The organism is Cupriavidus sp. D384 (genome assembly GCF_001652915.1).
In the GTDB taxonomy this organism is placed as follows: Bacteria; Pseudomonadota; Gammaproteobacteria; order Burkholderiales; family Burkholderiaceae; genus Cupriavidus.
In genome coordinates, this window is the sequence record NZ_BBQI01000131.1 from 1 (window position 1) to 96,100 (window position 96,100).

Here is a 96,100-nt window from a genome sequence, read left to right on the forward strand (position 1 = left end):
CGCATTGACGCGTGCCGAAGCCCGGCCGGCCAGGCGCGACAGGAATGCCGGCGCGGTGGGCGTAGGGGCGTGTTGCAGGCGCAGCGCGGTCAGGCCCAGCTGCACGGCGACCATGCCGGCGCATAGCGATGCATCGGCATCGCCTTCCTGCGCGAAGTGCTCCACGGCGTGGCGCAGCGTGCGGAACTGTTCCTCGGCGGCGACCGTCCAGTGCAGCCAGCGCGCCACTTGCGACGCATCGTCGGCCAGTGCCGGATCGCACAGCGCGTATTCCACGGACAGCGTGTCGCCGGTTTCGTGATCGACCATGCGCGACACCACCAGGCAGGCCTCGATGCCAGCCTCGGCGGCATTGCCGCGGCCACGCGCTGCAGTGCGCACCTGGCCCTCGGGAATGCGGACCAGGCAGTGCGCCAGCCATTGCGCGGCAGCGCGGTCGCGGCAGGTCACGTCGCCCACCGCGTGGAATGTCAGCGAATCGGCAACGGTATCGAGCTTGTTGGCCAGGCCATCGGCAATCACGCGCGTGGTCTTGCGCGTGCCGGCGACCCAGCGCTCGCCCAGTTGCTGCCAGCGTGCCAGCGTGGCGGTGCCGGGCAGCGACGTATTCAGGTTGACCACGGTACGGGCGGCGGCCAGCGTGGCACGCACGGTGGCGGCTTCGGCATCGGCCTCGGCTTCGGTCAGCGACTGGCGCGCACGGCCCACCGGCACCACGGTGCTGGCAAGCGGCATGCCGTCGCGGTCGGCCAGCCACAGCGTGTGCTGCATCATCTGCGGCGCGCGGCGGCCCTGCACGGTCTGGGCCACGCTCTGCGTGACGGCCAGCACGTAGCGGTCGCACGCACGGCTGGCATCGCGGCACATCGCCAGGCGAACCTGCTGGACCATCGGGCGCAGCGCCGACACACCGGCCGTGCGATGCTGCCAGAGCTGGCGGGCCACGTCGAAGCCGTACTGGGCCGCGTTGAGTTCGTCGACGCAAACCCCGACGGCATTGGCGCTGTCGGTCAGCGAGCGCAGCATGTCGTCCGCGCCGCTACGTTCGGTCTTGTTCGGCGCGGTCGTCTCGACGGCGCCTGCCTGGCGGCGCGCCACGTCGGCGTCATTGAACAGCGAGCCACGGCGCGGCGTCAGGAACGCGCGCTCGACCAGGGCGCTCCCCTGTGCCAGTTCCAGGTGTTCCGGCACGCGCTGGCCGGTGGATGCATAGAACACGGGCAGGCGGTGGCGGATCACCACGTCCAGCACCGAGCCCAGGTGCGTGGCTTCGTCGAGCTTGCTGATGATGCAGCCGTCGATGCCACCGGCGGCGCCGGCAGCGTCGTTGCGATAGGCATGCACCACCTCGTTGAGCGTATCGCCGTGCGCCGCGCCATTGAGCAGCAACACGCGCTGCATTGGCGCCTGCACCCCGGCCAGCATGCCGATCTGGTCGGACAGGCTGCGGTCGCGCTGGCTCATGCCCACCGTATCGATGATGACCAGGTGCTTGTCCTTCATGGCCGACAGCGCGAAGCGCAGGTCGGCGGCGTCCTTCACGGCGTGCACAGGCACGCCAAGGATGTCACCGTAGATGCGCAGCTGCTCGTGGGCGCCGATCCGGAAGCGGTCGGTCGTCAGCAGCGCCAGGCTCTGCGGGCCGTGGCGCAGCACGAAGCGCGCGGCCAGCTTGGCGGTGGTGGTGGTCTTGCCCACGCCGGTCGGGCCGATCAGCGCCAGCACGCCACCCTGTGCAAACAGGGAATCCTCGTCAGCCAGCACCGGCACCTTGCTGGCCAGCTCCTGGCGGATCCAGGCCATGGCGGCCGGACGGTCGGTGCCCACCGGCAGGCGCGACAGCAGCGTGCGCGACAGCTGGCCCGAGAAGCCCGCGTTGACCATCCATTCGAACAGCGATTCGCGCAGTGGATCGCCGGCGGCCACGCCGGCCGCCCCTTGCGAAAGGCCCGCGAACTGGCGTTCCAGCATCGACCGCATCGATGCCAGCTCACCCCGCAGGTCGCCCAGCATCGCGTCTTCCTGCCCAACGGCGCCGGAGAATGCGGCCGGTGCAGACATGGCACCCAGCGCCATGAACGGCTCGGGGCTGGCCGGATGCAGGTCGTGCAGCGACTGCAGCATAGGCAGCGGGGACGGCGACGAGATTGGCGACGAGAGGGAAGTCGACAGCGAAGGCGGCAGCGCCAGGGCGGACGGCTGGTACAGCTGCGCGCCGGCGCTCACGGCACCCAGATCCGTATCGCGCATCGCCACGATTTCCACGCCGCCCTCGATGGAACGGTTGGAGAGCACCACGGCGTCGGGGCCCATGGCCTCGCGCACCTTGCGCATCGCTTCGCGGCCGTTGGCCGCCACAAACTTTGCCACGCTCATTGTTCAGTCCTCACGCTGCGCCGCCGATCATGGCGGTGATGCGAATATTGCGGTTGTCCGGTACTTCGGCGTGCGACAGCACTTTCAGCTGCGGCAGCGTGCGGCGCAGGAAGCGCGCCATCAGCGGGCGCATCGGCGGCGGCACCAGCAGCACCGGATCCAGACCCAGTTGTTCCTGACGCACCACGGCGCCCTGTGCCTGCTGCAGCAGCGCATCGGCCAGGCCCGGCTCGATACCGCCGCCGTTGGCCAGCGCCTGCGTCAGCACGCGCTCCAGGCCGGCGTCGAGCCCGATCACCTGCATGTCGGCGTTGTTCGGGAACAGCTGCTGCGTGATCGCACGGCCCAGCGACACACGCACCAGCGTGGTCAGCTCGGCCGGATCGTTGATCTTCGGGGCGTTGTCGGCCACCACGTCCAGGATGGTGCGCATGTCGCGGATCGCCACGCCTTCGTCCAGCAGGTTCTGCAGCACCTTCTGCAGGCCGGTCAGCGAGATGGTCTTCGGCACCAGGTCTTCGGTCAGCTTCGGGGCTTCCTTGGTGATGCGGTCCAGCAGCGCCTGCACTTCCTGGCGGCCCAGCAGTTCGGACGCGTGCATCTGGATCACGTGATTCAGGTGCGTGGCGACCACGGTACTGGCGTCCACCACCGTGTAGCCATAGGCTTGCGCCTGTTCCTTGAGCGCGGCGTCGATCCATACGGCCGGCAGGCCAAAGGCGGGGTCGCGCGTGGTGGCGCCGGGCAGCGTGCCGCTGACCTGCCCCGGGTTGATGGCCATCCACTGGCCCGGGTTGGCCTCGCCGCTGCCAATTTCCACGCCCTTGAGCGTGATGCGGTACGCGTTCGGCTTCAGTTCGAGGTTGTCGCGGATATGCACCACCGGCACCAGGAAGCCGATGTCCTGCGCCATCTTCTTGCGGATGCTCTTGATACGGCCCAGCAGTTCGCCGTTCTGCGCACGATCCACCAGCGTGATCAGGCGGTAGCCCACTTCCATGCCCAGCGGGTCGACCATCGTGACGTCTTCCCACGTGGCTTCGGCCACCTCGGCCTGCACGGCGGGGCTGCGCTCTTCCTTGGCCTTGGTCTCGGTGGCCGTGACCTCGCGGCGCATCTGATAGCGGCCGAACCAGATCAGTCCGCCAGCCAGCAGCAGGAAGGCAAAGTGCGGCATGCCCGGGATCAGGCCCATGGTGCCGATGATGGCGGCGGTGATGAACATCACGCGCGGATTCGAGAACAGCTGGCCGGTCAGCTGCTGACCAACGTCCTGCTCGTTCGACACGCGCGACACGATCACACCGGCTGCGGTGGAGATCACCAGCGCCGGGATCTGCGCCACCAGGCCGTCACCGATCGTCAGCAGCGTGTAGTTGTGGACGGCGGTGCCAAAGTCCAGATCATGCTGCACCATGCCCACCACCATGCCGGCGGCCACGTTGATGAACATGATCAGCAGGCCGGCGATGGCGTCACCGCGCACGAACTTCGACGCACCGTCCATGGCACCGTAGAAGTCCGATTCCTGGGCCACTTCGGAGCGGCGCTTGCGGGCGCCTTCCTCGTTGATCAGGCCGGCGTTCAGGTCGGCGTCGATCGCCATCTGCTTGCCGGGCATCGCATCGAGCATGAAGCGCGCGCCAACTTCGGCGATACGGCCCGCACCCTTGGTAATCACCATGAAGTTGATCACGACCAGGATGGCGAACACCACGATACCGACGGCGAAGTTGCCGCCCACCAGGAAGTGGCCGAACGCCTCGATCACCTTGCCGGCGGCGTCGGGGCCGGTATGGCCTTCGAGCAGCACCACGCGCGTGGAGGCCACGTTCAGCGACAGGCGCAGCAGCGTGGAGAACAGCAGCACGGCCGGGAAGGCGGCAAAGTCCAGCGGGCGCTGGGTGTACATGCCCACCAGCAGCACCATGATCGACAGCGCGATGTTGAAGGTGAACAGCAGGTCCAGGATGAACGCCGGCAGCGGCAGGATCATCATGCCGAGGATCATGACGATCAGCAGCGGGCCAGCCAGCGCCTTCATCTGGGCGCCACCCCGCAGTGCGGGCATGTTGAAAAGGTTGGTCAGTGCGTTCATGCGCGGCTTTCCGGTACGGCAAGTTCATCCGGCACCAGCAGTTCGGTCGGCGAATCGGGCTGCGGACCGTAGCTGTAGTGCCAGTTCTTCAATTGATAGACCCAGGCCAGGACCTCGGCCACGGCGGTATACAGGCCCGCGGGGATTTCGTGGCCCAGTTCCACGTGCCGGTGCAGCGCCCGCGCCAGCGGCGGAGCGGACAGTACCGGCACGCGATTCTCCCTGGCCAGCTCGCGAATGCGGGCAGCCACTTCATCTGCGCCCTTTGCCACGACGCGCGGCGCGTTCCAGCGTGCGCCTTCGTCGTATTTCAGTGCCACGGCAAAGTGGGTGGGGTTGGTCACCACCACATCGGCCTTGGGCACTTCGGACATCATCCGGCGCCGCGCAATGGCCCGCTGCTGCTGGCGGATACGGGCCTTGATGTGCGGATCGCCATCGGTTTCCTTCATCTCCTGCTTGACCTCTTCCTTGGTCATGCGGAGCTTCTTGTAGAACGTCCAGAGCTGCCACGGCGCGTCGATGACCGCGACCAGCAGCAGCGACCCCGCCACCACACCGCACACGTAGAGCACCATCTCCATCATGTGCAGCAGCGCTTCGTGGACCGGCGCATTCATCAGCGCGATGGCCTCGGGCAGCTTGTGCCAGACCATCCAGGCGCCCACGCAGCCCACCAGCAGCGACTTGGCGATGGCCTTGATCAGTTCCACGACCGTGTGCGCCGAGAACATCCGGCCAAGGCCCTGCAGCGGCGACAGGCGCGAGAAATCGGGCGAGAACGACTTGGTCGAGAAACTCCAGCCGCCCAGCGCCAGCGGTGCCACCAGGGCCGCCACGCCAAACATCAGCAGCAGCGGAAAAAACGCCAGCAGGCTGTCCCAGATCGCCATGCCGAACTGCGACAGCATGCGGTTGGTGTCGAAAGCCGTGGCCGGCTCGAAGGCCAGCGTTGCCTGCATGACCGAATTCAGCTTGCGGCCCAGCGTACCGCCCATGACGTACAGACCCAGCACGCCCGTCATCAGCATCACGAACGTGCCAAGCTCGCGCGAACGCACCACCTGCCCCTCCTCGCGCGCCTTTTCAAGGCGCCGGGGTGAGGCGGGTTCGGTTTTCTCGAGATCGCTTTCCTCGGACATGAATGCTCCAGTGCGAAGCACGCGGGCGGCACTTCGTCACCGAGGATTATCAAATCCCGAGGGGCAAGGCATTGGGGGGAAAAGGCGGGGAAACAGGTGCCTGTTTCAGGAATGAGGGGGGCAGCGGAAATAACGGCCCGGGAGCAGGCGATCTTTAGGGCCAGAACGCCAGATTGTGCCGATCTCGCCCGGTTCGGACGGGATCGGCGCCGATGATGTCACAGATTGCGCGTGACCTCCAGAGCCGGCGACGCCATCGCCGGTCCTGTCTCTGTATACATACAGTGGCTAGAGGTCTTGCCGGCCGGCGGCCGCTTTATCGAACCACATCCTCGTGGTCGGTCGACATCGACAGCTCGCGCCATGCCGCCAGCTCGGCTTCTACCGCCTGGTGCTTGGCTTCGATGCGCGCCACGGCATCGGAACCCAGCGGCAGACGCAGCGGCGGACGCTCGCTGTCGGCCAGGCGCAGGATGGCTGCGGTCAGCTTGTTGGGGTCGCCCGGCTGCGCATGGTTGGCACCCTTGGCAAACACACGCATCTGGCCCACCGTCCCGGCATAGTCATCGATGATGGCCTTGGTCGACATCAGCGAGTTGTCGTTGAGGAAGTCCGTGCGGAAGAAGCCCGGCTCGACAACCGTCACGTGGATGCCCAGCGGCGCCAGTTCCTGCGACATCGCCTCCGTCAGCCCTTCGACCGCGAACTTCGACGCACCGTAGACGCCCCACCCGTGGTAGGCCGAGTACCCGCCCAGCGACGAGATATTGATCACATGGCCGCCACGCTGCTTGCGCATCTGCGGCAGCACGGCCCTCGACACGGCCAGCAGGCCGAATACATTGGTGTCGAAGTTAGCCTTCGCTTCGGCTACCGACGTTTCCTCGACGGCACCGAGCAGGCCGAACCCGGCATTGTTGACCAGCACATCGATACGGCCGAAACGTTCGACACCCTGACGCACCGCCTCGACGGCATCTTCCTCGCGGGTGACATCGACCTTTACCGCCAGCAGGTTCGGCTGGTCGCCGAAGGCTTCGACCACCTGCAGGGGGTTGCGTGCCGCAGCAATCACACGATCACCGCGCTGCAACGCGGCACGCACGATCAACGTGCCGAAACCACGCGACGCGCCGGTGACAAACCAAACCTTGCTGCCATTGTTCTGGGACTGGATCGATTGGGACATGACTGACTCCTGGAATATTCGGATCGGGTTAGCGTTCCGGAGCCGTCTTGCCTTGTCTGATGCGGCAGCGGCGCCGTTGAGACCCATGGTAGGCAGGCAGTCGTTCCCAAACAATGGTGATGTGGATTGCGCCAATAGCAACTAATAGTTGTCAATAATCATGGCTTGTCCCCTGACGGCGCACGGACGGTTTCCGGCAAGTACTCGGAGTAGCGCTGGCGCAGCCACTCCATGCCTTCGTCATGCGAGACCGTGTACTGCAACTTGGAGCGGAAGGCTTCGAGTCGGACCCGGGCCGCGTTGAGAATGCCACCCCAGGTAGCAAGTCCGATCCGCAGCGTGGGTTCTTCGTGCGAACAGGCAAATGCACCAACCGGATAGCCCAGCATCCGCGAAGCCTGCGGCGTTATCTCGTTGGAGACGGCAAGAAACGTCCAGCGCGTGTGGCTGGTGTCGAATCGCTCGTCGTAGGCCACGGCCATTGCGTAGCTTTCGATCTGCGCCTTCGCGGCCAGATCGATCTTCCTGGATGGACGCTTGAGTTCCACCACCAGAAATTCGCGGCGGATATTCGCGTAGGCAGGCACCTCGCGCCCCAGTACGAGGTCGACGATTCCTTCCCGGCCGTCGTCCTTCAGGACGGCCCGCTGATCGCAGCCTTCGGGGTCTTCGAGCATTCCAAGATGTTTGCGCAGGACCGTATTGAGGTTCTTGTCGCTACTGGAAAGCTGAAACTCCTCGCCGAATATCCACGTTTCGTTGGCAAGCATGCGATGCAGTTGACCGCGTTCCTTCAATGCCTGCTTGCTGCTGATTTCGAATAGCAGTTCCTCCAGACCTGCGAGAAAGCACAGGCGCTCCCGCACCAGCTTGCTGCATTCGATCATCGACGTCAGCGACGTCAGTTCAAGCAGCCCCTGCAGTTCCTCCGCCTTGTCCGCCGGCAGCCTCAGCACTTCGGCCAGCAGATACCGCAGGGTCGAGGGGCTGTCTTCCAGCGTGGCCTTGAGCATGCCCAGGGTGAAGCGTCGGTCTTGCTGACGGCCCGAGCGAAAGACTTCCAGATGTTCGTGTATGCCCAGCGCGCAAATGTCGAACCGCTCGCGGCGCGCCACCTCGATGGCGTCCTCGGCAATGCCTTCGAACGGATAGACGCCTTCGGTCTTCCAGCGCTGGATCAGTGCGCTGGCATCCTCGGCACGCTGGCGGCGGTGCCGGGCCTGCAGCGATTCCCGCGCCGACCTGACCACGCCTTGAAGTGCCGGGTCGATCCGCTCATCCAGCGGCCGTTCCGGCCTGCCGGGTTGCGCGGGACCGGTACCAGCGATCGGCATCCGGACTGTCGTGGAACCGAGATTCCGCATTTCCATCGTGACCTCCTTCGCTTGAACACGCGAAGGAGGCTAACACCGCATCACACACCGTGGCCCCGTTGGACACATGTTGTGACAGCCTTTCAGATTCGTCTCAATCGAGACGGCCTGGCTCGATCTCGATGCCGAGTTGCCCGGCCATTTCCACCACCAGGGCTTGCAGCCGTGTCACCTTGTCTTCCAGTGCGCGATGGCTGATGCGCAGCGCTTCGAATTCCGATGGCGATGCCGCCAATTCCGCGCCGCCGCGTGGCGTTGCCGCAGCGGGCTCCGGCATGGCGACTTCACCGCAGAGCAGGTGCATCCAGCGGTTCTCGCGCTCGCCGGGTGCGCGGGGCAGCTTGACCACCAGCGCCGGCGCGCGCTCGGCCAGTTCGTCCAGAAATGCCTCCACCGAAGAGATATCCGCGAAGGCATGCAGCCGCGCCGAATTCAGCCGCAGTTCGGCCGCCGTCTGCGAACCGCGCAACATCAGCGTGGACAGCAACGCGGCCGACTGGCTCGGCACGCCCAGCACCTTGCCCAGGTTCTGTTCGAAGCGCGGGACGCGACTGCTGCTGCCCTCGAACACCAGGCTCAACGACTTCAGGCCGTCGATGGCGGTCAGGATTTCGTCCTCGGTCACGCTCATCACCGGCGAGCGCGCCGTTTTCTGGTTGCAGCCGGACGCCAGCGCGTTCAGCGACAGCGGGTAGGTGTCGGGCACGGTGTACTGCTTTTCCAGCAATACGGCCACCACGCGCGCCTCCAGCGGCGTGAGCGTGCGCAAGGCGGGGCGCGAAGGGGTGTCGGGGGTCTGGTCCATGGATGACATCGGCAGGTTGGCGGGCCCGGAAGGCCAAGGCGCCCATTGAAGCGCAAGGGCGGCGGCGATGCAACCGCCCTGCGCGTCGCGGCGGGCTTTGTGTCGCAATGTATCAGCCGGGCGCGCCGAGACAGACGCATACCCGGCGCCGATCCGATGACACACAGCCGATACGCCGGCCGCTCACGCTACAGCCATTGCCCAGTTTCGCAAACCGGTACCCCTGGAGGATCATCATGAAGCTGTATGCCAACGAGGTTTCATCGGCCACATCGCGCGTACGCATTGCGCTGGCCATCAAAGGACTGGCGGTGGACATCCAGCCCGTCACCATCTTCGGCGATGCCGCCGAGTCGCGCCAGGCGGCGTACCGTGCGATCAACCCGCAAGGGCTCGTACCGGCACTGGAGACTGACACTGGCGAGCTGATCACACAATCTCTGGCGATCATCGAATACCTGGATGAACGGTTCCGCGCGCCGCCGCTGCTGCCCGCCGATCCGGAAGACCGCGCGTTCGCCCGTGCCATTGCGCTGGCGATTGCCAGCGAGATCCATGCCCTGCTGCCGCCTCGGGTGGCCGCCCGGCTGTCGCAGATTCCGGGCATGGATGCCGACGGCGTCGCCGCATGGGTGCGCCATTGGGTCGATGTCGGCCTGAGCGCCGTCGAAGACCGCCTGGCCGCACGCCGCACAGGGCCCTATGTGGTGGGCAATTTGCCGACGATTGCCGACATCTACCTGTTCCCGCAGGTCATCAGCGCGGCGCGCATGGGCTTCGATGTGCCGCAGCGCTGGCCGAACATCGCGGAAATCGTCGCGCGCCTGCACGACATCCCCGCCTTCGCGCAGAACGCACCGGCGCCGCGCACGTAATCGCGGAGGCGGATCGGGGCCGGGGAGCCGTCGACAGCATAAGCAACCGCGAAATCGTTCGTTGGCCTGTGCCCGGGGCAAGCGTACGGTCTGGCTTTCCGCCATTCGATCCGTACGCACGCATGTCCAGCTCCCGCCGACAGTTCCTGCACGCCGCCAGCGCCGGCGCCTTGACGACCCTGTTGCCAGCGGTCACACACGCCCAACCCCGCCAGGTATTGAAGGCCGGCGACCAGAAAGGCGGCCTGCGCGCGCTGCTCGAATCGGCCGACGCGCTCAAGGGGCTGGCCTATGACATCCAGTGGACCGAATTCCCGGCTGCGGCACCGCTGGCCGAGGCGCTCAATGCCGGCGCCGTCGACAGCGGGCCCATCGGCGATGCGCCGGCCATCTTTGCGCTGGCCGCCGGTACGCGCATCCGGCTGATCGGCGCCAACCGCTCGGATCCCTACGGCACGGCAGTGCTGGTGCGCCCCGACTCGCCGCTGAAGGGTGCGGCCGACCTCAAGGGCAAGCGCATCGGCACGAATCGTGGATCGATCGGCCATTTCGTCGCGCTCAAGGCGTTGGCATCGGCCGGCCTCAAACCGGAGGATGCCGATTTCCGCTTCCTGCCGCCTGCAGATGCCAAGCTGGCCCTGACCAACGGCTCGGTCGACGCGTGGTCGACGTGGGAACCGTACACGGCCATGGCCGAGACCAGCGGCCATGCACGCGTGCTGGCAAGCGGACGGGGGTTGTGGTCAGGATTGAGCTATCTGGCGGCAACCGACGCCGCGCTGGCAAGCAAACGTGCGGTGCTGGCCGATTTCCTGCAGCGCGTGGTGCGTGCGCAAGAGTGGTCCTACCAGCACGTGCCCGAGTTCTCGGCCACGCTGGCGCGGATCATCGGCATTCCGCCCGAGGCAGCGCGGCTGCAGTTCGAACGCCGCCGCACCCGGTGGCAGCCCATCGATGCGGAACTGGTGACCATCCAGCAGCAGACCGCAGACTTCTACCTGAAGGCCGGGCTGCTCAGGCAGCGGCTGGATGTGGCCACCACGTTCGATCGCGGCTTCGCGCTTAGCGCGTAGCCGCCGGCCTGGCGGGCCGCTTTGCCAGCAGCGGGTCGCCGACGCCGTCCACGCCCACCAGGCCCAGCACGGTGGTCAGACCCCACTGCGCGCCTTCGTAGGCGTTGGCCGGGTCGAACCACTCGTCGCGTGAATGCGACCCGCCCGACTTGCCGCCGCTGCCGATGATGATGGCCGGAATGCCCAGCGCCATCGGCACATTGGCGTCGGTGCTGCCACCGCGCAGCGAAGGCGCTTCCTTGCTGTGAGCCTTGATGACACGCACGGCCGACTGCACGATCACCGAATCGGTGGGCGTGATGCCGGCGGGCCGGTCGCCGATCATGCGCGCCTGGTACGTGATTTCCTGCCCCTTGGCCGGCTTCCAGCGCGCATTTTCATCGGCCACGCCGGCGGCGATGGCATCCATGATGTGCTTCTCGGTTTCCAGCAGCGACGGCGTGCCATTGGAGCGGATGTCGATCGCCATGCGGGCATCGCCTGCGATGGCATTCACCGAGGTGCCGCCCCCGACCGTGCCCACCGTGAATGTGGTCTTGGGATCGGTGGGCGTCTTCACGTCGCCGATCTTGCCAATCGCACGGCCCATCGCGTGAATGGCGCTGGGCAGGCCGAAGGCCCCGAAGCTGTGGCCGCCGGGGCCCTTGAACGTGACTTCGTAGCGATGGCTGCCGGTGCCCTGCGTCAGCACGCGCTCGCCGGTGCCGGGCTCGATGCCGACCATGCCGTCGATATCGGGATGGTCGCGGAACACCGCCTTCATGCCGCGCAGGTTGCCCAGTTCCTCCTCGCCCACATTGCCGACGAACACCAGGTCGCCAACGGTGCGCACCTTGTTCTCGTTGAGCACCTTGAGCCACGACAGCAGCACGGCCAGCCCGCGCGTATCGTCGCCAATGCCGGGCGCGTAGAGCTTGCCGTCGCGCGACTTCACCGTGACATCGGTGCCTTCCGGAAAGACCGTATCGAGGTGGGCGGAGATCAGCAGCCGGGGGCCGTTGCCGGTGCCCTTGCGGATACCGATGGCATTGCCTTCGGCATCGATATGGGCGTCGGTCAGGCCCAGCGCCTTGAGCCGCGACACGAAATACTCGGCGCGCGCCTTTTCCTTGAACGGCGGCGCCGGAATCTCGGTCATGGTCTTGAGTTCCGTCAGCGCCCGCGCGTCGTCTGCCCGCACGTCGGCCATCAGCTTCTGGTAAAGCGGCGCGGCTTCGAGCCGGGCATAGGCACTGTCAACGTTGGGGGAAACCTGCGGGACGGTCAGCGTCTGACCCTGGGCGATGCCGGCGAATGCGGAAACTGCGGCGGCAACGGAGACTGCAACAACGGTACGGCGAGCATGCATGGGGGCGATCCTCTGGCAGTAGGAAACCGTGGTTGCCCACGATTGTGCCAGCGAATGCGCCGCCATGTGACGGAAAACACCCGTACGGCGCTTCCCCGCAACAGGCCCGGGACGCACCGGCAGCCTTGCCGGCGCGTCCCGTTTGCCGGGCTCAGAAGCCCAGGCTGGCCAGCAGGTCGTCCACCTGCGACTGGTCCGACACCACGTCGGTCTTGCCTTCGGGGTTGATCTGCGGACCGTTCATGAGCGTGGGGGGCGCTTCCACGCGCCGTTCGGCCGGCACGTTGTCGATCAGCACCTGCAGCAGTTCCTGCTCCAGGGTGCGGATCATGTCCATCATCTTCTTGATCACCTGGCCGGTCAGGTCCTGGAAGTCCTGGGCCATCATGATCTCGAGCAGGTGGCTGCCGGTAGCCTTGGCCTTCTGCGGGACTTCGGTCAGGAACTCGCGGGTGTCCAGCACCAGTGCGCGGGCATCGCCCAGCTCCACCGGTTGCGCGAACCACTCGTCCCAACGCTTGTCCAGCGCGGTGGCCTTGCTTTCCAGATCTTCCTGCAGCGGCTGTGCCAGCTCGACGGCGGTGAGCGTGCGCTCGGCCGCCTGCTCGGTCATGGCGGCGATGTAGCTCAGGCGGTCGCGCGCATCGGGAATGGCCAGGGCGGCCTTCTCGATTTCCTTGTCGAGCCCCAGCTCCCGCATGTTGTCGCGCAGCATTCGCGTCAGGTTGCCGATGCGATGGATGATCTGCTCGGCCGATTCTTGGCTGAAAGTCGGAGTCGTCGACATGTCGCGTACCTCTTCTTATTGACCCAGCTTCTCGAAGATCTTGGTGATCTTTTCGTCCAGCGTCGCTGCCGTGAAGGGCTTGACCACATAGCCGTTGGCGCCAGCCTGCGCAGCAGCGATGATGTTCTCCTTCTTGGCCTCGGCCGTCACCATCAGCACCGGCGTCTTGGCGATTTCGGGAATCGCGCGGATCGACTGCAGCATGGTCAGGCCGTCCATGTTCGGCATGTTCCAGTCCGACACCACGAACTGGAAGCTGCCGTCCTTGACTTTTTCCAGGCCGGCGGCGCCGTCTTCGGCTTCCTCGACGTTGGTGAACCCCAGCTCCTTGAGCAGGTTGCGAATGATCCGACGCATGGTCGGGAAGTCATCGACCACGAGGATCTTGATGTTCTTGTCCACTATACGGCTCCAAAACGGTTGCGGATGACGGGGCCATCCGGTTGATGTTGCTGATCTGACCTCTCGCGCGCGAGATCCAGGACTACACGCGCTGCGCCCGTGCGCCAAACGTGGCCAGGTGCGCCATGACGCGCTGGCTCATCTGGTTCAGGGGCACCACTTCATGCACGCCGCCGGTGGCGATAGCTTCCTTCGGCATGCCAAACACGATGCAGGACTGTTCGTCCTGCGCCAGGTTGTACGATCCGGCCTCGCGCATGCGCAGCATGCCGCGGGCTCCATCCTTGCCCATGCCGGTCAGGATCACGCCGGTCACGTTCTTGCCGCCATGGATCGCGGCGGAATCGAACAGCACGTCCACCGACGGGCGATGCCGGTTCACCGGCGCTTCCTGCGACAGGTGCGCCACGTAGTTGGCACCGCTGCGCGCCAGCAGCAGATGGGAGTCGCCCGGCGCGATATACGCGTAGCCGGGCAGCACGCGCTCGCCGTGCTCCGCTTCCTTGACCGTGATACGGCACAGGCCGTTCAGGCGCTGCGCGAACGACTTCGTGAAGCCGGCCGGCATGTGCTGCACGATCATGACCGCCGGTGAGTCCGGCGGCAGCGGCATCAGGAATTCCTTGATGGCCTCGGTGCCGCCCGTGGATGCGCCGACGATGATCAGCTTTTCGGTCGACAGCAGCGGCGCGCGCAGCATCGGCGCGGCCGGAGCGCTGCCCGCGGCAGCCTCGGTCCGGGCGCGCACGCGCGCCCGCGATGCAGCACGCAGCTTGTCGGCGATGGTGTCGGTGTATTCGATCAGCCCTTCGCGAATGCCCAGCTTGGGCTTGGTCACGAAGTCGACGGCGCCCAGTTCCAGCGCGCGCATCGTGATTTCGGAGCCGCGCTCGGTCAGCGACGACACCATCAGCACCGGCATCGGCCGCAGGCGCATCAGGCGTTCCAGAAAGTCGAGCCCGTCCATCCGTGGCATTTCCACGTCCAGCGTCAGCACGTCCGGGTTCAGGCGCTTGATCATGTCGCGCGCCACCAGCGGGTCGGGGGCGGTACCCACCACCTCCATGTCCGGCTGGCTGTTGATGATCTCCGTCATCAGGCTGCGGATCAGCGCGGAATCATCCACGCACAGCACCTTGATCTTCGCGGCGGTCATATTGGTCTCTACGTCTTCAGTTTTCAGGTCGGCGACTTGGCCGATGCCTGCCGCGTAAACAAAGCCACGGCACCACGGGCGGGCGCCTTTGTGGATGTGGACAGCGCGCGTGCCAAGGCACGCTCGTCGCGCTCCACGCCAACCGTGTCGTCCTGGCGGGTCAGCCGGCGCACCAGCGCCAGCCCCGTGCCCGGAAAATAGCTGACGCGTCGCGCGTGCGGCCCGCGCAGGTCCTGCGCGGCCACCCGTATCTCTTCGGTGCGCAGGTACTTCAGTACGAAATCGGCATTCCGGTCCCCAATATTGAGGGTCGTCATGTTCGCCAGTACCGCGCCGCCGCCAAACACCTTGGCTTCCAGGCGCTCGCGCCGGGCGCCCATCTTCAGCAGCTCATTGATCAGCACTTCCAGCGCGTAGCAGCCGTATCGCATCGACGCCGACAGCATGCGGTCGGGGCCGGCGTTCTCGTCGTCGGGCAGCATGAAATGGTTCATGCCACCCACGCCGGCCACTTCGTCGCGGATGCATGCGGCCACGCACGATCCCAGCACCGTGGTCAGCACCACGTCGTCACCGGTCACGTAATACTCGTTGGGCAGCAGCTTGATGGCCTGCTTGCCGAATTCGCGATCGAAGTACTTTCGCGTGGCAATGGCCTCGGGCATCTGGGGGGTGCCGCGCATCATGCACCTCCGCCCTTGCCCGCCAGTTCATACACGGTCTGCCCGCGCAGCTGGAACGCACGCGTGACATACGAGAAGTTCTCCGAATGTCCGGCAAACAACAGGCCATTCGGCTTGAGCAGCGGTGCAAACCGTTCCAGGATGCGGCCCTGGGTCGGCTTGTCGAAGTAGATCATCACGTTGCGGCAGAAGATCGCGTCGAACTTCTCGCGAATGCCCCAGTCGGGCGCCAGCAGGTTCAGCGGCTCGAACGTGATGGTCGATGCCAGGTCCGGCTTGACCTTGACCGACCCGGCGCGTGCCCCGGTGCCCTTCAGGAAGAAGCGCTTGAGCTGTTCCTGCTGCAGCCGGGCCACCTGCTCGGTCGTATAGACCCCGGCGCGGGCCTTCGCCAGCACCTGGGTATCGATATCGGTGGCAAGCACGGTGCCGCCGCGGTCGCCCAGCGCCTCGGCCAGCGTGATGGCGATCGAATACGGCTCTTCGCCGGTAGACGCCGCCGCGCACCAGACGCTGTAGGGGCGGCCAACCTTTTTGGCATGTTCGGCCAGCAGCGGGAAGTGATGCGCCTCACGGAAGAACGACGTGAGGTTGGTGGTCAGCGCGTTGGTGAAGTATTCCCACTCGTCGGACCGGTCGTCCGCTTCGAGCAGTTCCAGGTACGAGCCGAAGTCGCTGAGCTGCAGCGAGCGCAGCCGCCGCGCCAGACGGCTGTACACCATCTCGCGCTTGTGGCTGCCCAGCGAGATGCCGGCGCGCTTGTGAATCAGCGCGCGCACCTTCTCGAAGTCGCGCTCGGTCAGCAGGAAGTCACGCATGTCGTCGCGCAGGGGCGCCAGCACCGGCGCAGCCGTGCTGGCGGCCGCGCCTGGCTTCCCGGTGGCACTGGAGGAAGAACGGAGCGGCGTCATGAGCGTATTTCGTCAGGGTTGCCGATAGTCGGCGGTACAGGCAGTTGGGGGCGATCCGGCGCGTTCAGGCGAGCTCGGCTTCGATCAGTTCCATCTCGGCACTGGTCATCATGCGTTCGATGTCGATCAGGATCAGCATCCGGCCTTCCACCGAACCGAGGCCGGTCAGGTGTTCGTTGGATACCGACACGCCAAACTCCGGCGCGGCCTTGATGTCGTCGCCCGTCAGCGTGAGCACGTCAGAAACGCCGTCGACCACGATGCCGACCACGCGCCCCGCCACGTTCAGGATGATCACCACGGTCTGGTGGTCATAGCGCACGTTGGCGAGGTTGAACTTCAGGCGCAGGTCCACGATCGGCACGATCACGCCCCGCAGGTTCGTCACGCCCTTGATGAAATCGGGCGCGTTGGCGATGCGGGTCACCGTCTCGTAGCTGCGGATCTCCTGCACCTTGAGGATGTCGATGCCATATTCCTCGGTGCCCAGCGTGAAGACCAGGTATTCCTGGCCAGAGGCTTCGCTGCCCTGGGTATCGATGTGTCCGATGCCGGCCATGTCTGTTCTCCTTGCTGTCGATTACAGTGCCACCGCCATGTCCTGGCGGCGCACGCCGGTGCGCTGCAGCGCGGCCACGTCCACGATCAGCGCGACGCTGCCGTCGCCCAGGATCGTCGCGGCCGAAATGCACGGCACCTTGCGGTAGTTGGTTTCCAGGTTCTTCAGTACCACCTGGTGCTGTCCGATCAGCTGGTCCACCAGCAGCGCGAAGCGCTTGCCTTCGGCAGCCAGGATCACGGCGATGCCCTGCGTGGGCTCCTGCACCGCGTTGGCGACGTTGAACACCTTGTGCAGCTCCAGCAGCGGCAGGTATTCGCCACGCACGTTCATCACGCGCTCGCCGTTGGCGGCGGTGTGGACGTCGTCGGCCTTCGGCTGGAGCGATTCCATCACGCAGTTCAGCGGCAGGATGAACGTCTCTTCGCCGGTACGCACCGACATGCCATCCAGGATCGCCAGCGTCAGCGGCAGCACGATGCGGGTGGTGGTGCCCAGGCCCTGGCGCGAGCTGATCTCGACATGCCCGCCCATTTCCTGGATGTTCCGCTTGACCACGTCCATGCCGACACCGCGGCCCGACACGTCGGTCACGACTTCGGCGGTGGAGAAGCCCGGCGCGAAGATCAGCTGCCAGACTTCGTCATCGGGCATGCTCTCGGACACGCCCGGCAGGTTGTTCTGCAGCGCCTTGGACAGGATGCGGTCGCGGTTCAGGCCACCGCCGTCGTCGCTCACTTCGATGACGATGTTGCCGCCAGCGTGTTGTGCGGACAGGATCAGCTGGCCGGTCGCTTCCTTGCCGGCGGCCACGCGCTTCTCGGGCGTTTCGATGCCGTGGTCGAGGCTGTTGCGCACCAGGTGTGTCAGCGGATCGATGATGCGCTCGATCAGGCTCTTGTCGAGTTCGGTCGCCTTGCCGAACGTGACCAGGTCGATCTGCTTGCCGAGCTTGCTTGCCAGGTCGCGCACCAGGCGCGGGAAGCGCGAGAACACGTAGTCCATCGGCATCATGCGGATCGACATCACCGCTTCCTGCAGGTCACGCGCGTTGCGCTCGAGCTGGCCCATGCCGGAGAACAGGCGGTCGAACAGCACGGGGTCGAGCGACGATGCGGTCTGTGCCAGCATCGATTGCGTGATGACCAGTTCGCCCACCAGGTTGATGATCTGGTCGACCTTTTCGGTCGGTACGCGGATCGAACCCGAATCGGGGCCGTGTGCGGCGGCGGCCGCTGCAGGCTTGGCCTTCTCCTTGTCCTTCGCTGCCGGGGCGGCGGCCGGCGCGGCGGCGACCGGAGCCGGTGCGGCAACGGGCGCAGGCGCCGGTGCGGGCGCGGCGGCGGCCGGCGCCTCGCCGGCGGCCACCGCTTCCACGACGATCTGCTTCTCGTCGATCACGAAGCAGCAGACGGCGATGATGTCGTCGGTGCCGCACTGGCTGTTCAGCCAGATGGTCAGGTCGCCGTCGGCTTCTTCCTGGCCGGTGATCTCGCCCAGGTTCGCCAGTTCCTCGCGCAGCAGCGCCTGGTCACCCGCCGATACCTTGATCAGGCGAACCTTGAGGTTGCCGCCAGCCGGCGCGGCGGCCGCCGCGGGAGCGGGAGCCGCTACCGGTGCGGGTGCAGGGGCCGGAGCGTGGGCCGCTTCGCCGCCGGCTTCCTGGGCCAGCTGCTGCAGGACGGCGCAAATGCGCTTGAACGTTTCCGGATCGGGTTCGGTGCCGTTGCGATAGGCATTGAGCTGGTCTTGCAACACGTCCTTGGTTTCCAGAAAGGTGTCGATGATGACCCGCGTGAGGGCCAGTTCCCGCCGACGCGTGCGGTCGAGCAGGTTCTCAAAGATGTGCGTGGTTTCGGTCAGCGCCGTGAAGCCGAACGTGGCGGCTCCGCCCTTGATCGAATGCGCGGCGCGAAAGATCGCGTTGAGTGCTTCGGCATCGGGGGACTCGATGTCCACCTCGAGCAGCAGCTGCTCCATTTCTACGAGCAGTTCCTCTGCCTCTTCGAAGAAGGTCTGGTAAAACTGCGTGATATCGATATCGACAGACATGATCGTCCTGGCTCGCTAGATTTCTGGGAAGCCGCGCCGCCCACCGCGGTGGCGCGTCCTCGTTCCTACTTGCCCGTGGGCGCGTTGGCCGGCTTTGCCGCGGGCGCCGATGCGGCTTCCGCCTGCGGCGGCACCTGCGACTGAAGCTCTTCGGCCATGCGTCCCTTCTGCGCCTGCACCGAGACATCGGCCGCGCTGGCGTTCTCCGACTCGAACTGGGCTTGCGCACGCTTGTTCAGCACCACGATGCTGATGCGGCGATTGGTCGGCGCCAGCGGATCGTTCTTCTCAAGCGGCATGGTGTCCGCCAGGCCCAGCACGCGCAGCACCTTGCCGTCCTGCATGCCACCGGCGATCAGTTCCTGACGCGACGCGTTGGCGCGGTCTGCCGACAGTTCCCAGTTGCTGTATGCGCGCTCGCCCATCATGTACGTGGCCGAGTCGGTATGGCCCGACAGGCTGACCTTGTTCGGCATCTCGTTGAGCACCGGGCCGATCTCGCGCAGGATCGCCCGCATGTACGGTTCCACGGCCGCGCTGCCGGTACGGAACATCGGGCGGTTCTTGGTATCCAGGATCTGGATGCGCAGGCCCTCGCTGGTGATGTCCAGCAACAGCTGCGGGCGGAACTGGCGCAGCGTCGGGTTGTTGTCGATGATCTGTTCGAGACGGCCCTTGAGCGCACGCAGGCGCTCGCTGTCCATCTGGTCGCGGCGGCGCTGGGCGTCGGCCGGATCGTTGGTCAGGGCCTTCATGACCTCGCCGTCCTTGGCCATCGGGTCCTTGCCGCCGCCGGGGATGACGCTCTTCGACATGCTGCTCTTGTCGCCACCGGCCACCGCCACCTTCAGCGGCGTCTTGAAATACTCGGCCACGCCGACAAGGGTCTTTGGCGACGACGTGCTCAGCAGCCACAGCACCAGGAACAGCGCCATCATGGCCGTCATGAAGTCGGCGTAGGCGATCTTCCAGCTGTGGTTGCCGTGCGGCTTGGCGTGCGACTTCGCCTTCTTGATGACGATCGGACGCAGGTCCTGGGCGCTGCTCATGGCTGCTCTCCCGTCAGGTCAGGCTCTTGACTTCACGGACGTGGTCGTCGAGCTCAAGGAACGACGGACGTACCGTGGAGTACAGCACCTTGCGGCCGAATTCCACCGCCACCAGCGGTGCATAACCATTGAGCGATGCCAGCAGCGTGACCTTGATGCACTCGTACATCTTGATGCTCTCGGACACCTGGTGCTCGACCCGCGACGCCAGTGGCGACACGAAGCCGTAGGCCAGCAGAATGCCCAGGAACGTACCCACCATGGCGTGGGCGATCAGGGCGCCCAGTTCGGCCGGCGGCAGGTCGGCCGAGGCCAGTGCATGCACCACGCCCATCACCGCGGCCACGATGCCGAATGCCGGCAGGCCGTCACCGACGCGCGACAGCGCATGGGCGGGAATCTCGGCCTCGTGGCGGAACGTTTCGATTTCGTGGTCCATGAGCGCCTCGATCTCGAAGGCGTTCATGTTGCCGTTGACCATCATGCGCAGGTAGTCGGTCAGGAACTCCATCATCTTGGCGTCGGCCAGGATGCGCGGGTACTGACTGAAGACACTGCTCGATGCGGGATCGGCAATTTCCTTTTCGAGGAACAGGATGCCCTCGCGGCGTGCCTTGGACAGCAGCACGTACAGCAGCGCCATCACGTCCAGGTACAGTTCCTTCTTGTACTTGGAGCCCTGCAGCAGCGAAGGCATGGCCTTCATCGTGGCCTTGATGGCCTTGCCGCTGTTGGAGCTGATGAATGCGCCGACGGCGGCACCGCCGATGATGATGAGCTCCGCCGGTTGATAAAGCGCGCCCATATGTCCGCCGGTGAGGGCGTAACCGCCCAACACCGCCACGACTACGACGACATAGCCAATAACTACTAGCACGATCGGATCCCCGTCTGAAAAACACGCGTCAGGCACGCACTGGGCATCCGGCGCGGACGAGCGGGGTCACCGCCCGCCAGTACCGGGGCCCACCTGCCACGCGGACGTCAGGCCCGGTGAATCAGGCTTGCGTCTGCGCGGATGCGGCGTCCTTCGAGAGCTTCTTCACCTTTCCGGCGCGCGACGGCGGACGGCACAGGCTGCAGACGAAGTTCGCGTGCGGCTCATAGGCATGCGTCACGAACTGACCGCCGCAACAGGTGCACTTGGAAAGCTGCAGCATGTTGCTCTCGAAAAACCGTACTAACGTCCAGGCACGGGTGAAACTTAAGACGATTTCGCCACCGAGCAGCGAAACGTGCTCGAGGTACAGACGGTAAGCGGCCACTACGGCACGAATGCCCGACGTCTCGCCTTCCTGCACCATGAACTGGTGAGCAGAGAAGAACAGCGACGAATGGATATTCGGCAGCCAGGTGGTGAACCAGTCCGTGGAGAACGGGAGCATGCCCTTGGGCGGCGATGCGCCTCGCAGCTCCTTGTAGAGGCGGATCAACCGGTCGCGCGAGAGCGTGGTCTCGGCTTCAAGCACCTGCAGACGCGCACCCAGGCCGATCAGCTCGATGGCGAGCTGGGTCTGGTTGGCATCCTGCAGGACACTCTTGCGGTTGGGAACGGGAGTCGCCGTGAAACTGCGGGCCGGCTGGGCCTGGAGGAGCGCGGTCAATTGAGCGACTCCACAGGTTGCCGGGCCAGCAGGATAGCAGCGTGGATCTGCTGCATATCATGGCTCTTGGCCGTGTGTGTAAGGGTGGACAGCAACGCGTGATCGTCGAAGCGGAAACGGCACAGCACCATGTTCGATGCGGCCAGCTTGACGAGTTGCGCCGAGGTCAGCTTGGCAAGGATCTCAGCAATTTCCTTGCTGACACCAAGCCTGAACATGGCTTCCACCTGGTTTTCGCGCACCAGTCGTTGCGCAAGCAGAAGATAGGCGAGATTGACCTCCCTGATCTCCTGGAGAACTTCACTGCTTTCCAATTTTTCCCCGCTACCAAATAACCCCTCGACCGCTTGTCCGGCGCTTACCAGGCAGGGAAACCCTGCCGGCGACCAGATCGTTTGGTTGCGTGTTCGAGTGGGTACGACGTACTACGAAAGGAACTTCGCCCGGTTACACCTCAACCCCGAAACGTTACAGATGTTACAGAGTGTAAGTGAAACTGTTACGTTTATATCGGCATTCCGCCCCCAATGCCAATCCCTACTTACGTTGGGGATTAGCGAATGTCGTAAGGAAAAGACATGGGCCCGGAAGTTTGTAACAGCCAATGTGACTGTCTTCTGATTTTCATCAAAGGTGTAACGATTTGTGTACTGAACGGAAACGGGTTTCCGACGGTGGACAGGCCCCTCACGAAGAGGGGGTTGCCGATTTCCACTATTGACGAATGAGTGCACCTTGGCTAAACACGCGACGCAACCACGCGGCCAGCCGCGCGAACACGTCGTCGGGTGCTTCGCGGAACAGATGCGGACGCGCACGCTCCACCTGCTCCAGCACGCGAGCCGCTTCCTCTGCGCTCACTGACCGGTACTCCAGGGCCAGCCCAAGCAGCGCGCGCAACTCCCCCACCTTGCTGCGGCCCAGCGCCTCGCTCTCTTCGGTCTGCAACGCGTACATGACGTCGTAGGCGCGCTGGCGCAGGCTGTCGGCGATGCGCCACGCCGGCGTGCGCATGCGCTCCTCGATGGTGCGCACGTCCACGGCAGATGCCGATATTTGCGCCGCCAGCGCTTCGGTGAACGCGGCGTCGGCGCCGGCTTCGGACAGGATGTTCGCGGCCCACTCGCGCGCGTGTTCCACGCGCTGCTGGGGCGTCCAGTCCGGCTGCACGGCCAGGGCAAACCCGAAGCGCTGCGCATCGCGCATCAGCGCGGCCAGCGCGTTCGGCAGCTGCTTGTCGAAGACCTTCCTGGCCCAGCCGTACTCGCCGCTGGCCAGCAGGCGCATGACGGCGCGCTCGGTCAGCGGACCATCCTGCTGCATCAGGCGAGCGCGCAGGAAGTCGTCGAACGCAGGCGGAATGAACTGCGGGTCGAGACCGGTGGAAACTTTTACAAACGCATCGAAGTCCGCGCGCAGCCGCGCTGCGGCTTCGGCCGACAGGGACAGACTGATGTCGGTATTCATGATGTTCTGCAGACGAGTGAACGCCCCGGCGCAACATTTACAACGCTGTGCCGGGGCGCCGCCATCTTTTCAGACGACGATGATGTGTCCGTCGGATGTATTGCCGATGACGGTCAGAAGGCGCTCCAGTCGCCGTTGTCGGATGCCGGGCTTGCCGGCGCGGCAGCCGTCAGCGCCGGGCGCTTCTTCTGGGTAACGGCATCCTCTTCGGCAACTTCAGCCACGGCCGGCGCGGCAGCCACCAGCGCGGTGCCGGCCTTGGCCGGCTTGCCGCGCTTGCCACCCTTGGCTACACGGTTCACCGGGGCCTTGGCGGCCGGCTTGACCACCGAACGCACGGCAGGCGCCGCCGGGGCGGCCAGCATCGGCGTCGAAGCCGACGGCGCATGGTCGTCCGACAGGCGGAAGCCCGACACCGAATCCATCAGGCGCGATGCCTGGTCCTGCAGCGAACCGGCTGCCGCCGCTGCCTGCTCAACCAGTGCCGCGTTCTGCTGCGTCACTTCGTCCATCTGCGCCACGGCCTGGTTGACCTGTTCGATGCCCGAGCTCTGCTCGGCCGACGCCGCGCTGATCTCGCCCATGATGTCGGTCACGCGCTTCACGGCCTGCACGATCTCGTCCATCGTCGTGCCGGCCTGGCTGACCAGTGCCGCGCCGGTATCCACCTGCGCCACCGAGTTGTCGATCAGCGTCTTGATTTCCTTGGCCGCGTTGGCGCTGCGCTGCGCCAGGCTGCGCACCTCGCCGGCCACCACGGCGAAGCCGCGGCCCTGTTCGCCGGCACGCGCCGCTTCCACGGCCGCGTTCAGTGCCAGGATGTTGGTCTGGAAGGCAATGCCTTCGATCACGCCGATGATGTCGACGATCTTGCGCGAGGCATCGTTGATCTCGCCCATGGTGTCCACCACGCGGCCCACCACCTCGCCGCCGCGCACGGCGGTATCCGACGCATTGGCAGCCAGGCCGCTGGCCTGACGGGCGTTGTCGGCGTTCTGGCGCACGGTGCTGGTCAGCTCTTCCATGCTCGAAGCCGTTTCCTCCAGCGAAGCGGCCTGCTGCTCGGTACGCTGCGACAGATCGTTGTTGCCGGCCGCGATCTCGCGCGAAGCCGTGCCGATCGATTCGGCCGATTCCTTGAAGTCGCGGACCATCGACGACAGCTGCTGCTGCATCTGGCTGATCGCGTGCAGCAGGCTGTGATCGTCGCCACGGCGCAGATCCACCTTGGCCGAGAAATCGCCATCGGCGATGCTTGCGGCGATCGACGCCGCATAGCCGGGTTCGCCACCCAGCTGGCGCGAAAGCTGGCGTGCCAGGAACCAGCCCAGCAGCACCGAAACCACGACGCCACCCACCACCAGCAGCAACATCAGCACGCGCGAGCTGTTGTAGACGCTGGTCGACTCTTCCATGTTGGACTTCGCGCGGTCATCGCGGCGCTTGACCATCTTGAACAGCACGTCTTCCAGCGCGCGGCTTTCCTTGAGCAGGTCGGCGCTTTCCGTGAACACCGTGCTTTCGAACTGCGACGTGTCCAGCGGCTGCTTGCCCACCAGTTCCACGTACTTGGTCATGCGGTCGCGGAACGGCGGCACCAGCGTTTCATACTGCTTGAACAGCGCCTGGCCTTCCGGTTGGCTGAACGAGTCCTTTGCAGTTTTTACACGCGCCTCCATCGTCGTCAGCGATTTCTGGATCTCTTCCTTCTCGGTGGCGCGCTCGCCCATGGTCGATGCCGACAGCAGCGCAATCTGCGCGCGGCTGGCGTAGACCAGGTTGATGTTGCCGTCCTGCACGGCCTTCAGTGCCTGCAGGTCGGTGTTGTAGATCTTGCCGGTCCAGTCCGCCATGCGCCCCATGTTGACCACGCCCAGCAGGCCGATGACTGCGCCGATCACCGATACCACCAGGAAGCCCGCGATCAGCCTGGTCGTAACGCGTAGTTGATTGAACCACTGCATAGAACTACCCCCTTCTTCTGTCAGAAATGACCGGGATGGACAATGCCACCCGGGTTGTTGTCGCGGCCGCCTGCGTGGGCGGCTGCTGTACCCCGTTCCTGATGCCGTGCCTGTTGGCGCGGCGCTTTATTAAACGCCCTTGCCCCAACCGGGCGCGGGCCTGCTCCCCACTTCAGCCAACAGCCTCCGCCAGCGTCTCCATCTGGCGCGGGCGCGCGGGCCGTACCTCGGCCTGCGTGCTCACGCGGAATGTGGAGATCGACTCGCGCAGGCGGTCGGCCTGTTCTTCCAGTGCGCCAGCCGCGGCAGCGGCCTGCTCCACCAATGCTGCGTTCTGTTGTGTGCCTTCATCCATCTGCGCCACGGCCTCGTTGACCTGCTCGATGCCGGCGCTCTGCTCGGCCGATGCCGAACTGATGTCGCCCATGATGTCGGTCACGCGCTTTACGGCCTGGACGATCTCGTCCATCGTGGCACCGGCCTCGCCCACCTGCGCCGCGCCGTTTTCCACGCGCGACACGGTGTTGCCGATCAGGCCCTTGATTTCCTTGGCCGCGTTGGCGCTGCGCTGCGCCAGGCTGCGCACCTCGCCGGCCACCACGGCAAAGCCGCGGCCCTGTTCGCCGGCACGGGCGGCTTCCACGGCCGCGTTCAGCGCCAGGATGTTGGTCTGGAAGGCAATGCCCTCGATCACGCCGATGATGTCGACGATCTTGTGCGATGCCTCGTTGATTTCCTGCATGGTCTGCACCACGCGCCCCACGGCCTCGCCGCCGCGCACGGCAGTCTCCGACGCATTGGCGGCCAGCCCGCTGGCCTGGCGCGCGTTGTCGGCGTTCTGGCGCACCGTGCCGGTCAACTGCTCCATGCTCGATGCGGTTTCCTCCAGCGACGCCGCCTGCTGCTCGGTGCGCTGCGACAGGTCGTTGTTGCCGGCGGCCACCTGATGGGTGGCTGTCGAGATGCTGGCCATGCCTTCCTGGATGTCGTGCACCACCGACAGCAGGCTGCGCTGCATCGTGCGCATGGCGCGCGCCAGTGCTCCTACCTCGTCGCCAGCCTTGTGCTCGAACGTGGTGGTCAGGTCGCCGGCGCCCATGCGCAGCGCGAAATCGAGCATCTCGCCGACGGGCTTTTCCACGCGCGATACCAGCATCGCACCCGAAGCCATCGACGAGATCACGGCCAGCGCGAAGGCGCCCCACAGCCACGGCCACAGCTGGGCGGCAGCATCTGCCGACATCCAGTGAACGCCAGCGAGTGCCACCAGGAACCATACGAGCCCGGCCATCTGGGCCCAGAGAATACGGCGCCGGAGACTGAGGCGGGTCAGGCGGCCGAGAAAGCCGGCCACGCCGGTCCGGACCACGGCCCCGTCGCGGATCGCCAGTCCGGTGGCGCGGTTTTCGCGGAAGCGCTTGTAGGCGGCCTCGGCCGCATCGATCTGTTCGCGCGACGCCATCGACCGCACCGACGTATAGCCGATGATGCGGCCGGCCACGCGCGTCGGCGTGACCGTGGCCTGCACCCAGTAGTGGTCGCCGTCCTTGCGGCGGTTCTTGACGATGCCCACCCACGACTTGCCGGCCTGGATCGACGTCCACAGGTCCGCAAACGCTTCGGGCGGCATGTCCGGATGGCGCACGAGGTTGTGTGGCGCGCCCATCAGCTCTGCCGACGAGAAGCCGCTGGTCTCCACGAACGCCCGGTTTGCGAACGTGATGCGCCCCTTGAGGTCGGTTCGGGAGATCAGGTAATCGTCCGGCGAGAGCGGATGCTCGCGCTGCGTGACAGGCTGGTTGTTGCGCATGGGTGCTCGAACTGCGTTGAAGGCTCCGGCGCCGGGGCCCCGCATTCGCGCGGGCGCCACGGGCCGCTTGTTACGGTGTAGATCAGGCGGTGGCGGCCGCGGCGTCAAGCGCCGCAAGATCGTCGACATCCATCAGCTTCTCGATGTCGGTCAGGATCAGCATGCGGCCCTCGAGCGAGCCGAGCCCGCGGATATAGTCGGTAGCCATGCCACCGGACAGCGCCGGTGCCGGCTTGATCTGCGAAGGGGTCAGCGTGAGCACGTCGGATACGCCGTCAACCACGATGCCCGTGGTGCGTTCATGGATATCGACGATGATCACCACGGTGTACTGGTCGTAGCTGATCTCGGCCTGGTTGAACTTGATGCGCAGGTCGATGATCGGCACGATGGTGCCGCGCAGGTTGACCACGCCCTTCAGGTAGTCAGGCGCGTTGGCAATCTGCGTGACCTGTTCGTAGCCACGGATTTCCTGGACCTTGAGGATGTCGATGCCGTATTCCTCGCGGCCAAGCCGGAAGGCCAGGAATTCTTCTCCCGCGCCGTCCGCGCGGTTGTTGCTGGTATTCATGTTGCCCCCGCTGGCAAGTTTGGTCGTGGCCGGGGTAGCGTGCCCCTGGCTGCTGGCGACCCGAGGCGGTCAGCCGGCTCGCGGCCCAATGGGCACGGCCGGACCACCTGCTATGGCCCTCCAGTATTTACGGCACGTTGCGGGGTGAATTAAGGACGACTTGGCGCCCGGCTTACCCCTCCGTGGGAGGGTCCAGAAGCGCGTGGACGGAGGCCAGCAGGTCCTCGGGGTCGAATGGCTTTGCCAGGAAACCCGAGGCACCGGCCTCGCGGGCCTGGTCCAGGATGCGGTCGTCGTGCTCGGTGGAGAGCATCAGGATCGGAATCGACGCATAGGCCGGCGTGGCGCGCAGCGCACGGATCAGCGACAGGCCGTCCATCACGGGCATGACCTGGTCGGTGACCAGCATGCCGAACTGACCCTCCATGGCCACCTCGTGCGCCTCCTTGCCATCGGCCGCCTCGGTCACCGCGAATCCGCCCGCGCGCAGGCAGGCGCCCGTCATGCGGCGCAAGGATGGTGAATCGTCGACGACGAGAATGTGCGGAAGGGACATCGGGGACTCCGTATGGGTTGGTCCGCCAGTGGCAAGGCAGCGCGGCCGGCGACGGACAGGCCAGCTGGCTCGGGCGTGCGGAATCCGGCATGCGCCGCTGCCCTGTCACTTCATAACGACACGCGAGGCGCGCGCTTTAGCGTTATTGACGATTATTCACGTTTTGCCCGGCTACTCAGGCGCGCAGCGGCTGGTCGCCATGGAGCTGTTCGGCAAAGGCCGGGGCATCGAGCGGCATGGCCATCAGGTAGCCCTGCACCTCGTCGCAGCCCATGCCGTGCAGGATATCGAGCTGCGATGCCGATTCCACGCCCTCGGCCACCACCTTCATGCGCAGTTCGTGCGCCAGCGCCACCATCGACCCGACGATCGCCCGGCCCTGCGGGTCGGCATCAAGCCCGCCGATCAGCGTGCGGTCGATCTTGAGCGTGCCCACGCGCAGCCGCTTCAGGTAGCCCAGGCTGGAATAGCCGCTGCCGAAGTCGTCCAGCGCCACGTGGATACCCAGCGACTGCAGTTCGGCCAGCGTCTCCATCGACTTGCCGATGTCCTTCATGGCCGCCGTCTCGGTAATTTCCAGCGTGATGGCCGATGGCGGGATGTCGTGCTGGTGGATCTGTTCGAGCAGGTATTGCGGGAAGTTGCGGCTGGCAAAGCGCAGCCCCGACACGTTGATGGCTACCGGCACCGTCGGCAGCCCCGCGTCCTGCCATGCGCGCACCTGGGCGCAGACCGTGGAGATGACCCAGTCGTCGAGCTTGTCGATCTGGCCCGACTGCTCGGCCACCATGATGAATTCGGCCGGATTGACCGGGCCCAGCGTCGGATGCCGCCAGCGGCACAGTGCCTCGGCCCCCACCACGCCGCGCGACTTCACGTCGTACTTCGGCTGGTACATCAGCGATAGCGCATCGTCCTGGATGGCCGGCCAGAGATCGCGGCGGATCACGCGCATGCGGCGCGCCCGTTCGCCGGCCGCGGAATTGAATACACGCATCTGGTTCGAGCCGCTTTCGCGCGCCTCCGACAGGCTGACACGCGCCGCCTGCATCAGCGATTCCGACGTGGCCGCATCGCGCGGATAGATGGCGATGCCGATGTTCACGCCGATCTGCATCTGCAGCCCGCGCGCCGCCACGAACTCGGACAGCGATCCGAGCACGCGTGCCCCGACATCGTGGGCGCGGCTGTGCTGGACCAGTTCCGGCACGCCCACCGCGAATTCATCGCGCGCCAGCCGGGCCAGGAAGTGATGCGGTTCCAGCGCGGCCTGGGCCAGCGCACCGGCATCCTGTGCCAGGATGTCGTCGGCGCGGACTTCAAAGACTTCGTCGACCTCGCGGAAATCGGCGATATGGATCAGCAGCACGGCGCAGGCGGTTTCCGACAACCTGGCGTGCGCGATGGTCTGGTCGAGCCAGCGTGCAAAGGCGGTGCGATCGGGCAGGTCTTCGTTGCTGACGCTGTATTCGCCAACGGGCGGCTGGTCGCGGCCCGACGACCGCACGGTCAGGCCAGCCATGCGGCCGCTGCCACGACGGATGATGCGCGGCTCGCCGGCACGCGCGGCGGCCGGGAATTCGTCAGACGCGTCGTCGGCCAGCGCGGCCTCGGCAAACGCCCCCGCCCACTTGCGCGACTGGATGCGGTGCATCGCATAGAGCGCGGAGCACAGCAGCGCCAGTCCACCCGCCAGCCACACCGACCCGTGCAGGCCCGCCACGTCCAGGCAATCGCGCGGCGACATCGACAGGCCACCGCAGGCCCGCCCAAGCCGCGCGCCGGCCACTGCAACCAGGCCAGCGCCGGCCAGCATGGCCGTGACGATGGCAACCTGCCAGCCATGCCCGCCCTGGCGAACCCAGTGCCAGGCGGGGGCCAATAGGTGCGACGCCGCAATGCTGGCCGCCAGCGTCGCGGCAAAGGTTGCCGCCAGGTCGGCGCCGTGATTGGCCGCCGTCAGCGTGCCCGAGGCCACGGTGACCCAGAGCGGCATGCCCGTGGTGACCTGCGACAGCAGCGCCGCCGACCACGTCAGGGACCGGACAGTCTTGCGCCCCGGCTCGCCTTCCGGCTTGGCCGCACGCAGGCCGCGCGCGGCAACGACGCCGAGCACGGCTGCAAGCAGCAACAGGAGGGTATTCGTGGCAATCATTGGGGCTGCGCGAAGGGAAACGGCAAAGGCGCGGGGAACACCGGGATGCGGGGCAGACAAAACCCCGCATCATGGCATCTTGCGCGCTCCGTGTGAACCTTGTGGCACTCAGTCCGGTTTATGTCGACCTCGAAATAATCAGAAGGCGGCCCAGTTGTCGTCCGGGTTCGACGCACCGGCCGGCTGGTTCAGCGCTGGGCGCAGCAACTTGGGCTCGCGCGTCTTGCGGACCACGGGCGGACGCTTGGCGGCGGGGCGCACCGGCGCACGTTCCGGGGTACGGGCGACGGCAGCGGACTTGGCCGGGGCAGCCGGCGCAGCGGCGGGCTGGACCGGTGCCAGCGCATGCACGGGCCGGGCCGGCGCCGCCAGCTGGCGCGGCGTACTGCCGTCGGACGCCAGCGAGAACACCGACACCACGCTCTTGAGCTTCTGCGCCTGTTCCTCCAGCGCGCCAGCGGCGGCGGCGGCTTCTTCCACCAGTGCCGCGTTCTGCTGCGTCACCTGGTCCATCTGGGCCACGGCCTGGTTGACCTGCTCGATGCCGGTGGTCTGTTCCTGCGACGCGGCGCTGATCTCGTTCATGATGTCCGTCACCCGACGCACGGCCTGCACGATCTCGCCCATGGTGTTGCCGGCTTCGGCCACCAGCTTCGTGCCGCTTTCCACACGCTGGCCGGATTCACTGATCAGCGATTCGATTTCCTTGGCGGCGTTGGCGCTGCGCTGCGCCAGGCTGCGCACCTCGCCGGCCACCACGGCAAAGCCGCGGCCCTGTTCGCCGGCACGGGCGGCTTCCACCGCCGCGTTCAGTGCCAGGATGTTGGTCTGGAAGGCAATGCCCTCGATCACGCCGATGATCTCGACCACCTTGCGCGACGCGCCATTGATCTCGTTCATGGTGTCCACCACGCGGCCCACCACATCGCCGCCCTTCATGGCGATCTGCGATGCCTCGTCGGCCAGCACGCCGGCCTGGCGGGCATTGTCGGCATTCTGGCGTACCACGGTGGTCAGTTCTTCCATGCTGGCGGCGGTCTGCTCCAGCGAGGCGGCCTGCTCTTCGGTACGTTGCGACAGGTCGGTATTGCCGGCCGAGATCTGCTGGGTGGCCGAGGCAATCGAATCGGTGCCGGTACGCACTTCGGACACAATGCCCGACAGGCTGTCCTGCATCTTCGCCAGTGCCTGCATCATGCGGCCAACCTCGTTCTTCGACATGCTGTTGATGCGCGACGTCAGGTCGCCGGCAGCCATGCGTTCGAACACGGACAGCGCTTCTTCCACCGGACGCACGATGGCGCGGTGGAGCATCAGCGCCGCCACCACGGCAATGACCAGGCCGAAGGCGATCAGCAGGATCGACATCGTGCGGATCATTTCAAAGCGCGACTGGGCGGCCTCGAAGTTCGCCTTGCCCGCTTCCATCTGGAATTTCTCCAGCTTCTCGTGCGCGGAGGCCAGGCTGCGCTGCAGTTCCGGCATCACGTCGCGCGCCATGCGCAGGGATTCCTCGCGGTTACCCGACGTCAGCGCCTGCTGCCACTTGGCCACGCCCGCGTCGAAGAACTCCTGGCGCTTGGCGGCCAGGGCGCTCGCCAGCGCCTTTTCCTCGTCGTTCTGCGGCAGCGCCAGATAGCGCTTCCAGCCTTTCTCCGACGACTCGACGAAAGTCTTCGAGCGCTCGACGTGCTTGTTCATGTCGTCACCCTCGCTGCCGGGCATGACGGTACGGTCCAGCGCCAGGCGCAGGCGCGTGGTGCCGATCATCGCCTCGGCCAGGGCCTGCGAGGAAGCCAGCTGGTTGGCGTACGTCTCCTTCAGCGCATCATTGGACTGGGAAATGCCGTGCAACCCCGCTCCGCCCACAACCAGCAGGATGCCCGCCAGTGCGGCCATTGCGCCCCGCAGGAGGGTCTTGATCTGAATATTCTGATGAAAGGACATGATGTGCTGATCATTAGGAGATAACCCGAAGCCACTCCCCGCCTCGGTCCGGCAGGCCGACACCCCGTGCGGTCTGCTCAGGACTCGATAACGGCCAGCGCCGAACCTTCCTTGAGTTGCACGCCAAATGGTTTTCGGGTATGGCGACTGATGCACTTTCAATCATCGGAAAAATGGCGCCGCAGGCGCTGCGGGTGGCGAGATAGCGCATGCGCGCAAATAAATAAGCCCGCCGGGCCTGAATTCAGCGTTCGCTGAAACCCTCTTGCGTCTGACCGGGTATCCGATTTGATCCGATTAAGTTTCGATTCATGTTTCCGGATTGGACGCGGTAGTGCACCGCCCACCGACAGCCGCCGTCCACACGCGCATTCAGGCAATGCCGGACAACCGAACCGCCGACTGTGGCCTGTGCCATAAGTTCAGTAATTCTTCTTAATTGAGATTTTTCGTATTTTTTGGTTTGTCGCTGCAAAGGATTTGCAGCATGGCCCGCAGTGGTTATAATGCTTTTCGTCAATTCACGGACCCACCAGTAAATCGAGGGATACAAATGGCGACATATCAGGAAATCGTTCAGAAAATCAGCGAACTGCAGCGGGAGGCCGAAGAGATCAAGGCGCGCGAGCAAGCGACCGTAATCGCCGAGATTCGCGAGAAAATCGAACAATTTGGCCTGACCGCCGAAGACCTCGGATTTGGTGGCAAGAGCGTGGCCGGCAAGAAGGCCACTACCGCCCGCAAGGTTCCGGTTCGTTATCGCGATAGCGCCGGAAATACCTGGACCGGCCGGGGCAAGCGCCCGGGCTGGCTGACCCAGGCACTGGCGAATGGCAAGTCGATGGAAGACTTCCTGATTCGCTAAGCGGCGACGCCACGCACGCAAGCAAGCAAAGAAAAACCGGGCCAAGGCCCGGTTTTTTTATTGGCGAATGCCGATCATGCGGCAAATCCCTTTGGATTCATCGACTGCCAGCGCCAGGAATCCTCGCACATGCGATCCAGGTCGTGGCGGGCACGCCAGCCCAGCAGTTGCTGGGCCAGGCCCGGATCGGCATAGCACGACGCAATGTCGCCCGGACGCCGCTCGACGATCTGATAGGGCACGGCGCGCCCGCTGGCTCGTTCGTAGGCCTTCACTACCTCCAGGACGCTGTAGCCACGGCCCGTGCCGAGGTTCACCGTCATCCCGCGCGGATGGTTGCGCAGGTAATTCAGCGCCGCCACATGGCCGTCGGCCAGATCGCTGACGTGGATGTAGTCGCGCACCCCGGTACCGTCGACGGTCGGGTAATCGCCACCGTAGACGCTCAGCTTTTCGCGCCGTCCGCCGGCCACCTGGGCCACATACGGCATCAGGTTGTTCGGAATGCCACCCGGATCTTCGCCAATCAGGCCGCTGTCATGCGCGCCAACCGGATTGAAATATCGTAGAAAAGCGATACGCCATTCAGGATCGGATTTTTCCAGATCACGCAGGATCTGTTCACCCATCAATTTGGTCTGGCCGTACGGATTGGTGGCCGACAGCGGGAAATCCTCGAGAATCGGCACGGTATGCGGATTGCCATAGACCGTGGCCGACGAACTGAACACCAGTTGCCTGACGCCGGCAGACTGCATCGCGCTGCATAGCGTGATCATGCCTTCGAGGTTGTTTCCGTAATATTCGAGCGGCTTGCTGACCGATTCGCCCACTGCCTTGAGCGCCGCAAAATGAATCGCCCCGGCAATCTTGTGCTGGGCGAACAGGCGGTCCAGCAGCGCGCGATCGCGCACATCGCCTTCCACGAAATGCGGCGTGGTGCCAGTAATGCGGGCCAGACGGCTCACCACCTCACGGCTGCTGTTGCACAGATTATCGAGTCCGATCACTTGATAGCCCGCCTCATGCAACGCCACCCAGGTGTGCGAAGCGATATATCCGGTTGCGCCGGTCAGCAGTAAGGTTTCAGCCATGGAAATAGTCAGGTCGGTAAGTGTTTCACGACGCTGGCCGAATCTCCGGTCGGGATTCGCAGGTCGAGCCGACATCTTAACCGGCCGGTATTACGGCCGCTTCCCGCATTCAAACGAATGTCAGGATTCCCGACCCAGCCGTGCTGGCTGCGGTGTCATCAACGGCAATCCGGCACGCGCCTGCCACGCCTCATAAGCTGCATGCAGACGCCAGCCCGACTCCAGGTCGCGCATGCCCAGCAGCTGCGCGACCGCGGCCGGCGTGGTGCCGGCATCGAAATGCATCGCGCCGCAGGTATTTCGCAGCGTCTGCGGCGACGCCCGTTCACTGCGGCCCGCCAGGACACCGGCCTCTTCCAGCAGGATCTCGATGCGGCGGTAAATCGAGGCCGCGTGCATCGGCCGGCCATTGGCCATCGCCGGGAAGACCAGATCGCCCAGCGATTCCGCCGCCTGACGCACGGCCAGCCATCGGCGCAGCGGCGCATGGGCAAAGCCGAACAGCGGCACCATATAAGTACGCCCGTTATCGGGCCGCACCATCCTGATCGCCATCGCGCCGCCGTCCATGCCGTCGATGCCATCCAGCGCATCCAGGCGCAACGCCCGCACCTCTGCCACTTTCAGGCCGCCGCCCAGCAGCACGGCCAGCAGCGCCACATCGCGGGCGCGCTTCCAGGCCGTGGGCGACATATCGGTCTTCGCGTCCTTGCCTGCCGGCATTTCCGGCTCGGGCGCCAGGATGCGCGCCACCAGCAGATCGCGCTCGCCGGGCAGCAGGAAGGCGGTGGGATCGTTCTCGCCGTCGGCAAGATGCGCCTTCACGGCCTGGCTGGCCGGATTGTGCAGATTCTGTTGCAGGGTCGCCAGATGGTGAAATATCCGCTCTATCAACCGCGCATATCGATAGCGGTGGCGCTTGTGGAGATTCTGCGCGTCGAGAAAGGCGCCGATCTGGGCGGCCGACCACTTCAGCGGCGGCAGGCCCTGTTCGCCCGACCAGCGCAGGAGCTTGCCCCACATGGCGCGGTACACGATGGCCGTGCCGGGGCGAAATCCATGGCGCGCCAGCCAGCCGTCGAAGGCGCGTTCCGGTTGCCGATACCAGGCGGCCAGGTCGGCGTCGAACAGTTCGTCGGACACCGGCTGCGCCCCATCGGCCGTGGCGGCGTCGATCGCGGGGTGAGTCACCACTTCATCTCCTGCATGGGGGCAATGCGCCCATTGTAGACAATGCGCCACTGGACGCTGCGGCAGTGCCGCAAATAGTCTCTGCAACCGGTTGCAGCGTGCCCGGCGAACGTGGTACCTTGCCATTCATCATGCAACTGGTTGCATAGATCGCCGCGTTCGCATGTACCCCACCGATTTGCCGCCTCCATCCGAAGGAACCGTCATGGCTATTCCCGCCCTGCTCCAAAACCTGTCGCTGCCGGCCGTCTGCTCGCCGCTGTTCATCATTTCCAACCCCGATCTGGTCATCGCGCAGTGCAAGGCCGGCGTGGTGGGATCTTTCCCGGCGCTGAACGCGCGCCCGGCAGAGAAGCTGGAGGAATGGCTGGACCGCATCACGACCGAGCTGGCGGAGCACGATGCCAGGCACCCCGACCGCCCCGCCGCGCCGTTCGCGGTCAACCAGATCGTGCACAAGTCCAATGACCGGCTCGAACACGACCTGGAAATGTGCGTGCGCTACAAGGTGCCCATCGTCATCACGTCGTTGGGCGCCCGCGTGGAGGTCAACGAGGCCGTGCATTCGTACGGCGGCATCGTGCTGCATGACGTGATCAACAACACCTTCGCCCGCAAGGCGATCGACAAGGGCGCCGACGGCCTGATCGCCGTGGCGGCCGGTGCGGGCGGCCACGCCGGCACGCTGTCGCCGTTCGCGCTGCTGCACGAGATCCGCGAATGGTTCGACGGCCCGCTGCTGCTGTCCGGCGCCATTGCCAGCGGCGACGCGGTACTGGCCGCCCAGGCGGCAGGCGCCGACCTGGCCTATATCGGCTCGGCCTTCATTGCCACGCTGGAAGCCAATGCCCAGGACGCCTACAAGCAGATGATCGTCGACAGCAGCGCCGACGATATCGTCTATTCCAACCTGTTCACGGGCGTACACGGCAACTATCTGCGCGAAAGCATCGTGCGCTCGGGTCTGGACCCGGAAGCACTGCCGACGTCGGATGCCACCGCCATGAACTTTGGTTCGACCCGGGTCAAGCCGTGGAAGGATATCTGGGGCGCCGGCCAGGGCGTGGGCGCCATCAAGCGCGTGGTACCTGCTGCCGAACTGGTGCGCCGTTTTGTGGAAGAGTACGCGCTGGCACGCCGCCGACTGGGCCTGGCGCCCGCCGAAGCCGCCGCGCACGCGGCCAGCGTCGCCTGATTGGCGTTTTTCTGATGTCTTCCTGATAGCCTGATGGCCCTTCCTTCCCGCCGGTTCATGCACTGGCGGGAAAGGGCCTCGGCACCAGATGGCGTGTCGTTATTCCTCGCCGGGCTTTTCCAGCAGCGGCATCAGGTCACGCCCCCATTTCACCCAGTCCTCCTGGAACCGGATGCCGCGCCGCAGCAGCGCGTACTGGATTTGCTGGCGCCGGTCGAGCGTGCCGCCAAAGTCCTTGCGTTCGATATCGCGGTAGAGCGCCAGACGATCCTCGTGCAAGGCGATCAGGCGTTGCATCTCCTGGTCCAGTCCGAGCGGGCCGATTGCAGCATCTGCACGTAGCTTGACCAGAATTTCCTCACGCTGATCCAGCCCCGCGCCGGGCGACAGCACCCACCGCACCAGTTCCTCGCGGCCGGCGGGCAGCACGTAGTAGACCTTCTTGCGGTTCTTCCTTTCCACCGCTGCGCCATCGGGCCCGCTCGCCGGGCTCCCCAGGCTTGGCTGCTCCCTGCCGCCTTCCTCGGCCGCAATCCAGCCCATTTCGGCCATCCGCCCCAGTTCGCGGTAGATCTGCTGGTGCGTGGCGTGCCAGAAATAGCCGATGGACTTGTCGAAACGGCGCGCCAGGTCGTAGCCCGACGATGGCTTTTCGATCAGGGAAATCAGGAGCGCGTGCTGGGTTGACATTCGCCGTGGAAGTGGTGGCCCGGGTTGGCACGAACGTTGCTGCCTTGAGCCGGGAATGTTCAGGGTGGCGCTATGGTAGCGCGCAAGTCAGGGCGCGTCATGCCGTTAACCCTTGCAACGCCTGTTGGGCAGGTCGCTACGCGGGGACACCCTCCGGATATCGACCGGGCCGACGGAATCCTAAATATGACAATTCAGGCAATTCTCCTGAAACTGATGTAAAAAAATCGAAATGGCTTTTCGCGACCGCCTGCAATACATTCCAGACATTGCCACCCGCATGCGCGCGCCTTTTCTTTGCCGGCCCAACGTTCAGCGCCATGCGTCTCCTGGGAGTCGTCGATGAACGCAAGACCGGAAATTACCGAAGGCACGGCTGCGGGCGAAACCTCGGCGGCGATCAACGCGGCCCGTGCACGCGCCGGATCGGCCCCGATCTATTACCGGCTGCCCGACACTCCGGACGGCCACCATATCAAGGAATACGCCAGCGGCCTGCGGCAGCTGGTGCGCTTCGTCGGTGTCGAGGAACAGGTCGTCAAATACAGCCTGACCTGATTGCCAGCGGGCTGCCGGGCTCACCCGGCGGCGCGCCGAAGCTGCTGCTTGTCTCCTCCTGTCCCTTGTGGACCTGGGATTTCTGCCCGCGATACCCTCGCGGGCTTTTTCTTTCCTGCGGGCAATAAAAAACCGGCCGCCGGGCTGGCGCCCGTGGCCGGTTCGAGTACTGCGTAATACGTACTGCGGTACTGCTTTTTCTACAGCGCTGGCGATCAGTCCACCGTTGCGCCCGAAGCCTTCACCACCTTGGCCCACTTGGCGGTCTCGGACTTCATGAAGGCAGCCAGCTGGGCCGGCTTTTCCGGGTTCGGCTCGGCGCCTTGCTCGGCCATCTGCTTCTTCACTTCCGGCATGGCCAGGATCTTGACCACTTCGGCGTTCAGGCGGTCGACGATCGGCTGCGGCGTGCCGCCGGTGGCGTACAGGGCAAACCACGACGTGGCTTCATAGCCCGGCACACCGGCTTCGGCCACGGTCGGCACGTCCGGCAGGGCCGGCGAGCGCTTGGCCGAGGTCACGGCGATGGCGCGCAGCTTGCCGGCCTTCACGTGCGGGTACGACGACGGCATGTTGTCGAACATCAGGCCGATCTGGTTGCCCAGCAGGTCGTTCACGGCCGGGGCGCTGCCCTTGTACGGGATGTGCTGGATATGCAGGCCGGTCATCGAGTTGAACAGCTCGCCCGACAGGTGCATCGACGAACCGCTACCCGACGAACCGTACGACAGCTTGTCCGGGTTGGCCTTCACGTAGGCGATCAGTTCCTTGACGTTGTGCACCGGCACCTTCGGGTTCACCACGACGATGTTCGGCACCATGGCAACGCGCGTGATCGGCGCGAAATCCTTGACCGGATCGTACGGCAGCTTCGAGTACAGCGACTGGTTGATCGCGTGCGTGCCGATCGTACCCATGAACAGCGTGTAGCCGTCGCCCTGGGCCTTGGCGGCCAGAGACGCGCCAATGTTGCCGCCTGCGCCCGGACGGTTGTCCACCACCACCGGCTGACCCAGCGCCTTGCCCAGTTGCAGGCTGACGATACGGGCCAGGATGTCGGTGGTGCCACCGGCCGAGAACGGCACGATCATCGTGATCGGCTTGGTCGGGTAGTTGCCCTGCGCCTGAGCGCCGGTCATGACGGCAAAGCCGGCTGCCATTGCCACGCCAGCGGCCAGCAGGCGTCTGCGCGCCTTCGAGGTTTGATTGGTGATGCTCATCTTGTGCTCCAGGAATTGATGCACACCCGCAGACGAACCTTGTGAGCGCCGCGGGCGCAATGCTTGTGTATCGCTATTCCACCCCGTGCCTTGGGGCGGGCAACTTTCTTATACGGGTGCCACCCCCAGCGTGGTTCCGCCGCAGACGTACAGCACTTGTCCCGTCACGAAACCATTCTCGGGGGCGAGGAAGAACAGCGAGGCACGCGCCACATCTTCCGGCGTTCCCATTCTCTTCACGGCGATGCTTGCCAGGATGCGCCGTGTCTGTTCGCTGCCCTCCGGATTGCTCTTTCGGAACAGCTCGGTGGCGATGGGACCCGGTGCCACGGCGTTGACGGTGATGCCGTCGCCGCCCAGCTCCATCGCCAGCGTTCGGGTCATGCCAACCAGCCCCGCCTTGGCCGCGGAATACACCACGCGCTCGGGCTTGCCCAGCGCCGCGCGCGAGGCCATGTTGACGATGCGGCCAAAGCCGGCCGCGCGCATGGCGGGCAGGCAGGCCTGGGTCAGCAGCATCGTGGCCTGCAGCGTCAGGCCCACGACGTAATCGAGATCAGCGGCGGTGGCCGTATCGGCCGTGCCGGGACGCGTGGCGCCGGCGTTGTTGACGAGCCGGGTCACCGCGAACTGCGAGGTCACCTGCGCCGCCACCGCGCGCGTGGCGTCGGCATTGGTCAGGTCGGCCTGGAAAAAGGTCAGGTTCGGATGCGACCACGTCGGTTCTGCATAGTCGACGTTGATCACACGGGTCACGCCATCGGCGAGCAGCATTTCGGCAATCGCACGGCCAATGCCGGAACTGGCGCCGGTAACAAGCGTGGCAACGGGAAGGGACATCTCAAAACTCCGCACCGGCGCAACATAGCCGGGTCAGTCAGAAAAAAGATGCGGCAAGACCGGCGAGCCCGTCGGCCTGGCCGCAATGCTCTACCTCGTTGGGGAAGAGACACCACTGAAACTTCCCACCTGGATTAACGGCGGGAAACAAGGGAAATTAAGCGTTCGATGAATTGATGGCCGCGCGGCGCCGAACTGCTCCCCTCTCCCGCCTGCGGGGAAGGGGAGCGAATAGTTCAGCCACGTGGCAAGCGCAAACGCTCAAACCCTCAAACCCGCTCGATCACCATGGCGATGCCCTGGCCCACGCCGATGCACATCGTGCACAGCGCAAAGCGGCCGCCGGTGCGTTCCAGCTGGTACAGCGCCGTCGTCACCAGACGCGCGCCGCTCATGCCCAGCGGGTGGCCCAGCGCAATCGCGCCGCCGTTCGGGTTCACGCGCTTGTCGTCGTCGGCGATACCCAGCTGGCGCAGCACGGCCAGGCCTTGCGCCGCAAACGCTTCGTTCAGTTCGATCACGTCGATCTGGTCCAGCGACATGCCCAGCTGCTTCATCAGCTTCTGGGTGGCCGGTGCCGGGCCGATACCCATCACGCGCGGAGCCACGCCCGCCGTTGCCATGCCGACGATGCGGGCACGCGGCTTCAGGTTGTGCTGCTTCAGGCCGGCTTCGCTGGCCAGCAGGATCGCGCAGGCGCCGTCGTTCACGCCCGATGCGTTACCGGCGGTCACGGTGCCGTCCGGACGCACCACGCCGCGCAGCTTCGCCAGCGCTTCCATGCTGGTGGCACGCGGGTGCTCGTCGCGGTCGACCACGATCGGGTCGCCCTTCTTTTGCGGAATCGTGACAGCGGTGATTTCCTGGGCCAGCGTGCCGTCGGCCTGTGCGCGCGATGCCTTTTCCTGGCTGCGCAGCGCCATCAGATCCTGGTCTTCGCGGCTGATCTTGTAGTCCGTCGCCACGTTCTCGGCGGTCTCGGGCATCGAGTCCACGCCGTAGGCAGCGCGCATCGCCGGGTTGATGAAGCGCCAGCCGATGGTGGTGTCGAAGATTTCAGCCTGGCGCGAGAACGCCGAGGTGGCCTTGCCCATCACGAACGGGGCGCGGCTCATGCTTTCCACGCCGCCCGAGATCATCAGGTTGGTTTCGCCCGACTTGATCGCGCGCGCGGCGGTACCCGTGGCGTCCATGCCCGAGCCGCACAGGCGGTTGATCGTGGAACCCGGCACGGCTTCCGGCAGACCGGCCAGCAGCGACGACATGCGCGCCACGTTGCGGTTGTCTTCGCCGGCCTGGTTGGCGTTGCCGTAGATCACGTCATCGATGGCCGACCAGTCCAGGCCGGCGTTGCGTGCCATCAGCGCCTTCAGGGGCACTGCGCCCAGGTCGTCGGCGCGCACGCCGGACAGGCTGCCGCCGTAACGGCCGATGGGGGTACGGATGGCGTCAACGATAAATGCGTCGCTCATGTTCTGTCTCGCTCGTTTTGGTGGTGGATCAGGCGGCTTGCGTCTGCTTCAGGGGCACGCCGGTCAGGCGTTGCAGTTCTTCGAAGGACAGGCCTTCCGCGAGATCGCGGGCTACCAGGCCGTCCGGCGTCACGTCGAGGGTCGCCAGGTCCGTGTAGATGCGCGTGACGCAGCCGATGCCCGTCAGCGGATAGGTGCATTCGGGCACGATCTTGCTCTCGCCCTGCTTGGTCAGGTGTTCCATCATCACGAACACCTGCTTGGCGCCGATCGCCAGGTCCATCGCGCCGCCCACGGCGGGGATGGCGCCCGGGGCACCGGTGTGCCAGTTTGCCAGGTCGCCCTTCTCGGACACCTGGAAGCCGCCCAGCACGCAGTAGTCGAGGTGGCCGCCGCGCATCATCGCGAACGAATCGGCGTGGTGGAAATACGAGCCGCCGGCCTTGATCGTCACCGGCTGCTTGCCGGCATTGATCAGGTCGCCATCCTCTTCACCGGCCGCCGGGGCGGGGCCCATGCCGAGCAGGCCGTTTTCGCTGTGCAGCAGGATTTCCTTGTCGGCCGGCAGGTGATTGCCAACCAGGGTGGGCAGGCCGATGCCGAGGTTCACCACGGCACCGTCCGGAATGTCTTTGGCCACGCGGGCGGCCATCTGGTCGCGGGTCAGGCGTTGCATGTTCTTTCTCCTTCTGCGACTCAGGCGGCCTTGGCAGCCGAGCCGCCAACCTTGACCACACGCTTGACGAACAGGCCCGGCGTGACGATGTGCTCGGGGTTCATGTCGCCCAGCTCGACGACGTTGCTGACCTGCACGATCGCGCACTTGGCAGCCATGGCCATGATCGGGCCGAAGTTGCGCGCGGTCTTGCGGTAGGTGAGGTTGCCCCAGCGGTCGGCCGTGTCGGCCTTGATCAGCGCGAAGTCCGCGTGGATCGGCTTTTCGAACACATAGCCCTGGCCGTCGATGATGCGCGTTTCCTTGCCTTCGGCCAGCGGCGTGCCATAGGCCGTGCGCGTGAAGAAACCGCCAATGCCGGCACCGGCGGCGCGGATGCGCTCGGCCAGGTTGCCCTGCGGCACCAGTTCCAGTTCGATCTCGCCAGCGTGGAACAGCGAATCGAACACATACGAATCCACCTGCCGCGGGAACGAGCAAATGATCTTGCGCACGCGCTTGGTCTTCAGCAGTGCCGCCAGGCCCGTGTCGCCATTGCCGGCGTTGTTGTTCACGATGGTCAGGTCACGCGCACCCTGCGCGATCACTGCATCGATCAGTTCCGCCGGCATGCCAGCCAGGCCAAAGCCGCCGATCAGGATCGTGGCGCCGTCGTGGATGCCGGCCACTGCCGCTTCCACCGAGTCATATAGCTTGTTGATCACTTGCGTTCCAGTACGGAAGGGTCCGGCATCGCACCGGGACCGGCCGCAAGAGGGGCGGCACGCAAAGATGTCTCCGGCAGACTGCTCGGACGGGCGTCCTGCGGTGCCGGCCCGTGCTGGGCACGGTGACGGCATCGGGACAGGGTCCACAATCTTGCAGTTGTCTTGATGAGCCGTCTTGCGGCGGCTTCTGTGATGGTCGGCGGATCGGGTTGGTCAGCGATGTTCGCTATACGAACCTCAATTCGCAGAATGAACAGAGGTTACACCCGGCGTCAAAACAGGGTCAATAAGGGGCAGCGCGTGGCGGGCGATAATCGGTCATCGCCCGCGCACGGAGCCTCCGGCGCCGCTGCTACGGCAGGCGCAGCACCGCCTGGCTGCCGCTCACGCCGGGGCGTACTTCCAGCCGCACATCGATCCGCTCGCGCAGCTCCGCCACGTGCGAAATGATGCCGACCAGCCGGCCGGCCTGCTGCAGGTCCAGCAGCGTGCGGATGGCGAAATCGAGGCTTTCCGGATCGAGCGTGCCGAACCCTTCGTCCACGAACAGCGTGTCCAGCTGGATGCCGCCCGCGCGCGACTGCACCACGTCGGCCAGCCCCAGCGCCAAGGATAGCGATGCCAGAAAGCCTTCGCCACCCGAAAGCGTGTTGGCTGGCCGTGTGGCCCCGGTATCGTGGTCGAACACTTCCAGGTCCAGCCCGCCGGCCATGCGCTGGTCGCCCTGCTCGCGCACGCGCTGCAGCGCGTAGCGGCCCCGGCTCATGCGCAGCAGCCGCAGCGACGCCGCCTCCAGCACCTCGTCGAGCAGTGTCGCCAGCACAAAGCGCTGGAACGTCATGCGGCGCGGATTGTTGCCGTTCGCCACTTCCGACAGACGGCCCAGCACCGCGTAGCGCGTTTCCACCTCGCGCCCCTCGGCCGCCAGCGATTCCACCTGGCCCTTGCATTGCAGCAGCGTGTCGCGCGACGCCGCCAGCTCGCTGCGCTCGCGAATGGCGGCTTCGAGCCGCACCGCAGCCTGGTCGCGCGCAGCCAGCAGCGCGGGCATGTCGGGCACCTGCAGTGCCTGGGCAATGGCGGCGGTGCGCGCATGCCATTCGGCCGCGCGCGCCAGTTCCACATCGAAGGCCCGGATCGCGTCGTCGAGCGCAGCGGTGTCGGCGGCGGGCAGGCACGCGGCAAGATAGGCGTCGTCATGATCGAAAGCGGCGGCGCGCATGGCGTCGGCCAGCGCGGCCTCGCGTTCGGTGACGCGGCTATCGGCCTGGGCGACGTTGTCGCGCGCGGACGCCAGCGCCGCCGCCGTTGCGGCCTGCAGGGCCACGGCGTCGCGCTCGGCGCCCTGCGCGGCCTGCAACGCGGCTTCGAGCGCGCCGGCCTCTCTCCGGGCAGCCTCCAGCGCGGCCGTGATCGCGTCGGGATCGCGCGAATCCTCGGGCACCTGTTCGCAGGCAGCCTGCCATTCGCCGTCCAGCCGCGCATGCTCCTGCACGGCGGCGCGCGCGGCCGTATCGGCGGTCTGCGCCGACGCTTCGGCAGCCTCCACTGTCGTACGGGTCCTTGCGATTTGCGCCGCCAACGCATCGGCACGCTTGCCTGCCAGCTCTGCCTGGCGCGCGGACTCGGTCAGCGCGGCGATTTCGGCGTCGAGCGCCGCGGCACCTGCCACCGAGACATCACCGGCAGCCTCGACCAGATCCGCCAGCCGGGCCTGCCATTGCGCCGCGTTGGCGCCGGCCTGCTGATGCGCGGCGCTGGCCTCGGCCAGCGCATCCTCGGCCCGCTGCAACGCAAGCCGCGCGGCATCGAGATCATCATCGGTGACCAGCGCCAGCGTCTGCTGCGCCAGCGCCGGATGGTCCTTTCCGCCGCAGACCGGGCACGGCTCGCCTCGCTTCATGCTGCCGGCCAGCCGGGCGGCCTGTCCGTGGCGCCAGTCCACCTCGGCCTGGCGCATTGCCACGCGCGCGGCATCGCGGGCCTCGGTGGCCACGCGCTTCTGCGTTTCGCTCGATGCCAGCGCGCTGCGCAACGGCCCGAGTTCGGTCTCGATCTGCCGGCATCTCGCCAGGCGCGCGGCGCGCTCGCGGGCCTGTTCCAGCCGCAGCTGCAACGCCTGCAGCCCGGCCGCACCCACGCGCGCGTGTTCCAGGTCGGCCTCCAGCGCCTTGAGCGCCGTGTTGGCGGCCTGGAAGGCGTCGATCCTTGCCACGCACGCCGACTGGGTCATCGCCAGCGTGGTGCCGGCCTGCGCCACGGCATTGCGCAGCACGCCCAGCTTGCGGGCCTGCGGCAACAGATGTTCGAGCCTGGTCACCGTGCGTTGCGCGGCGGCCCGGGCCTCCTGGCGCGACTGCTCGGTGCGCAGCGCGCGGGCGGCAGCCTCCGCCGCCTGTGCAGCGCGCGTGGCCGACGTTTCGGCCTGCGCCTGCGCCGCACGCACCCTCGCCTGGTCCTGCCGCGCCGCCTGCAGTTGCTGCACCGCCGGCGTGACCTGCGCCGCGCGCCGCGCCGCCAGCAGGCGCACGCGATCGGCATCCATGCCGGCCACCTTTGCGGCCAGCATCGCGTGCGCGCCTTCGGCTTCGCGCCAGGCCTTGATCTGGGTGTGTTCGAGTTCGCCCTTGCGCAGCGACGCCTGCGCGGCCTCGCTGTCGGCACGCGCCACTTCCTCGCGGCGCAGCAGTTCGGCCAGCGTGGCCTGCAGCGCGTCGATGCGCCCGGTCATCGCCTCGATCGACGCCAGCTGGTGCTGTTCGAGCAGCGTCTTGCGGCGTACGGCAATCTCCTCGGCCTCGCGCCGGATACCGGCGGCCTGCTCCTTGAGCTGCTCTTCCACGCGGCGATACAGCTCGGTATGGAACAGCCGCTCCAGGATGCCCTGGCGCGCCCGCGAATCGGCGGTCAGCAGTTCGCGGAAGCGGCCCTGCGGCAGCACGATGACCTGGCGGAACTGCGCGCTGTCAAAGCCCAGCAGATCGCGCACGGCATCGCTGACGCGGCCCGGCTGGCTGGCGTGGCTCTTCCACGCGCCGTCGAGCATCACGTCAAGCTGCGCCTTGGCGGCTTCCTTGACGAAGCCGCCCGCCGCGCGCTGGCTGGGGCGATCCTGCGTGGGCGAACGCGTCACGCGGTAATGCATCGACCCAAGGCCGAACTCCAGCGTGACTTCGGTGCGCAGCGCGGGGTCGGCATTGGCGCTGCGCATGTCCTGCGCGCTGCGCTCGCCGCCCGACGTATCGCCGTAGAGCGCAAAGCAGATGGCATCCAGCAGCGTGGTCTTGCCCGCGCCAGTGGGTCCGTGGATCAGAAAGAATGCCTGCTCGCCGAGCCGTGTGAAATCGATGGTCTCGGTGGCAGCGAACGGACCGAAAGCCTGCAACTTCAGGTACAGCGGTTTCATGCTGATTCCCTTTCCGAAGCCTCCATACCGGCCAGAAGATGGTCCAGTGCGCGACGTTGGTCGCCGTCCAGGTCCGCGTCGGCCACTTCGCGGAAGAAATTTGCAAACAGGCTGCCCGTGTCCAGTTCGCGCATGCGCCGGCCGGCCTCGCCGGCCTGCCCGCTGCGCGACAGAATGGCCCGCTCGATCGCCAGCGCGTTGGGATACGCCTCGCGCAGCCGCGCCATCGGGTCCAGCAGCGCGCCGGTATCGGTCAGCACCGCGTACACGTAATCGTCGCGGCGCGCATCGGCCAGGCCTGCCTCCACCAGCCCGGCCAGCTCGCCGGTCAGGATGCGCAGGTCGCGGCGCGGTTGCAGGGCAATCGGCTCGATGCGCACGGCGCCCTTTTCGTCCAGTTCGACCAGCGACACGGTCTTGTGGTGATCGGCTTCCGACAGCGAATACTTGAGCAGCGACCCGGCGTAGTGAATCCGCTCGCCAATGGTCTGCGGCCGATGCAGGTGGCCCAGCGCCACGAAATCGAAGCCATGGAACAGGCCCGCCCCCACCGCGCCGCTGCCGCCCACCGACAGCGGCCGCTCCGATTCGCTGACCGCGCCGCCCACCACGAACGCATGCCCCACCGCCACGGCCCGCACGCCCGCCGGGTGGCTGGCCCGGATCGCGTCAAGCTGGGCGCCCAGCGCCGCCTCGTGCGATGACAGGTCAACACCGAGTGCGTCGCGCACCACCGCCGGCTCCGCATAGGGCAACGCATAGATGCGCACCTCGCCATGGGCGTCGTGCAGCGACACACAGGCCGTCTCCGGTCCCGTGCGGCCCGCCACATGCAGGCCACGCGCTGCCAGCAGCCGCGCGCCAAAATCAAGGCGCTGCGCGCTGTCGTGATTGCCCGCGATCATCACCACCGGCACGTCCGCTTCCACCACGATGCGCGCCAGCACGTCGTCCAGCAACGCCACGGCCTCGGGCGGCGGCACCGCGCGATCGTACACGTCACCGGCAATCAGCACGGCATCGGGCCGCACGTCGCGCACCAGCGCCACGAACTGGTCGAGCACGTGCGCCTGGTCTTCAATCAGGCTGCGGGCATGGAAAAGCCGACCAAGGTGCCAGTCGGCGGTGTGGAGAAAACGCAATTCGGGTCCTTCGGCGCGGTGGCGCGTAAAGCACGGCCTTGCCGTGCGGTCCCGCATCATAACGTCCTGGCGCCCGCCGGCGGCCCTCAGACCGGCTCCGCCTCGCTGTCGGCAATCTGGAACTTGCGCATCTTTTCCCACAGCACCTTGCGGCTGATGCCCAGGCAGGCGGCCGTATCCTGGCGCCGCCAGCCGTTCGCATCGAGCGCCGCGATGATGCGGCGGCGCTCCTCCACATCGCCCCGCGGATCGCTGCGCTCGGAACCGTCGAAGGCACCCGGGCGCAGCCCCCGGAACAGCGGCCGGATGCGGTCCTCGTCCCAGCCGCCATACTGCCGCGCCGTAATGCCCACGCGCTCGGCCAGGTTGCGCAGTTCGCGCACATTGCCGATGAAAAACGCCGTGCCCACGGCGCCCTTGAGCCAGTCGGGCATGGGCGGCAGCGCATCGTAGGCCGCCGGGCCCATCATGTGGCGCAGGAACGATTGCAGCAGGCCCACCTTGTCGGCAGGGCCACGGTCCTCCAGGCTCGGGATGCGCAGTTCGATCACCGCCAGCCGAAAATACAGGTCGGCACGGAAGCGGCCCTCGCGCACCGCCTCGCGCAAGTCCTTGTTGGTGGCCGCCACCAGGCGGAAGTCGAGCTTCACGGCCATGGTCGATCCCAGCCGCGTCAGCGCGTTTTCCTCCAGCACCCGCAGCAGCTTGACCTGCTGGAACAGCGGCAGGTCGCCGATCTCGTCCAGGAACAGCGTGCCGCCGGTGGCCTGCTCGAAGAAGCCCCGGTGCGCGAACATGGCGCCGGTAAAGGCGCCCTTGGCATGCCCGAAGAACTGCGATTCGAACAACCCGTCGGGAATCGCGCCGCAGTTCACGGCCACGAACGGGCCCTTGCCGTACTGGCTGTTGCGCTCGTGGAACAGCCGCGCGATGCGCTCCTTGCCCGCGCCGGTCTCGCCGTACAGCATCACGTTGCTGTCGAAGTTGGCGAAGGTCTCCACCTGTTCCAGCAGCTCCTGCATGGCAGGCGATCCGGCCACCAGGTCGGCCACGTCGGGACGCGCCTCGCCTGCGGCCAGCAGCTGCGGCATCAACTTGGCAATCTGGTTGCGCAAGTCGCCGCCATTGAAGTCGTGCGGCAGGATGTACGCATATTCGGGCGGGAAGCGGCCCGGATCGGTCTCGCGGTCCGGCGCGCCCACCCAGATCACGGGCATGCCGTGGGCGGCCTCCCAGTCCAGCGTGAACTTGGCCGAACCGATCGCCGCCGCGCTGATCACGGCAATGCACGGCTTCACGCGCGTCTCGTTCGGCAGCGCATCGAGCGCACCGGCACGGATCACATCGGCACCCAGTGGCGTCAGGAACCGCGCCACGCGGTCGGCAATCTCGTACTGGCCTTCCCACACATAGACTTCAAGGCTTTCGTAGGCCCAGCGCTCTGCTTTCATGATGGTTCAGGGATTCAATACACAAGTTCGGCGTTGTTGCAGTCAACGCCGTTGAGCCAGACGTCCGCATTCGCGATGCTGATGCCGAGGGTATTCAAGAGGCGGATGACCACTTCGTCCAGCAGGTCGGCAACGGGCTTGAGAAACAGGCCGAGCACGTCGCCGGCATTCACGGACGCCAGGTCCAGCGCCGCCAGTTTGATGCTGAACGTCGGGTTCAGCGCCGCCAGCAGGTTGCTCACTGCGCTCTTCAATGGATTGCTGCCCGACGTCCGGGCATACCCGCCCGGCGACAGCACGATATCGTTGCCACCCCCCGCGTCGGACGTCTGCACGGGCACAGGCAGGCTGGCAATGCTGGTCGACACCAGCGCGCCGCCGAGCAGCGTCACGCTGACCAGGTTCACGGGGACACCGTTCGGCGCGCAGCTTGTCCCCGTGCCGGCCAGGCAGGCTTGCGCGATGTGGGTCGACACGTTGATGGTGGCGGTGCGCTGCGCCGGCGTGGCGGCACACTGCAATTGCGTCAGGTCGCCCCTGGCCGTTCCCACTTGCAGCCACAGCGGCACGTTCAGCGCCGCATTGGCGAGAGCGCCCACACCCACCGATGCCGCCAACGACAGCTTCAGGCCGATCTGGCCGGTACTGGCCGTGGTCTTCCAGGAGCCATCCGGCAGCTGGCGCGCAGGCCCCACCGCCACCTTGGGCGGCTCGATGATATAGAGAGACCCCGTGGCCGACGCGATGCCAAGGTTCAGGTTCAGTCCATCGAGACTGACCGCGCTGGTACCCCGCGCGACGTAGGCCGCGGTCGTCAACAGCGATGCAACGTTCAGGCCCACCTCCGCAGCGGAAGAGGCAGCCGGCGTCAGCACGCCAAGATCGAGCATCCGCCTCAGCGTGAGCGTGGTGCCGATGCCATTGAGGCCAAGTTGCGTGACCGGGCTGCCAAGGGCCACACCAAGCAGGGACCGCTTGTCCGCCGCCGTCAGCACCAGCGCATAGAAGTCCTGGATCGACAGCGTCGTGTCGAGCAGCTGGTTGACCGTGCCGGCATTGGCTTGCAGGCGCAATTGGTCCAGCGTGACGTTGGCGCCCACCAGTCCGCTCCAGTCGGCGGCCGACAGGTTCACGGTGTTGCCAAGCAGCAGGCTCAGGATGCCGTTGGCCGTGCTGACATTCAGCACCCCGCTGCCCAGCGAAAACGACGCCACAGGCGGGCTGGCCGCCGCAATGGCTTCGGCGTGCAGTTGCCGCGATGTGCCGCCGGGCAGCACGAACAGCAGCGGCACCGTCAGCGTGCCCTGCACGCGCACCGCGTTGGGCGACAGCGTCGCCACGTCGTAGCCCGGGTTGAAGTGCCGCACGCCGTCGCCATTCACGGCATCGGCGGGGTCCCACACGCCCAGGCACGTGCGCATGCCATCGGCGGCACCGGCCGCCGCGTCGGCGCAGCCCGGGCTGACCGCATCGGGATAGCCGTTCTGGCTGGCTGCGGCCGCCACGGACGCCATCACGTTGGCCGTGGTGGTGGGCAGGTCGTCGGCGCGCTTGAGCTGCTGGGCGCCAGACAGCGCTGCCAGGTCCACCGATTTCTGCAATTGCCGCTGGCTGTAGAACACGAAGCCGACGTCGATCGACACCAGGGCCCCGATGGCCACGGTGGCGATCAGTACGGCGGCCATCAGGCTGACGGCGCCCCGCTGTCGATGGAGATCGGCCCGACGCTGCATGGTGTGCCGCTATTGCCCGTTCATCGGCTGGCTGCCCGCACCGCCGCGCAGCGGGCTGCCGGTGGAGATCGTCGAGAAGAACTCGGGCAGCGGATGGGTGAAGCTGCGCATGTAGCGCGCGTAGCCCAGCGTGGCCTGGTCGCCGGTCAGCGGCTGCATCGGTGCGGCCTGCGAGCCATTGCGCTGGATATCGAGCAGGCTGCGCGTGGTGTCGCCTACCGCCACGTCGTTGGGCCGCACATCGTTGGGCGCCGGCTGCTGCTGGGCCACCGCCGGGGCTGCGGCCGCCAGCGCGAACGACGCGGCCAGCAGCGCGAGGCCTGGCGCAAACAGGGAACGGATCATGGTCTGGCTCCTGCGTTGAGCGCCACGGACTGCGCGGCGGCCGGGTTCGCGCCGGGATTTGGATTCGAATTCGGATTCTGGTTGGCGTTGCCGCGCGGCGCGGTCCTGTCGCGCAGCTGGGCGGCGCGGGACACGCGATCCGCTTCCTTGCGGATGGCGGTGCGCGTGGGCTCCGGCATCGCGGCGCGCTGCATCATCGCGGTCGCCTCGCTGCGCTTGCCGCTCGCCAGCATCCACACCACGGCATTGCTGATGACGCGCGGGTTGCTGGCATCCAGCTCCAGCGCCTGCATTACCGGCACGCGGGCATCCTGCAGTGCGCCGCCCCGCATCAGGGCGTAGCCCAGGTCGTTGGCCACCTGGGCGTTGACCGGTTCCAGCGCGGCAGCCTGGCGCAGTTCCACGGCCGCGCGCATGAAATCGCCCTGCCGCCCCAGCACCAGGCCGATGCCGTGGCGCGCACGGGCTGCCCGGTCGGTGTTCAGCAGGTCGCGATACGCCTGCAGCGCCGCGTCGTCCTGGCCGGTCTCGCGCAGCGCATCGGCACGCAGCACCTGCAGCGCCGTGCTGCTGCCGTACTTCTGCTGGTACGCGTCGATATGGGCCAGCGACGCAAAGTACATGCCTTCCTGCTGCATCTTGCCGATCAGGCCCAGGTACATGTTCTGGTCGTTGTACTCGGCCCGTGCCGCCTTGTCCTGCAGCCTGGCAAGCTCGATCTGCGCATCGGCCTGCCGCGCCATGGCCTCGGCGCTGTGGGGCGTGCTGGCGCAGCCGCCCAGCAACACCATGGCGACCGCGAGCGAACCCGCCAGCAGCCGGGTGGATAGCCTTGTCATCAATGTCCTCCGTTCATGCGGGCCAGCATCCGGATCACGCCCAGGAAGCCGGGCCCCGCCGTCAGGATCAGCAGCACCGGCAGCAGGCTGACCACCATCACGCCAGTCATCTTCACGGTCAGCCTGCCGATCTTGTCCTTCATGCGCGCCTTGCGTGCCACCTGCAGCCGTTCGCCAAACTGGCGCAGCGGTTCCTGCACGGCGCCGCCGTGCTTGTCCACCTGGGTCAGCAGCGTGATCAGGCCCTTCAGGTCTTCGTCGTCGAACAGCTTGCCGATACGCTGCAGTGTCTGCTCGCGCGAACGTCCCGACGCGAACTGCTGGTTGGCACGCTGCAGCTCCGGCCCCAGCACGCGCAGCATCGTGCCGAACTCGGTGACGATGACCTGCAGGCTCTGGTCGATCGACAGGCCCACGCCTTGCAGCAGCCGCAGCATGTCGATCAGCACCGGCAGTTCCTCGGCCACCTCGCGCAGACGGTTGCCAGCCCAGCGGCGCAGGACCATCTTCGGCAGCAGGTATCCGAACGCGAACGTGGCAAAACCCCAGGCCAGCGCCTGCATGGTCGAGCCATCGATCCGCCACAGCAGCATGGTGCCCGCCAGCACGGCCGGCACCAGCAGGCGCAGGCCGCCAAACACCGCGCGCGGTTGCAGGCCGTAGAAGCCGCACTGTTCCAGCAGCAGTTGTTCCTCGCCGGTGACCACGGCCCGGCCGAGGCGCGATTCGAGCCAGCGCTGGTTGAAGCGGCCGCCAAACGCCGCACCGAGTCTGGCGCGCAGCGTGGCAGGCCCCCGAGCGGCTGTTGTGGCCGGCTGTACGGACGCCTGCGTCTGTACCTGCGCCAGCGCGGCGGCACGCGCCGACATCTGCGGTGCGCCGGTTGCTGCAGGGGCCGGCGAAGCTGCGGCCGTTGCCCCTGCGGTGGCGTGGGGGGCCTGGGCGGCGGGGGCCGTCGGCGGCCCCGGCACGGGCGCGGGCGCACCATGCGCGGCCTGCCGCTGCAGTGCGGCGTCGATGGTTCGCGCGGCTTCGCGCCGCTGCCGCCACTGCCGCAGCAGCGGCCATGCCAGCACCAGCAGCGCCATGGCCGCGGCAGCCAGGCTCGCAGAAATCAGGGTGGTGGGATCCATCTGCATGGCCGTTGGCACCTAGATGGACTTTGCGAGCCGGTACAGCATCAGGATGCCAGCCACTTCCAGCGCCGCGGCGCTCAGCATCATCACGCGGCCGGTCGGGTCCTTCCACATCATCATGATGTAGCCGGCGTTCATCATGAACAGCCCGCCCGCCACCACAAGCGGCAGCAGGCCCAGCACCCAGGCCGACAGGCGCGTCTCCGCCGACAGCGCCATCAGCTCGCGCTGCGCTTCCTCGCGGTCGCGCATGAAGGCGGCGGTGCGCTCCATCACCACGTCGGCACGGCCGCCATAGCGCTGCGAAAGCCGCAGCACCGACGACACGATGACCAGTTCGTCCAGGTCGTAGGCGCGGCCCATCTGCAATACGGCCTGGTCCAGTTCCTTGCCTGCACGCTGCAGGTGGATGGCCTGCACCAGGCACTGGCGCAGCGGCGGCTCGGTATTGGTCACCGAATTCTGGAATGCCGCCGGCACGCTGCTGCCGATCGTCATCAGGCGCACCACGCCATCGAGAAATCCCGGCAACTGGCGCAGCATCTTGCCCTTGAGCCGGCTGATACGCAGCCAGACCAGGAACGCCGCCATCGCCACGGCCACCACCAGCATCGCCACCGCGCCGATCGCCCCACCCGCTGCGGCACCGGCCAGGATCAGGCACAACATGGGCACGCCCCAGCGCAGATACGTGCCGCGCGCGGGCGTCATGTCGGCGCGGCGCAGCAGGTCGGCCCAGCGCCGGCGCAGATCGCGCACCGCGCCTTGGGGCTCGGGCTCGGCGGCCTGCGCGTAGCGCGCGCGCACCTGCTCGGTCTGCGCCGCCAGGTGGGCCCGGGCGCGCTCGGCATCGGCGCGGCCGCGGGCCGATGCCAGCATCAGCAGCCCCACGCCCAGCAGGATCAGGGCAAACGTGGCGATGAACAGGCTGGCGCTAGAGATCAAAGCGGTCGTCCAGGGCAAAGTTGGCCGGACGCATGCGCGCCAGCTTGGGCGAATGCGGCAGGATGCCAAGCGACTGCCAGCGGTCGGTCTCGGTGCCGTCGGCGTTGGACACCGGCTCGTAGCGGTACAGCTCCTGCGTGGAAATGATGTTGTCGCCCAGGCCCGTGACTTCGGTAATCGACAGGATGCGCCGGCGTCCGCTGGACAGCCGCCCGATCTGCACGATGAAGTCGACGGCATTGGCAATCTGGCGGCGCAGGCTCACCTCGCTGCCCTGGAAGCCCGCAAAGCCCGCCAGCATTTCCAGCCGGTACAGGCATTCGCGCGGGCTGCTGGCGTGGATGGTGCCCATCGAGCCGTCGTGGCCCGTGCTCATGGCCTGCAGCATTTCCAGCACCTCGCCGCCGCGCACTTCGCCCACGATGATGCGGTCGGGGCGCATCCGCAGGCTGTTGCGCAGCAGGTCGCGGATGGTGACCGTGCCCGTGCCCTCGAAGCCGCCCGGCCGGCTCTCCAGGCGCACCACGTGCGGGTGATTCAGCGCCAGTTCGGCGGTGTCCTCGATCGTGATCACGCGCTCGCTGGGCGGGATGAAGGTAGCCAGCGCATTGAGCAGCGACGTCTTGCCCGAACTCGTGCCGCCACTCACCAGGATGTTGCAGCGCGCCCGCACCGCCGCTTCCAGCAGTTCCGTGATCTCGGGGCTCATGGTGCCCAGCGCCTGCAGGTCGGCCGGCGTCAGCGGGTCCTTGCGGAACTTGCGGATGGACACCACCGGGCCGGCCAGCGCCAACGGCGGGATGATCACGTTGATGCGGCCGCCGTCGGGCAGGCGCGCATCGACCATCGGGTTCGATTCGTCCAGGCGCCGGCCAATCGGCGCCAGGATCCGGCGCACGATGCGCAGCAGGTGGCCGTTGTCGGCAAAGCGCACGGGTATCCGCTCCAGCACGCCGTGCCGCGACACGTAGACGTCGAGATGCCCGTTGACGAGGATGTCTTCGACGGCCACGTCGTGCAGCAGGTCCTCGATCGGCCCGAAGCCGGCCAGCTCCTTGGTCAGCGCCTCGGATATCTGGTGCAGTTCGGCCTCGTTGATGGGAATGCGGCGCAGGCGCGTGAAGCTTTCCAGTTCGAGATCGACAAAGCGCTGGATGGCGGCGCGCGTCCAGCGTCCAAACTCGGCCCCGAGTTCCTCGATGCGCGTCAGCAGGTGTTCGTGCGCGGCCTCCTTGATCTTGTGGAATTCCTGCGAGACAGGAAACGGGGCGGCGGCGTTATCCGAGAATTCGATTGCTTCGGTCATGTCAGTTCCCCGCCCGGGCGGTGCGCGCAACACGCATCGCCTCGGGCAGCTTCTCCTTGATCCGGGCCAGGAAGCCGCGCTCGGAAGCCTGTCCCGCGCGGAAGCCCAGCCGTTCCATCAGCGCGCCCACGGCACGCACGTAGGGGTCGGCAGGCGCGGCCTCGGCCAGTACCGCGCCGCGATTGGCCGCCTGCACCAGTGCCGCCCGCCGGTCGGGCAGCGTATCGACCGATGTCACGCCGATGCGCTCGGCGATCTGGGCCGCGTCCACCCCCAGCCCGGGATCGAAGCGCGACACCATCAGGTGCAGGTCGGGCCGTTCGATCTCGCGCTTTTTCAGCTCATGCAGCAGTTCCGCCGCCGAGACGATGGCGCCCACGCTCTGCTCGGCCACCATCACCACCGCGTCGGCGGCCTTGACGATCTGCGACATGAATTCGGCATTCGAGAACCCGCCAAGGTCGATCACCTGCAGGTCGAAGAATGCGCGCAGGCGGTCCAGCAGCGCCAGCGCTTCGGAAAACGACACATCGCGCAGCTCGGCCAGCGTGGCCGGCAGCGGCAGCACCGACACGCCGCTGGCATGGCGCGCCAGCGCGGTGTCGACAAACACCTGGTCAAAGCGGCGCAGGTTGCGCACCGCCTCGACAAAATGAAATTCGGGCGCGATGTTCATGTAGAGCGCGCCGTCGCGCACGGGCAGGCCCAGGTCCAGCAGCAGTACCTCGGCGGCGGCTCCGGCACCCTCACGCTGCCGCACGCTGGCGGCCAGGTTCACGGCCAGCGTGCTGACGCCCACGCCTGGCCGCGCCCCCAGCAGCGCCACGATCTTGCCGTGGCGGTGCGCGGGCGCCACGGGGCGTACCTGCGCGCGCGGCACCATCAGCCGCCGCACGGCGTCGGTGGCCTGTGCCGGCGCACCGCGCAGGTCGATGAAATCGCGCACGCCGGCGCGCAGCGCGGCCAGCATCGCATCCGGTTCGCCTGCATTGCCGACGGCCACCAGCGGCAACTGCGGGAACAGCCGCGCCACCTGTTCGGCCAGGCGTGCCGATGCCTCGGCATGCGGTGCCGCGAAGTCCAGAAAGACCAGCCCGGGGCGCACGGCCCCGACCTGCTCGATAAAGGCTTCCTGCGCCCCGTCTTCGGCCACCAGCGTGCCCACGCCGCCCAGCGCCTGGTCCAGCCAGTGGCGCGGGATCTCGCGCCGGGTGTTCAGCAGGAAGGCATCCATCCTCGTCACTCGCTCCATCTGCCGCCGCTACCGCGAGAAACCGGGCAGGGTCGGGTCTGCGTACTCGCCCAGCACGAAGCGTCCCCAGACATTGGGGCTGGCGCTCGTGCGGCCGTCGTTCGCCACGTTCGCCGCGGCCTGGGAATCCCGCGCCAGCGGCTTCACCAGGCGCGGCGTGACCACGATCATCAGTTCGCGGTCTTCCTGGTGGAAGTTCAGGTTCTTGAAGAAGCTGCCGATGATCGGCAGGTCGCCCAGGAACGGCACCTTGTTCACGTTGCTGACCGTATTGCGGCTCACCAGCCCGCCGATCACAAAGCTCTCGCCATCGCCAAGCTCCACCGTGGTATCGGCGCGCCGCGTGACGATGGCCGGCACGGACGCCCCGTTGATGCTGATGCCGCGCGACGGATCGAGATCGCTGGCCTCGGGCGCCACCTTCAGCGCGATGCGCGACTTCGATAACACCGTCGGCGAAACCGTCAGGCCGATGCCGAACGGCTTGAACTGGATCGTCGTGGTGCCCAGCGCCTGCGGCACCGGAATCGGGATTTCGCCGCCCGCCAGGAAGCTTGCGCTCTGGCCCGACAGCGCCACCAGGCTCGGCTCGGCCAGCACCCTGACCAGGCCATTGCTTTCCAGCAGGCTCAGGTTGGCGAAGATGCCTTCCTTGGCCCACGCGGCCACCAGGTTGAACGCGCTGCTCATCGGCAAGATGCCTTCAAACGACGGCGACGGCCCGATCGTCGTCTTGGTCAGCGACGTCGGGCTGAACTGCCCGAACGTGAAGCCGCCGCTGCTCTTGATGAAATTGAGCCCCACCTCCTTGAGCACGGTCTTGCTGATTTCCACCACCTTGACATCGACCTGCACCGTGTTCGACACCGGCACCACCGAGCGGTCGATCACCACGCCGCCCTTGCCGTCCGCCCCGGCCACCGCTGCCCGGGCCGCCTGCTGCGTGCGCGCGGCCGCGCCGGCATCGGGCGATTCGCCGCGAATGGTGGCGCCGGCGGCGGACATGTCCACCTGCGCGCCATCGGCATCCTGTGCCACGGCATCGACCTGCACGCTGTAGGTGACCGGCGCGGCGTTGCGGCGCCAGACCATCATGTCGGTGACACCCGGCTTCTTCGCCACCACCAGCACGGTGGGCGCGCCACCCCGCTGCTTGAGCAGCAGTGCATCGGCCACGGCGGGGTTGCCCACGGCCACGCGTTCCAGCGCCGGGCCGGGCTGGATCTCCTGCTGCGCACCGGCCATCAGGCGCAGCGTGCGCGTGGCGGCCGGCAGTGCCGCGTCCTGTGCCATGGCCGGACGCATCGCCCCCACCATCACGGCCGTCACGGAGGCGGCGGCAGCCATCATCACCATGGCAGCCAGGCGCCGGCTGAAGGGGGCGCTGCCGATAGGGCGCGTTCGCGCCCGCACACGGTCTGTCGTCAATTTGGGCATGCCGTGTCGTCCGCTATTCGATCGCTCGCTTGCCGGCGCGGATCACTTCCACGCCGCCGTTGTTGTTGTCCGGGATATCCCGCCGTTGTGCCGAAGCCGTCAACGACGCCGCTGCGGGCGCGTTGGCGCGCATCACGGGTGCGGGGGAAGGGGCACGCGGCGCGGTGTTGCCAGCGCGGGCGGGCTGGCCCGGCTGACCGACCAGGCCGGCCAGGCTCATGCCGGCGGCGGCCTTGTCCACGGGCGCGCGTTCGGCTTCGGGTGGCACGCCTGCGCGGGCCTGCAACACGGCAGGCGGATCGGCGAACATGCCGTCGCTGGGCATCGACGCATCCGACGGATTGCGCAGCGCCAGCACCAGCCGGCCGGCCTGCTGCGCCATGGCCAGCTTGCCCACCTGATCCACCGGCACCGCCAGCACCGCCGTCCTGGCGCCGTCGCGGCGGGCCATCATCTGTTCGGCCTGGACCTTGCGTGAATCGTTGACGCTGCCATTGCCGTACGCAAGCACGCGCAGGCGCGACAGCAACAGGCGCGTCTGGCTGTCGGCAATCTCCTGGTTGTCGCGGCGCAGAATCACGAACACGTCGACGAAATCACCGGGCTGCACCTGATGTCCGACGCCCACGGCTTCGTCCACGGACACGGCCAGCGCACGTTCGCCCTCGGGAATCTGCCGCGCCAGCCCGGACAGCAACTGCCCTTCCAGCACCGGCACATTGCTGCCCAGGTTCACCACGGGCACCTGGCCGACCACGCGGGCCGCGTCCTGATACGCGCCGGAGGGCTCGATCGGCAGTTGCATGACGGCGAGCGCATCGGCCGTCAGTGGCTTGCCCGCTTCCACGGCACGCGTGGTCACCACCACGGCATGGGTGGGCGGGGTGCGCGCGGTGCTGACCGGCATCGCCTGCTGGCGCCCAACCTGCCAGGCCAGCAGTGCGAGCAGTCCGGCCAGTATCAGCAGGATGGTGGCGAGGATCCGTATCTGTTTGCTGCTCATGTGTCCTCAGGTATCGGGAGAGAGCTGGACCACGGCGACGCCGGTCAGCGAGGCAGGCACCGGCACGAACGGCACCACCGGCAGCATCGTCTGGGTGGGAAGATTGAGCGTGACCTGCACGCACTGCGTACCGGCCGGCGCCGTGCAGGCCACGGCCTGTGCCAGCGAGCCGCCCGTGAAGCGCTCGGCGATATTGGGGGGCAGCGTGTTGCGTGCGGCCAGGTCGGCGGCAACGACGCGCTGGTCGAGCGTGGTCGCCAGGGTGCCGCCGTTCGAGGCAAGCGGATAACGCAAGGCAGCCCGCGCACCTTCCTCGGCGGCGAGCGTCAGGACTTGCTGCAGGGCCAGCACCATGCCGTAGTAAACGATGCCCAGCACCACCGCAAACAGCAGCGGAAACACTATCGCGAACTCGATCGCGGCCACTCCGCTTGCGCGGCGCCGGTTCGCGCTCCCCCGTAATGCCATGCTTCACCCGGTTATTTCAACTTGCATGCATTGGCGACGCACGACACCGCGCGGCGGGCACCGGCATGGCTGCACGGTGCCCGCTGCAGCGTGCCCGCAGGGGCTGTGTCGTACTACGTTACGCGACTTGGAACCACTCTTACCGCTCTTGCCCGGCCGTCCATATCCCTACCCGCGGCCAGTGCCTACCGCTACCACTTCTGCCACTGCTTTCCGGCAGGCGTGCAGATGCCCGCCGCGGCTGGCATTGGCTGCCAGCACGGTGCTCTGGTAAATGGTCTGGAGACGTCAGGTCAGCATGAAGCACGCCGGGCGCAATGCACGAACGCCGCTTCCGCTTGCCCGATGGTCAGGTGGATGTCTGTCGGCGGGTCAGGAACCGTTGTTCTTCGCGAACATGGTCGAAACCTTGGTGGCAAGGCCACTGAAGCCGTCGCTGATACCGGTGCCCAGGGCTTGGGCGCCCACGACGATGCCCAGTGCAATCAGGCCTACGATCAGGCCATACTCGATGGCCGTGGCGCCGCGTTGGGTTTTGCGATGGCGCGCCAGATACTTTTGCATGACGTTCACTCCCGAAAGTGCGTGACCCCTGCATGGATCCCCAGCGATACGTACCTGACCCCGATCCGATTGCCATCTGTTTGAACTTCACCTGTGGCGTTTTTATGGTTTTGCGCTGGTGAATACATTTATAAGACAGGACTTGTATCAACCATACCCCCCGTTCGGGCTAATGGTTGTCCCAGCTTAAAGTAGGACAGACGTTTGAAACAATGCGGCCCGGCTTCGGCCATCGGCATGAGGTCATCCGAATTGTTCATCAACCCGCAATAAATGAAGCGTGCCGTGCGGCGCCCTGCACGTGGTCATGCAAGGTGCCGCACGGCACGAAATAAAAGGATGCGCCGCGCGGGGTAAGGACGACAGCGCACCGTAAATTAGCCGGGGCGGTTGACAGGGAAAGTCCCGACGTCTTCCGCGTGGTATTCAGATCAATGGCGCGTCAGGCCGCCCAGCAGGCCTGTGACGGGAGCCAGCGGATTGCTGCCGTTGCTGCCGGACGACGTGGCGCCGGTGGCGGCGCTGGTCAGTCCGCCGGTGACCGTGCCGACCAGGCCTGTGACAGGGGCCAGCGGGTTGCTGCCCGCGCTGCCACCCGCCGCGCCGCCGACCGGACCGAGCAGGCCCGTCACCGGCGCCAGCGGATTGCTGCCCGATGCGCCACCGATGGCACCGGTGGCCCCGTTCAGCGGCAGGCTGTTCAGCAGGCCGCCAAGCGGATTGCCGGCGGCGGTGCCATTGCCGTTGAGCAGTACGCCTGCCACGGCCACGGTCTTGCCCGTTTCGTTGACCACGCCACCAAGCGGCGACACGATCGGCGTGTTGGTGTTGGCGATCATGCTGCCGGCCGTTGCCACCGTATTGCCGGCCTGCGTCAGCAGGTTGTTCACCGGTGCGCCCAGGCCCGTGGCCGCGCCCACGGTCTGCGTGGCATTGGTCAGCTGCGTGGTCAGCGGCACGATGGCCTTGCTGGTGCCGTCAGTCAGCTGCGCGACGGGGCCGGTGGACAGCGCATCGCCAAGCTTGCCGCCAAGGTTCATCACGCCCGCGCCCACGGTTTGCACCACGCTGCCAGTGGGATTGGTCACCGGCGCCAGCGGCGACAACTGGTCGCTGCCAAGCGCCTTGACGAGGCTGCCCGTGCTGACCACCGTGGCGCCCGCCTGCGTCACGACATTGCCGGTGTTGGCAACGGTCACGCCCACCGGGTTGTCGACCGAGCCAATCTTGCCCAGCCCGTCGCGCACGCCAGCGCCGAGCGTGGCAACGGTATCGCCGGTCTGGATCACCACGTCGCCGGTCGCATTCCTGGCCGTGGCCGGCACCAGCGGCAGGCTGGTGTCCTTGATGTCCTGGCCGATCTGGCTCACCGCGTTGCCGGTAGCCACCACGGTATTGCCGGCACCTTCCACCACCTTGGCGGTGGGCGTGGTCTCGGCGGTGGGCTGCGGATTCGTGGTACCCGGATTGGTGGGCGTGGACGGCGACGTCGGGTTGGCACCGCCGCTGGAGCCACCCGAGGCACAGCCGGCCAGCAACGCCACCGCCGCGGCACAGGCCATCGCCATCATGTTGAGGGGGCGCGTCTGCTTGGTTGCATGCATGTCCTGATCTCCTGAATGTTTTCGGTATGAGTCCGCAGTCTTCACGCGCTTCGCCGCGACCCAGGCGGCGACGTGGCTAATCCGGCGTGGCTGCGGACCGATAGCGCAAACGGTGTGCCAGCCTCAATCGCACGTTCGATACAGGCGCCGTATACGGGCATGACCAGGATCGGAATGCGTTGCGGCACAAGGCTCTCAGGCATGCGGACGGCTTCGGAGATTGGCCCCGCAAGCAGCGGGTCCGATGGCGTTGTCGTGTTACGTGCTACGTAACGTGTTCCCGCGGCGGCGTTACGGAAGACGACCCGCTCGCGGCGCCACGGCAGGGGCCGCCCTGCGGCCCATGTCACCGGGCATGTCACCGGGCATGTCACCGCGCATGTCACCGCGCATGTCACCGCGCGTTACGTAACGCGTAACGCAAAACACGGGGCGCGCCGCCACCGCGCGCTTCATGCGTGCGTTTGATCCATCCCCCGCAAAGCCTTGCCACGCGCGCGTTTGCGCACATCACCCCCTGCTTTGGAATGGCCTGGCCGCCGGCGGCCGGCACCACTGGCATACCGCTTGCGCAATACAGCGCAGCCACGGCACGTCATGCGGCGCCTCGCAAGAGACAGCGATCGCGAACACGTGAACCCGGGTCGGGAAAAACCACAAAGGTAAAAGGTCATGTGCACACAACAACATTCCGCGAAGCAACTGATCGTGACGGCATTGCTGGGGTCGCTGCTGGTACTGGCAGGCTGCGCCAGCGGCAGTGGTTCGACATCGATGGGCACCAGCGGCACCGGCAGTTCGGGCGGTGCCAGCAATACGGCCAACACTGGCAGCACCGGCAGCACTGGGAGCACCGGCGGCACCGACTCCGCCAACAACGGTGGCACGAACAACGGCGGCGGTGGCAGCAACAACAACGGCGGCGGCAACACCGGCGGCGGCACCGCTGCACTGACGCCCACCAGCGCCATCGTCAGCAGCGCGGGCGGCATTGTCACCGGAGTGGGCGGCACGGTCAGCGGCGTGGGCGATGCGATCAAGGACGCGAACGTGCCCGTGGTGTCATCGCAGACCAGGGATGGCCTGGCCGGCGTGGTCGGCTCGGTCGGCGATGCGGTCAGCGTGCTCGGCACCGGCGTGCAGTCGGGCCTGGGCAACATGCCCAATGCCACGAATCCGGTGGGCACCACGGTGGCAAGCACCGGTGGCGTGGTCAGCGAACTTGGTAATGCGGTCAGCAGCGCCGGCAGCGCGGTCAGCGGCCTGGGCAGCGGCCCGCTGGCACCGCTCGCGGCCGTGACGACACCGCTGGGCGGCGTGGTGTCGCAAGTGGGCGGCGCGGTGAACAACGTCGGCGGCAAGCTGGGCACCGCGCTGTCGACCGGGCCCGTGGAACAACTCACCAGCGGCGTCAGCAAGGCCATCGTGCCGCTGACGTCCACGCTGACCAGCGGCACGCAGACGCTGGGTGCGGCCACCGGCCTCGGCCAGCCGGTCAACAACCTGCTGGCGACTGTCGGCGGCGCGCTGGCTGCATCCGGTACGCAACTGACCAATACCCATACGCCGGTAGTGTCCGGCGTCGGCGGCATTGTCACGGGCACCGGCAACACGGTGGCCTCGATCGGCGGCGTGGTGAACAACCCGGCCGGGGGTGCCGTGGGCAGCCCGCTCGCACCCGTGACCGGGCTGGTCAGCGGCCTCACCGGCGGCCTGAGCAGCGCCACGGGGGGCACCGGCAGCCCGCTGGCGCCGGTCACCGGTCTGGTCAACACCCTTACCAGCGGCCTGAGCAGCGCCACCGGCGGCGGCGGCACAAGCCCGCTCGCGCCGGTCACTGGTCTGGTCAGCGGCATCACCAACGGCGTTACCGGCGGGGCGACCAGCGCCACGGGCGGCAGCGCCAGCCCGCTGGCACCGGTAACCGGTCTGGTCGCCGGCCTGACCGGCGGCAATGCACCGGCCAGCGGCACGCCCGCGTCGGGCGGCACGACGGCAGGCAGCAAGCCCGCCAACCCGCTGGCTCCGGTTACGGGGCTGGTTGGCGGGCTGGTGGGTGGGCTGACCGGCGCGCTCGGCGGCAAGCACTAGTTCTCCACAGGGCGCGACAGCGCCCGACCCGATCAAAGCGTCACGGCCACCCATGGGCGGCGGGGGAGCGGCATCCCCTCCGTCCCGTGGCACGCGACCTCATAGCCGCAATGCAGTTTTCCATCGAGGGGTAACACCATGCGACCACGCAATCGCGTTGCCGCGCTGATGCTCAGCGTCGGCGTCATCCATAGCGGCCTGTCCCACGCCGAACGGGGCCCCGTGCAGGGCGACCCCACCCAGACCCTGCCCAGCATCGCACCCAGCAAGCCGGCCCAGGCCAATGTCACCGTACAGGTGGAGCGGCCCGACTCGGCGCTGCAGAACCTGCTGGCTTCACGCCTGACGCCCCGGCATTTCCAGATCGAAGGCGCGAAGACCCTGCCGTTCGACCAGATCGCGGCGCGTTTCAGCCCGCTGGCCAATCGCGAGATCACCGTCGCCGAACTGCTGCAGGCCGCGGAGTCGGTCACGCAGATGTACAAGGACGCCGGGTATCCGCTGTCGTTTGCCTTCGTGCCGGCGCAATCGTTCGAGAATGGCAATGTGCTGATCACCGTGGTGGAAGGCTACGTGGCGAATATCACCGTGAAAGGCAAGCCGGGACCGGCCGAGGCGCGGCTGCGCAAGATTGCAGAACAGCTGAAGAAGGACCGCCCGCTGCGCCAGGAGAGCTTCGAACACTACGTCAACGTGCTGGCACAGCAGCCCGGCATGCAGGTCAACGCCACGGTGCAGCCGCCCACCACCACCGATGGCGCGTGCGACATGGTGCTGGAGGTCAGGCGCAAGCCGTTCACGTTCGGCACCGGTGTCGAATGGATGTCGCCCGGTGTACGGGCCATCGCCACGGCCACCACCAACAGCCTGACGCCGCTGGGCGAGCAACTGTCGTTCTCCACGCTGTTTCCCAAGGGGCGCGATAACGAGGAGTACTACGCCGCCACCTACGCCCAGCCGCTGGGCACCGAAGGCATGCTGGCGAAGATCACGGCCTCGCACTATCGCGGCGTGCCGCAGAACAGCACGCTGGCCCCGATCGGATTCGAGCCGCGCTACGTGAACGATTCGAAGCGGCTGGGCGGCACGCTGAGCTACCCGGTCATTCTGAACAACCGCCACGCGCTGACGCTGACCGGCGGCTTCTACGCCAACAACCAGTTCGAACGCTATACGCAGGCGGTGCAGCCCGGCGCCGGGCGTCAGGTGGAACTGTCGACCAGCGTGCGCGTGGCAAGCGCCGAGGCGGCATACCTGCAGCGCGGCACGGGCGTGACACGCAGCGCCACGCTGGGGGTGTACAAGGGTTTCGATGCCCTGGGCGCCGATCGCCAGAACAACCTCAACGACCTGAGCTTCTGGCGCACGCGCCTGCTGGTGTCGCAGGCCAGCGACCTGCCGATGGGCTTCGGCATGGCGCTGTCGGCGGCGGGGCAATACAGCGGCAACCGGCTGGCGTCGAGCGAGCAGATCAGCTTTGGCGGCCGCTTCTTCGGGCTTGGCTACCCGGCCGGCGAGATCGCCGGCGACAAGGGCTGGGGAGCATCGGCCGAACTCAACCGCCTGTTCGCGGTGGACTTCACATACCTGAAGACGCTGCAGCCGTTCCTGGCCGCCGACATGGCACGCGTGTACTCGAACAGCATCTCGCTGTCGCATCGCACGCTGCAGTCGCTCGCCATCGGCCTGCGGTTCTCGGATCGCCGCTACTACACCATGGACGTCTCGCTGGCGCAGCCCGTGGGCGACAAGCCCACCAATGCCAGCCACCGCTCGCCGCGCGTCAACCTGCTGTGGTCGTACCAGTTCGACTGAGCCGGCCGGGCGGGGGCCGGCGGCCCCGATACGTCATTCCAGCGTCATTCCCGCGCGTCAGTTCACGCGGAAGCCGATCTTCAGCGTCACCTGGAAGTGGCCGACCTTGCCGTCCGTGACATGGCCGCGTGTCTCGACCACTTCGAACCAGTCGATGTGCTTGATGGTCTCGCCAGCCTTGGCCAGTGCGTTGCGGATGGCCTGGTCGCTGCCATCGGGTGACGATCCGACGATCTCGACGAGCTTGTAGGTGTGGTCGGACATGCGTGTCTCCTTGTGTTCGCGGTCGATGCGGCGGCACAGCATGTCCCGCCGCGGCAGGATGCCTTCATCATAGGCACCAGTCAGGTCGAGTCCCAAGACGGCCCGGCAGTTCCCGAACCGGCCCCGCTGCGTTTCCAGTTGCGAAATCAGCGCATGGCCTGTTACGCTGCCTGCCCTCGCATTCCTGTCACCACCCTGTAACCTGATGTTCTCTTCCTTGCTCCAATGCAGGCGGCTCGCCACGGCGGGCATCGTCGGCCTGCTGGCAGTCGTGGGCACCGCCCAGGCCCGTACCACGTCGATGTTCGATCGCGCCTTCGATGCCCTGACCACGCCGCGCGCGCAGACCAGCCAGTTCGCCAGCGGCAGCACATACACGCTGTGCTTCGTGCCGGACGGCCCGAGCTGCCAGGACATGATCGTCGACGCCATCAACCGCACCCGTCACAAGCTGCTGATCCAGGCTTACTCGTTTACGAGCGCCCCCATTGCCAAGGCCGTGGCCGAGGCGCACCAGCGCGGCGTGGACGTGCGCGTGATCGTCGACAAGAGCCAGGCGTCCGAGCGCTATACCAGCGCCACCTTCCTCAAGAACGCGGGTATTCCCGTGGTGGTCGATACCAAACCGGCCATCGCGCACAACAAGGTGATGGTGTTCGACGACCAGGCCGTGTTCACGGGATCGTTCAACTTCACCAAGTCGGCCCAGGAACGTAACGCCGAGAACGGCATGCTGATCCGCGGCGACAGCGCCGTGGTCAAGGCATACAGCGACAACTGGCGCACACGATTCGAGAAGTCGTCGGCCTACTGATCCACGCCCCGTGGCGTGCCGCTCCGGCACGGTTACAAAATGAAAGGGGCGCCATGTGAGCGGCGCCTCTCTTTGCTTCGCTCTCCACACGAATAGGGGCAGAACTGCCCGCTGTTCCTGCCACCCCCCGGTCGCCTCCCGCAGGAAGATCAGTCAAACGCTGACAGACGCCCCGTGTGCAGTGGTGTGTACTTCAGGTACGTATCCCGAGGATGCGCGACCGGCCATCGTCCAGGCCTGCGTACCCGCCCTGAACCTGCCTCTCGGCCTGCAATTCCTGCATCTGGTACCCGTCGCGCCATCCCGTCAACCTGGCAGGAGGAAGCGATGCAAACACAAACCGCTACGATCAATCGACAGGTACGCGTCTGGTGCGCAATCGGTGCCGCTGCGGCGGCGTTGGGCATGTCGGTGTCCGCTCATGCGGACATGAAGACGTCCACGGCCGGCCCTTTCACCTATGTGTGCGGCGGCGTGGCCGCAGACGAGCAGGCCGAGATGCGCAGCGAGGCGTCTCAGTACGACATGGGCCTGTTGTTCACGCAGGGTGGCCGCGGCGAATTTCTGTCGGACGTCAACGTGAAGCTCATGCGCAATGGCCAGCAAGTGGCCGAATTCACATCCACAGGCCCACGATGCCTGATCAAGGGGCCGCGCGCCTCGTATCAGGTCGTGGCCACTTATGAGGGCACATCCAAGCGCACGACGCTGAGCCCTGGAGAAAAGAATGTGCAGATGCGCTGGTAAGCAGCGCGGCTGAGCAGTCAGTCAAGCAGTCCTGTGCCGCGCTTCACAAGCGCGGCCGCCATGCCGGCTACCCCTCCCGCGGGTGCCGGCATTTTTTTTTGCCGGTCGGCTACCGGCCAGCGGCGCTGCACGATCGGCGCGGCGGTGGCACACTTGGCGGTCTCCTGTGGATCCCTCCGGATTCCGCAAATCAGGCGCCGCCGGCGTCCGCCCCGACAAACCCTGGAGTCTTCCCAACATGAACACCACGCCCAACAGCCGCTGGATTCGTATCGACACCGCCAACGGCAGCTTCGACGCCTACCTGAGCCTGCCGCCCGGCGGCAAGACCGCCGGCAACCCCGGCATCGTGCTGGTACAGGAAATCTTCGGCGTCAACGAACATATCCGGAGCGTGGCCGACCAGTACGCCGCCGACGGCTACGTGGTGCTGTCCCCGGATGTCTTCTGGCGTTCGGCGCCGCGCGTGGAGCTGGGCTACAGCGGCCAGGACTGGGAGCGCGCCATGGAACTGCGCAAGGCCGTGAACCTGGAAGATACCGTGTCGGACGTTGCCGCCACGGTGGAAGCGCTGCGCAAGGAAATTGGCGAAGGCGGCAAGGTTGCCGCGGTGGGCTACTGCTTTGGCGGCCTGGTGTCGTACATGGCCGCGGCGCGCGGCCTGGTGGATGCCGCAGTGCCCTACTACGGCGGCGGCATCCAGAACAACCTGCACGAGGCAGCGGCCATCAACGTGCCGGTGCAGTTCCACTACGGCGCGCTGGATGCCCATATCAAGCCCGAAGACGTGGAAAAGGTGCGCCAGGCCGTGGCCGGCAAGCGCGGCACCGAGGTCTTTGTCTACGACCAGGCCGACCACGGCTTCAACTGCTGGGCGCGCGAGTCGTATCACCAGCGCTCGGCGGCGCTGGCGCATGGCCGCGCACTGACGTTCCTGGCTAACGCGCTGTCGTAAGACGGCAAGACGGCCGAAAGAAAGCCCGGCCTGGCGCCGGGCTTTCTCGTTCTGGCAAGGAGCTCAGTAGGGCACGGCCGTGCCGTTCTGCACCTTGACGCGATCACCAATGCGCAGGTTGTACGGGCTGGCCTGCGTCAGCGTCATATAGGCGTTGTCGTTGGTACGCACCCGCACGCGGAACGCCGCCGGCGTGGTGTTCGTGCGCTTTTCCACCTCGTTGCCGGCCAGTGCACCGGCCACAGCGCCACCGATGGTAGCCACGGTGTTGCCGCGTCCGCCGCCAATCTGGTGGCCCAGCAGGCCGCCCGCCACCCCGCCAAGCACGGCGCCCACGCCGCTGGCGTTGGCCGGCTGCCCGCCCACCTGTTCGATCGATTCCACCCAGCCATAGCGCACCGTGTACGGGTCGTTGTTGCCCGCGTTGTTGCCATAGGTGCCGTCGTAGCTGCCCTGGGCCTGCTGCGGATAACCATACTGGTCATAGGCCGGCTGCTGGGATTGTTGCGGGTAGGATTGCTGCGGGTACGATTGCTGGGGATAGGGCTGTTGCTGATAGGCCTGCTGCGGATAGGCTGGCGTGCCGCTGATCTGTGTGCCCGATGTGCCGTAGCCGGCGCCATTGCCATAGCCCGATCCATACCCTGCCCCGTATCCGGCATTGCCGTAGGCGCCCTGGTAGCCAGCGGTCTGGTAGCCGGTCTGGTACCCCGTACCATAGCCATCGCCATAGCCGGCGCCGTAAGGGGCGGCACAGCCCGCCAGCGCCAGCGTACCGGCAGCCAGGGCGGCCAGTGCTAGCGTGCGGGCGGCCGGGCGAATCGTGATGGACATGATGGGTGCTCCTGCGACAGTGCGCGTGTTGATATTGCGCGGGAGTCTAGTGCCCCGCCATGTCGGCAGGTGTCACCGGAGATTGTGATGGGTAACCGCCTGTAACGCGGCATGTCCGGCGGCATGTCATGCGGCTGGCGAACCGTGCAAACGGCAGGGCTCAGGCGCGCTCCGACTCGTCGTCGTTGAAGGCCGTGATGCGGGCCACGCGGAACGCCCCGCGCAGCGATTCCAGCTCGGCCCGGTGCAGCGCTGCCAGGCGGTTCAGGCAGCGCTCGCCCTTTGCCAGCAGGTGGATCTGCACCACGCGCCGGTCATCGGGATTGGTCCGGCGCGTGACCAGACCGGCCGCCTCGCAGCGGTTGACCAGCGCCACCACGCCATGCTGCTTGGCCTGCAGCCGCTCGGCCAGTTCGCCCACCGAGGCCCAGTTTTTCTCCCGGCTGCCCCGGATGTGGAGCATCAGCAGGTATTGCTGTACGGTCACGCCTTCGGACTGCGCGGCATCCTCCGAAAACCGCAGGAACCGGCGCAGCTGGTACCGGAAATCGGACAGCGCCTCGAAGTCATGCTTGCTCAGTGCGGTGGCATCGTTCGAAGACTTCGCGGAAGCGGTCGGGCGTGGCATGGGCGGGGATGGGCTGCGCGGGCGGTATCGGACAAGGCGCCCATTATATGGGGTGCCAAGGCTCTACCCGGTGCGCTGACACGCATTCCGCCCCCATTTTCCACGGGGGCGAGGCAGCGGGGTATGGCAGAATCTGTGCGGTCGTCGACACCCTGTCGCCCTCTAACGTATTCAAGGGAAATCCGCCCGATGTTCACGGAAATCATCCTCTTCCTGCTAGATACCGTCTTTACGCTCTTCGGCATGGCCCTGTTGCTGCGCCTGTGGATGCAACTGACCCGGCTGCCGTCGCGCAACCCGGTGTCGCAGGGGGTGTTCCAGGTCACCGACTGGCTGGTGCGCCCGTTGCGCCGCATCATTCCGGGCATCGGTGGCATCGACTGGGCCACCGTGCTGGCCGCCTACCTGACCGCCGTCGCCTTCCTGGTCTGCCGTGCGCTGGTGCTCGATGCCGATCCGCTGGCCTTCCTGCCCGTGATCCTGGCCCTGGCCGTGCTGAACCTGCTGAAATGGGGCATCAGCATGATCATGTGGGTCACGCTGCTCATGGCGGTGCTGTCGTGGGTCAACCCGCAGTCGCCGCTGGCCGGCCCGATCTGGCACCTTACCGCGCCGCTGCTGCGTCCCATCCAGCGCGTGATGCCGCGCCTGGGCGGATTCGACATGTCGCCGCTGGTGCTGTTCGTGATTGCGCAGATTTTGCTGATGCTGATTGCTGGCGTAAGCCGCGGCGTGGTGTAAGCAACCACTCACCTTGTATCGACGGCCGGTGGCGGGGGCGCCACCGTATCACAAAATACATCCCTAGGGTTAACCCCTAATGTCCAGACAGCTGGACAGTCTGTCGAGGATTTACCCTTTTTCCGGTGCGTGCCGGAGCCTACATTACAGCCACCGCGGGCCCGCCCGCGATCTCTGCCAATAAGTAGGAACCGCACAACCATGAAGACCCTCGCCCTCTCCCTGCTCTGCGCCATCGGCCTGTCGGCTGGCGCCACCGCCGCCCAGGCTGCACAACCCCTGTCGGACCTGGCACGCCTGGACGGCAGCATCGGCCGCAAGATCGACCCGTACCTGGACGGCGCCCGTGGCGTGACCGAAAAGCGTGACGTGTACTCGGAAGGCGCCCGTGGCGTGACCGACAAGCGCGACGTGTACTCGGAAGGCGCCCGTGGCGTGACCGACAAGCGCGACGTGTACAGCGAAGGCGCTTAAGGCTTTCCAGCCGTACCGGCTTCGCCTTTCCCCTGGGCGAAGCAGGCCCGGGGAGCGCTCCCCCCGAGTTCCGCCGGGCCACCTTCAGTCCCCCATCCGCCCAAGTTACTGCCCCAGCGCGTCAAGCTCCTCCCCCATCATCGACTCGATGGCTTCCATGAAGGCCCGCACCTTGCGCGGCTGGAGCCGCCGGTCAGGCAGCAAGGCAAACACCCTCAGCGGTGGCAACGGGTAATCCGGCATCACCCGCACCAGCCTGCCCTGCGCGATTTCCGTTTCCGCAGCCGTCATCGGCACCCGGGCAATGCCCAGCCCCGCCAGCGCGGCCTGCATGCGCAGTTCGGCGTTATACGTCTGCATGCGCGGCCGGATCGGCACCGGAATCCGCCGGCCATCGCGCGAAAATTCCCAGACCGACGCACCGGGCGTAGCCAGCGTGGGCATGTTGGACAGGTCTTCGGGCTGCATCTGCGCCGGCAGGCTGGCCGCCAGGCTGGGCGCCGCCACCAGGCCGCGCTCCACATTCCAGATGCGTCGCGCGATGGTGCCGGAGTCGGGCAGATCGGTATCCACGGTCACGAAGGCAATGTCATAGCCTTCCCGGATCGGATCGACCAGTCCCTGCGCGATTTCCACAGTGATGTCTAGCGCCGGATGGGCCGCCAGCGTGCGGCAGATCACGCCGCCCAGCTGCTGCGCCCCGAATTCGTAGGGCGTGGCAATGCGCAGCATGCCCTGCACGCGCTCCTCGCGCGCCAGCGTTTCCTGGCGGATTTCACGCAGCCTGGCAAACAGCGGCGCCACGTCGCGATAGACGGCGCCCCCGGCATCGGTCAGCCGCATGCGGCGTGTGGTGCGTTCCAGCAGCTTGGCGCCAATCGCGGTTTCCAGCCGGATCACCGCCGCCGAGACGCGCGATTTCGGACAGTCCAGGGCCGCGGCTGCCGCCGTGAACGTGCCCTGCTCCACCACACTGCAAAATGCCTCCCAATCATTCCACTGGATTGTCTCGCTCACCGAACCCATTCCCTTGTATGACACTGTTGTCGTGGCCGCCCGTCACGGTCGCCTTGTCGACGGCGTCTGTCGCGCCGGGCGGACGCACATTATGCGATAGACAGATTCGTCTCGTCCGGGCCGCCGATAGTTCCGCCGGGCGTGCGGCGCTGCGGTAAAGGTTGCTCCGGACTGGCAAAGCAGGCACATTTCCTCTACCCTTTCGGCCTTTCCGAGCCTTTCCGAACTCTCTCAGACCCATGGCGCATCCTGCCGATTCCGCTACGTCCCGTGCGCCGGTTGCCGGTACGACCGAAAAGCCGAGCGACAGCTATGTGCAGTCATTTGCGCGTGGCCTGTCGGTCATCCGCGCGTTCGACGCCAGCCATCCGGCCCAGACGCTGACCGAAATCGCCCAGGCCAGCGGCCTGACCCGTGCCGGCGCCCGGCGCATCCTGCTGACGCTGGTGGGGCTGGGCTATGTGCAGAACGACGGCCGGCTGTTCCGCCTGACGCCGAAAATCCTGGATCTCGGGTTCGCCTACCTGACCTCGATGCCGTTCTGGAACCTGGCCGAGCCGGTCATGGAGGCGCTGTCGCAATCCGTCCACGAAAGCTGCTCGATATCGGTGCTCGACGGCACCGAAATCGTCTATGTGCTACGCGTGCCGGCCCGCAAGATCATGACGATCAACCTGTCGATCGGCAGCCGGTTGCCGGCCTACTGCTCGTCGATGGGCCGCGTGCTGCTGTCCGGGCTCGACGATGCCGAACTCGAACGCGTGCTGCGTGCGTCGGACCTGCAACCGCGGACCCGCCGCACCGTCACCGATATCGCCGCGCTGAAATCGCTGATCGCCGATATCCGCAGCCGCGGCTGGGCCCAGAACGACCAGGAACTGGAAGAAGGCCTGGTTTCGCTGGCCGCCCCGATCCGCAACCGCGCCGGGCAGGTCATCGCCGCGTTGAATATCAGCGGACAGGCCAATCGGACCAGCGCCCAGGAAATGTCCGACCAGTTCCTGCCCCCGCTGCTTGAAGCCGCCGAGAAGATCTCGGCGATGGTCAGCCTGCGGACCTGACCCGCCGCTTCCCGGATCAGGGTTCGCTTCCTTTCCAGCGCACCGGGCATTCCCGATGCCGCCCCTGCATTTCCACATCTTGTTGCCCTTCCAAACCCGATTGGCTTTCTGCCATTCGGGCCGGGCGCGCTCGCCTTGCCGCACGCATCGGATTTTCCGGTCAGCCATAGCGAAATAACTTGTTTCGGCGATAAGGCGCACTACGATTACGCTCAACGGCTACGACACCTATAAGAAGGCGGCCGATTCCCGGCTGCCCGCGAGGAGACAAAATGGCCAGGAAACCCACAAGAGGCGAAATCGATCAACGGCGTCGCGGCGTGCTGAAGGGCGGCGCTGCCCTGACGCTGCACGCGTCGCTCGGATTTACCGCCACGCGCGCGTTTGGCGCGGCCACTACCACGGAGATGCCGTTCGAAAACGGCCATCGGGAACTGGTGGCATTTCCGCAAAAACGGCCACTGATCCTGCTGACCAATCGGCCGCCGCAACTCGAAACCCCATTCGAGGTATTTGGCGAGAATGTGATTACGCCAAATGACGCGTTTTTCGTCCGTTATCACTGGAGCGGTATTCCCACGTCGATTGACGCGTCGACCTTCCGCCTGAAGATCGACGGCCATGTGTCGCGCCCCGTGTCATTGAGCCTGCAGGAACTGCGCAGGCTTGGCGACCCCGTGGAAATCGTCGCGGTCAACCAGTGTTCCGGAAATGGCCGCGGCTATTTCTCGCCGCGCGTCAATGGCGGCCAGTTGGGAAATGGCGCGATGGGCAATGCGCGCTGGACCGGCATTCCCCTGAAAACCGTGCTGGAAAAGGCCGGCATCAAGACCGGCGCCGTGCAGGTCAGCTTCGACGGACTGGACCGCCCGCCGCTTGAAAATGGCCCGGACTTCGTCAAGGCGCTGTCAATGGACCACGCCATGGATGGCGAGGTCATGCTGGCCTGGGCCATGAACGGCAAGGACCTGCCGATGCTCAACGGTTATCCGCTGCGCCTGGTGGTACCGGGTCACTACGGTACCTACTGGGTCAAGCACCTGTCGCATATCGAAGTGCTGGACAAGCCTTTCGAGGGCTTCTGGATGAATCCCGCCTATCGTATTCCGGCCAACGACTGCGCCTGCGTGGCACCGGGCACCGCGCCCACCAGCACCGTGCCCATTGGCCGGTTCAATGTGCGGTCGTTTATCACCAGCCATATGCCGGGCAGCTTTATCAGATCCGGGCAGCCGGCCGTGGTCAAGGGTATTGCATTCGACGGCGGCCATGGCATCGCCGATGTCGCCTTTTCGGAAGATGGCGGCGCCACCTGGCGCCCCGCCGAACTGGGCAAGGACCTGGGCCGCTATTCGTTCCGCGAGTGGAGCATCGCGTTTCGTCCGCAAAGAAAAGGGGAATTCGATTTGCGGGTGCGCGCCCGAACCCGCTCGGGAGAAATCCAGCCACTGACCGCAAGCTGGAACCCTGCGGGATATATGCGGAACGTCGTGGAATCCACGCGCGTCCTGGTGGTTTGAGATGGGGCCAATCATGAAACAGCACCGCACCTTCATGCTGGCTATTGCCTGCGCACTGGGCGCCATGTCTGGCGCATCGAATGCCCGCCCGCTGGAAATCAAGCTGCCGCAGGAAACGGCCAGCTACAAACCCAGCACACTGCCCGGCTATAACCTCACGCAGCAGAATTGCATGATCTGCCATTCGGCACAGTACGTGTCGACGCAGCCATCGACCTCGACCCGCGCGTACTGGGACGCCACCGTCAAGAAAATGAAAAAGCCATTCGGCGCACCGCTCAAGGACGAGGATATTCCCGCCATCGTCGATTATCTGGTGAAGACGTACGGCGCGGAGCAGCCGCTGACGAATGCAGCGGTGAGCAAGTAATGGATGCAAGGGCGGGTATCTTTCCGCCCTTTTCCCATCTTTTTCAGCGCGGCCCCGTCCTCGGCTCCCACGACACCGCCACGTCGCCCTTGATGAACGTCTGGCATGCCATGCGATAGCCGGCACGCAGGTCGTCGTCGTTCAGGTGCTTGCGCTCCTTGGGCTTGACGGCGTCGGTGTGTTCCAGGCCCTGCTCGATCCGGCATTTGCAGGTGCCGCAGATGCCGCCGCCGCACTTGAACGGAATGCCGCCCTGCTCGCGCAGCGATACGCGTAGCAGATTGCTGTTTTCCGGGGCGGTCACGGTCTTGCCGCTGTTGGTCACGAACGTGATTTCGACGGTGCGCGTCTGCGGCGCGGCGCCGCTGTCGGTTTCGGTGTCTTCGGTCACGGTGGCATCGGCTTCGGTGTCGGCCCGCATCATTGTTTCCTTATCGAGAGATCCATGCTGCCGAAGTGCGCCAGCTTCTGCAGCGCGTCGTGGGCAGCGTCGAGCGTGTCAAAGCGCTCCAGGAATTTGGTCGGCACGTGGTTGATCACGGGGTCGGTGTCGGGCGCGGTCGATTCCTCGATCACGCGCACCTTCACTGGCTGTTGCGTTTCCATCAGTTCGGCAATCACGAAAATCGCCTTGGGCCGCCCGTAGAACAGGTATTCCCATGTCTCGCGCGGCTCCACGCCGGGCACGGCCTCGGTGCGGAACTGGCCCGGCTTGCTGGTCAGGATCACGAACATGTCGCGGGCGCCATCTCGGGCTGTTCGAGTTCGATGTCATGCGTCAGCCAGATCTGGCAGGCGAGCCGGAAACCCTGGTCCAGCCGCTCGCCAAGCTGCTTTTTCTCTTTCCAGTTGGGCGGCGGCAGGTGCTCGGCGCCGGCCAGCACCTTGCACGCACACTTCGAGCACTTGCCCATGCCGCATTCGTAGCGCAGGTTCGGATACGGAAACTGCTTGATGCCGGCGCGCACGACGAGATTGGTTTCAGGCTTGACCTCGTCGACGAATACCTGGCCGTTCTTATGGAAGGTGACTTTCGGCATAACAATTTCTTTAATCTGGAAAGCGTTCGGGAGACTTGCTCAGCGCCACAGGAACATGGCGCAGATCGTGGAGACGAACAGTCCGGCCAGCACTGGCAACAGCAGCGCCCGCACCGCATCGAGCACCGGCACGCGGGCAAACCCGGCCACGGCAATCAGCGACGACCAGGCGATCAGCGTGCCGCCACCGGTCCACACCGCACCCATCTGGCCCACGGCGGCGAGCGTGGCGGAATCGAAACCCACCACCGGGCCCAGCGCACCGGCCAGCGTGCCGGTCAGCGGCAGGCCGGCAAAGCCCGATCCGTCGATACCGGTAATCATCCCCACCAGCAGCACGCCGAACGCCACCAGCACGTGGTTGTCCGGGATCATGTGCTGATAGGCCTGGATCAGTTCGAACAGCAGGCTCGGCGCCTTGCCGGCATCCACGCCCAGAATCTGCGCGGCCGTTTCGCCGGCACCCACGAAGAAGAAGCCGGCGATCGGCAGCACCGACCCCATGGCCTTGAACGCGAACACGAAGCCATCGGTGATGTGGTCGGGGCACACGTCGAGCATGCGGCGCGGGCCTTCGGCGGCCAGTGTCGCCAGCATCATCAGCAGCGCTGCCACACCGCCCACCAGTGCGGCGGCGGCCCCACCCTTCAGGTCGGGCATGCCCGACGAGATCTTCGGCATCACCATCAACGTCACCACGCAGATGAACGCCAGCGGCGTCAGCACGGCGAAGAACTTGGACCACTTCACGCGGCGGCGCGCCACCATGGCAAGGCTTTGCTCGATGTTTGCATCGGTGACCAGCGGCTCTTCATGCGACGTGCCACGTGCAATCTCGGCCTTGTCGAACGTGCCGGTGGCCTCGACGGCGGTGTCCGCGCCCGTGGCGCGTGCCTGCCAGCGATCCAGCAGCGCACCGCTGGCCGGCACGATATGGCGGCGCATCGACAGATAGGCCAGCGACAGCGCAATGCCGCCGGTGATGATCGACAGGATCAGCGCCCGATCCGCCACCACCGCGGCACTGACCGCCGCGCCGGCCGCCTTGGCGCTGATGCCCGGCGCCACGCCGATCACGTAGTCCGACGACAGCGCCATGCCCTGACCGGCGATGGCAATTGCCATGGCCCCGGCCAGCGGCGGCAGGCCGGCGGCAATGGCAGCCGGCAGCAGGATGGCCGACACCAGCGGCACGGCCGGCGTGGGCCAGAAGAACAGCGAGATCACATAGGTGATGCCGGCCAGGATGAAGTAGGCGCTGTGACCGTTCTTCATGACCACCCGGAACGGCTCGACCATGCGGATATCGGATCGCAGTGTCTTCAGCGCGTTGAGCAGCGCCGTCATGAACGCGATCACCAGGAAGATGTTGAACAGTTCCTTGGCCGCCACCAGGCTGGCCGAGAAGATGCCCCCCAGCGCACTGATCGGGCTGCCCGTGATGGCAAGGATCACGAGGAAGGTGCCGAGAATGGATGGCACCACGACATTGGCCCGCAGGATCATGGTCAACACGATCACTGCCACGCCTAGCAGATACACCCAATGTGCCAGGCCAATCTGAACAGCTTGTTGCATGAGGCTCCCCTTTTCCTGGAGGCCCTTGTGGGGGCGGTATAAGAATTCTGTGGTGTGACTGTTTTTGTATACTATATCCCGTAGTCGATCGGAAACAAGCGAAAACTGCGCGACCTAGGGAAATCACCCGATCGGTGCCGGAACTCGCGCCAGCGCACGGTTTCCGCGCATCTCGCACCACATCGGACAGTCCACTTTCCCGGGGAAAACCCTCTGGATTTTTTTGAAACACTGTGTAGACTGTATACCGAAATAGCCCACGAGACGCCTTCACCATGCTCCATGTCACTGATGCGATGATCGACCGCCACGTCACGGCCGCCGATGCCCAGGCCGCGATGCTCGAAGCCTTCCAGAGTTTCGGGCGCGGCGAGGCCGCCATGCAGGAACGCATCCGCACGGAAGCTGGCGGTGTGAAGCTTTCGACGCTGGGCGCGGTCATTCCGGCCCAGCAGGTGGCCGGCGCCAAGGTGTATACAACCATCGCCGGTCAGTTCTCTTTTGTCATCCTGCTGTTTTCGACGGTTGACGGGCGGCCGCTGGCCTCGTTCGATGCGGGCGCCATCACCCGCCTGCGCACCGCAGCCTGCACGGTGCTGGCCGCGCGCCAGCTGGCGCGCCCGGATGCCGAAACGCTGGCCTTGTTCGGCGCCGGCACTCAAGGTGTGCAGCATGCGCTGCAGCTGACCGCTGCGTTGCCGCTCAAGCGCATCCTGGTGTGCGATCCCTATGCCGATGCGGCGACGGCCGAGCGCCTGGCCGCGCAGTGCGGTATCCCGGTCTCCTTCGCCCAGCCCGAGGAAGCCGCGGCTGCGGCGGACATCATCGTGACGGCCTCGCGCTCCACCACACCGCTGTTTTCGGGCGCCATCGTCAAGCCCGGCACCTTCGTGGCCGCCATCGGTTCCAGCCTGCCGCATACCCGCGAACTCGACGACACGCTGCTGTCGCGCGCCGCCACGGTGGTGGTGGAGTGGCGGCCACAGTCGCTGCGCGAAGCCGGCGACCTGGTATTGGCCGACAAGGCCGTGCTGCCCGACGACAGGATCGTCGAACTGGCCGATGTACTACTGGGCGGAACCGACACGCGCGCCGCTCACCGGCATCCCGACGACATCGTGATCTACAAATCGGTCGGTGTCGGCCTGGAAGACGTGGCGCTGGCAGGCGTGGCCTGGCAACGCATTACTGCGGCGGAGGCTGCCGCCGCCTGATTTCGCACCACTGGAAGTCGCCGCGTGCGCGCGGTTTTTTTATCGCCTGAACGACGTTGTAGAAAGTATACAAATTCATTCCACCCCGAACGCAGACAAACAGGAGTCCCCAAAATGGCCGAACTGATGAACCGTGAAGAATTCCGCGCCGCCCTGGAAAACGCCATCAAAGGCAAGAGCGCCAACCAGGCGCCGTTCAGCAAGGCCTGGGCCAGCGGCACGCTGAGCCGCGAGCACCTGGCGCGCTGGGCCGAGAACCACTATCACTACGTGGGCCCGTTCGCCGACTACCTTGGCTATATCTACGCCCGCACGCCGGACCACATGACCGAGGCCAAGGACTTCCTGCTGGCCAACATGTACGAGGAAGAAATTGGCGGCGACCGCCACACCGACCTGCTGATCCGCTTTGCCGAAGCCTGCGGCACCACGCGCGAGCGGGTGGTGAGCCCGGACAACATGTCGCCCACCACGCGCGGCCTGCAAAGCTGGTGCTATGCCGTCGCCATGCGTGAAGACCCGGTGGTGGCCGTGGCCGGCCTGGTGGTGGGCCTGGAATCGCAGGTGCCGTCGATCTACCGCAAGCAAACCCCGACGCTGCGCGAGAAGTACGGCTTCACCGACGAAGAGGTGGAATTCTTCGACCTGCACATCGTGTCCGACGAAATCCACGGCGAACGCGGCTACCAGATCGTGCTGGAGCACGCCAACACGCCCGAGCTGCAGCAGCGCTGCCTGAAGATCTGCGAGATCGGCGCGCAGATGCGCCTGCTGTACACCACGGCGCTGTTCTACGACTACGTCGAGGCCAAGCCGGAAGCCGTCGCCGCCTGAGCGCCACGCCCAAGGCTTGCCGGACTTGGCGCGCGTGGCCGCGCCGGTTCGGCGTCTCTCCCCGAATCCAGAACAAGGCCCCCGCAAGATGACCGAGACGTACCGCAACTACATCGACGGCGAATGGTGCGATAGCGCCAGCGGCCGCACGCTCGACAACATCAACCCCGCCGACACGCGCGACATCGTCAGCCGCCACGCCGCCTCCGTCGCGCGCGACGCGGCCGCCGCCGTGGCCGCCGCCGCCGCCGCCTTCGACGGCTGGAAGAAAACGCCGATCGGCAAGCGCGCGAAGATCCTCAACGATGCCGCCGCCCACCTGGAAGCCAATGCCGACGCCATCGCCGCCGAACTGACGCGCGAGGAAGGCAAGGCGCTGAGCCTGGCACGCGACGAGATCATGCGTTCGGCGCAAACGCTGCGCTTCTACGCGGTGGAAGGCCAGACCTTCAGCGGCGAAAGCTATCCGAACGACGACCCGGACATGCTCGTGTACAGCCTGCGCGAGCCGCTGGGCGTGGTCACGGTGATCTCGCCCTGGAATTTCCCGGTATCGATCCCGGCGCGCAAGATCGCGCCGGCACTGATCACCGGCAACACCGTGGTATTCAAGCCGTCGTCCGACGCGCCGCTGTCCGGCTATCGACTGGCCGAGGCATTCGTCAAGGCCGGCATTCCCAAGGGCGTGCTCAACTTCCTGACCGGCAGCGCCGCCGAAGTGGGCCCGACCATCGTCGAATCGCGCGAAGTGCGCGCGGTATCGTTCACCGGATCGACGCAGGCCGGCGAGCAGATCCACAAGTCCGTGCCGATGACCACGCGCACGCAGATGGAACTGGGCGGCAAGAACCCGCTGATCGTGATGGAAGACGCCGATCTCGACCGCGCGGTGGATCTGGCTGTCAAGGGCGGGTTGTCGCTGTCGGGCCAGGCCTGCACCGGCACCAGCCGCATCCTGGTCATGCGCGAAGTCCGGCAGGCCTTCACCGACAAGCTCGTGGCCAAGGTGAAGACGCTGAAGATCGGCAGCGGCATGACGCCGGGCATGGATCTGGGCCCGCTTGCCACGCGCAAGCAGTTGCAGACCGTGCTGGGCTACATCGAGGCCGGCAAGCAGGAAGCGACCCTGCTGTGCGGCGGCGAACCGCTGACCGATGGCGATTTCGCCAATGGCTTCTACGTGGCACCGGCCGTGTTCACCGATGTCACGCAGTCCATGCGCATCGCCCGCGAGGAAATCTTCGGCCCGGTGCTGGCGATTATCGAAGTGGACAGCTACGCCGACGCCATTGCCAAGGCCAACGACACCGAGTACGGCCTGTCCGCCGCCATCGCCACGCGCAATCCGCGCTACATGCACGACTTTGCCCGCGACATCGAGTCGGGCACCGTGAAGATCAACCGCACCACCACCGGCAACCTGGTCAACGCACCGTTTGGCGGCCTGAAGCGGTCCAGCACGTCGACGTTCCGTGAATCGGGCCGCGCCGGGCTGGAGTTCTACACGCAGATCAAGACCGTCTACCAGGGCGTCTGAGCCCGGTTGCCTGACACAAGATTAAGGAAACAGCCATGAAGAAAGCCATCAAGCTTGAACTGAGGGAAGCGCGCCACATGGTGGCCGCGGCCGTGCGCAAGGCCGAGGAAATCGGCGTGCTGGAATCGGTCTGCATCGTGGACGACGGCGGCTACCCGCTGCTGCTCGAACGCATGGACGGCGCCCGCATCACCGGGCCGCAGATCGCCTGGAACAAGGCGTTCACCGCCGCCGGCCACAAGCGGTCCACCCACCTGTTCAATACCGCGCCGAACGGCCCGGCGCTGCCCGGCAATGAAGCGTTCGGCATCCAGTGGAGCTTCGACGGCAAGTTCGCCGTGTTCGTGGGCGGCTACCCGATCGTGGTCAATGGCGAAGTGATCGGCGGCGTCGGGCTGTCGGGGGGCAATGGCGAGCAGGACACCGCATGCGGCGTGGCCGCGCTCGAAGCGCTGCGCGACCTGCTGGCCGCCGAAGACCTGACCGTGCTGGCGCAGGCCGACATCAAGAAGTAAGCAAGGGGGAATCGTCATGTCCCATCGGGTCGAGATTGCGGAAACGCAGCAGGTATTCATGGTGGCGCCCGGTGAATCGGTGCTGGATGCCGCGCTGCGCTGCGGCGTGGAACTGGCGCATGAATGCACGTTCGGCGGCTGCGGCACCTGCCGCATGCGCGTGGTGCAGGGGTCGGTCTCGTACGAGGATTTTCCGATGGGACTGACCGAGGAAGAGCATGCCGAGGGCTTTGCGCTGGCATGCCAGGCGCGGCCCGACGGCGACCTCGTCATCAGCACTGCACGTGCCGCGGGCCCGCAGGTGCCGGCCCGCCGCGCCACGGCCACCGTGCTGTCGGTGGCCCCGCTCGGCCCCGACGTGCTGCATCTGCGCCTGGCGCTGCCCGGCGCCGACCCCTTCGCCTACGAGCCGGGCCAGTATCTGAAGGTGCTGCTGGAAGATGGCACGCATCGTAGTTTCTCCATGGCGTCGGCACCATCGGGCAACACCGTGGACTTCCACGTACGGAAGATCGCCGGCGGCCGCTTCACGTCCTCGCAGCTGCCGCAATTGCGGGCGGGCGACCAGCTTGAAGTGGAATTGCCGCATGGCAATTTCAGCCTGCGCAAGGAAGACTATCGGCCGCTGCTGATGGTGGCCACGGGCACCGGCCTGGCGCCGATCAAGAGCATGCTCGAATCGCTGATGGATGATCCCGACTGCCCGCCCGTCTGGCTTTACTGGGGCATGCGCTCGGCGGCGGACCTGTACCTGCACGACGAGATCGCCACCTGGGGCGAACGGCTCTACGACTTCCAGTACGTGCCGGTGCTGTCGCGCGCCGACGACAGCTGGCAAGGCCGCCGCGGCTACGTGCACGAGGCCGTGGCCGCCGACCTGGGCGACCTGTCGGAGCACGCCATCTACCTGTGCGGATCGCCGAACATGATCCACGACGCCAAGCAGACGTTCATGGTGCTGGGGGCACAGACGCCGTTCATGTATTCGGACGGCTTCACATTCCAGCACGCGGGAGGCTGAGCGGCCGGACAAGCCGAAAAAGGGCCGAACGTCACGCCGGTGGAATACCGGTAGATGTCTACCCTATGTCTTCATTCAGGAGGTGACGGTATACAATAGCGGCATTCACGCCGCGGCCCTTCGACCGCGGCCTATCACCGATATCCGACGGCCGATCCCGATCATGAACGACGCCACCGCTGCCCTGAAGCCGAGTCCGGACACCCCGGCCGCAAGCCTGGGCGCCCAGCATTCCCCCCTGTTCGCGCTGGTCACGGACACCCTGCGGCAACGCATCCTGGGCGGCCAGTACGAACAGGGCGAACGTCTGGTGGAAAACACGCTGTCCCTGGAACTGGGCGTATCGCGCATTCCGGTGCGCGAAGCGCTGCGGGCGCTGGCGGCCGAAGGGCTGGTGCGCATCGAGCCGCGCCGTGGCGCGTCGGTGGCACGGCTGTCGCCCAATATCGCACGCGAAATGGTGGAAGTGCGGGCCACGCTGGAAGGGCTCAATGCCAAGCTGGCGGCCCAGCGCCGCGACCCCGCGCTGATCGAGGAACTCGAAAAAGTGCTCACGGAAGGCAACAACGCCGTGAACAGCGGCCAGACCGAGCGCTTTGTCGAGCTGAATTCGCGGTTTCACGAAGTGCTGGGCAATATCGCCGCCAACAGCGTGCTGCAGGACATGATGCGGTCGTTGCGCGAGCGCACCGCCCTGCTGTTCGCGCCGGCCAACCTGAGCCGCGCACGCCTGAACTGGGACGAGCACGCGCAAATCCTGCAGGCCGTGATTGCGGGCGACGCCGACCTGGCATCGCTGCTGGCGACGCGGCACGTCTACAGCGCAGCCAAGGCCGTGGAGTCGATCAACGGTGCCGACGCGGCCGCGGACGCACAGACTTCCGCCTGACAGGCCTGCGCGCCGGCGGCCGTTCGCGCTGGCGCCCGCCCGACGCACAAACCCAGGCACCTCCGGACGCACCACTTCGAATCCGGCAATCCCTCGTTGCGCACCAGGAAATGGCGCAGTGCACCATCCGAGTGTATACTGTAGGCGTTTCTTAACCGCAATAGGGATCGACCATGAACTACCCGGATGCTTCGTACTTCGACCGTCCGGTGGGCGAGCAGCTTCTGAGCCACTTCGCACGCCGTGATGCCGTTCGTCATGCCACGCCGCTGCTGCCCCTCCGCTTCGCCGACCTGCTGGCACGGTTCCGCGGCAACGCCACACGCCACAAGACCGTGTAAGTTGCCCCCGGCACTCGGCCCAAAGAAAAAGCCGCCCAATCGGGCGGCCTTTTTTTGCCTGCCGGCGTGCTTTAGAGCGCGGACGGCGGCATCTCCACGCTGCCGAACTCGGCAGAGCGCGTGCCGCTGACCGGGCGGTTGCTGGCGCCAAAATAGGCAAACGCCACCGACAGCTTGACGGCCTCGGAATCGTTGCGGCCCGCCGCGTGAAACAGCCGGCTGTCGAACATCAGCACATCGCCGCGATGCAGGGCCAGCGGCATCACGCCTTTCAGCAGCACCTGACTGGCCGGATGCGCCTCGATCAGGAATTCGGCCGGGTCCAGCTGTGCCGGATCGAGCCTGGCGCGATGCGATCCCGGAATCACGCGCAGCACGCCGTTGCGCTCGTCCTCGTCGCCCAGCGCCAGCCACACGGTGACCAGATCCGGCTTCACGAACGACCAGTAGCGCGTGTCGCGATGCCAGCCGGTCTGGCTCCCGAAGTGCGGGTGCTTGGTCATCACGCAGTTGTGGTGGGCCAGCGTCAGGCGGGTGGGCTCGCCAAGCAGGGCCTCGACCGTCGCCACCAATTGCGGATGGCTGGCCCAGCGCCGGAACGCCTCGTCGCGGCCATACGCCTGGCGCAACCGCCGCACCGTATTGCCACCGGTGTCCTGGCGCGTGGCCGGGGCGCCCGGGTAGCCAAGATCGGCCTCGAATTCCACCGGCGGCACGGCTGCCGCCAGATGCTGGCGGGTCACGGTCTCCAGCGCCGCGCACGTGGCCTCGTTGGCAAAGTTGCGCAGCACGATATAGCCGCCCGCATGGAATTCGCGGGCCAGGCTGGCCAGCGCCGCCTGGTCGGCCAGCGGCGCGGAACAATCGAAATCAAGTGTGGCGGGCGCGCCAGACACGCGCGTTTGCGAGACAGTCATTGCAGCGGCTAGGACGATTCTGAAAAGTGGCAGGACGCCAACAGGTCGATGATGCCAGAACGCGCGAACTCCGGCGCGGCCGCCGCCCGATTCCGGTGCATTCGCGGACTGTCAGCCGCGTACAACCGTGCGGAAACCCACTGTCCGATGCGACCTCCACGCCGCTACAATGGCCGGACCCAGCCGGACCGAGCCGCACCCCGTCGTATCGCATCGTCATCGCCAACCCGCCATCGAGGCCGCCGAACGTGACTGCCAGACCCCGGATTACCACCTCGCTGGCCGAGGCCCAGAACCAGCTTGGCCGCATCGTGCTCGGCAAGCCGCGCCAGATACGGCTGGCGCTGGCGTGCATGCTGGCCGGCGGCCACCTGCTGCTGGAAGACGTGCCGGGCGTGGGCAAAACCACGCTCGCGCATGCGCTGGCGCAAACCCTGGGCCTGCAATACCAGCGCGTGCAATTCACCAGCGACCTGCTCCCGGCCGATCTGGTGGGCGTGTCGGTCTATATGCGCGACACCGGAAATTTCCGCTTCCACCGCGGCCCCGTGTTCGCCCAGCTGGTGCTGGCCGACGAGATCAATCGTGCCCCGCCCAAGACGCAGAGTGCGCTGCTCGAAGCCATGGCCGAACGCCAGGTCACGCACGACGGCGTGACCCACGCGCTGCCGGCACCGTTCTTCGTGATCGCCACCCAAAATCCGCTCGAACAGATCGGCACGCACGCGTTGCCCGAATCGCAGCTCGACCGCTTCACCATGCGCATCTCGCTGGGTTATCCGGACCCGGCCTTCGAGCGCGTGCTCTATCTGGGCGGCACCGCCGCGCAGGAAGCGTCGGCCGTCATGGATGCCGAACAGGTGCTGGCGCTCCAGGCTGCGGCCAGCCAGGTGTATGCCAGCCCGGCGCTGGTGGATTACGTGCTGGCGCTGGTACAGGCCACACGTGTGGAAGCCGGCTTCGTGGCCGGCTTGTCGCCGCGCGCCGGCCTGGCCCTGCTGGCCTGCGCACGTGCGTGGGCGTTGCTCGACCAGCGCGACATGGTGGTGCCGGAGGACGTGCAGGCGGTGTTCGCCGCCGTGGCCGCGCACCGGCTGCTGCCGGCCGGGCAGGCCGCCACCTCGCTGGATCGCCTGGTGGCAGGCGTGGCGATTCCCTGACGCAAGTCGCCCCTTCCCGCGTCGCGCATATCCACCATGCCACGTGCCCAGACGGCGTCGCGCCAGGCGCCCCATCCGCTGCCCAACGCGGCGCCCAACCCGGCGCCCAACGCGGCTGCCCACAGGGCTTCCGACCCCGGCCGCGCGCCGCAGGCCGGTGCGACCACGCCGCGCCCGCGCCGTCCCCGCAGACCCGTCAACGGCGTGGTCACGCTGGACCGGCGCCATCTCTATATCCTGCCCACCCGCAGCGGACTCGGCTTTGCCGTCCTGCTGATGGCAATGCTGACCACATCGCTGAACTACAACATCAGCCTGGGATTCGCGCTGACGTTCCTGCTGGTCGGCATCGGCATGTCCTGCATGTGGATGGCCTATCGCAACCTGCTCGACCTGGAAATCTCGGCGGGCCCGGTGTCGCCGCCGTTTGCCGGCGATGTGGCCGAGTTCGCGCTGCAGGTAGCCAATCATGATGGCGGAGCGCGCATCGGCGTCGAAGCCGTGGTGTCGCGCGGTGGCACGGCCGATGCCGCACCGGCGCTGACGCTCGATGGCCTGGGCCAGGGCGTGCTGGCCGTGCGCATGGACGCCCCCCGGCGCGGCCGGCTGGCGCTGCCGCGCGTCACCGTTTCCAGCCGCTTCCCGTTCGGGCTGTTCCGGGTCTGGAGTTATGCAGACTTCCCGGTCGCCACATGCGTCTACCCGGCACCGGATCGTCATGCGCCACCGCTGCCGGTGGTGGCCCAGCCCGACGCCGACAGCGACGATGGCGATCTCGGCGTGGTGTCGGACGACGGCATCGACCAGCTGCGCAAGTATCGTCCCGGCGATCCGCTCCATCGCATCGCCTGGAAGCACAGCGCGCGCACCGGCCGCTGGCTGAGCCGGACGGGCCAGGTGCCACGGCAACCGGGATGCTGGATCGACTGGGATTCGTTGCCCCTGACCATGGATACCGAGGCCCGCCTGTCGCGGCTGTGCGCATGGGTGCTGGCGGCCGGAGACCAGTTCGATATCGGCCTGCGGCTGCCCGGTGTGGAAATTCCGCCGGGTCATGGCGCGGCCCATCGCCGCGCCTGCCTGGAGGCACTGGCCATCTGGCCGGAGCGGCGCGCAGCATGAAGATATCGATGCCGCCCCGACCGCTGGGCCACCAGGAGCACGGCATGCTGATCGGCCAGCTGGCGCTGGTGCTGGTGCCGCAGGCACGCACGCTACCCGTGTCCGTCAGCGTGTTGCTGGTGTTGCTGCTGGCATGGCGCTGGCTGCTGTGGCGCCAGCGCGCACCATTGCCGTCCAAGCTGGTCGTCGGCACAACGGCGATGCTGGTGCTGCTGATTGCCGCAGCGCTGGTCTGGCGCGGCGGCGGCAGCTTCGGGCGCGAACTGTGCGTCGCGCTGCTGGCCGCATTCGTGATCCTCAAGCTCATGGAAACGCGTGCACTGGCCGATGCCACGCTGGTCACGCAGCTGTCGTTCTATCTGCTGCTGACGCTGTACCTGGAGGACCAGCCGTTCTGGCTGGCGCTCTACAGCATGGCGATCGGTGCCTGGATCCTGCGCAACTGGCTGCTGTTCCATCATCCCGAGGCCCGTGGGCGGCTGGCGATCTGGCCGCTGCTGGGCCGCATGGCGCTGTTCGGCCTGCCGTGGGCGCTGTTCCTGTTCGTGCTGTTTCCGCGACTCGATCATCCGCTCTGGCGCCTGCCGCAATCGGAGCCGGTCGGTCGCACCGGCATCAGCGACACGATGCGCCCCGGCAGCATCGGCGAACTGATCCGCTCGCCCGAGGTGGCTTTCCGCGCCGATATCGTTGGCGATCCGCTGCCCGCCAGTGCCCTGTACTGGCGGGCACGGGTGCTGTGGGACTATGACGGCCAGGCCTGGCGTCCCGATGACGCACCGCCCACGCGGCAGGCCGCAGGGCTGCGCGACGAGGGTGACGATGGCGACGAGGCCGCTGATCCAGCCGCTGCCGGTGCGCGCGAGTACAACGTCACGCTGGAAGCCACGCAGAAGAACTGGCTCTATCTGCTCGACCGTGGCGTGGCGGTGTCGGACGGCGTGGCCGCCCGGCACTCGGCAGACGGCGAGTTCTTTGCACGAAACCCGGTGGATCGGCCGCTGCGGTATCGCGCCCGGTCATGGCTGCAGGGCGTGCCGCAACCCCTCACCCGGCGCACCTTGCAGCTGTCGCTAAGGCTGCCGGACGGCAACCCGCGCAGCCGCGAGCTGGCCGCCGGCTGGCGGCAACGCTACGCCGACCCATGGCAGCGCGTGCAGGCGGCCATGCGGCTGTTTGCCGAAGCGCCATTCGCGTACACGCTGTCGCCGCCGCCACTGGGCAAGGCGCAGGTCGACACCTTCTTGTTCGACACACGGCGCGGCTTCTGCGAGCACTACGCCAGCAGTTTCGTCTTCCTGATGCGCGCCGCAGGCGTGCCCGCACGCGTGGTGATCGGCTACCAGGGCGGCGAATACAACCCGCTGGGCAAGCACTATGTCATCCGCCAGTCCGATGCCCACGCCTGGGCCGAGGTCTGGCTGCCCGAACGCGGCTGGGTGCGGGTGGACCCCACCAGCGCCGTGGCACCGAGCCGCGTGGAAAACGGCGTCGACGCGGCACTGGCGGGCGAGGATCTGGCTGCGCTGCGCCAACTCCGCGCGCCGGGATGGTTGCGGGACCTGCGCTGGGGCTTCGACGGCCTGACCTACAAATGGCAGCGCTGGGTACTCGAATACGACCGCGGACAACAGAATCGCCTGCTGGAACAGGCCGGTATGGGCAACCGCCTGCCACAGCTGCTGGCGGCCGGAATGGCCGTCCTGAGCCTGGCGGCACTGGTGCCAATGTGGCTGCGCCGCCGTCGCGTGGATCCGGTCCAGGCGCTCTACGATCAGTTCTGCGCCATGCTGGCACGCCACGGCATCGCACGCGGCATGGCGGAAGGGCCGCAGGCCTTCGCGACACGCGCCGAAAGCGCCTTGCCCCGCGCCGCCTTGGCAGTGCGAGCATTCACTGACCAATACGTGGCATGGCGCTATGGCGCGCCGGATACCACCACACAGGCCAGCGCCGTCGCACGGCTTCGCAAGGCGTTGCAGGATCTTGGCCGCAGCCTGCGCCAGAAACCGTTCTGACCCGAACCGCGGCTGATCGTCCGGCTGGCCGTCCACACCGTCCAGCCCGGCGACCTTGCCTGATGGGGCGCGGACGCATATAGTTTCATTCGTAACTATTTCCGATGAAACTAATATGTCGTTCGAACGCCGCATCGACCGTTTCTGCGCCGAGCACCCCGACGCGCCGCGCGACCTGATCCTGGCGTCGCGCCTGCTGCTGCGTTCGGCGCGGTTGCTGCGGCATCACATCGAGCGCGCGCTGGCACCTTTCGCACTGGACCTCAGCCAATATCTGGTGATCAGCATGCTGGCTATCGACGCGGACGAGCCGACCATGCCTTCGGAACTGGGCATGTCCATCGACGCGACGCGCACGCAGATGACGCGGCTGATCGATGGCCTGGCAGCACGCGGTCTGGTGCAGCGCAAGCCTTCCGAGCACGACCGCCGCAGCCTGGAGCTGACGCTTACGCCGGCGGCCCATGCGCTGCTGGAACGCGCCGCGCCCGCCGTGCATGCCGCCTACGGGCAGGCGTGGGCACCGCTGGGCCAGGCCGGGCTGGCTACGGCCACGCGCGACCTGGCCGCGCTGCATGAACATCTGGCCGCACTGGAGGCAGGCAAGCCGTGAGCACGCAGGTCAGCCCCTGGCACCGTTTGCGCGCCGGCATGCGCTGGCTGCGGTTGCTCAGCCATCGGCAGCGGCAGACGCTTGTCATGATGTTGCTGGGGCTGACCACGGGCGTCGAATTTCTGGAAAACATCATGTTCGTGTTTGCGTCGAGCCATATCGTCGGCGGCATCGACGCGGACCCGCGCAGCTTCGCGCTGGTGCAGGCCGCCTACGCGGTCGGCAGCATGATGATGATCCTCAAGCAGCAATGGCTGGCGCAGCGCTTTGGCTACCGGTACTACCTGACCGGATCGCTGCTGCTGTTCATGTCGGGCACGGTGGTGGCGGCGACCAGCACCGGCTTGCCACAGATGGTTGTCGCCCGTTTCATGCAGGGCGTGGGCGGCGGTGCGCTGTTCACGAGCTGCCGCATCCTGGTGAACGTGATGTTCACGCCGGCCGACCGGCCGCGCGCGTCGCGCCTGTTCATGCTCGGGATTTTTGGCGCATCGGCCATGGCACCGGCGTTTGCCGCCGAACTGGTGGAGCACGGCGTCTGGCAGGACGTGTTCTACGGCGTGCTGCCGTTTGGCGCCCTGGCCGCCCTGGGCACATGGCTGCTGTTGCCCGACGCCGAACCTCGGGCCGATCAGGAAGGGCCGGCGCTGGGTCCGCTGCTGCTGTTCGGCGTGGCGGTTGTCGCGCTGCAGGCCTCGATGACCGAGGCGCGTTTCGACATCTTTTCGCATCCGACGCGGGTGGTCGTGGCGGCGGCCGTGGCGCTGGCCTTGCTCGGCGTATTCCTATGGCAGCAGTGGCACCACGCCACGCCGGTACTGCACCTGCGCGCACTGAGACAGCCCGTGTACATGACGGGGCTGGGCATGTACTTCGTCTACTACATGATCAGCAACCTGAGCAGCTACGTGTTTCCGATCTATGCCGAGCAGGCGCTGCGCTTTCCGCTGGCCACCACCGGATGGCTCAACACGCTGGCCGCGCTGATCAGCCTGGCGGGCATCTGGATCTACCTGCGCGTGGCGCGCCGGCTCACCCACAAGAAGCCGGTAATGGTCACCGGCCTGCTGCTGATGGCCGCTGCCATGACGTTCTTCTCGTTCATGCCTCCGGACATCGCGCCGGCTGCGCTGGTGCCCGGGCTCGTCGCCAAGGGCCTGTTCGGCGTGATGGTCATCATCCCGATTGCCGGGCTGACCTTCCGCACGCTGAGCGGCGACGACTTTGCGCACGGCTACCGCAGCAAGAACCTGGTGCGGCAGATTGCCAGTTCGTTTGCGTCGTCGCTGGGCGCGGTGCTGTTGCAGAACCGGCAGTTCGCGGTGCATACGAGCCTGGTGCATGCCATCGGCCAACGTCCCGCCGAGGCCGAGAGCTGGATGCACACTGCGCAGTCGCTGCTGGCCGCACGCGGTTTCGATGCCGGGCAGGCACATGCGGGCGCATTGGCGCAAATGGCCGCGATCGTCGATCAACAGGCGCGGCTGATTGCCTGCGAGGATCTCTATCGATTGATTGCCGCGATCGCGCTGGTGGCTGCGGTCTTCATGCTTGTGCAACGCCGGCTGGACTAGCCTCAAAACATCAAGACGCCGTTTCCCGGCGAAGGAAGTCGGGACATCGGCGTGAGGCAGCTGGCAGAGCAAAGCCCGCGAACCGCGTCCGAAGAACAGCCACGTCGCCCGCCTCAATCATCGACGCAGCCATCGACATGGCCTTCGTCCGCTTTCCTCGAGCGCTTCGCCACGTGCGACTACCCAGCGTCGTCAACCCACTACACCGCGGGCATCTACCGGATCCGCATCGGCAGCTAGGCAGACGCTTCGACGTATTGGAACACGCCGCGTTGAGGCTTTTTTTTCGGAACACTTGCGCATTGCGCAGCGCAAAGCATTTCGTAGTCTTGCGATTTACGCCTCCTTGCAACTACACAAGAATAGGCAACTCATGAATGCGTTTGATAATCATTCGCATTTAGACGAATTGCTATAGGGACATTGGCACTATGTGCTTGTTAATAATGCAAAGGAAGATTAAATGAACAACATTCTGAAAAGCCGGGCAACCGCAATATCCGGAGGAGGAGTTGGAATGGTCACTTTTTTGATGCTGTTTCGAGGAAAAATTGATTTAACCGGAGACCCCGCGAAAGTTTTGGATATGACCCTCGCTATATCGGTCGCTATATTTTTTCTGATGTTCACAGCGGCGATCTCGGTTGGTGCAACGACCCACCACAAGCCTAGTTCCTCTTGGAATAGACATGGGTGGATGAAAATAATGCTGTCGCTACTGACACTAGGAATGATAATTGCGATGGGCTTACGGATTATGAAATTTTCAGAAACGGAAACTGTAATACCAATTGCAGTTGCTACGTTGGGCGTATTAACGACAGCTGCTGGATGTGTGGTTTCGTATTTTTCAATGGCACGTAGTTTTTAGGACGAAACAATATGAGAGAGCTCAGTCTTCAAGACAGTCATGCAGGACGATCAACTGCTTGCTGGATCTTTGAGCGAGAACATCGCCGGATTTGATCCCGATGCCTGCCAGAACCAGATCGAGGAAGCCGCAACCATCGCGCGGATCCACGGCGCTATCATGCGAATGCCGATGGGATATCACACTCCAGTAGCGGAACTCGGCGCTGGGTTATCGGGCGGCCAACGGCAGAGAACACTTCTGGCCCGCGCGCTCTACAGAAAACCCCGCATTCTGGCTTTGGACGAAGCAACGAGCCACTTGGACTTCCATAGCGAGCAGCATATCGTTCAATCCCTCCACGAAATGAAGATGACCCGCATCACGATCGCACATCGACGGGAGACCGTTGCGTTTGCACAGCGCATTGTCTGTCTCGAAAAAGGGGCAGATTGTGGAAGATATCCGGGTCACGTGAAGCGGCTAGGTATGACTTTCAATGCAGCGCGGGAGGAAATACTGGCGGGACGCTGGCGACAGCGCGGCAATGGCGGCGGTCAGGCCATCGCGGAGAGCATGCATGCCCTGTGTCAGGCATGCGGTTCAGTCACGGACTGTTTGGCGGAATCGTTGAACCGCCAGCTTCAGAACAACGTCAGCTGGCGCATGCCGAAGCCAACCGTTTCTTCCACGCGAGCGCGTGCATGCACAAGCGAACCCTCGGCACCGGAATAGTTGCCGGCCGCCCAGTGGTAGACCACGGGCAGGTCGCCGCGATCGGACAAGCGGACTTCGCCGAGCTTGTCGCCACGTTCGTTACGGTAGTAGTGGGATCGGTAGCCGCGCTCCCAGTGGGGCGGGACTTCCTTCTTGCGCCGACGCGCCGTCGCCTTTCTGGCAACTGGCGTCAAGCGCCTCGCCAGATCGGTGCCCGGCGAGCTGGGGGCGCGGGTGAAATCCAACTGCATAGACTTCCTTCTTCTGTCGATTCAGCAAGAACCAGAGATGGTGACGTGAGTCACCACACGCTTCATGCATCGCAGTCGAGATGATACCCGTTCAAACGTGTCTTTGGGGCGTTTTGTCGCCCGGAATTCCGCTCCTGGCAAGGGTTTGCGGGCGTATACGCGTATACGTATACGCCCCTCGGATGCCGTTCGTATACCTGTCGTATACGCGTTTTGCGCAGCGTAAACCGCTTAGCCGCCGGCGGTCAGCCAAGGTCGAGCGGAATGAAGATACGCGCGTCGTCACGCTGCACCAGCAAGGCCACCTGCTTGCCCGATTTCGACACCAGCGAACGCAGTTGTTCGGCCGACGAAATCGGCGTGCCGTTGAGCGACAGGATGACATCGCCGGGCTGGATGCCGACACGCGCGGCCGGACCCGCCACGTCTTCAACGACCAGGCCGCCGTCGATGCCGCTGTCGCGCTTTTCGGCAGGCGTCAGCGGGCGCACGGCAAGACCCAGACGGCCACCCGCTTCGCCACCGCTCTTGCCCTGGGCCACGGCGCTTTCCTTCACGGCACCGATCTTCACGCTCAGCGTGAGCGGTTCGCCCTTGCGAATCACCTTGACGTCGGTCTTGGTGCCGGGCTGCATGTCGGCCACGTGCTCGGGCAGATCGCCGGAATGGTCGATCACGTCATTGCCAAGTTGCACGATCACGTCGCCGGGCTTCAGGCCGGCCTGCGCGGCAGGGCTGTCCGGTTCCACGGAATTCACCAGCGCGCCCGCCGGTTTCGGCAGCTTGAACGACTGCGCCAGCGCCTGGTTGACTTCCTGCACCGAGATGCCCAACCGGCCGCGCGTGACCTTGCCGTGCGCCACGAGCTGCTGCTCGACCTTCTTCGCCACGTCGATCGGAATCGCGAACGACAAGCCCTGGTAGCCGCCGGTCTGGCTGTAGATCTGCGAATTGATCCCGATGACCTCGCCGCGCTGGTTGAACAGCGGACCGCCCGAGTTACCCGGATTCACGGCCACATCGGTCTGGATGAACGGCACATAGGTGTCATCCGGCAGCGAACGCGACTTGGCGCTGACAATGCCGGCCGTGACGGTGTTCTCGAAACCATAGGGCGAACCGATCGCCAGCACGGGTTCGCCAACACGAATCTTCGACGGATCGCCCAGTCGTACCGTCGGCAGGTCCTTGGCATCGATGCGGATCACGGCAATGTCGCTCTGCGGATCGCTGCCCAGCACCTTGGCCTTGAATTCGCGCCGGTCGGTCAGCTTGACGGTGACCTCCGTTGCGTTGTCTACGACGTGGGCGTTGGTGAGAATCAGGCCGTCGGGGCTGACGATAAAGCCCGAGCCCAGCCCTTTCACCAGTTGCGGCTGCTGGCTCTGCGGCCCCTGGAACTGCGGGCCAAAACGCTTGAAGAACTGGAACAGCGGATCGTCAGGGTCCATGCCACCCGACGGCATTTGCGCCGAGGTGCGCTGCGCGCGGGCCGTCACGCTGATGTTGACGACCGCAGGGCCATATTGATCGACAATGCCCGAGAAATCCGTCGGCGTCGCCACGGCCGTGGCGGAGGCAACGGCCGGCGTCGGCGCCGCATAGCCGGGCGTGATCGCGTCCTTCTGGAGATAGGCGTATCCGCCGGCCAGGGCAGCAAGCGCAGCGACACCGACAGCGGAACGAGCGAGAGTCTGGCGAATCATGGTGCTTTCCTTTCTGGATGATGGACAGCGCCGGGGTTGGCGCGACAGGATCATCCTAAGCAGCCACACTTAAACCAGACTTAAGGGTTGTACGAAGGTCGTACGGGGTCAGCCTTTGATCCTCTTTGATCTGCCACGGCCTCCCCCTATCCTCTATAGGGTCAATGCAAAATTTATCTTGCACACAATTTAATTGTGTATAAGATATATCCATGACGACGCAAACGACGACCCCTTCCAGGACAGATGACTGGCTGCAGCTGGATCAACAGCTCTGTTTTGCGCTGTATTCGACGTCGCTGGCGATGACCAAGGTCTACAAGCCCATTCTGAGTGAGCTTGGACTTACTTATCCGCAGTACTTGGTCATGCTGGTGCTGTGGGAGCACGATGAGGTGAGCGTTTCGGAACTGGGCGGGCGGCTGACGCTCGATTCGGGAACGTTGACCCCGTTGCTGAAGCGGCTGGAATCGGCGGGATTGGTGCGCCGTGGACGCGACGCCGAAGACGAGCGTCGTGTTCTGGTCAGTTTGACGGATGCCGGCCGCAGCTTGCGCAGTGACGCTGCAAGCATTCCGGAAAGGTTGTTGTGCGCGATGCAGTGTTCCGTGGAAGAGATCCAGGCCCTGACATCGCGACTTCATGACTTACGGTCGACGCTGGAATCAGCACGATCGGAAGATTAACGGCCGGCCTGCTCGGCATCTTGGAACTGCTGCCCGCCCCCGGGCAAACCTTAGGAGAGTGCAAATGAAACTGGAAAAAGTCCTGTACACCGCCCACGCATCCGCAACCGGTGGCCGCGATGGCCGCGCCACGACTTCCGATGGTCAACTGGACGCCAAGCTGGCTGTGCCCAAGGAAATGGGCGGCGCCGGCAACGGCCTGAATCCGGAGCAACTGTTTGCCGCAGGTTACTCGGCATGTTTCCTCGGCGCGATTCGCTTCGTCGCCGGCCAGCAGAAGATTACGGTGTCGCCCGACGCCAAGATCGAAGGCGCGGTCGGCATCGGCCAGATCCCGCAGGGCTTTGGTATCCAGGTGGAACTGAAGATCTCGCTGCCGGGCATGGAGAAGGAAGCCGCCCAGAAGCTGGTGGAAGCTGCCCACCAGGTATGCCCGTACTCGAACGCCACGCGCGGCAATATCGACGTGAATCTGATCGTGGTCTGATTAGGCCTGATCGGGAAAAGAGAACGCCGGCCCATTGGGCCGGCGTTTTTTATGGCAAATCAGCTATCGCAGCGTCGTCAGTTTGCTGCAGCGTCGCGCACATCGCACGTTTTTGGGCGGCGGACATCCGCTTGGTGCGGATTTCCGCCTTGAGTGCTTCGGATTTATTGGGGTAGGCCAACCATCCAAGAAGTCGCAACGGCTTGCGAGCGCGCGTATATTTGGCACCAATTCCGGCCACATGCTGGGCATATCGACGCTGAACATCGGTCGTCACACCGGTATAGATCGAATTGCCCTCGCATTCGAGCAGATAGAGAAACCAGGGGGTATCCGTGCTGGCCTCGACATCCGTGTTGGTGTCGGCAGCGGCGCTGGCGTCGTCGGAGGGAAGTGTGGCGGCAGTCATGTCAGCGCCGATGATACGCGCGCAATCCGGCCTTTGCACCGGGGCAGGAAGGGAGATGGAACCGAAAGGCGACGGCCATTTCGCCATCCCAGCGCGCGATCGCATTTCATTCGCGCCAAAGCAAAACCCCCAAGCTTTCGGGCTTGGGGGTTCTGGGTATAAGAGCCTGGCGATGACCTACTTTCACACGGGTAGTCCG

Annotated in this window: 92 protein-coding genes; 31 read left to right on the forward strand and 61 right to left on the reverse strand. The window is 66.1% G+C overall.

All coding sequences use genetic code 11. The annotated features are described in order from the left end of the window. The 6 genes from flhF to A9J21_RS29745 form a co-directional block, all read right to left on the reverse strand. Nucleotides 1-2,376, reverse strand: a 2,376-nt coding sequence (flhF, locus tag A9J21_RS29720; RefSeq protein WP_066742600.1) for a flagellar biosynthesis protein FlhF, incomplete at its 3' end; no start/stop codon positions are given. A 10-nt stretch (nt 2,377-2,386) separates the two neighbouring features. Next, nucleotides 2,387-4,474, reverse strand: coding sequence for a flagellar biosynthesis protein FlhA (gene flhA / locus A9J21_RS29725; RefSeq protein ID WP_066742603.1), 2,088 nt, complete (start codon nt 4,472-4,474; stop codon nt 2,387-2,389). Continuing rightward, entirely contained in the window at nt 4,471-5,616 is a 1,146-nt protein-coding gene (flhB, locus tag A9J21_RS29730) for a flagellar biosynthesis protein FlhB (protein WP_066742606.1), read from the reverse strand. Before flhB ends, flhA begins: the two co-directional genes overlap by 4 nt. 316 nt (nt 5,617-5,932) lie before the next feature. After that, the gene (locus A9J21_RS29735) at nt 5,933-6,805 is read right to left on the reverse strand and encodes an oxidoreductase (RefSeq protein WP_066742609.1); all 873 of its coding nucleotides are present in this window, start codon (nt 6,803-6,805) and stop codon (nt 5,933-5,935) included. A gap of 158 nt (nt 6,806-6,963) precedes the next feature. Then, the gene (locus A9J21_RS29740) at nt 6,964-8,139 is read right to left on the reverse strand and encodes a hypothetical protein (protein ID WP_066742612.1); all 1,176 of its coding nucleotides are present in this window, start codon (nt 8,137-8,139) and stop codon (nt 6,964-6,966) included. Between the two features lie 133 nt (nt 8,140-8,272). Further along, nucleotides 8,273-8,983 carry a YceH family protein gene (locus tag A9J21_RS29745; protein ID WP_066742615.1) on the reverse strand — a complete coding sequence of 237 codons (711 nt, stop codon included), beginning with the start codon at nt 8,981-8,983 and terminating at the stop codon, nt 8,273-8,275. A gap of 236 nt (nt 8,984-9,219) precedes the next feature. Here A9J21_RS29745 and maiA point away from each other — a divergent pair, with 236 nt between their 5' ends. Together maiA and A9J21_RS29755 are read left to right on the forward strand one after the other, a co-directional pair. Then, a complete protein-coding gene (maiA, locus tag A9J21_RS29750; RefSeq protein ID WP_066742617.1) occupies nt 9,220-9,858 on the forward strand; it encodes a maleylacetoacetate isomerase in 639 nt (212 codons plus the stop codon). 122 nt (nt 9,859-9,980) lie between these two features. Further along, nucleotides 9,981-10,931, forward strand: coding sequence for an ABC transporter substrate-binding protein (locus A9J21_RS29755; protein ID WP_066742619.1), 951 nt, complete (start codon nt 9,981-9,983; stop codon nt 10,929-10,931). Here A9J21_RS29755 and A9J21_RS29760 read toward each other — a convergent pair. The 19 genes from A9J21_RS29760 to A9J21_RS29850 form a co-directional block, all read right to left on the reverse strand. Continuing rightward, nucleotides 10,921-12,279: a M20/M25/M40 family metallo-hydrolase gene (locus A9J21_RS29760; protein WP_066742621.1), complete on the reverse strand. Its 1,359-nt coding sequence runs from the start codon at nt 12,277-12,279 to the stop codon at nt 10,921-10,923. The genes A9J21_RS29755 and A9J21_RS29760 overlap by 11 nt on opposite strands. A gap of 151 nt (nt 12,280-12,430) precedes the next feature. Next, complete coding sequence (gene cheZ / locus A9J21_RS29765) at nt 12,431-13,066, reverse strand: protein phosphatase CheZ (protein WP_066742623.1); 636 nt, start codon at nt 13,064-13,066, stop codon at nt 12,431-12,433. 15 nt (nt 13,067-13,081) lie between these two features. Then, a complete protein-coding gene (cheY, locus tag A9J21_RS29770) occupies nt 13,082-13,468 on the reverse strand; it encodes a chemotaxis response regulator CheY (RefSeq protein WP_197497596.1) in 387 nt (128 codons plus the stop codon). A gap of 82 nt (nt 13,469-13,550) precedes the next feature. Continuing rightward, nucleotides 13,551-14,624, reverse strand: coding sequence for a chemotaxis response regulator protein-glutamate methylesterase (locus tag A9J21_RS29775; RefSeq protein WP_066742626.1), 1,074 nt, complete (start codon nt 14,622-14,624; stop codon nt 13,551-13,553). A 23-nt stretch (nt 14,625-14,647) separates the two neighbouring features. Continuing rightward, nucleotides 14,648-15,310, reverse strand: coding sequence for a chemoreceptor glutamine deamidase CheD (gene cheD, locus A9J21_RS29780; protein WP_404851428.1), 663 nt, complete (start codon nt 15,308-15,310; stop codon nt 14,648-14,650). Then, nucleotides 15,307-16,218, reverse strand: a complete 912-nt coding sequence (locus A9J21_RS29785) for a CheR family methyltransferase (protein WP_066742629.1) — start codon at nt 16,216-16,218, stop codon at nt 15,307-15,309. Before A9J21_RS29785 ends, cheD begins: the two co-directional genes overlap by 4 nt. A gap of 64 nt (nt 16,219-16,282) precedes the next feature. Beyond that, nucleotides 16,283-16,777 (reverse strand): chemotaxis protein CheW, encoded by a 495-nt coding sequence (locus tag A9J21_RS29790; RefSeq protein ID WP_066742632.1) that lies wholly within the window; start codon nt 16,775-16,777, stop codon nt 16,283-16,285. Between the two features lie 21 nt (nt 16,778-16,798). Further along, nucleotides 16,799-18,829, reverse strand: a complete 2,031-nt coding sequence (gene cheA / locus A9J21_RS29795; protein WP_066742635.1) for a chemotaxis protein CheA — start codon at nt 18,827-18,829, stop codon at nt 16,799-16,801. A gap of 65 nt (nt 18,830-18,894) precedes the next feature. Beyond that, nucleotides 18,895-19,878: a flagellar motor protein MotB gene (gene motB, locus A9J21_RS29800; RefSeq protein WP_066742637.1), complete on the reverse strand. Its 984-nt coding sequence runs from the start codon at nt 19,876-19,878 to the stop codon at nt 18,895-18,897. 13 nt (nt 19,879-19,891) lie between these two features. Further along, on the reverse strand, nt 19,892-20,755 hold the full coding sequence (gene motA / locus A9J21_RS29805) for a flagellar motor stator protein MotA (protein ID WP_049815961.1): 864 nt from the start codon (nt 20,753-20,755) through the stop codon (nt 19,892-19,894). Between the two features lie 121 nt (nt 20,756-20,876). Then, the gene (gene flhC, locus A9J21_RS29810; protein WP_066742639.1) at nt 20,877-21,482 is read right to left on the reverse strand and encodes a flagellar transcriptional regulator FlhC; all 606 of its coding nucleotides are present in this window, start codon (nt 21,480-21,482) and stop codon (nt 20,877-20,879) included. Further along, nucleotides 21,479-21,796, reverse strand: a complete 318-nt coding sequence (gene flhD / locus A9J21_RS29815; protein WP_008647543.1) for a flagellar transcriptional regulator FlhD — start codon at nt 21,794-21,796, stop codon at nt 21,479-21,481. Before flhD ends, flhC begins: the two co-directional genes overlap by 4 nt. Nucleotides 21,797-22,196: 400 nt before the next feature. Further along, a complete protein-coding gene (locus A9J21_RS29820; RefSeq protein WP_066742641.1) occupies nt 22,197-22,949 on the reverse strand; it encodes a DUF4088 family protein in 753 nt (250 codons plus the stop codon). Between the two features lie 113 nt (nt 22,950-23,062). Continuing rightward, nucleotides 23,063-24,913, reverse strand: coding sequence for a methyl-accepting chemotaxis protein (locus A9J21_RS29825; RefSeq protein ID WP_066742643.1), 1,851 nt, complete (start codon nt 24,911-24,913; stop codon nt 23,063-23,065). Between the two features lie 172 nt (nt 24,914-25,085). After that, nucleotides 25,086-26,723, reverse strand: a complete 1,638-nt coding sequence (locus A9J21_RS29830; RefSeq protein WP_066742645.1) for a PAS domain-containing methyl-accepting chemotaxis protein — start codon at nt 26,721-26,723, stop codon at nt 25,086-25,088. A gap of 82 nt (nt 26,724-26,805) precedes the next feature. After that, nucleotides 26,806-27,294 carry a chemotaxis protein CheW gene (locus A9J21_RS29835; RefSeq protein WP_066742647.1) on the reverse strand — a complete coding sequence of 163 codons (489 nt, stop codon included), beginning with the start codon at nt 27,292-27,294 and terminating at the stop codon, nt 26,806-26,808. Between the two features lie 172 nt (nt 27,295-27,466). After that, a complete protein-coding gene (locus A9J21_RS29840; protein WP_066742649.1) occupies nt 27,467-27,850 on the reverse strand; it encodes a response regulator in 384 nt (127 codons plus the stop codon). A 175-nt stretch (nt 27,851-28,025) separates the two neighbouring features. Next, nucleotides 28,026-30,005 carry a bifunctional diguanylate cyclase/phosphodiesterase gene (locus tag A9J21_RS29845; RefSeq protein ID WP_066742652.1) on the reverse strand — a complete coding sequence of 660 codons (1,980 nt, stop codon included), beginning with the start codon at nt 30,003-30,005 and terminating at the stop codon, nt 28,026-28,028. 138 nt (nt 30,006-30,143) lie between these two features. Beyond that, nucleotides 30,144-31,952, reverse strand: coding sequence for a methyl-accepting chemotaxis protein (locus tag A9J21_RS29850; RefSeq protein WP_066742654.1), 1,809 nt, complete (start codon nt 31,950-31,952; stop codon nt 30,144-30,146). 553 nt (nt 31,953-32,505) lie between these two features. Here A9J21_RS29850 and A9J21_RS29855 point away from each other — a divergent pair. Beyond that, nucleotides 32,506-32,817: an H-NS family nucleoid-associated regulatory protein gene (locus A9J21_RS29855; protein ID WP_066742656.1), complete on the forward strand. Its 312-nt coding sequence runs from the start codon at nt 32,506-32,508 to the stop codon at nt 32,815-32,817. A gap of 74 nt (nt 32,818-32,891) precedes the next feature. Here A9J21_RS29855 and galE read toward each other — a convergent pair whose 3' ends face one another. Together galE and A9J21_RS29865 are read right to left on the reverse strand one after the other, a co-directional pair. Beyond that, nucleotides 32,892-33,911 carry a UDP-glucose 4-epimerase GalE gene (gene galE / locus A9J21_RS29860; protein ID WP_066742658.1) on the reverse strand — a complete coding sequence of 340 codons (1,020 nt, stop codon included), beginning with the start codon at nt 33,909-33,911 and terminating at the stop codon, nt 32,892-32,894. Nucleotides 33,912-34,031: 120 nt separating this feature from the next. Then, nucleotides 34,032-35,102 carry a tyrosine-type recombinase/integrase gene (locus A9J21_RS29865; RefSeq protein WP_066742813.1) on the reverse strand — a complete coding sequence of 357 codons (1,071 nt, stop codon included), beginning with the start codon at nt 35,100-35,102 and terminating at the stop codon, nt 34,032-34,034. Between the two features lie 205 nt (nt 35,103-35,307). Between A9J21_RS29865 and A9J21_RS29870 the strand changes: the two genes are divergently transcribed. Next, the gene (locus tag A9J21_RS29870; protein WP_066742661.1) at nt 35,308-36,297 is read left to right on the forward strand and encodes a nitronate monooxygenase family protein; all 990 of its coding nucleotides are present in this window, start codon (nt 35,308-35,310) and stop codon (nt 36,295-36,297) included. Between the two features lie 99 nt (nt 36,298-36,396). Here the strand turns inward: A9J21_RS29870 and A9J21_RS29875 are convergent, their stop codons facing one another. Both A9J21_RS29875 and A9J21_RS31835 read right to left on the reverse strand, forming a co-directional pair. Continuing rightward, nucleotides 36,397-36,987: a PadR family transcriptional regulator gene (locus A9J21_RS29875; protein WP_066742664.1), complete on the reverse strand. Its 591-nt coding sequence runs from the start codon at nt 36,985-36,987 to the stop codon at nt 36,397-36,399. 136 nt (nt 36,988-37,123) lie between these two features. Then, the gene (locus A9J21_RS31835) at nt 37,124-37,309 is read right to left on the reverse strand and encodes a hypothetical protein (protein WP_156546361.1); all 186 of its coding nucleotides are present in this window, start codon (nt 37,307-37,309) and stop codon (nt 37,124-37,126) included. Nucleotides 37,310-37,329: 20 nt separating this feature from the next. On the opposite strand from A9J21_RS31835, the gene A9J21_RS29880 reads away from it, so the two are divergent. After that, a complete protein-coding gene (locus A9J21_RS29880; protein ID WP_066742667.1) occupies nt 37,330-37,545 on the forward strand; it encodes a hypothetical protein in 216 nt (71 codons plus the stop codon). 215 nt (nt 37,546-37,760) lie between these two features. Here A9J21_RS29880 and A9J21_RS29885 read toward each other — a convergent pair whose 3' ends face one another. The 20 genes from A9J21_RS29885 to A9J21_RS29980 form a co-directional block, all read right to left on the reverse strand. Next, nucleotides 37,761-38,765 carry a tripartite tricarboxylate transporter substrate binding protein gene (locus A9J21_RS29885; protein WP_066742816.1) on the reverse strand — a complete coding sequence of 335 codons (1,005 nt, stop codon included), beginning with the start codon at nt 38,763-38,765 and terminating at the stop codon, nt 37,761-37,763. Nucleotides 38,766-38,873: 108 nt separating this feature from the next. Continuing rightward, nucleotides 38,874-39,605 carry an SDR family NAD(P)-dependent oxidoreductase gene (locus A9J21_RS29890; protein ID WP_066742670.1) on the reverse strand — a complete coding sequence of 244 codons (732 nt, stop codon included), beginning with the start codon at nt 39,603-39,605 and terminating at the stop codon, nt 38,874-38,876. Nucleotides 39,606-39,874: 269 nt separating this feature from the next. Then, complete coding sequence (gene pcaF, locus A9J21_RS29895; RefSeq protein ID WP_066742673.1) at nt 39,875-41,077, reverse strand: 3-oxoadipyl-CoA thiolase; 1,203 nt, start codon at nt 41,075-41,077, stop codon at nt 39,875-39,877. A gap of 28 nt (nt 41,078-41,105) precedes the next feature. Then, complete coding sequence (locus tag A9J21_RS29900) at nt 41,106-41,753, reverse strand: CoA transferase subunit B (protein WP_066742676.1); 648 nt, start codon at nt 41,751-41,753, stop codon at nt 41,106-41,108. Nucleotides 41,754-41,773: 20 nt separating this feature from the next. Beyond that, nucleotides 41,774-42,457: a 3-oxoacid CoA-transferase subunit A gene (locus A9J21_RS29905; protein ID WP_066742680.1), complete on the reverse strand. Its 684-nt coding sequence runs from the start codon at nt 42,455-42,457 to the stop codon at nt 41,774-41,776. Nucleotides 42,458-42,812: 355 nt separating this feature from the next. Continuing rightward, a complete protein-coding gene (locus A9J21_RS29910) occupies nt 42,813-45,866 on the reverse strand; it encodes an AAA family ATPase (RefSeq protein ID WP_066742682.1) in 3,054 nt (1,017 codons plus the stop codon). After that, nucleotides 45,863-47,008, reverse strand: a complete 1,146-nt coding sequence (locus A9J21_RS29915) for an exonuclease SbcCD subunit D (RefSeq protein ID WP_066742818.1) — start codon at nt 47,006-47,008, stop codon at nt 45,863-45,865. Before A9J21_RS29915 ends, A9J21_RS29910 begins: the two co-directional genes overlap by 4 nt. 86 nt (nt 47,009-47,094) lie before the next feature. Next, entirely contained in the window at nt 47,095-48,459 is a 1,365-nt protein-coding gene (locus tag A9J21_RS29920) for a sigma 54-interacting transcriptional regulator (protein WP_066742685.1), read from the reverse strand. Nucleotides 48,460-48,473: 14 nt separating this feature from the next. Beyond that, nucleotides 48,474-50,192, reverse strand: a complete 1,719-nt coding sequence (locus A9J21_RS29925) for a TadG family pilus assembly protein (RefSeq protein WP_066742688.1) — start codon at nt 50,190-50,192, stop codon at nt 48,474-48,476. Between the two features lie 9 nt (nt 50,193-50,201). Further along, nucleotides 50,202-50,537, reverse strand: a complete 336-nt coding sequence (locus tag A9J21_RS29930; protein WP_066742694.1) for a DUF3613 domain-containing protein — start codon at nt 50,535-50,537, stop codon at nt 50,202-50,204. Beyond that, nucleotides 50,534-51,376, reverse strand: coding sequence for a tetratricopeptide repeat protein (locus A9J21_RS29935; RefSeq protein ID WP_066742696.1), 843 nt, complete (start codon nt 51,374-51,376; stop codon nt 50,534-50,536). The genes A9J21_RS29930 and A9J21_RS29935 overlap by 4 nt, the downstream gene beginning before the upstream one ends. Beyond that, the gene (locus A9J21_RS29940; RefSeq protein WP_066742820.1) at nt 51,376-52,509 is read right to left on the reverse strand and encodes a type II secretion system F family protein; all 1,134 of its coding nucleotides are present in this window, start codon (nt 52,507-52,509) and stop codon (nt 51,376-51,378) included. Before A9J21_RS29940 ends, A9J21_RS29935 begins: the two co-directional genes overlap by 1 nt. Before the next feature lie 18 nt (nt 52,510-52,527). Then, the gene (locus tag A9J21_RS29945; RefSeq protein WP_066742824.1) at nt 52,528-53,454 is read right to left on the reverse strand and encodes a type II secretion system F family protein; all 927 of its coding nucleotides are present in this window, start codon (nt 53,452-53,454) and stop codon (nt 52,528-52,530) included. Further along, nucleotides 53,447-54,763 carry a CpaF family protein gene (locus A9J21_RS29950; protein ID WP_066742698.1) on the reverse strand — a complete coding sequence of 439 codons (1,317 nt, stop codon included), beginning with the start codon at nt 54,761-54,763 and terminating at the stop codon, nt 53,447-53,449. The genes A9J21_RS29945 and A9J21_RS29950 overlap by 8 nt, the downstream gene beginning before the upstream one ends. A gap of 1 nt (nt 54,764) precedes the next feature. Continuing rightward, on the reverse strand, nt 54,765-55,997 hold the full coding sequence (locus tag A9J21_RS29955) for a pilus assembly protein (protein WP_066742701.1): 1,233 nt from the start codon (nt 55,995-55,997) through the stop codon (nt 54,765-54,767). Nucleotides 55,998-56,024: 27 nt separating this feature from the next. After that, nucleotides 56,025-57,452, reverse strand: a complete 1,428-nt coding sequence (locus A9J21_RS29960) for a type II and III secretion system protein family protein (RefSeq protein WP_156546364.1) — start codon at nt 57,450-57,452, stop codon at nt 56,025-56,027. Nucleotides 57,453-57,465: 13 nt separating this feature from the next. After that, complete coding sequence (cpaB, locus tag A9J21_RS29965; RefSeq protein ID WP_066742708.1) at nt 57,466-58,455, reverse strand: Flp pilus assembly protein CpaB; 990 nt, start codon at nt 58,453-58,455, stop codon at nt 57,466-57,468. A gap of 6 nt (nt 58,456-58,461) precedes the next feature. Further along, a complete protein-coding gene (locus tag A9J21_RS29970; protein WP_066742710.1) occupies nt 58,462-58,923 on the reverse strand; it encodes a TadE/TadG family type IV pilus assembly protein in 462 nt (153 codons plus the stop codon). 372 nt (nt 58,924-59,295) lie between these two features. Further along, entirely contained in the window at nt 59,296-59,487 is a 192-nt protein-coding gene (locus tag A9J21_RS29975) for a Flp family type IVb pilin (protein WP_066742713.1), read from the reverse strand. A gap of 431 nt (nt 59,488-59,918) precedes the next feature. Next, nucleotides 59,919-61,091, reverse strand: coding sequence for a collagen-like triple helix repeat-containing protein (locus A9J21_RS29980; protein WP_066742716.1), 1,173 nt, complete (start codon nt 61,089-61,091; stop codon nt 59,919-59,921). Nucleotides 61,092-61,763: 672 nt separating this feature from the next. Here A9J21_RS29980 and A9J21_RS29985 point away from each other — a divergent pair. Further along, complete coding sequence (locus A9J21_RS29985) at nt 61,764-63,182, forward strand: collagen-like triple helix repeat-containing protein (RefSeq protein ID WP_066742733.1); 1,419 nt, start codon at nt 61,764-61,766, stop codon at nt 63,180-63,182. Between the two features lie 138 nt (nt 63,183-63,320). Then, nucleotides 63,321-64,997, forward strand: coding sequence for a ShlB/FhaC/HecB family hemolysin secretion/activation protein (locus tag A9J21_RS29990; RefSeq protein WP_066742734.1), 1,677 nt, complete (start codon nt 63,321-63,323; stop codon nt 64,995-64,997). 57 nt (nt 64,998-65,054) lie between these two features. On the opposite strand, the gene A9J21_RS29995 is transcribed toward A9J21_RS29990, so the two are convergent. Next, entirely contained in the window at nt 65,055-65,261 is a 207-nt protein-coding gene (locus A9J21_RS29995; RefSeq protein WP_066742827.1) for a dodecin, read from the reverse strand. Nucleotides 65,262-65,466: 205 nt separating this feature from the next. Between A9J21_RS29995 and A9J21_RS30000 the strand changes: the two genes are divergently transcribed. The 3 genes from A9J21_RS30000 to A9J21_RS30010 all read left to right on the forward strand — a co-directional run bounded on the left by A9J21_RS30000 (nt 65,467) and on the right by A9J21_RS30010 (nt 67,777). After that, nucleotides 65,467-66,075, forward strand: coding sequence for a phospholipase D family protein (locus A9J21_RS30000; protein ID WP_082926701.1), 609 nt, complete (start codon nt 65,467-65,469; stop codon nt 66,073-66,075). 327 nt (nt 66,076-66,402) lie between these two features. After that, nucleotides 66,403-66,822, forward strand: a complete 420-nt coding sequence (locus A9J21_RS30005) for a hypothetical protein (protein ID WP_066742736.1) — start codon at nt 66,403-66,405, stop codon at nt 66,820-66,822. Between the two features lie 238 nt (nt 66,823-67,060). Then, nucleotides 67,061-67,777 (forward strand): dienelactone hydrolase family protein, encoded by a 717-nt coding sequence (locus A9J21_RS30010; RefSeq protein ID WP_066742738.1) that lies wholly within the window; start codon nt 67,061-67,063, stop codon nt 67,775-67,777. Nucleotides 67,778-67,840: 63 nt separating this feature from the next. Here A9J21_RS30010 and A9J21_RS30015 read toward each other — a convergent pair whose 3' ends face one another. Both A9J21_RS30015 and A9J21_RS30020 read right to left on the reverse strand, forming a co-directional pair. Beyond that, complete coding sequence (locus A9J21_RS30015) at nt 67,841-68,611, reverse strand: glycine zipper 2TM domain-containing protein (RefSeq protein WP_066742740.1); 771 nt, start codon at nt 68,609-68,611, stop codon at nt 67,841-67,843. A 160-nt stretch (nt 68,612-68,771) separates the two neighbouring features. After that, a complete protein-coding gene (locus tag A9J21_RS30020; RefSeq protein ID WP_066742742.1) occupies nt 68,772-69,239 on the reverse strand; it encodes a MarR family winged helix-turn-helix transcriptional regulator in 468 nt (155 codons plus the stop codon). Nucleotides 69,240-69,428: 189 nt separating this feature from the next. On the opposite strand from A9J21_RS30020, the gene A9J21_RS30025 reads away from it, so the two are divergent. Both A9J21_RS30025 and A9J21_RS30030 read left to right on the forward strand, forming a co-directional pair. After that, nucleotides 69,429-69,980 (forward strand): YggT family protein, encoded by a 552-nt coding sequence (locus A9J21_RS30025; protein ID WP_066742746.1) that lies wholly within the window; start codon nt 69,429-69,431, stop codon nt 69,978-69,980. Between the two features lie 201 nt (nt 69,981-70,181). After that, on the forward strand, nt 70,182-70,454 hold the full coding sequence (locus A9J21_RS30030) for a hypothetical protein (protein ID WP_066742749.1): 273 nt from the start codon (nt 70,182-70,184) through the stop codon (nt 70,452-70,454). Between the two features lie 105 nt (nt 70,455-70,559). On the opposite strand, the gene A9J21_RS30035 is transcribed toward A9J21_RS30030, so the two are convergent. Continuing rightward, the gene (locus A9J21_RS30035; protein WP_066742835.1) at nt 70,560-71,471 is read right to left on the reverse strand and encodes a LysR family transcriptional regulator; all 912 of its coding nucleotides are present in this window, start codon (nt 71,469-71,471) and stop codon (nt 70,560-70,562) included. Nucleotides 71,472-71,710: 239 nt separating this feature from the next. Between A9J21_RS30035 and A9J21_RS30040 the strand changes: the two genes are divergently transcribed. From A9J21_RS30040 to A9J21_RS30050, 3 genes are all read left to right on the forward strand, one after another. Then, nucleotides 71,711-72,532 (forward strand): IclR family transcriptional regulator, encoded by an 822-nt coding sequence (locus A9J21_RS30040; protein ID WP_066742752.1) that lies wholly within the window; start codon nt 71,711-71,713, stop codon nt 72,530-72,532. Nucleotides 72,533-72,804: 272 nt separating this feature from the next. Then, entirely contained in the window at nt 72,805-74,052 is a 1,248-nt protein-coding gene (locus A9J21_RS30045; RefSeq protein ID WP_066742754.1) for a molybdopterin-dependent oxidoreductase, read from the forward strand. A gap of 13 nt (nt 74,053-74,065) precedes the next feature. Beyond that, nucleotides 74,066-74,422 (forward strand): cytochrome c, encoded by a 357-nt coding sequence (locus A9J21_RS30050; protein WP_231907087.1) that lies wholly within the window; start codon nt 74,066-74,068, stop codon nt 74,420-74,422. Between the two features lie 43 nt (nt 74,423-74,465). Here the strand turns inward: A9J21_RS30050 and A9J21_RS30055 are convergent, their stop codons facing one another. From A9J21_RS30055 to A9J21_RS30070, 4 genes are read right to left on the reverse strand one after another with little or no spacing between them, the layout of a single operon-like run. Then, nucleotides 74,466-74,846 carry a 2Fe-2S iron-sulfur cluster-binding protein gene (locus tag A9J21_RS30055; protein ID WP_231907088.1) on the reverse strand — a complete coding sequence of 127 codons (381 nt, stop codon included), beginning with the start codon at nt 74,844-74,846 and terminating at the stop codon, nt 74,466-74,468. Beyond that, nucleotides 74,843-75,157: a ferredoxin gene (locus tag A9J21_RS30060; protein WP_066742760.1), complete on the reverse strand. Its 315-nt coding sequence runs from the start codon at nt 75,155-75,157 to the stop codon at nt 74,843-74,845. Before A9J21_RS30060 ends, A9J21_RS30055 begins: the two co-directional genes overlap by 4 nt. After that, nucleotides 75,148-75,462: a 2Fe-2S iron-sulfur cluster binding domain-containing protein gene (locus A9J21_RS30065; protein ID WP_066742763.1), complete on the reverse strand. Its 315-nt coding sequence runs from the start codon at nt 75,460-75,462 to the stop codon at nt 75,148-75,150. The genes A9J21_RS30060 and A9J21_RS30065 overlap by 10 nt, the downstream gene beginning before the upstream one ends. A 39-nt stretch (nt 75,463-75,501) precedes the next feature. After that, the gene (locus tag A9J21_RS30070; protein WP_066742766.1) at nt 75,502-77,040 is read right to left on the reverse strand and encodes a hypothetical protein; all 1,539 of its coding nucleotides are present in this window, start codon (nt 77,038-77,040) and stop codon (nt 75,502-75,504) included. A 275-nt stretch (nt 77,041-77,315) separates the two neighbouring features. Here A9J21_RS30070 and A9J21_RS30075 point away from each other — a divergent pair, with 275 nt between their 5' ends. The 7 genes from A9J21_RS30075 (at nt 77,316) to A9J21_RS32150 (ending at nt 83,391) form a co-directional block, all read left to right on the forward strand. Beyond that, complete coding sequence (locus tag A9J21_RS30075; RefSeq protein ID WP_066742768.1) at nt 77,316-78,254, forward strand: ornithine cyclodeaminase family protein; 939 nt, start codon at nt 77,316-77,318, stop codon at nt 78,252-78,254. Nucleotides 78,255-78,368: 114 nt separating this feature from the next. Then, entirely contained in the window at nt 78,369-79,088 is a 720-nt protein-coding gene (locus tag A9J21_RS30080; protein WP_066742770.1) for a TenA family transcriptional regulator, read from the forward strand. Between the two features lie 88 nt (nt 79,089-79,176). Then, entirely contained in the window at nt 79,177-80,625 is a 1,449-nt protein-coding gene (locus A9J21_RS30085; RefSeq protein ID WP_066742773.1) for an aldehyde dehydrogenase family protein, read from the forward strand. Nucleotides 80,626-80,660: 35 nt separating this feature from the next. Beyond that, entirely contained in the window at nt 80,661-81,140 is a 480-nt protein-coding gene (locus A9J21_RS30090; protein WP_029050819.1) for a heme-binding protein, read from the forward strand. A 16-nt stretch (nt 81,141-81,156) separates the two neighbouring features. Continuing rightward, a complete protein-coding gene (locus A9J21_RS30095; protein ID WP_066742776.1) occupies nt 81,157-82,161 on the forward strand; it encodes a 2Fe-2S iron-sulfur cluster-binding protein in 1,005 nt (334 codons plus the stop codon). Nucleotides 82,162-82,324: 163 nt separating this feature from the next. Beyond that, nucleotides 82,325-83,050 (forward strand): GntR family transcriptional regulator, encoded by a 726-nt coding sequence (locus tag A9J21_RS30100; RefSeq protein ID WP_066742779.1) that lies wholly within the window; start codon nt 82,325-82,327, stop codon nt 83,048-83,050. A gap of 173 nt (nt 83,051-83,223) precedes the next feature. Next, a complete protein-coding gene (locus A9J21_RS32150; RefSeq protein ID WP_197497597.1) occupies nt 83,224-83,391 on the forward strand; it encodes a hypothetical protein in 168 nt (55 codons plus the stop codon). 71 nt (nt 83,392-83,462) lie between these two features. On the opposite strand, the gene A9J21_RS30105 is transcribed toward A9J21_RS32150, so the two are convergent. After that, nucleotides 83,463-84,308 (reverse strand): phytanoyl-CoA dioxygenase family protein, encoded by an 846-nt coding sequence (locus A9J21_RS30105; RefSeq protein ID WP_066742789.1) that lies wholly within the window; start codon nt 84,306-84,308, stop codon nt 83,463-83,465. Nucleotides 84,309-84,556: 248 nt separating this feature from the next. Between A9J21_RS30105 and A9J21_RS30110 the strand changes: the two genes are divergently transcribed. From A9J21_RS30110 to A9J21_RS32750, 7 genes are all read left to right on the forward strand, one after another. Next, the gene (locus A9J21_RS30110) at nt 84,557-85,468 is read left to right on the forward strand and encodes a MoxR family ATPase (protein ID WP_066742792.1); all 912 of its coding nucleotides are present in this window, start codon (nt 84,557-84,559) and stop codon (nt 85,466-85,468) included. A 36-nt stretch (nt 85,469-85,504) separates the two neighbouring features. After that, nucleotides 85,505-86,590: a DUF58 domain-containing protein gene (locus A9J21_RS30115; protein ID WP_082926702.1), complete on the forward strand. Its 1,086-nt coding sequence runs from the start codon at nt 85,505-85,507 to the stop codon at nt 86,588-86,590. Beyond that, entirely contained in the window at nt 86,587-88,608 is a 2,022-nt protein-coding gene (locus A9J21_RS30120; RefSeq protein ID WP_197497598.1) for a DUF3488 and DUF4129 domain-containing transglutaminase family protein, read from the forward strand. The genes A9J21_RS30115 and A9J21_RS30120 overlap by 4 nt, the downstream gene beginning before the upstream one ends. 115 nt (nt 88,609-88,723) lie before the next feature. Continuing rightward, on the forward strand, nt 88,724-89,221 hold the full coding sequence (locus A9J21_RS30125; RefSeq protein ID WP_066742795.1) for a MarR family winged helix-turn-helix transcriptional regulator: 498 nt from the start codon (nt 88,724-88,726) through the stop codon (nt 89,219-89,221). Nucleotides 89,222-89,259: 38 nt separating this feature from the next. Further along, entirely contained in the window at nt 89,260-90,795 is a 1,536-nt protein-coding gene (locus tag A9J21_RS30130; protein ID WP_066742847.1) for an MFS transporter, read from the forward strand. Nucleotides 90,796-91,258: 463 nt separating this feature from the next. After that, entirely contained in the window at nt 91,259-91,666 is a 408-nt protein-coding gene (locus A9J21_RS31840) for a hypothetical protein (RefSeq protein WP_156546367.1), read from the forward strand. A gap of 39 nt (nt 91,667-91,705) precedes the next feature. Beyond that, complete coding sequence (locus tag A9J21_RS32750) at nt 91,706-92,380, forward strand: ATP-binding cassette domain-containing protein (protein WP_082926703.1); 675 nt, start codon at nt 91,706-91,708, stop codon at nt 92,378-92,380. Here the strand turns inward: A9J21_RS32750 and A9J21_RS30135 are convergent. Together A9J21_RS30135 and A9J21_RS30140 are read right to left on the reverse strand one after the other, a co-directional pair. Then, entirely contained in the window at nt 92,290-92,613 is a 324-nt protein-coding gene (locus tag A9J21_RS30135) for a hypothetical protein (protein WP_066742797.1), read from the reverse strand. The two genes, A9J21_RS32750 and A9J21_RS30135, sit on opposite strands and share 91 nt — an antisense overlap. 245 nt (nt 92,614-92,858) lie before the next feature. Then, the gene (locus tag A9J21_RS30140; protein ID WP_066742799.1) at nt 92,859-94,319 is read right to left on the reverse strand and encodes a DegQ family serine endoprotease; all 1,461 of its coding nucleotides are present in this window, start codon (nt 94,317-94,319) and stop codon (nt 92,859-92,861) included. A 212-nt stretch (nt 94,320-94,531) separates the two neighbouring features. Between A9J21_RS30140 and A9J21_RS30145 the strand changes: the two genes are divergently transcribed. Further along, on the forward strand, nt 94,532-95,005 hold the full coding sequence (locus A9J21_RS30145) for a MarR family winged helix-turn-helix transcriptional regulator (RefSeq protein ID WP_066742801.1): 474 nt from the start codon (nt 94,532-94,534) through the stop codon (nt 95,003-95,005). 64 nt (nt 95,006-95,069) lie between these two features. Further along, a complete protein-coding gene (locus A9J21_RS30150; RefSeq protein ID WP_066742803.1) occupies nt 95,070-95,492 on the forward strand; it encodes an organic hydroperoxide resistance protein in 423 nt (140 codons plus the stop codon). A 49-nt stretch (nt 95,493-95,541) separates the two neighbouring features. Here the strand turns inward: A9J21_RS30150 and A9J21_RS30155 are convergent, their stop codons facing one another. Further along, nucleotides 95,542-95,901: a GIY-YIG nuclease family protein gene (locus tag A9J21_RS30155; RefSeq protein ID WP_066742850.1), complete on the reverse strand. Its 360-nt coding sequence runs from the start codon at nt 95,899-95,901 to the stop codon at nt 95,542-95,544. Nucleotides 95,902-96,100 lie beyond the last annotated feature (199 nt).

What these genes read in the sequence shown, in the direction of transcription:
- flhA (WP_066742603.1), bottom strand. Translation starts at nt 4,474, where the DNA reads ATGAACGCACTGACCAACCTTTTCAACATGCCCGCACTGCGGGGTGGC.
- flhB (WP_066742606.1), bottom strand. Translation starts at nt 5,616, where the DNA reads ATGTCCGAGGAAAGCGATCTCGAGAAAACCGAACCCGCCTCACCCCGG.
- A9J21_RS29735 (WP_066742609.1), bottom strand. Translation starts at nt 6,805, where the DNA reads ATGTCCCAATCGATCCAGTCCCAGAACAATGGCAGCAAGGTTTGGTTT.
- A9J21_RS29740 (WP_066742612.1), bottom strand. Translation starts at nt 8,139, where the DNA reads ATGCCGATCGCTGGTACCGGTCCCGCGCAACCCGGCAGGCCGGAACGG.
- A9J21_RS29745 (WP_066742615.1), bottom strand. Translation starts at nt 8,983, where the DNA reads ATGGACCAGACCCCCGACACCCCTTCGCGCCCCGCCTTGCGCACGCTC.
- maiA (WP_066742617.1), top strand. Translation starts at nt 9,220, where the DNA reads ATGAAGCTGTATGCCAACGAGGTTTCATCGGCCACATCGCGCGTACGC.
- A9J21_RS29755 (WP_066742619.1), top strand. Translation starts at nt 9,981, where the DNA reads ATGTCCAGCTCCCGCCGACAGTTCCTGCACGCCGCCAGCGCCGGCGCC.
- A9J21_RS29760 (WP_066742621.1), bottom strand. Translation starts at nt 12,279, where the DNA reads ATGCATGCTCGCCGTACCGTTGTTGCAGTCTCCGTTGCCGCCGCAGTT.
- cheZ (WP_066742623.1), bottom strand. Translation starts at nt 13,066, where the DNA reads ATGTCGACGACTCCGACTTTCAGCCAAGAATCGGCCGAGCAGATCATC.
- A9J21_RS29775 (WP_066742626.1), bottom strand. Translation starts at nt 14,624, where the DNA reads ATGACCGCCGCGAAGATCAAGGTGCTGTGCGTGGATGATTCCGCGCTG.
- cheD (WP_404851428.1), bottom strand. Translation starts at nt 15,310, where the DNA reads ATGATGCGCGGCACCCCCCAGATGCCCGAGGCCATTGCCACGCGAAAG.
- A9J21_RS29785 (WP_066742629.1), bottom strand. Translation starts at nt 16,218, where the DNA reads ATGACGCCGCTCCGTTCTTCCTCCAGTGCCACCGGGAAGCCAGGCGCG.
- A9J21_RS29790 (WP_066742632.1), bottom strand. Translation starts at nt 16,777, where the DNA reads ATGGCCGGCATCGGACACATCGATACCCAGGGCAGCGAAGCCTCTGGC.
- cheA (WP_066742635.1), bottom strand. Translation starts at nt 18,829, where the DNA reads ATGTCTGTCGATATCGATATCACGCAGTTTTACCAGACCTTCTTCGAA.
- motB (WP_066742637.1), bottom strand. Translation starts at nt 19,878, where the DNA reads ATGAGCAGCGCCCAGGACCTGCGTCCGATCGTCATCAAGAAGGCGAAG.
- A9J21_RS29820 (WP_066742641.1), bottom strand. Translation starts at nt 22,949, where the DNA reads ATGAATACCGACATCAGTCTGTCCCTGTCGGCCGAAGCCGCAGCGCGG.
- A9J21_RS29825 (WP_066742643.1), bottom strand. Translation starts at nt 24,913, where the DNA reads ATGCAGTGGTTCAATCAACTACGCGTTACGACCAGGCTGATCGCGGGC.
- A9J21_RS29830 (WP_066742645.1), bottom strand. Translation starts at nt 26,723, where the DNA reads ATGCGCAACAACCAGCCTGTCACGCAGCGCGAGCATCCGCTCTCGCCG.
- A9J21_RS29835 (WP_066742647.1), bottom strand. Translation starts at nt 27,294, where the DNA reads ATGAATACCAGCAACAACCGCGCGGACGGCGCGGGAGAAGAATTCCTG.
- A9J21_RS29840 (WP_066742649.1), bottom strand. Translation starts at nt 27,850, where the DNA reads ATGTCCCTTCCGCACATTCTCGTCGTCGACGATTCACCATCCTTGCGC.
- A9J21_RS29845 (WP_066742652.1), bottom strand. Translation starts at nt 30,005, where the DNA reads ATGATTGCCACGAATACCCTCCTGTTGCTGCTTGCAGCCGTGCTCGGC.
- A9J21_RS29850 (WP_066742654.1), bottom strand. Translation starts at nt 31,952, where the DNA reads ATGTCCTTTCATCAGAATATTCAGATCAAGACCCTCCTGCGGGGCGCA.
- A9J21_RS29855 (WP_066742656.1), top strand. Translation starts at nt 32,506, where the DNA reads ATGGCGACATATCAGGAAATCGTTCAGAAAATCAGCGAACTGCAGCGG.
- galE (WP_066742658.1), bottom strand. Translation starts at nt 33,911, where the DNA reads ATGGCTGAAACCTTACTGCTGACCGGCGCAACCGGATATATCGCTTCG.
- A9J21_RS29870 (WP_066742661.1), top strand. Translation starts at nt 35,308, where the DNA reads ATGGCTATTCCCGCCCTGCTCCAAAACCTGTCGCTGCCGGCCGTCTGC.
- A9J21_RS29875 (WP_066742664.1), bottom strand. Translation starts at nt 36,987, where the DNA reads ATGTCAACCCAGCACGCGCTCCTGATTTCCCTGATCGAAAAGCCATCG.
- A9J21_RS31835 (WP_156546361.1), bottom strand. Translation starts at nt 37,309, where the DNA reads ATGGCGCTGAACGTTGGGCCGGCAAAGAAAAGGCGCGCGCATGCGGGT.
- A9J21_RS29880 (WP_066742667.1), top strand. Translation starts at nt 37,330, where the DNA reads ATGAACGCAAGACCGGAAATTACCGAAGGCACGGCTGCGGGCGAAACC.
- A9J21_RS29885 (WP_066742816.1), bottom strand. Translation starts at nt 38,765, where the DNA reads ATGAGCATCACCAATCAAACCTCGAAGGCGCGCAGACGCCTGCTGGCC.
- A9J21_RS29890 (WP_066742670.1), bottom strand. Translation starts at nt 39,605, where the DNA reads ATGTCCCTTCCCGTTGCCACGCTTGTTACCGGCGCCAGTTCCGGCATT.
- pcaF (WP_066742673.1), bottom strand. Translation starts at nt 41,077, where the DNA reads ATGAGCGACGCATTTATCGTTGACGCCATCCGTACCCCCATCGGCCGT.
- A9J21_RS29900 (WP_066742676.1), bottom strand. Translation starts at nt 41,753, where the DNA reads ATGCAACGCCTGACCCGCGACCAGATGGCCGCCCGCGTGGCCAAAGAC.
- A9J21_RS29910 (WP_066742682.1), bottom strand. Translation starts at nt 45,866, where the DNA reads ATGAAACCGCTGTACCTGAAGTTGCAGGCTTTCGGTCCGTTCGCTGCC.
- A9J21_RS29920 (WP_066742685.1), bottom strand. Translation starts at nt 48,459, where the DNA reads ATGAAAGCAGAGCGCTGGGCCTACGAAAGCCTTGAAGTCTATGTGTGG.
- A9J21_RS29925 (WP_066742688.1), bottom strand. Translation starts at nt 50,192, where the DNA reads ATGCAGCGTCGGGCCGATCTCCATCGACAGCGGGGCGCCGTCAGCCTG.
- A9J21_RS29930 (WP_066742694.1), bottom strand. Translation starts at nt 50,537, where the DNA reads ATGATCCGTTCCCTGTTTGCGCCAGGCCTCGCGCTGCTGGCCGCGTCG.
- A9J21_RS29935 (WP_066742696.1), bottom strand. Translation starts at nt 51,376, where the DNA reads ATGACAAGGCTATCCACCCGGCTGCTGGCGGGTTCGCTCGCGGTCGCC.
- A9J21_RS29940 (WP_066742820.1), bottom strand. Translation starts at nt 52,509, where the DNA reads ATGGATCCCACCACCCTGATTTCTGCGAGCCTGGCTGCCGCGGCCATG.
- A9J21_RS29950 (WP_066742698.1), bottom strand. Translation starts at nt 54,763, where the DNA reads ATGACCGAAGCAATCGAATTCTCGGATAACGCCGCCGCCCCGTTTCCT.
- A9J21_RS29955 (WP_066742701.1), bottom strand. Translation starts at nt 55,997, where the DNA reads ATGGATGCCTTCCTGCTGAACACCCGGCGCGAGATCCCGCGCCACTGG.
- A9J21_RS29960 (WP_156546364.1), bottom strand. Translation starts at nt 57,452, where the DNA reads ATGCCCAAATTGACGACAGACCGTGTGCGGGCGCGAACGCGCCCTATC.
- cpaB (WP_066742708.1), bottom strand. Translation starts at nt 58,455, where the DNA reads ATGAGCAGCAAACAGATACGGATCCTCGCCACCATCCTGCTGATACTG.
- A9J21_RS29970 (WP_066742710.1), bottom strand. Translation starts at nt 58,923, where the DNA reads ATGGCATTACGGGGGAGCGCGAACCGGCGCCGCGCAAGCGGAGTGGCC.
- A9J21_RS29975 (WP_066742713.1), bottom strand. Translation starts at nt 59,487, where the DNA reads ATGCAAAAGTATCTGGCGCGCCATCGCAAAACCCAACGCGGCGCCACG.
- A9J21_RS29980 (WP_066742716.1), bottom strand. Translation starts at nt 61,091, where the DNA reads ATGCATGCAACCAAGCAGACGCGCCCCCTCAACATGATGGCGATGGCC.
- A9J21_RS29985 (WP_066742733.1), top strand. Translation starts at nt 61,764, where the DNA reads ATGTGCACACAACAACATTCCGCGAAGCAACTGATCGTGACGGCATTG.
- A9J21_RS29990 (WP_066742734.1), top strand. Translation starts at nt 63,321, where the DNA reads ATGCGACCACGCAATCGCGTTGCCGCGCTGATGCTCAGCGTCGGCGTC.
- A9J21_RS29995 (WP_066742827.1), bottom strand. Translation starts at nt 65,261, where the DNA reads ATGTCCGACCACACCTACAAGCTCGTCGAGATCGTCGGATCGTCACCC.
- A9J21_RS30000 (WP_082926701.1), top strand. Translation starts at nt 65,467, where the DNA reads ATGTTCTCTTCCTTGCTCCAATGCAGGCGGCTCGCCACGGCGGGCATC.
- A9J21_RS30005 (WP_066742736.1), top strand. Translation starts at nt 66,403, where the DNA reads ATGCAAACACAAACCGCTACGATCAATCGACAGGTACGCGTCTGGTGC.
- A9J21_RS30010 (WP_066742738.1), top strand. Translation starts at nt 67,061, where the DNA reads ATGAACACCACGCCCAACAGCCGCTGGATTCGTATCGACACCGCCAAC.
- A9J21_RS30015 (WP_066742740.1), bottom strand. Translation starts at nt 68,611, where the DNA reads ATGTCCATCACGATTCGCCCGGCCGCCCGCACGCTAGCACTGGCCGCC.
- A9J21_RS30020 (WP_066742742.1), bottom strand. Translation starts at nt 69,239, where the DNA reads ATGCCACGCCCGACCGCTTCCGCGAAGTCTTCGAACGATGCCACCGCA.
- A9J21_RS30025 (WP_066742746.1), top strand. Translation starts at nt 69,429, where the DNA reads ATGTTCACGGAAATCATCCTCTTCCTGCTAGATACCGTCTTTACGCTC.
- A9J21_RS30030 (WP_066742749.1), top strand. Translation starts at nt 70,182, where the DNA reads ATGAAGACCCTCGCCCTCTCCCTGCTCTGCGCCATCGGCCTGTCGGCT.
- A9J21_RS30040 (WP_066742752.1), top strand. Translation starts at nt 71,711, where the DNA reads ATGGCGCATCCTGCCGATTCCGCTACGTCCCGTGCGCCGGTTGCCGGT.
- A9J21_RS30045 (WP_066742754.1), top strand. Translation starts at nt 72,805, where the DNA reads ATGGCCAGGAAACCCACAAGAGGCGAAATCGATCAACGGCGTCGCGGC.
- A9J21_RS30050 (WP_231907087.1), top strand. Translation starts at nt 74,066, where the DNA reads ATGAAACAGCACCGCACCTTCATGCTGGCTATTGCCTGCGCACTGGGC.
- A9J21_RS30055 (WP_231907088.1), bottom strand. Translation starts at nt 74,846, where the DNA reads ATGATGCGGGCCGACACCGAAGCCGATGCCACCGTGACCGAAGACACC.
- A9J21_RS30060 (WP_066742760.1), bottom strand. Translation starts at nt 75,157, where the DNA reads ATGTTCGTGATCCTGACCAGCAAGCCGGGCCAGTTCCGCACCGAGGCC.
- A9J21_RS30065 (WP_066742763.1), bottom strand. Translation starts at nt 75,462, where the DNA reads ATGCCGAAAGTCACCTTCCATAAGAACGGCCAGGTATTCGTCGACGAG.
- A9J21_RS30070 (WP_066742766.1), bottom strand. Translation starts at nt 77,040, where the DNA reads ATGCAACAAGCTGTTCAGATTGGCCTGGCACATTGGGTGTATCTGCTA.
- A9J21_RS30075 (WP_066742768.1), top strand. Translation starts at nt 77,316, where the DNA reads ATGCTCCATGTCACTGATGCGATGATCGACCGCCACGTCACGGCCGCC.
- A9J21_RS30080 (WP_066742770.1), top strand. Translation starts at nt 78,369, where the DNA reads ATGGCCGAACTGATGAACCGTGAAGAATTCCGCGCCGCCCTGGAAAAC.
- A9J21_RS30085 (WP_066742773.1), top strand. Translation starts at nt 79,177, where the DNA reads ATGACCGAGACGTACCGCAACTACATCGACGGCGAATGGTGCGATAGC.
- A9J21_RS30090 (WP_029050819.1), top strand. Translation starts at nt 80,661, where the DNA reads ATGAAGAAAGCCATCAAGCTTGAACTGAGGGAAGCGCGCCACATGGTG.
- A9J21_RS30095 (WP_066742776.1), top strand. Translation starts at nt 81,157, where the DNA reads ATGTCCCATCGGGTCGAGATTGCGGAAACGCAGCAGGTATTCATGGTG.
- A9J21_RS30100 (WP_066742779.1), top strand. Translation starts at nt 82,325, where the DNA reads ATGAACGACGCCACCGCTGCCCTGAAGCCGAGTCCGGACACCCCGGCC.
- A9J21_RS32150 (WP_197497597.1), top strand. Translation starts at nt 83,224, where the DNA reads ATGAACTACCCGGATGCTTCGTACTTCGACCGTCCGGTGGGCGAGCAG.
- A9J21_RS30105 (WP_066742789.1), bottom strand. Translation starts at nt 84,308, where the DNA reads ATGACTGTCTCGCAAACGCGCGTGTCTGGCGCGCCCGCCACACTTGAT.
- A9J21_RS30115 (WP_082926702.1), top strand. Translation starts at nt 85,505, where the DNA reads ATGCCACGTGCCCAGACGGCGTCGCGCCAGGCGCCCCATCCGCTGCCC.
- A9J21_RS30120 (WP_197497598.1), top strand. Translation starts at nt 86,587, where the DNA reads ATGAAGATATCGATGCCGCCCCGACCGCTGGGCCACCAGGAGCACGGC.
- A9J21_RS30125 (WP_066742795.1), top strand. Translation starts at nt 88,724, where the DNA reads ATGTCGTTCGAACGCCGCATCGACCGTTTCTGCGCCGAGCACCCCGAC.
- A9J21_RS30130 (WP_066742847.1), top strand. Translation starts at nt 89,260, where the DNA reads ATGCGCTGGCTGCGGTTGCTCAGCCATCGGCAGCGGCAGACGCTTGTC.
- A9J21_RS31840 (WP_156546367.1), top strand. Translation starts at nt 91,259, where the DNA reads ATGAACAACATTCTGAAAAGCCGGGCAACCGCAATATCCGGAGGAGGA.
- A9J21_RS32750 (WP_082926703.1), top strand. Translation starts at nt 91,706, where the DNA reads ATGCAGGACGATCAACTGCTTGCTGGATCTTTGAGCGAGAACATCGCC.
- A9J21_RS30135 (WP_066742797.1), bottom strand. Translation starts at nt 92,613, where the DNA reads ATGCAGTTGGATTTCACCCGCGCCCCCAGCTCGCCGGGCACCGATCTG.
- A9J21_RS30140 (WP_066742799.1), bottom strand. Translation starts at nt 94,319, where the DNA reads ATGATTCGCCAGACTCTCGCTCGTTCCGCTGTCGGTGTCGCTGCGCTT.
- A9J21_RS30145 (WP_066742801.1), top strand. Translation starts at nt 94,532, where the DNA reads ATGACGACGCAAACGACGACCCCTTCCAGGACAGATGACTGGCTGCAG.
- A9J21_RS30150 (WP_066742803.1), top strand. Translation starts at nt 95,070, where the DNA reads ATGAAACTGGAAAAAGTCCTGTACACCGCCCACGCATCCGCAACCGGT.
- A9J21_RS30155 (WP_066742850.1), bottom strand. Translation starts at nt 95,901, where the DNA reads ATGACTGCCGCCACACTTCCCTCCGACGACGCCAGCGCCGCTGCCGAC.